This window comes from Methylocystis rosea SV97, assembly GCF_000372845.1.
Taxonomy (GTDB): Bacteria; Pseudomonadota; Alphaproteobacteria; order Rhizobiales; family Beijerinckiaceae; genus Methylocystis; species Methylocystis rosea.
The window spans coordinates 2,545,189-2,653,158 of sequence record NZ_KB889963.1 but is presented as its reverse complement, the minus strand read 5'-3'; the positions used below and the strand labels follow the sequence as shown (position 1 = coordinate 2,653,158).

Annotated in this window: 118 protein-coding genes, 4 tRNA genes and 1 riboswitch; of the genes, 62 read left to right on the top strand and 60 right to left on the bottom strand. The window is 62.1% G+C overall.

The window, feature by feature from the left end; all coding sequences use genetic code 11:
- Positions 1–335 precede the first annotated feature (335 nt).
- The 4 genes from A3OO_RS0114035 to A3OO_RS0114015 all read left to right on the top strand — a co-directional run bounded on the left by A3OO_RS0114035 (position 336) and on the right by A3OO_RS0114015 (position 3,520).
- On the top strand, positions 336–1,028 hold the full coding sequence (locus tag A3OO_RS0114035) for a hypothetical protein (protein WP_156824831.1): 693 nt from the start codon (positions 336–338) through the stop codon (positions 1,026–1,028).
- Positions 1,025–1,720, top strand: coding sequence for an HK97 family phage prohead protease (locus A3OO_RS0114030; RefSeq protein WP_018408467.1), 696 nt, complete (start codon positions 1,025–1,027; stop codon positions 1,718–1,720). The genes A3OO_RS0114035 and A3OO_RS0114030 overlap by 4 nt, the downstream gene beginning before the upstream one ends.
- 472 nt (positions 1,721–2,192) lie before the next feature.
- Positions 2,193–3,248, top strand: coding sequence for a hypothetical protein (locus A3OO_RS0114020; RefSeq protein ID WP_018408465.1), 1,056 nt, complete (start codon positions 2,193–2,195; stop codon positions 3,246–3,248).
- On the top strand, positions 3,245–3,520 hold the full coding sequence (locus A3OO_RS0114015; protein WP_018408464.1) for a hypothetical protein: 276 nt from the start codon (positions 3,245–3,247) through the stop codon (positions 3,518–3,520). The genes A3OO_RS0114020 and A3OO_RS0114015 overlap by 4 nt, the downstream gene beginning before the upstream one ends.
- Before the next feature lie 47 nt (positions 3,521–3,567).
- Here the strand turns inward: A3OO_RS0114015 and A3OO_RS0114010 are convergent, their stop codons facing one another.
- A complete protein-coding gene (locus A3OO_RS0114010) occupies positions 3,568–4,254 on the bottom strand; it encodes a Fic family protein (RefSeq protein ID WP_018408463.1) in 687 nt (228 codons plus the stop codon).
- Entirely contained in the window at positions 4,235–4,462 is a 228-nt protein-coding gene (locus A3OO_RS0114005) for a hypothetical protein (RefSeq protein WP_018408462.1), read from the bottom strand. The genes A3OO_RS0114010 and A3OO_RS0114005 overlap by 20 nt, the downstream gene beginning before the upstream one ends.
- Positions 4,463–4,825: 363 nt before the next feature.
- On the opposite strand from A3OO_RS0114005, the gene A3OO_RS24800 reads away from it, so the two are divergent.
- Positions 4,826–5,146: an ATP-dependent DNA ligase gene (locus tag A3OO_RS24800; RefSeq protein ID WP_425338975.1), complete on the top strand. Its 321-nt coding sequence runs from the start codon at positions 4,826–4,828 to the stop codon at positions 5,144–5,146.
- Here the strand turns inward: A3OO_RS24800 and A3OO_RS0114000 are convergent.
- Positions 5,075–5,839 (bottom strand): hypothetical protein, encoded by a 765-nt coding sequence (locus tag A3OO_RS0114000; RefSeq protein ID WP_018408461.1) that lies wholly within the window; start codon positions 5,837–5,839, stop codon positions 5,075–5,077. The genes A3OO_RS24800 and A3OO_RS0114000 overlap by 72 nt on opposite strands.
- A gap of 218 nt (positions 5,840–6,057) precedes the next feature.
- Here A3OO_RS0114000 and A3OO_RS23635 point away from each other — a divergent pair, with 218 nt between their 5' ends.
- The gene (locus A3OO_RS23635) at positions 6,058–6,597 is read left to right on the top strand and encodes a hypothetical protein (protein ID WP_156824829.1); all 540 of its coding nucleotides are present in this window, start codon (positions 6,058–6,060) and stop codon (positions 6,595–6,597) included.
- A 164-nt stretch (positions 6,598–6,761) separates the two neighbouring features.
- Positions 6,762–6,983, top strand: a complete 222-nt coding sequence (locus A3OO_RS21740; protein ID WP_018408459.1) for a hypothetical protein — start codon at positions 6,762–6,764, stop codon at positions 6,981–6,983.
- Between the two features lie 1,997 nt (positions 6,984–8,980).
- On the opposite strand, the gene A3OO_RS0113980 is transcribed toward A3OO_RS21740, so the two are convergent.
- Positions 8,981–9,691 (bottom strand): hypothetical protein, encoded by a 711-nt coding sequence (locus A3OO_RS0113980; RefSeq protein ID WP_018408457.1) that lies wholly within the window; start codon positions 9,689–9,691, stop codon positions 8,981–8,983.
- A gap of 354 nt (positions 9,692–10,045) precedes the next feature.
- Positions 10,046–10,135 (bottom strand) — tRNA-Ser (locus tag A3OO_RS0113970).
- Between the two features lie 902 nt (positions 10,136–11,037).
- Here A3OO_RS0113970 and A3OO_RS0113950 point away from each other — a divergent pair.
- Complete coding sequence (locus tag A3OO_RS0113950) at positions 11,038–11,313, top strand: YccJ family protein (protein WP_018408452.1); 276 nt, start codon at positions 11,038–11,040, stop codon at positions 11,311–11,313.
- 18 nt (positions 11,314–11,331) lie between these two features.
- On the opposite strand, the gene A3OO_RS0113945 is transcribed toward A3OO_RS0113950, so the two are convergent.
- Positions 11,332–12,150: a hypothetical protein gene (locus A3OO_RS0113945; RefSeq protein ID WP_018408451.1), complete on the bottom strand. Its 819-nt coding sequence runs from the start codon at positions 12,148–12,150 to the stop codon at positions 11,332–11,334.
- Positions 12,151–13,269: 1,119 nt separating this feature from the next.
- Between A3OO_RS0113945 and A3OO_RS21735 the strand changes: the two genes are divergently transcribed.
- The 3 genes from A3OO_RS21735 (at position 13,270) to A3OO_RS23625 (ending at position 14,538) form a co-directional block, all read left to right on the top strand.
- A complete protein-coding gene (locus tag A3OO_RS21735) occupies positions 13,270–13,605 on the top strand; it encodes a hypothetical protein (protein WP_083909767.1) in 336 nt (111 codons plus the stop codon).
- A gap of 245 nt (positions 13,606–13,850) precedes the next feature.
- Complete coding sequence (locus tag A3OO_RS0113920; RefSeq protein WP_156824827.1) at positions 13,851–14,105, top strand: hypothetical protein; 255 nt, start codon at positions 13,851–13,853, stop codon at positions 14,103–14,105.
- Positions 14,106–14,298: 193 nt separating this feature from the next.
- On the top strand, positions 14,299–14,538 hold the full coding sequence (locus A3OO_RS23625) for a hypothetical protein (RefSeq protein WP_026222986.1): 240 nt from the start codon (positions 14,299–14,301) through the stop codon (positions 14,536–14,538).
- 888 nt (positions 14,539–15,426) lie between these two features.
- Here the strand turns inward: A3OO_RS23625 and A3OO_RS23620 are convergent.
- From A3OO_RS23620 to A3OO_RS24020, 10 genes are all read right to left on the bottom strand, one after another.
- Positions 15,427–15,603 carry a hypothetical protein gene (locus A3OO_RS23620; RefSeq protein WP_018408445.1) on the bottom strand — a complete coding sequence of 59 codons (177 nt, stop codon included), beginning with the start codon at positions 15,601–15,603 and terminating at the stop codon, positions 15,427–15,429.
- 510 nt (positions 15,604–16,113) lie between these two features.
- Positions 16,114–16,269, bottom strand: coding sequence for a hypothetical protein (locus A3OO_RS23615; protein WP_018408444.1), 156 nt, complete (start codon positions 16,267–16,269; stop codon positions 16,114–16,116).
- 1 nt (position 16,270) lies between these two features.
- Positions 16,271–16,627: a hypothetical protein gene (locus tag A3OO_RS21730; protein WP_040573446.1), complete on the bottom strand. Its 357-nt coding sequence runs from the start codon at positions 16,625–16,627 to the stop codon at positions 16,271–16,273.
- Between the two features lie 87 nt (positions 16,628–16,714).
- Complete coding sequence (locus tag A3OO_RS23610) at positions 16,715–17,293, bottom strand: hypothetical protein (protein ID WP_156824826.1); 579 nt, start codon at positions 17,291–17,293, stop codon at positions 16,715–16,717.
- Positions 17,290–18,045 carry a TIGR04255 family protein gene (locus A3OO_RS0113880; RefSeq protein ID WP_018408441.1) on the bottom strand — a complete coding sequence of 252 codons (756 nt, stop codon included), beginning with the start codon at positions 18,043–18,045 and terminating at the stop codon, positions 17,290–17,292. The genes A3OO_RS23610 and A3OO_RS0113880 overlap by 4 nt, the downstream gene beginning before the upstream one ends.
- A gap of 359 nt (positions 18,046–18,404) precedes the next feature.
- Positions 18,405–18,480: transfer RNA gene (locus A3OO_RS0113875), tRNA-Thr, on the bottom strand.
- A 106-nt stretch (positions 18,481–18,586) separates the two neighbouring features.
- The gene (locus A3OO_RS0113870) at positions 18,587–19,399 is read right to left on the bottom strand and encodes a TrmH family RNA methyltransferase (protein ID WP_026222984.1); all 813 of its coding nucleotides are present in this window, start codon (positions 19,397–19,399) and stop codon (positions 18,587–18,589) included.
- Positions 19,396–20,265, bottom strand: coding sequence for a 4-(cytidine 5'-diphospho)-2-C-methyl-D-erythritol kinase (locus tag A3OO_RS0113865; RefSeq protein WP_018408439.1), 870 nt, complete (start codon positions 20,263–20,265; stop codon positions 19,396–19,398). Before A3OO_RS0113865 ends, A3OO_RS0113870 begins: the two co-directional genes overlap by 4 nt.
- 44 nt (positions 20,266–20,309) lie before the next feature.
- Positions 20,310–20,384: transfer RNA gene (locus A3OO_RS0113860), tRNA-Gly, on the bottom strand.
- A gap of 133 nt (positions 20,385–20,517) precedes the next feature.
- Entirely contained in the window at positions 20,518–20,682 is a 165-nt protein-coding gene (locus A3OO_RS24020; protein WP_018408438.1) for a hypothetical protein, read from the bottom strand.
- Between the two features lie 315 nt (positions 20,683–20,997).
- On the opposite strand from A3OO_RS24020, the gene A3OO_RS0113850 reads away from it, so the two are divergent.
- The gene (locus A3OO_RS0113850; protein WP_018408437.1) at positions 20,998–21,546 is read left to right on the top strand and encodes a cupin domain-containing protein; all 549 of its coding nucleotides are present in this window, start codon (positions 20,998–21,000) and stop codon (positions 21,544–21,546) included.
- A gap of 3 nt (positions 21,547–21,549) precedes the next feature.
- On the opposite strand, the gene A3OO_RS0113845 is transcribed toward A3OO_RS0113850, so the two are convergent.
- Both A3OO_RS0113845 and ubiG read right to left on the bottom strand, forming a co-directional pair.
- Positions 21,550–22,203: an invasion associated locus B family protein gene (locus A3OO_RS0113845; protein WP_018408436.1), complete on the bottom strand. Its 654-nt coding sequence runs from the start codon at positions 22,201–22,203 to the stop codon at positions 21,550–21,552.
- 74 nt (positions 22,204–22,277) lie between these two features.
- Complete coding sequence (ubiG, locus tag A3OO_RS0113840) at positions 22,278–23,048, bottom strand: bifunctional 2-polyprenyl-6-hydroxyphenol methylase/3-demethylubiquinol 3-O-methyltransferase UbiG (protein ID WP_026222983.1); 771 nt, start codon at positions 23,046–23,048, stop codon at positions 22,278–22,280.
- 196 nt (positions 23,049–23,244) lie between these two features.
- Between ubiG and A3OO_RS0113835 the strand changes: the two genes are divergently transcribed.
- From A3OO_RS0113835 to A3OO_RS0113825, 3 genes are all read left to right on the top strand, one after another.
- On the top strand, positions 23,245–24,477 hold the full coding sequence (locus A3OO_RS0113835) for an aspartate kinase (RefSeq protein ID WP_026222982.1): 1,233 nt from the start codon (positions 23,245–23,247) through the stop codon (positions 24,475–24,477).
- Positions 24,478–24,558: 81 nt separating this feature from the next.
- Positions 24,559–24,990: a hypothetical protein gene (locus tag A3OO_RS0113830; RefSeq protein WP_018408433.1), complete on the top strand. Its 432-nt coding sequence runs from the start codon at positions 24,559–24,561 to the stop codon at positions 24,988–24,990.
- Positions 24,991–25,120: 130 nt separating this feature from the next.
- Positions 25,121–25,504, top strand: coding sequence for a DUF2267 domain-containing protein (locus A3OO_RS0113825; RefSeq protein ID WP_018408432.1), 384 nt, complete (start codon positions 25,121–25,123; stop codon positions 25,502–25,504).
- Between the two features lie 3 nt (positions 25,505–25,507).
- Here the strand turns inward: A3OO_RS0113825 and murJ are convergent, their stop codons facing one another.
- The 3 genes from murJ to A3OO_RS21725 form a co-directional block, all read right to left on the bottom strand.
- Positions 25,508–27,037 (bottom strand): murein biosynthesis integral membrane protein MurJ, encoded by a 1,530-nt coding sequence (gene murJ / locus A3OO_RS0113820; protein WP_018408431.1) that lies wholly within the window; start codon positions 27,035–27,037, stop codon positions 25,508–25,510.
- Positions 27,038–27,078: 41 nt separating this feature from the next.
- The gene (locus A3OO_RS0113815; RefSeq protein WP_018408430.1) at positions 27,079–27,492 is read right to left on the bottom strand and encodes a hypothetical protein; all 414 of its coding nucleotides are present in this window, start codon (positions 27,490–27,492) and stop codon (positions 27,079–27,081) included.
- A gap of 65 nt (positions 27,493–27,557) precedes the next feature.
- Positions 27,558–28,535 (bottom strand): glycosyltransferase family 2 protein, encoded by a 978-nt coding sequence (locus A3OO_RS21725; protein WP_018408429.1) that lies wholly within the window; start codon positions 28,533–28,535, stop codon positions 27,558–27,560.
- A gap of 91 nt (positions 28,536–28,626) precedes the next feature.
- Between A3OO_RS21725 and A3OO_RS0113805 the strand changes: the two genes are divergently transcribed.
- Positions 28,627–29,511, top strand: coding sequence for a ChbG/HpnK family deacetylase (locus tag A3OO_RS0113805; protein WP_018408428.1), 885 nt, complete (start codon positions 28,627–28,629; stop codon positions 29,509–29,511).
- On the opposite strand, the gene A3OO_RS0113800 is transcribed toward A3OO_RS0113805, so the two are convergent.
- The 5 genes from A3OO_RS0113800 to nadA all read right to left on the bottom strand — a co-directional run bounded on the left by A3OO_RS0113800 (position 29,505) and on the right by nadA (position 34,552).
- On the bottom strand, positions 29,505–30,215 hold the full coding sequence (locus A3OO_RS0113800) for a class I SAM-dependent methyltransferase (protein WP_018408427.1): 711 nt from the start codon (positions 30,213–30,215) through the stop codon (positions 29,505–29,507). The two genes, A3OO_RS0113805 and A3OO_RS0113800, sit on opposite strands and share 7 nt — an antisense overlap.
- A 186-nt stretch (positions 30,216–30,401) precedes the next feature.
- Positions 30,402–31,253: a carboxylating nicotinate-nucleotide diphosphorylase gene (gene nadC / locus A3OO_RS0113795; protein ID WP_018408426.1), complete on the bottom strand. Its 852-nt coding sequence runs from the start codon at positions 31,251–31,253 to the stop codon at positions 30,402–30,404.
- Positions 31,254–31,256: 3 nt separating this feature from the next.
- The gene (locus tag A3OO_RS0113790) at positions 31,257–32,795 is read right to left on the bottom strand and encodes an L-aspartate oxidase (RefSeq protein ID WP_018408425.1); all 1,539 of its coding nucleotides are present in this window, start codon (positions 32,793–32,795) and stop codon (positions 31,257–31,259) included.
- A 6-nt stretch (positions 32,796–32,801) separates the two neighbouring features.
- Complete coding sequence (locus A3OO_RS0113785; RefSeq protein WP_018408424.1) at positions 32,802–33,422, bottom strand: DUF4202 domain-containing protein; 621 nt, start codon at positions 33,420–33,422, stop codon at positions 32,802–32,804.
- 29 nt (positions 33,423–33,451) lie between these two features.
- Positions 33,452–34,552: a quinolinate synthase NadA gene (gene nadA / locus A3OO_RS0113780; RefSeq protein WP_018408423.1), complete on the bottom strand. Its 1,101-nt coding sequence runs from the start codon at positions 34,550–34,552 to the stop codon at positions 33,452–33,454.
- 243 nt (positions 34,553–34,795) lie between these two features.
- On the opposite strand from nadA, the gene A3OO_RS0113775 reads away from it, so the two are divergent.
- Positions 34,796–35,746 carry an aspartate carbamoyltransferase catalytic subunit gene (locus A3OO_RS0113775; RefSeq protein ID WP_018408422.1) on the top strand — a complete coding sequence of 317 codons (951 nt, stop codon included), beginning with the start codon at positions 34,796–34,798 and terminating at the stop codon, positions 35,744–35,746.
- 35 nt (positions 35,747–35,781) lie between these two features.
- Positions 35,782–36,192: a hypothetical protein gene (locus A3OO_RS0113770; RefSeq protein ID WP_018408421.1), complete on the top strand. Its 411-nt coding sequence runs from the start codon at positions 35,782–35,784 to the stop codon at positions 36,190–36,192.
- A 143-nt stretch (positions 36,193–36,335) separates the two neighbouring features.
- Here the strand turns inward: A3OO_RS0113770 and cysK are convergent, their stop codons facing one another.
- Together cysK and A3OO_RS21720 are read right to left on the bottom strand one after the other, a co-directional pair.
- Positions 36,336–37,319: a cysteine synthase A gene (cysK, locus tag A3OO_RS0113765; protein WP_018408420.1), complete on the bottom strand. Its 984-nt coding sequence runs from the start codon at positions 37,317–37,319 to the stop codon at positions 36,336–36,338.
- Between the two features lie 30 nt (positions 37,320–37,349).
- Positions 37,350–38,153, bottom strand: coding sequence for a sulfite exporter TauE/SafE family protein (locus A3OO_RS21720; RefSeq protein ID WP_018408419.1), 804 nt, complete (start codon positions 38,151–38,153; stop codon positions 37,350–37,352).
- Between the two features lie 168 nt (positions 38,154–38,321).
- On the opposite strand from A3OO_RS21720, the gene A3OO_RS0113750 reads away from it, so the two are divergent.
- From A3OO_RS0113750 to A3OO_RS0113730, 5 genes are all read left to right on the top strand, one after another.
- Positions 38,322–38,804 carry an RrF2 family transcriptional regulator gene (locus tag A3OO_RS0113750; RefSeq protein WP_018408418.1) on the top strand — a complete coding sequence of 161 codons (483 nt, stop codon included), beginning with the start codon at positions 38,322–38,324 and terminating at the stop codon, positions 38,802–38,804.
- An 85-nt stretch (positions 38,805–38,889) separates the two neighbouring features.
- Positions 38,890–39,594, top strand: a complete 705-nt coding sequence (locus A3OO_RS0113745) for a protein-L-isoaspartate O-methyltransferase family protein (RefSeq protein ID WP_026222980.1) — start codon at positions 38,890–38,892, stop codon at positions 39,592–39,594.
- 113 nt (positions 39,595–39,707) lie between these two features.
- On the top strand, positions 39,708–41,177 hold the full coding sequence (locus tag A3OO_RS0113740; protein WP_018408416.1) for a TolC family outer membrane protein: 1,470 nt from the start codon (positions 39,708–39,710) through the stop codon (positions 41,175–41,177).
- A 207-nt stretch (positions 41,178–41,384) separates the two neighbouring features.
- Positions 41,385–41,987 carry a PopZ family protein gene (locus A3OO_RS0113735; RefSeq protein ID WP_245257159.1) on the top strand — a complete coding sequence of 201 codons (603 nt, stop codon included), beginning with the start codon at positions 41,385–41,387 and terminating at the stop codon, positions 41,985–41,987.
- Between the two features lie 105 nt (positions 41,988–42,092).
- On the top strand, positions 42,093–42,353 hold the full coding sequence (locus tag A3OO_RS0113730; RefSeq protein ID WP_245257158.1) for an FtsB family cell division protein: 261 nt from the start codon (positions 42,093–42,095) through the stop codon (positions 42,351–42,353).
- Here A3OO_RS0113730 and A3OO_RS0113725 read toward each other — a convergent pair.
- The 4 genes from A3OO_RS0113725 to A3OO_RS0113710 form a co-directional block, all read right to left on the bottom strand.
- Positions 42,350–43,273, bottom strand: coding sequence for an MBL fold metallo-hydrolase (locus A3OO_RS0113725; protein WP_018408413.1), 924 nt, complete (start codon positions 43,271–43,273; stop codon positions 42,350–42,352). The genes A3OO_RS0113730 and A3OO_RS0113725 overlap by 4 nt on opposite strands.
- A 75-nt stretch (positions 43,274–43,348) precedes the next feature.
- Entirely contained in the window at positions 43,349–43,831 is a 483-nt protein-coding gene (locus tag A3OO_RS0113720) for an SH3 domain-containing protein (protein ID WP_018408412.1), read from the bottom strand.
- A gap of 344 nt (positions 43,832–44,175) precedes the next feature.
- A complete protein-coding gene (locus A3OO_RS0113715) occupies positions 44,176–44,394 on the bottom strand; it encodes a hypothetical protein (protein WP_018408411.1) in 219 nt (72 codons plus the stop codon).
- A 163-nt stretch (positions 44,395–44,557) separates the two neighbouring features.
- Positions 44,558–44,992: a universal stress protein gene (locus A3OO_RS0113710; protein ID WP_018408410.1), complete on the bottom strand. Its 435-nt coding sequence runs from the start codon at positions 44,990–44,992 to the stop codon at positions 44,558–44,560.
- A gap of 337 nt (positions 44,993–45,329) precedes the next feature.
- On the opposite strand from A3OO_RS0113710, the gene A3OO_RS21715 reads away from it, so the two are divergent.
- The 4 genes from A3OO_RS21715 (at position 45,330) to A3OO_RS0113690 (ending at position 48,554) form a co-directional block, all read left to right on the top strand.
- Entirely contained in the window at positions 45,330–46,334 is a 1,005-nt protein-coding gene (locus A3OO_RS21715) for a tyrosine-type recombinase/integrase (protein ID WP_342446767.1), read from the top strand.
- Between the two features lie 113 nt (positions 46,335–46,447).
- Positions 46,448–47,050, top strand: coding sequence for a hypothetical protein (locus A3OO_RS0113700; protein ID WP_018408408.1), 603 nt, complete (start codon positions 46,448–46,450; stop codon positions 47,048–47,050).
- A gap of 66 nt (positions 47,051–47,116) precedes the next feature.
- Positions 47,117–47,359, top strand: a complete 243-nt coding sequence (locus A3OO_RS0113695; RefSeq protein ID WP_018408407.1) for a helix-turn-helix transcriptional regulator — start codon at positions 47,117–47,119, stop codon at positions 47,357–47,359.
- Positions 47,360–47,618: 259 nt separating this feature from the next.
- The gene (locus A3OO_RS0113690) at positions 47,619–48,554 is read left to right on the top strand and encodes a hypothetical protein (RefSeq protein ID WP_018408406.1); all 936 of its coding nucleotides are present in this window, start codon (positions 47,619–47,621) and stop codon (positions 48,552–48,554) included.
- Positions 48,555–48,905: 351 nt separating this feature from the next.
- On the opposite strand, the gene A3OO_RS0113685 is transcribed toward A3OO_RS0113690, so the two are convergent.
- Genes A3OO_RS0113685 through A3OO_RS0113665 form a run of 5 tightly spaced genes read right to left on the bottom strand, consistent with a single transcriptional unit; the run spans position 48,906 to position 53,223 of the window.
- On the bottom strand, positions 48,906–49,427 hold the full coding sequence (locus A3OO_RS0113685) for a lipocalin family protein (RefSeq protein ID WP_018408405.1): 522 nt from the start codon (positions 49,425–49,427) through the stop codon (positions 48,906–48,908).
- 26 nt (positions 49,428–49,453) lie between these two features.
- Complete coding sequence (locus A3OO_RS0113680) at positions 49,454–49,843, bottom strand: DUF2147 domain-containing protein (RefSeq protein WP_245257157.1); 390 nt, start codon at positions 49,841–49,843, stop codon at positions 49,454–49,456.
- Between the two features lie 15 nt (positions 49,844–49,858).
- On the bottom strand, positions 49,859–51,031 hold the full coding sequence (locus tag A3OO_RS0113675) for a class I SAM-dependent methyltransferase (protein WP_018408403.1): 1,173 nt from the start codon (positions 51,029–51,031) through the stop codon (positions 49,859–49,861).
- A gap of 53 nt (positions 51,032–51,084) precedes the next feature.
- Positions 51,085–51,891, bottom strand: coding sequence for a DUF1365 domain-containing protein (locus tag A3OO_RS0113670; RefSeq protein WP_018408402.1), 807 nt, complete (start codon positions 51,889–51,891; stop codon positions 51,085–51,087).
- 9 nt (positions 51,892–51,900) lie between these two features.
- Entirely contained in the window at positions 51,901–53,223 is a 1,323-nt protein-coding gene (locus tag A3OO_RS0113665) for an NAD(P)/FAD-dependent oxidoreductase (protein ID WP_018408401.1), read from the bottom strand.
- 170 nt (positions 53,224–53,393) lie between these two features.
- On the opposite strand from A3OO_RS0113665, the gene A3OO_RS0113660 reads away from it, so the two are divergent.
- From A3OO_RS0113660 to A3OO_RS0113640, 5 genes are read left to right on the top strand one after another with little or no spacing between them, the layout of a single operon-like run.
- Positions 53,394–54,056, top strand: coding sequence for a sigma-70 family RNA polymerase sigma factor (locus tag A3OO_RS0113660; RefSeq protein ID WP_018408400.1), 663 nt, complete (start codon positions 53,394–53,396; stop codon positions 54,054–54,056).
- Entirely contained in the window at positions 54,053–54,712 is a 660-nt protein-coding gene (locus tag A3OO_RS0113655; RefSeq protein ID WP_018408399.1) for a ChrR family anti-sigma-E factor, read from the top strand. The genes A3OO_RS0113660 and A3OO_RS0113655 overlap by 4 nt, the downstream gene beginning before the upstream one ends.
- Positions 54,709–55,512: a DUF1295 domain-containing protein gene (locus A3OO_RS0113650; RefSeq protein ID WP_018408398.1), complete on the top strand. Its 804-nt coding sequence runs from the start codon at positions 54,709–54,711 to the stop codon at positions 55,510–55,512. Before A3OO_RS0113655 ends, A3OO_RS0113650 begins: the two co-directional genes overlap by 4 nt.
- Positions 55,513–55,533: 21 nt before the next feature.
- Positions 55,534–56,565: an SAM-dependent methyltransferase gene (locus A3OO_RS0113645; RefSeq protein ID WP_018408397.1), complete on the top strand. Its 1,032-nt coding sequence runs from the start codon at positions 55,534–55,536 to the stop codon at positions 56,563–56,565.
- A 22-nt stretch (positions 56,566–56,587) separates the two neighbouring features.
- Entirely contained in the window at positions 56,588–57,130 is a 543-nt protein-coding gene (locus A3OO_RS0113640) for a hypothetical protein (RefSeq protein WP_198008811.1), read from the top strand.
- On the opposite strand, the gene A3OO_RS0113635 is transcribed toward A3OO_RS0113640, so the two are convergent.
- The 3 genes from A3OO_RS0113635 to A3OO_RS0113625 all read right to left on the bottom strand — a co-directional run bounded on the left by A3OO_RS0113635 (position 57,120) and on the right by A3OO_RS0113625 (position 58,598).
- Entirely contained in the window at positions 57,120–57,524 is a 405-nt protein-coding gene (locus A3OO_RS0113635) for a DUF2177 family protein (protein WP_018408395.1), read from the bottom strand. The genes A3OO_RS0113640 and A3OO_RS0113635 overlap by 11 nt on opposite strands.
- Positions 57,525–57,761: 237 nt before the next feature.
- Positions 57,762–58,262 carry an SOS response-associated peptidase family protein gene (locus tag A3OO_RS21710; RefSeq protein WP_083909765.1) on the bottom strand — a complete coding sequence of 167 codons (501 nt, stop codon included), beginning with the start codon at positions 58,260–58,262 and terminating at the stop codon, positions 57,762–57,764.
- A gap of 260 nt (positions 58,263–58,522) precedes the next feature.
- A tRNA-Ala gene (locus tag A3OO_RS0113625) sits at positions 58,523–58,598 on the bottom strand.
- Between the two features lie 179 nt (positions 58,599–58,777).
- Between A3OO_RS0113625 and A3OO_RS0113620 the strand changes: the two genes are divergently transcribed.
- From A3OO_RS0113620 to A3OO_RS0113595, 6 genes are all read left to right on the top strand, one after another.
- The gene (locus A3OO_RS0113620; RefSeq protein WP_026222972.1) at positions 58,778–59,074 is read left to right on the top strand and encodes a YggT family protein; all 297 of its coding nucleotides are present in this window, start codon (positions 58,778–58,780) and stop codon (positions 59,072–59,074) included.
- Positions 59,067–59,411: a DUF167 family protein gene (locus tag A3OO_RS0113615; RefSeq protein ID WP_018408392.1), complete on the top strand. Its 345-nt coding sequence runs from the start codon at positions 59,067–59,069 to the stop codon at positions 59,409–59,411. The genes A3OO_RS0113620 and A3OO_RS0113615 overlap by 8 nt, the downstream gene beginning before the upstream one ends.
- A gap of 3 nt (positions 59,412–59,414) precedes the next feature.
- Positions 59,415–60,473: a MaoC family dehydratase gene (locus tag A3OO_RS0113610; RefSeq protein WP_018408391.1), complete on the top strand. Its 1,059-nt coding sequence runs from the start codon at positions 59,415–59,417 to the stop codon at positions 60,471–60,473.
- 48 nt (positions 60,474–60,521) lie between these two features.
- Positions 60,522–60,938 carry a PRC-barrel domain-containing protein gene (locus tag A3OO_RS0113605; RefSeq protein WP_040573441.1) on the top strand — a complete coding sequence of 139 codons (417 nt, stop codon included), beginning with the start codon at positions 60,522–60,524 and terminating at the stop codon, positions 60,936–60,938.
- A gap of 73 nt (positions 60,939–61,011) precedes the next feature.
- A complete protein-coding gene (locus A3OO_RS0113600) occupies positions 61,012–61,431 on the top strand; it encodes a PRC-barrel domain-containing protein (RefSeq protein ID WP_018408389.1) in 420 nt (139 codons plus the stop codon).
- Positions 61,432–61,578: 147 nt separating this feature from the next.
- Entirely contained in the window at positions 61,579–62,070 is a 492-nt protein-coding gene (locus A3OO_RS0113595; RefSeq protein ID WP_018408388.1) for a PRC-barrel domain-containing protein, read from the top strand.
- Positions 62,071–62,135: 65 nt separating this feature from the next.
- On the opposite strand, the gene A3OO_RS0113590 is transcribed toward A3OO_RS0113595, so the two are convergent.
- From A3OO_RS0113590 to A3OO_RS0113580, 3 genes are all read right to left on the bottom strand, one after another.
- Complete coding sequence (locus A3OO_RS0113590; RefSeq protein WP_018408387.1) at positions 62,136–63,641, bottom strand: replicative DNA helicase; 1,506 nt, start codon at positions 63,639–63,641, stop codon at positions 62,136–62,138.
- Positions 63,642–63,907: 266 nt separating this feature from the next.
- Positions 63,908–64,471, bottom strand: coding sequence for a 50S ribosomal protein L9 (rplI, locus tag A3OO_RS0113585; RefSeq protein ID WP_018408386.1), 564 nt, complete (start codon positions 64,469–64,471; stop codon positions 63,908–63,910).
- 52 nt (positions 64,472–64,523) lie between these two features.
- Positions 64,524–65,510, bottom strand: a complete 987-nt coding sequence (locus tag A3OO_RS0113580) for a DUF2232 domain-containing protein (protein WP_156824824.1) — start codon at positions 65,508–65,510, stop codon at positions 64,524–64,526.
- A gap of 253 nt (positions 65,511–65,763) precedes the next feature.
- On the opposite strand from A3OO_RS0113580, the gene A3OO_RS0113575 reads away from it, so the two are divergent.
- A complete protein-coding gene (locus tag A3OO_RS0113575; protein WP_018408384.1) occupies positions 65,764–66,144 on the top strand; it encodes a copper resistance CopC family protein in 381 nt (126 codons plus the stop codon).
- A 44-nt stretch (positions 66,145–66,188) separates the two neighbouring features.
- Here the strand turns inward: A3OO_RS0113575 and A3OO_RS0113570 are convergent, their stop codons facing one another.
- Together A3OO_RS0113570 and A3OO_RS0113565 are read right to left on the bottom strand one after the other, a co-directional pair.
- The gene (locus A3OO_RS0113570) at positions 66,189–68,744 is read right to left on the bottom strand and encodes an ABC transporter permease (protein ID WP_018408383.1); all 2,556 of its coding nucleotides are present in this window, start codon (positions 68,742–68,744) and stop codon (positions 66,189–66,191) included.
- A complete protein-coding gene (locus tag A3OO_RS0113565; protein WP_018408382.1) occupies positions 68,741–69,430 on the bottom strand; it encodes an ABC transporter ATP-binding protein in 690 nt (229 codons plus the stop codon). Before A3OO_RS0113565 ends, A3OO_RS0113570 begins: the two co-directional genes overlap by 4 nt.
- A gap of 113 nt (positions 69,431–69,543) precedes the next feature.
- On the opposite strand from A3OO_RS0113565, the gene A3OO_RS0113560 reads away from it, so the two are divergent.
- The 3 genes from A3OO_RS0113560 (at position 69,544) to A3OO_RS0113550 (ending at position 71,143) form a co-directional block, all read left to right on the top strand.
- The gene (locus A3OO_RS0113560; protein WP_245257156.1) at positions 69,544–70,152 is read left to right on the top strand and encodes an arylesterase; all 609 of its coding nucleotides are present in this window, start codon (positions 69,544–69,546) and stop codon (positions 70,150–70,152) included.
- A 30-nt stretch (positions 70,153–70,182) separates the two neighbouring features.
- Positions 70,183–70,752 carry an RNA 2',3'-cyclic phosphodiesterase gene (gene thpR, locus A3OO_RS0113555; RefSeq protein WP_018408380.1) on the top strand — a complete coding sequence of 190 codons (570 nt, stop codon included), beginning with the start codon at positions 70,183–70,185 and terminating at the stop codon, positions 70,750–70,752.
- 76 nt (positions 70,753–70,828) lie between these two features.
- Positions 70,829–71,143, top strand: coding sequence for a hypothetical protein (locus A3OO_RS0113550; protein ID WP_018408379.1), 315 nt, complete (start codon positions 70,829–70,831; stop codon positions 71,141–71,143).
- Positions 71,144–71,168: 25 nt separating this feature from the next.
- Here the strand turns inward: A3OO_RS0113550 and A3OO_RS0113545 are convergent, their stop codons facing one another.
- From A3OO_RS0113545 to A3OO_RS0113525, 5 genes are all read right to left on the bottom strand, one after another.
- The gene (locus A3OO_RS0113545) at positions 71,169–71,957 is read right to left on the bottom strand and encodes a lysophospholipid acyltransferase family protein (RefSeq protein WP_018408378.1); all 789 of its coding nucleotides are present in this window, start codon (positions 71,955–71,957) and stop codon (positions 71,169–71,171) included.
- A 66-nt stretch (positions 71,958–72,023) separates the two neighbouring features.
- Positions 72,024–72,677: a YdcF family protein gene (locus A3OO_RS0113540; RefSeq protein ID WP_018408377.1), complete on the bottom strand. Its 654-nt coding sequence runs from the start codon at positions 72,675–72,677 to the stop codon at positions 72,024–72,026.
- A gap of 147 nt (positions 72,678–72,824) precedes the next feature.
- A complete protein-coding gene (locus tag A3OO_RS0113535) occupies positions 72,825–73,784 on the bottom strand; it encodes a cell division protein FtsX (RefSeq protein WP_040573891.1) in 960 nt (319 codons plus the stop codon).
- A gap of 16 nt (positions 73,785–73,800) precedes the next feature.
- Positions 73,801–74,463 (bottom strand): cell division ATP-binding protein FtsE, encoded by a 663-nt coding sequence (gene ftsE, locus A3OO_RS0113530; protein ID WP_018408375.1) that lies wholly within the window; start codon positions 74,461–74,463, stop codon positions 73,801–73,803.
- 186 nt (positions 74,464–74,649) lie between these two features.
- Positions 74,650–75,759: a two-component system sensor histidine kinase NtrB gene (locus A3OO_RS0113525; protein ID WP_026222970.1), complete on the bottom strand. Its 1,110-nt coding sequence runs from the start codon at positions 75,757–75,759 to the stop codon at positions 74,650–74,652.
- A 140-nt stretch (positions 75,760–75,899) separates the two neighbouring features.
- Here A3OO_RS0113525 and pyrC point away from each other — a divergent pair, with 140 nt between their 5' ends.
- Entirely contained in the window at positions 75,900–77,201 is a 1,302-nt protein-coding gene (gene pyrC / locus A3OO_RS0113520) for a dihydroorotase (protein ID WP_018408373.1), read from the top strand.
- A 235-nt stretch (positions 77,202–77,436) separates the two neighbouring features.
- Here the strand turns inward: pyrC and A3OO_RS21705 are convergent, their stop codons facing one another.
- Positions 77,437–78,213, bottom strand: a complete 777-nt coding sequence (locus A3OO_RS21705; protein WP_018408371.1) for a DUF3611 family protein — start codon at positions 78,211–78,213, stop codon at positions 77,437–77,439.
- A 4-nt stretch (positions 78,214–78,217) separates the two neighbouring features.
- Entirely contained in the window at positions 78,218–78,544 is a 327-nt protein-coding gene (locus A3OO_RS0113505) for a hypothetical protein (protein ID WP_018408370.1), read from the bottom strand.
- A gap of 588 nt (positions 78,545–79,132) precedes the next feature.
- Here A3OO_RS0113505 and tuf point away from each other — a divergent pair.
- On the top strand, positions 79,133–80,323 hold the full coding sequence (gene tuf / locus A3OO_RS0113500; RefSeq protein ID WP_018408369.1) for an elongation factor Tu: 1,191 nt from the start codon (positions 79,133–79,135) through the stop codon (positions 80,321–80,323).
- A 52-nt stretch (positions 80,324–80,375) separates the two neighbouring features.
- Here the strand turns inward: tuf and A3OO_RS0113495 are convergent, their stop codons facing one another.
- Both A3OO_RS0113495 and vapB read right to left on the bottom strand, forming a co-directional pair.
- Entirely contained in the window at positions 80,376–80,771 is a 396-nt protein-coding gene (locus A3OO_RS0113495; RefSeq protein ID WP_018408368.1) for a PIN domain-containing protein, read from the bottom strand.
- A complete protein-coding gene (gene vapB / locus A3OO_RS22670) occupies positions 80,772–81,005 on the bottom strand; it encodes a type II toxin-antitoxin system VapB family antitoxin (protein WP_051080412.1) in 234 nt (77 codons plus the stop codon).
- 170 nt (positions 81,006–81,175) lie between these two features.
- Here vapB and A3OO_RS0113485 point away from each other — a divergent pair, with 170 nt between their 5' ends.
- A complete protein-coding gene (locus tag A3OO_RS0113485; RefSeq protein WP_026222969.1) occupies positions 81,176–81,745 on the top strand; it encodes an NUDIX domain-containing protein in 570 nt (189 codons plus the stop codon).
- A gap of 54 nt (positions 81,746–81,799) precedes the next feature.
- On the opposite strand, the gene A3OO_RS0113480 is transcribed toward A3OO_RS0113485, so the two are convergent.
- The gene (locus A3OO_RS0113480) at positions 81,800–82,108 is read right to left on the bottom strand and encodes a TonB-dependent receptor plug domain-containing protein (protein ID WP_018408365.1); all 309 of its coding nucleotides are present in this window, start codon (positions 82,106–82,108) and stop codon (positions 81,800–81,802) included.
- A 93-nt stretch (positions 82,109–82,201) separates the two neighbouring features.
- The gene (locus A3OO_RS0113475) at positions 82,202–82,414 is read right to left on the bottom strand and encodes a hypothetical protein (protein WP_018408364.1); all 213 of its coding nucleotides are present in this window, start codon (positions 82,412–82,414) and stop codon (positions 82,202–82,204) included.
- 207 nt (positions 82,415–82,621) lie between these two features.
- On the opposite strand from A3OO_RS0113475, the gene A3OO_RS0113470 reads away from it, so the two are divergent.
- The 7 genes from A3OO_RS0113470 to A3OO_RS0113440 all read left to right on the top strand — a co-directional run bounded on the left by A3OO_RS0113470 (position 82,622) and on the right by A3OO_RS0113440 (position 88,755).
- Positions 82,622–83,398 (top strand): DUF1499 domain-containing protein, encoded by a 777-nt coding sequence (locus A3OO_RS0113470; protein ID WP_018408363.1) that lies wholly within the window; start codon positions 82,622–82,624, stop codon positions 83,396–83,398.
- 93 nt (positions 83,399–83,491) lie between these two features.
- Complete coding sequence (pdhA, locus tag A3OO_RS0113465; protein ID WP_018408362.1) at positions 83,492–84,499, top strand: pyruvate dehydrogenase (acetyl-transferring) E1 component subunit alpha; 1,008 nt, start codon at positions 83,492–83,494, stop codon at positions 84,497–84,499.
- A gap of 12 nt (positions 84,500–84,511) precedes the next feature.
- Entirely contained in the window at positions 84,512–85,984 is a 1,473-nt protein-coding gene (locus A3OO_RS0113460) for a pyruvate dehydrogenase complex E1 component subunit beta (RefSeq protein WP_018408361.1), read from the top strand.
- Positions 85,985–85,986: 2 nt separating this feature from the next.
- Positions 85,987–86,922: a 2-oxo acid dehydrogenase subunit E2 gene (locus A3OO_RS21695; protein WP_018408360.1), complete on the top strand. Its 936-nt coding sequence runs from the start codon at positions 85,987–85,989 to the stop codon at positions 86,920–86,922.
- Positions 86,919–87,158, top strand: a complete 240-nt coding sequence (locus A3OO_RS0113450; protein WP_018408359.1) for a GDCCVxC domain-containing (seleno)protein — start codon at positions 86,919–86,921, stop codon at positions 87,156–87,158. Before A3OO_RS21695 ends, A3OO_RS0113450 begins: the two co-directional genes overlap by 4 nt.
- A 52-nt stretch (positions 87,159–87,210) precedes the next feature.
- A complete protein-coding gene (locus A3OO_RS0113445; protein ID WP_018408358.1) occupies positions 87,211–88,353 on the top strand; it encodes an Mrp/NBP35 family ATP-binding protein in 1,143 nt (380 codons plus the stop codon).
- A gap of 21 nt (positions 88,354–88,374) precedes the next feature.
- Entirely contained in the window at positions 88,375–88,755 is a 381-nt protein-coding gene (locus A3OO_RS0113440) for a VOC family protein (RefSeq protein ID WP_018408357.1), read from the top strand.
- An 83-nt stretch (positions 88,756–88,838) separates the two neighbouring features.
- Here A3OO_RS0113440 and A3OO_RS0113435 read toward each other — a convergent pair whose 3' ends face one another.
- Complete coding sequence (locus A3OO_RS0113435; protein ID WP_040573884.1) at positions 88,839–90,173, bottom strand: OmpP1/FadL family transporter; 1,335 nt, start codon at positions 90,171–90,173, stop codon at positions 88,839–88,841.
- A 392-nt stretch (positions 90,174–90,565) separates the two neighbouring features.
- Positions 90,566–90,659, top strand: a riboswitch (TPP riboswitch).
- Between the two features lie 99 nt (positions 90,660–90,758).
- Here A3OO_RS0113435 and thiC point away from each other — a divergent pair.
- Both thiC and A3OO_RS0113415 read left to right on the top strand, forming a co-directional pair.
- Positions 90,759–92,585 carry a phosphomethylpyrimidine synthase ThiC gene (gene thiC / locus A3OO_RS0113430; RefSeq protein WP_018408355.1) on the top strand — a complete coding sequence of 609 codons (1,827 nt, stop codon included), beginning with the start codon at positions 90,759–90,761 and terminating at the stop codon, positions 92,583–92,585.
- A gap of 276 nt (positions 92,586–92,861) precedes the next feature.
- On the top strand, positions 92,862–95,864 hold the full coding sequence (locus A3OO_RS0113415; protein ID WP_018408353.1) for a TIR domain-containing protein: 3,003 nt from the start codon (positions 92,862–92,864) through the stop codon (positions 95,862–95,864).
- 164 nt (positions 95,865–96,028) lie between these two features.
- Here A3OO_RS0113415 and A3OO_RS0113410 read toward each other — a convergent pair whose 3' ends face one another.
- A complete protein-coding gene (locus A3OO_RS0113410; protein ID WP_083909764.1) occupies positions 96,029–96,448 on the bottom strand; it encodes a septal ring lytic transglycosylase RlpA family protein in 420 nt (139 codons plus the stop codon).
- 342 nt (positions 96,449–96,790) lie between these two features.
- Between A3OO_RS0113410 and mog the strand changes: the two genes are divergently transcribed.
- From mog to A3OO_RS0113370, 8 genes are all read left to right on the top strand, one after another.
- The gene (gene mog / locus A3OO_RS0113405) at positions 96,791–97,336 is read left to right on the top strand and encodes a molybdopterin adenylyltransferase (RefSeq protein ID WP_018408351.1); all 546 of its coding nucleotides are present in this window, start codon (positions 96,791–96,793) and stop codon (positions 97,334–97,336) included.
- A 138-nt stretch (positions 97,337–97,474) separates the two neighbouring features.
- Entirely contained in the window at positions 97,475–98,281 is an 807-nt protein-coding gene (dapB, locus tag A3OO_RS0113400) for a 4-hydroxy-tetrahydrodipicolinate reductase (protein ID WP_018408350.1), read from the top strand.
- A 15-nt stretch (positions 98,282–98,296) separates the two neighbouring features.
- Positions 98,297–98,920 (top strand): 2,3-bisphosphoglycerate-dependent phosphoglycerate mutase, encoded by a 624-nt coding sequence (locus A3OO_RS0113395; protein ID WP_018408349.1) that lies wholly within the window; start codon positions 98,297–98,299, stop codon positions 98,918–98,920.
- 95 nt (positions 98,921–99,015) lie between these two features.
- Positions 99,016–99,639 (top strand): alpha-ketoglutarate-dependent dioxygenase AlkB family protein, encoded by a 624-nt coding sequence (locus A3OO_RS0113390; protein ID WP_018408348.1) that lies wholly within the window; start codon positions 99,016–99,018, stop codon positions 99,637–99,639.
- A 202-nt stretch (positions 99,640–99,841) separates the two neighbouring features.
- Positions 99,842–100,240 carry a cytochrome c-554 gene (locus A3OO_RS0113385; RefSeq protein WP_018408347.1) on the top strand — a complete coding sequence of 133 codons (399 nt, stop codon included), beginning with the start codon at positions 99,842–99,844 and terminating at the stop codon, positions 100,238–100,240.
- A gap of 390 nt (positions 100,241–100,630) precedes the next feature.
- A complete protein-coding gene (locus tag A3OO_RS0113380) occupies positions 100,631–103,132 on the top strand; it encodes a TonB-dependent receptor (protein ID WP_018408346.1) in 2,502 nt (833 codons plus the stop codon).
- Positions 103,133–103,276: 144 nt separating this feature from the next.
- Positions 103,277–104,686 carry a siroheme synthase CysG gene (gene cysG / locus A3OO_RS0113375; RefSeq protein ID WP_018408345.1) on the top strand — a complete coding sequence of 470 codons (1,410 nt, stop codon included), beginning with the start codon at positions 103,277–103,279 and terminating at the stop codon, positions 104,684–104,686.
- Positions 104,687–104,729: 43 nt separating this feature from the next.
- Entirely contained in the window at positions 104,730–106,277 is a 1,548-nt protein-coding gene (locus tag A3OO_RS0113370; protein WP_018408344.1) for a serine hydrolase, read from the top strand.
- On the opposite strand, the gene A3OO_RS0113365 is transcribed toward A3OO_RS0113370, so the two are convergent.
- Positions 106,253–106,969 (bottom strand): uroporphyrinogen-III synthase, encoded by a 717-nt coding sequence (locus tag A3OO_RS0113365; RefSeq protein ID WP_018408343.1) that lies wholly within the window; start codon positions 106,967–106,969, stop codon positions 106,253–106,255. The two genes, A3OO_RS0113370 and A3OO_RS0113365, sit on opposite strands and share 25 nt — an antisense overlap.
- The gene (gene hemC, locus A3OO_RS0113360) at positions 106,966–107,895 is read right to left on the bottom strand and encodes a hydroxymethylbilane synthase (RefSeq protein WP_026222967.1); all 930 of its coding nucleotides are present in this window, start codon (positions 107,893–107,895) and stop codon (positions 106,966–106,968) included. The genes A3OO_RS0113365 and hemC overlap by 4 nt, the downstream gene beginning before the upstream one ends.
- Positions 107,896–107,970 lie beyond the last annotated feature (75 nt).

Genomic DNA, 107,970 nt, shown 5'->3' with positions numbered 1-107,970 from the left:
ACGATGGCTGCGATGCTCGAGGAGCTATCGGCTACGGCAGCGGACGAAACTTCACGGGCGGCTTTTCAGCGAGCACTTCGGGCCCTCGTACAGGCTGGCGGCGGCAGGCGATCAACGACGCCGCGGCGCTTTCGGAAGTGCGCCAACTGATAGCAGCCGGTCGGCTGTCATGTCGCGCCGCGATCCTTCATGTTGGCCGCGCTCGCGCGCCTTATGCTCTAGCTGCATTCGAGCGCCGCATGTTTCGGAAGTTGAGAGCCGCCGATCGCGAGAAAGAGAAAGTCTGACACATCAGTTTTTGTCAGACGTGAGCGGAGTTATTTTCGTGATTACGAATGGAGGCGATCATGTTGGCGGCACCGAGGAAGGAAAGAATGGCGAAGACCGAAATGGCCCCGAATACGACCATCGCCGAGATGGTGTCCCTTGACCGCGCGAGCGAGGAGTATGCTCGGGTGCGCACGCGCCGCGACGAGCTATCGCTCAGACTGGTTTCGACCGAGCGAGAAGCCATCGAACTCGCTCGCGAGCTGCGCAGTCTCTCCCTCAGCGAAGAGACCGGGCATAATCCGATTGATCGCGCGGCTGAGGCGCGCGTGTCTGACCTTATCGGAGATGTTGCACCCAGCGCCGCGCCGCGCGACGATTTCCTGCTGAAGCAAGAAACGCTCAACGCCAAGCAACGCGACCTGGACGATCTCAAACAGGCAATAAATGCCCTCGACTCGCGGCTTCGTGTGCTTCACGGCCAGGCGTCGGAGGCTGTGCGCGAGAAGATCGGGCCGCTGATACTCGAGCGGATCGCTGCCGTCGCTAGATCTTTGATTGCAGCCAGCGAGGCGCAGCGAGCGTATGACGAGATCGCCGACATGTTGAACGCAGAGAACGTCTGGTGGAGCCAACTCGCACATCCGCCGGTATTTCTCGATAGCCCGCGCGATCGGTGCGGCCGCGTTGCCTACTATCTCCGCGAGGCTGTGGAGAAGGGTGCAATCGGCGCCGAGGAAATTCCGGAGGCGTTGCGATGAGCGGATTCTCCGCCGATATGGAGTTTAAATTTGTTCGCGAGGCTGATCGGTTTGACCTTCGTGATGTGGGCGTGTCTGCGCCGGCGCTCCAGGGCTACGCCTGTCTCTGGAACAAGGTCCATTGGTACGCCCGATTACGGCGTTGGGAAGCGTTCGCGACAGGCGCTTTCGCAGCTTCGCTGATGAGCGGTAAGGCGATCTCGGCTTATACGGAACACGAAGAAATTGGCTTGTTCGCCACCACAGCCGACCGGCTTGAGCTCATACAAGATCAATGGGGCCTTGCCTTTCGGGTCCAACTTCGCAAAGGCGACGACCATCAAGAACACCTTGCTCGTAAAGTCGCAATTGGTGAATGGTCCGAGATGTCTGTAGTAGGCTACCGAACCGTTCGCGAGCACACTGTCACAATCGAGGGAAAGACGGTCCATGTCCTCGACGAGTGCGACCTGAGCGAGATCTCTATTTGCAAGCGTGGCGCTGTCCCGGGAACGTCGTGCGGGCTGATCGACGCACGCGGCCGAAAAACTCTTCGCGAAGACTTGCGAGGCGGTAATCTTTTCAAGGGCGCCGTGACAGCGAATGCGGCGCGTAAAGCGGCTTGCGACCAGGCATTCGAGAACGTGAAAGCATCAACGGATTTCATGTTTAGCCGGCTTGGCGCAATCGTCGCCATGCATGAGCCAAGTTGAAGAGATTGCGTCGAACGATGACCGCAGGCCGTCCGCATACGAAAGCGCGGAACGTCCCGACGGGTTTCTCTGGGTTTAAGGAGAGGTTAAGCGATGGCCGAAGCCGTCCGCTCACGCATTGAAATCGACGTCCGAACGTCGGGCGCCGACGCGGCGAAGAAGTCGCTAGACGCGCTGGTCGGATCCGAGGACGCGCTGGTCAAGCTGACGGCCCGCGCCCTATGTCGACGGCGAACTCATAAGAATCGAACTCACCATAAGATGAGGGAGCCCCTGCATGTTGGCGCGCACGCCATAGGCCTTACTCCGCGGCGCACGCCAGCCCGACCTCGTGCGCAGGCTCGCGCGCCATCGATGGGCGGCGATCCGCGGCATCTGCGTCACTCGTTGGCCGTGCCTTTCCAGCGCTGAAGCAGTGCGTTAACACAGTTCTAGTTATAAACGACCGACGAACGGATGGGGCGGGCTCTAAGTGGCAGAGCGGGCAGACGATATACAGCTCAAGTTCGGCGGTGTGTCTGTGGAACGGCTGGACGGCGCTCCAGCCGATGCTGTTATCGCGTCCCTCAATGCGCTTCAGCGCATGGTTTACATCATTGGCATGCGATCGGAAGGGCGCTCAATTAGTGAGCGATTGAAGCCTCCGGCGAAGGTGAAGCGAGAATATGCTGTCATCTGCCGGACACCCATCCCCGGGAGCCACATCCAACCGTTTAACATCGCATCGCAATCTGGCGCCTTCACGCCTGCAGTCGCGGCGGCCCGCAACAAGCTGTTGAAGACATTGAAGGCGTTCGATAGTGGAGATGAGCGCAGGGTCGAACAGGCACTTCCCAACGCCCGTGAGCGTTGGTTTATGGCGCAAGCCGCTCTTGGCCTTATTCCGCCGGAAGATACCGGACTAGAGATCACGGTACGAGAGGGAAGCCGTGGACCATTCGCTTTCAGGGCAGACCGAGCGCGGGGCCTACTTCGGCGATACGAAGCCGGAAGCCCCCCAGAGATAGATCAAGAGACAATTGTAGGGAAGCTGAGAGCGATCGACTTCGCCCAGACGATCTTGACTATAAAGCCTAGCAAGGAACCCGCGCTGCGTCTCGACTATCCTCTCCCGTTGGAGCGTTGGCTAACGGCGAATGTCCGGCGCCGCATCAAATTGGTGGGCCATCCCAAGTTCAATCAGAAGGGCGACGTCAGTTCGTTCAAAGAACTGCACACTGCGACAGAGCTGGAGCCGACACTAGAGCCAATCGAACAGTTCAGAGCAGACGAGCATTTAATAGGAACGGTTCGCCCGTTGTCGATTCCGGTGACGGTGGACTGGCAAGATCGAATTTTTTTAGTCCAGGAAAAGTCGTTAGGAATTGACGTGTTTTCGCAAAGCTATGACGAGCTAAGACAGTGCGTGATGGCCGAGTTGAATGTGCTCTGGCGGCACTACGCCTTGGCTTCTGACGATGAATTGGACTCTGAAGCTTTGGCGGTCAAACACGCTCTGCTGTCACGATTCAAAGTGGTGCGCCCGTGACCAGGGAAAGAGACCATATCGACGCCGCGCTGCAGCGTAAGGGCTTTGAAAAAGATTCCGGCGACCATTTCTATTACATCTATTGGAATCTCGCCGGAAAGAAGACGATAAGGAAAACAAAGATGAGCCACGGCTCATCTCATAGAACAATCGGCGACCCGCTGTTAGGACAGATGGCTAAACAGATCGGGCTCACGAAAAAAGATTTTCTCCGAATGGTCGACTGCACCGTCGATCGGGCGGAATACGAGGAGCTAGCCTTCACGAAGTGAATACCCGCAACTTCTCCTTCAGGCCGGGAAAGCGTCGCCAATGCCGCTTAAACAAGCTCGTCGCCAATCGACGGCATTTTACCGCCAGCGCTTTCGTAAAAGGCAGCGAGCTGGCGCGCGAGCATCCCGCCCAGAAGCTCTTCCATCGCTGTCACATCCACACGTCCGTCTTTCCACGCGTCATCGGCCTTGTCCAAGGCGTCGAAATATCCTCGTCTGTCACTTACAATTTGATCGGGAATGGTTGGCGTCCCTGGCAGGATAAAGCCGGAGCGGACCATTAGGACAACATATGAGACGATTCGAGAAGTTCGACCGTTGCCATCGGCGAACGGATGAATCCAGTTGAGCCTCCACATGACAAACGCCGATAGGTGCAGTGGCGTCTCAGTTTCCCAGTTGTCGTTGACGTAATCGCATAGTTCTTCGACTAAAGCGGGCACTAAATGCGCCGGTGGCGGCTCATGTTTGCTCTTGCTGATCTCGACAGCAGAAGGTCGGAAATTACCAGCAAATAAGCTGATGCCGGCCAACGCCTCACGGTGGAGGCTCAAAATCAAAGACGGTCTCAATTTGAAGGCGTGCCGGTCGATGGCTTCTTGCGCCGCATCTTTGCCGGCATCAAATTGGCGGAGGCCATTCGCTGCTTCCGCCTCGGCCCGCTTCAATGGATCGGTAATTAGCCTCGGTTCCAGCGCGCGACTATCTCGGCGCTCACTGGCCTCGTTGCTCATTTCTCTCTCGCTCGATGGCCTCCGCTTGACGATCGACCATTTCGCGGGTGATCAGCTTGTTTTCGAAAGCTGTATTGCCATAGGCAAAGCTCCGCCGCTGCTCTTCCTGTTGCTCAGGCGAAGGCGTCGCTTTCCTAGCTGCGGCTAGCAAAATTTCCAAGGCCTTGGGCACGTGTTTCTCCGGGACTTGATCATTCGAGCAAACCATAGCGCTCGCCCCTTTGCAATTTGTTAATCGCTCTTGACAACCCCTAGAAAGCGTTGGGGTTCCGTTGGAATCATCTCCACGCGCAAGCTAGGCGCATCGGTGGAGCGCCGGAAGGTGCGCAGGGCACGATGGACACTCCGGCGACGCTTGTACTTCGCGCTCCACTCCCCAACATCGCCGGCATGGAATGACGAAACTTTTCCGCCCGTAACCGCCAGAGGCGTCCAGCTGGCTTTGGCGCGCCCGCGGAGCCGACGCGCGCTACGCACGCCCCGATGGCTTTCTCGTTGTCGCGATCAAAGACGGCGATCGCTTGCGCCTATGGTCGTGTTTCGGAAATGATCTGACGGCGCGAGTTCCCGCATCCGAGACGCCGTCGCTGGGCTGCAGGTCGCGCGCGCGCTGATCGACGGCGAGGCGGTCGTGCTGCGCAGCGACGGTTATAGCGATTTTGCCGCATTGCTTGAGCAGCGGGTGGCACGGGAAGCTACTTTGATTGCGTTCGATCTTCTACAGATCGATCGCGAGGATCTACGGCCATTTCCGCTTGCCGAGCGCAAGAGCCGACTTGAGCAATTGCTCGAACAACAGCGCGCCGGCGTCATGATCCTGTTAGAGCCACCCGTACAAATGCTCAACTCGCCACGCGAGAAGGATATTTGTATCGGGGTCAAATCGGCGTAGTAACCCTGTGACAACTGCGTCGGCGGGACTCCACTTTGAAAAGTCGCAGCCAAGTTCCACGAACCTTGTGTTCCAGACAAGTGAGCCGCTAAAACCAGCGGGATTGTCGTATTTGACGCGGGCACTGGCCTCGCTACTTGTGCCGGACGTGACGGCTGTATCGCGGGGATTCCACAAAATTTCAAATATGTCTGTGTCACACGTCCCAATTTTTTCTTGGGAGCAATATCCGCTGAGAATGGCGTCAGCCCCATAATCGCTAATATAGGCGTTTTCACCAGCTATCCCACGAAAGAAGAGAAGCTCGCGATCCACAGGTCCATGGCGTTGCGCGAACTTCGACATCGCAAGCGGCTGTGCGCTTTGGGAGACGTTGCTCCATTCCTTTTCGGCAACGGGAGCAAGGGCTACGTCCTTCTTTAGATCAGGCTCCATGCGCCACGAACCGGGATAAAGTATCGTGCTACCGCGATCATCGATGTAAAAGGCGGTGGGATTGAAACGGGCTACATGCTCGCATGTGAGTAGCTGAACCCCCTCCTTTTCGATAAACGTGCCCGTGCCTATTTTGGTTGGCTTACCGGATTCACCGCCCGCCAGAATAGTCACATAAGGTCGGGTGAAAACCTTCATGCGGTCGGCAACGACGTTGCACATCGCGTCCCATTGAGCTTTTCTCTCCTCTTCGGTCAATTTGAGTCTCCTACCAATATCGAACGGTCGAAGCCCGCCCCTCCGGCGGGCTTTTGCATGTTCCGGCGCGTCTCTCAAAAGGGGGTGATTTTTCGGGCGGGATCGGCGTTGATTTTTGCATTCAAGTGAGTGTTTTAGCCAGCCATCATTGAAATTATCGGCACGGGGACTTATTTAAGTACCCGTCGAGATATTTGGCTGCATGTGGAGGTCATCCGATGAAAAAAAGACCGCTCGTCCGGGACGAATGGCGTGTGTTGTCCGATAAGTTTGTTCGCCATCATCGACTGCCCTTCGGTACCAGGCTGGTCTTGGAGAAACATCGCTCTTCAACAGCGCGCGGCCGCCCCCGTAGGGCGCGAAATGACACAACTTTTACCCGCCGCCTCTTCCTAGGAAAAGTTACCGACGACCATACGGTTAGGGAGCTCATTGACGATTATTTGCTGCCTGCCTTGTTGGTAGACCCATCAAGCAGAGGGCTGCGCGTCAAACTTCTGGGACCCAATGGGGAAGAGGTCAAAAAGACAAACACCCAAATTCGCACGGTGCGGCGCTGGCCCGCGCGGCCGACGCCAGACGAAATTGAAGCGGAAGAACAACTGAACGCGGAAGTCGATGAGATCGCAGAGATGGCGGATTTGGATCTTCGGAGCGCGGAGGAGCTTCGCGAAGATTCTGAAAGGGTGCTCCGGGGATATCTCCGCGCATTGATTCAGCGCTACGGTCTTCCCGCTGTTCAGGAAGCGATGGAATGAGGGCCTTTTCCGCCCTTCGAGGGTAACTCGAAAAGCCCGCTTCCGCGGGCTTTTCGAGAAGCTCGGCCTGAAGGGCATCGTATCCAAGCGGGTGGACAAGGCTTATCCTCGCGGCCGAACGAAGCATTGGCTCAAGATCAAATACGCGCAATATCGGCGCTGAAATGACGCCCGCGCCCTACACCTTGCCGCTGCGCATCCGAAGGAGCGGCGAGTCCTTCGCCGTCGAAGACGCGAGCGGCGTCGCGATCGCCTATGTCTATTTCGAGGAAGATCCGAGCCGCCGAGGACTCGTCAGTCGCCTATCTGGCGCCGACGCCAAGGCGGTCGCTCAGACGATTGCGCGGGCATTGACTGCGGCTGGAACAGCATCCGACGCTTACTAGGCGCATTCGAATCGTTAATACGGTTTGTCGAGATGTTCGGCCGCACGAAACGGCGCGCGGAGCGCGAAAAAGCCCGGTCATCGCCGCCGGGCAAGGTGGTCAAGCCTAACAGTCGCCGACCCCTAGCCTTGGCGCAGCTCGGGCGGCGAGATTGCCGCAGCGCCTCGTCGCCCGATCCCAAAAACACCCCGCTGGTACATCCGCGGCCTGGGCGTCCCTGCGTCGGCGGGACTGAAGCGCCAGCTTGACGCAAGCTATCTCCGCCAGCGCAACCGCCCTTAATCATCCAGGGGCGGGGGAGTCGAAAGTCTAGGCTTTTAGGCCCGCTGTACCGGACGGGGTGTCACGCGGAGATTTTTTCTCGGCCTGCCGAAGTTATTCAAAACTTCGGGCGCATGTCGAGGCGAAACTTCGGATCAACGCCATGATTTATATGGCGTTTCGGCGCGTCCGAAGTTTTCAATCAATTCGGGCAGAATCACTTCGGGCAGAAAATCACTTCGGGAAATCAGTTCGGGCACCCGTTTGAATATGGGAGATTAGCTGAGGGCTGAAAGCGGGGCATTTTAACGGGCTCGTAACGAAATTTGGGGGCTCACCCGACGGCGACGCGGCCGAGGGAGAAGTTGCTCCCGCGTCGGAGTTGAGTAGCTGAAGCATGACGTAGTGCTTGCCAGCCGAGACCGGTCTTCGATCGGTCGTTTTTTAAAGACCGAACCGGACTAGCTATATTCGAGTTGTCAGTGCTATTCCTGCAATTGACGCGCAGTTTTGGACCATCTTAGTGTTCCAATTAGGTACCACAGCCAATCCGAGATGCGGCGGAGGAGTCGACGAGAGTCCATATAGCTCCCAAGGTATCCCCCAGGTAGTTGCAAGCGAGGATGATCGGCTAGGTCACTGTCTGCTGGGCAAGTATACAGGCATGGGCCGGCCATAAGACGCCACAATCTGTCAAGAAAATAGGTCTTAGCGGCTTCGAGGTCGTCGGGATCAACATGGGCATCGATGGTCGCAAATAGATTTGCGTGGGCAATTTCGCCAAGTTCGATCTTGTGCTCCACGTTCGCGGCTACAATCCCTTCCGAAGCCTTGATCTGTCGAACTGCGGAAACATCTAACGCGTAGAATCCGCAGTATACGTCTCTTTTGTTTCCAGCAGAATTTCGCTTTTGCGAATTTCGACAGCCGTAGCGATGAACCATCAATGCGTTGGGCGCAAATCGCTGCCAAATGACGGACGCTACCAGCGCGTTGTCGTAGCGCTTCAGATTCCAGGACCTAGAACTGTCAAATTTCTTGCCCTTGCTTGCGAACGCGTAAGGGTGATGTATGGATCGGAATACAACTTGATCGTCTGGAATTCTAATGCACATCAGCTTCCTGAACCCTTGTCCTTTCAAGAAGCTGATGGGCAGCAACTGGATTCGTTAATGTGCAACTACCTCTAGCGATCACACCTTGATGATCGGTAGCCAGAACAGAGGCCTTTTGAGCGCCGATCGTCAGATAGAGAGCGTAAACGCTCTTGTGCCAGCTGAAAACCGCGGAGCGAGGGCCATGTCTGAGGATTGATGGTGCCGGAAGCCGTGATTTGCGAAGCACTTCAGCGACGGCTTTTGCGGACTCCGCGATTTCGTCATCGATATGGAAATCGTCATCGCAGGACTCGGACATTGCGGTTAGGGTGGTCGTGAGGCCCAAATAATCGAGCCACATCGTGCCAAGGTCAGTTGACGCAGTTGAACCTATACTGAGAGCGTGCTTCCACCCTGCCATCGCACCTCCAGAGGCCGTCGATAGGCTAGGATCATAGCTCAGCGAGGCCGAAGTTCCGGCGTCGACTGGCACAGTAGCATAGCTCATAACGACGGGGGCACACCCAAAAACGCTGGGATGGTTGCCGCAAACAAACATCCCGCTATGGCGTCCACCATCTGCCGATACATTGCTTAAACCGCTCATGTTTGTAGGTTCAAAGTCAGGCATGGCGCATTCTAACCCAAATACACCCGTGCTCTGGCCACAGCCAGTTCGCACAGCTCGCGGACGAGCTTTTTCAATTGGCTATCGTCAAATGCCCTTTCAACAGGTTTGTTATTAAAATCCATATGTATCATTGAGATAATCTGCTCGTGCACCAAGGCCGGACCCGGCAGTGTTATGGTTTGCAATTTTTCTACGGAATACTTTAATAAAAGATTATGTTTTACTTCAGGTAATGTTTTTGAGTCAGCGATACTGTTCACCTGCAGAACAAAATCCTCCTCATCCCGCAGATCCTTGGGGCGAAACCGCGAGTCAATTGCCTCGGAGAGAGCGGCGTTAGCCGAGATCGTGTCAGACGCAGCGTAGCCCAGCTGCACGTAGCAAGCTATCCTCCTCGATGGAATAAGAGGCACGCTCTCCGCTAGGCGCTCCAATTTTGGCAGTATTTCATCAGCACTCAAAAACTGGACGCGGGACTCTGGCTCCGGAATTACGGTGAAATTTAAGTCAATTCTAATAGGCTGCGCGCTGACAGTGAACGTACTAGCACCACGCTTGCCCGAGGCGTTCGAAGCCTGCCCAAACACGTTTGCTTGCCCTGACTGGAAAGACTCAGGGTCTTCGGACCAGAGGTCTCGATAGATCTGGGCAGCCGTCCGGTTCCCTGGTTTTTCCGGGAACAACGTTATCCTTGCACTCATCAACTGCCACTTCACCATACAATGTCCACTCGTTGCAGTTGCCCCGGGCGTTTTTCATACCAGCTTTTCGTAGGTCCTCAAAAGCTTCCTATACACCAAACCCCGGCTGATTCAGGTTTGAGATCGACTCAGCCGAATGCGACGGCCGTAATCCCGGGTCTGGGCCCGAGAATAATCAACGCCGCCGATTCATCGTTTTCGGCGTTCAATTCTCGATGGGATGTTCCGCGCGGAATGCTCAGTCTCGCGCAGCCGAACGCCGGGGCCTCCATTCCGCTCTACGAATTCGACGCCGGCGGGGCGCTTTATGTTATGGCAAATGCTAGGCCACGTGCTAAATTTCTTTATAAGTTATTGATTTTATTATGGGCATGGCGGAGACGGTGGGATTCGAACCCACGATAGGGTTTCCCCTATAACGATTTAGCAAACCGTCGCCTTCAGCCTCTCGGCCACGTCTCCATGCGCCCGCAATAATGCCGCGGAGCGCAAAGGACATATGCCAAAGCCCCGGCGCAATGGCAAGAGAACGCCTTTTAGGGCGTCGCGCCGAGCCCTGAGGCCAAAATCACGCGCGAGCCGCCCTCCGGCGACCACAAATCCAAAGGGCTTTTCTTCCGGCCGGCGCCCACTTGCAATCCGCGTCACCTCAATGAATTTGCTCGACTGCCGCGGCCATGTCGGGGACCAATCGCACGCGATAGCGGGCGTTCGCGCAGGTCAGCAGCCAGACCTGCTCGTCCGGTCTGGAAGCACGCGGGTCACGCTTTGCGGCTTGCGCCGAATCGCAGGGGTATCCCTGGCTCCGAATATGCGCCGCGACAATGTCCGCGGCCGTGGCTTGCGCCGACGCTGGGGAAACAAACACGGGCGTAAAGGGCAGGAGAACCGCTAGCCGAAATATCCGCATCGTCGCCTCCGTCGTTCGAGCGCATCGCTGGCGCCTCGGGTTATCGCCGCGATAATAGCGGAGCGCCGCGACGAGAGGGCGCCGGCAAGCAGCGGGACGTGACGCCTGAGCCAGTTGGCGCCCGCAGCAGAGCATCAGGTTTAGGACAATTCGGCAAGACGAGTTTGAGTAGACGCGCCGCGGCTCTTCATTCTCTCGCTTGGATGCATCGCCTCTCGCTTGCATGCTCGCGCCGCCTCGACTTCCGTTGCAAGCGAAGCGAAAGCAGCGCCGGCAGAAAGGAATAGGCCCGATCACCCGGCTAAACATCGCGCCTGCGCGCCAATCAGACAAGGCGCAGCTGTGATCGAGCCAGCGAAATTATTGGCGAAGATCTCTCCAGCCTGCCGCGTTCTATGCTAACATTCAATACGGCGCGCCTCGCGCCGGGCGAAACGAGCCCGAGGAGGCGACGATGAACAATCGAATATGCTCTTGCATCCCGCCGCCGGTCGGATGGAGCGTCAACCGGCAAACCCATCCTGCAATCACTCAAGCGATCTTCGCTTTATCCAATAACGAGCGAACGCCTGAAGCGATCTGGGAGGCGCCTACGCCAGAAGAGTGGCGGAGGATTTCCGAACTCGTCGTCGAATATGTCATTGACGGCGATTTCGCCGTCGACAATGGCAAATTCGCCTGGGGACCGTTCGAAACGCTTCGCCTCTTGCCGGCGCGCCGCAACGACTGATTGCGATCGCGTCGATAATCAGTAGCGAGGATACATCGGCGGTTCGAAGGGGCCGGGCTCAAAGCCGTCGAGTTCTCGCGCGAATTGGCGCTGACGCGGAGCCGCGGCGCGCGACTGTCCGCGCGCATTTCCGAGAATTTCTCCGCTCTCCGTGACGACCACCCAACGACCGCCGCGTTCCTGAATGGCGATCACACGACCAACGCCCGGCACGACTTCGCCGGGCTCGACGCCGATCATGCCCCTGTCCGATTCAATAAGTGCGGCGCCGTGATAAACGTCGCGCACCCTGTAGCCGCTAACGACTTTCGAAGCCGGCGCAATCGTCTGAACGGGCGTCATGTCGACTTTGGCGTTTTCGTTCCCGACGGCGCGGGCGACTTTGGCCTGACCCTTTTCGGGCAAACGCGTCGCGGGCGCAGCTTTCGCCGCGACGGCGGCAGCCTGGTTTTCGACAGCGGGCGGAGGGGCGCTGGCGGCCTGCGCGCGATCGCGGTCGGCCTGTTGTTGTTTCGCCACGGCGTCGAGTTTTGCGCGCAGCTCCTGCACTTCACCTTGAAGGGCGGCGATCCGACGCTTCGACGCTTCGTCCAACACCGGGATCGTGACTTGCTGGGGCGCCGGCGCCTCAGCCTTTTGAACTGCCGCGTCCTTTGAACGGTCTGGCGTATAAAAATGCGTGGCCGCAAGTCCGGCAAGACCGATCAACGCGGCGATCAGACCATAGCGGACCGGCCGAGCGCCGCGGCGGTCAATGACGATCTCCACCGGCAGTTTTGCTGGCGGGCCGTGTCTTTTCGGCTGTGGCGGCTCCGGCGGAATGATGAGGTCGTTCATGCGTGGAATCCCACCTTCGGAATTGGGCGGAGGATTCCTGCATGCGCTTGAATCGCGGCGAAATGGCGTCGATTCTTTTGCGCCGCTGCGCCTTATGCTGCGGCAGTTCAGGCATGAGTGGAGAGCGTCGCCCGACGAGAATCGCTGAAGGATTACTTGAAGTGATGTGGAACAGGCGGCGTATTGAGAGGCCGGGGGCCCGGCGAAGCTGTCATCACCGTATAGAGTCGCTCAAAGAAGCAACTCGAATCATAAGGCTCCACGCCCCTGTTGCATTCGGGCCGGGGAATATAGAGCGGGGGTTGCAGGTGATCGGAGAGGGCGATGCAGACAGGGTCGATGTAAGGTTTTCCGACGTTGTCCGTGACGATCGGATGACCGCATTGATCCATGGGCGGCGCCGTCTCTGCGCCCGCTGAAATTGGCGGAGGAGCCGCATGCTTCTGCTTCGCATCGGCAGCGCTCGAGAGCGCAACGGCCAAAGCAGCAATAGCAAAGGCTCCTCTGTCGAACCTGGCGCACACGCTTCGATGTTGTTTTCGCTGGCGGCGTACAGCTGAGACCGCGAGACAAGTGCTTTTCAACGAGATCCTCACGATGCGCCTTTCGAAATTCGGTGTCGGTCCGATCCAGCCTTATAGCCGATAGCCTCCTGGCCGCGAAGGCGGAGGGCAGCGCGCCGAGGCTGAGCACGGCGATGACGGCCGAGCGGTCGGCATGGCGCCGAGTTCGTCTTGGGAGCGGCGGCGACCGGTTTGAGGACTTGAAAGACCGGCGCGCGTCTTCCATGTCCTCTAACCCTTTATCAACTAGGTATTTTCCACAGGTGGAGCACTGCTGCGCCGAAGGCTAGGAAGAACCATTGATCTGAACATTGCGGCAATGACAACAGTTGCAGTGGGCTGCGGCTTGGTCTCATTGATTGGACCGAATTTCGCGGCGTATGTCTAGGGCGAGACGCTGGCCGTCTCGCCCTTCTTTTTCAGCGCTCTACAGGACCTTCGTCGCTCGAACGAGCACCTTGGCCTCGACAAAAACGTCTTGAGCCCCAAATATAAGGCGACGATCCAGCTTCTCGCGTGGGGCGTCGCAGTTGGTTAAAGGCGAGCGGAGGCAGACATGCGTATAACATTGAAATCGATCGTCACGGGCGCCCTGTGCAGCGGCTTGATCGCGACGACCTTGTCAGCCAATGCTTGGGCAGGCCCGATGAACGTCGTGCGTTCCGAGGGCATGGCATCACCATCTTTAACGGATCAGATCTACTATCGGCGCTATCGGGGCGGCTATTATCGGCCTGGCTATAATCCGGGCGCAGCTGCAGCGGCTGCAGCCGCCGTGGGCGTCCTCGGGGCCGCCGCAGCGGCAGGCGCTTACGCACAACAACCGTATTATTATGGTTATCCAGCCTATGGCTACCCAGCTTACGGGTATCCCGACGGCTACGGATGGTAATAGCAGCGGTTCACCATTTAAGCGGCGGCGGTTTTATGATGACCACCGCCGCCAACGCGCAGGTTGGGGTTCATTCGAGGGCTGTCGAGTTTCCAGCTTTTTTCGGCGGCAATCTCTTTTTGTCTCGTCCGGATGCGCCCGGATGATCGATCAGGATGCGCGCATTTAATGCGCGGGCTTCACCTGGACAGGTGTCTTCGCATGATCGCTGTCGCCCAAGCGCGCGAACGTTCAACGATCATCCGATGTTGCAGCCACTCTGGCGCTTCTCCTTCTCGCCGCGCGGACCATTTACGTCTGTGTGGAGATATTTCATGCTCGATCTCGCCTATGTGACGTTGCTCGACTTTCTCTCTCGATCGCCGCCGTTGAGGGTCGGCAGAGATGAGCCCTGCGAGCCGCGGTTCGTGCCAATCGTCGGCGAGGGTAAAGACAGTCGCGAAGAAGCGGCGCCGCCGGACATTGCCGGCGATCGCCCCGAGAAGTCCTCGCGCGCCTAGCTCAACGCTCAACACTGCGCGTGAAGCCGATGACTGTCAGTCGTCGGGTCGCGCTGGGGTCAACGTGCTTCAGACGAAATTGTCGAGCTCAGGGCGTCATTTAAATTGCGGCGCGGCCCCTACCACAACTCAGTGACAGAAATATAACACCCCGCATGCGCTCACTTCGTACCGGCGCTGCTGGGAGAGTAAGATGTCGAAAACAATCGTGGCCGCACTTTTGGTTGTGCTGTTTGGTTCAGGTTCGGCTCTCGCGAAGAGCCTCAGATGTTTTGAAGGTTACGTCAGCGCTCGCTGCGGCCCGCCGCCGCCGTACTACGTCGAGGGCATGACGTATTGGGGATATGCGCTGCCTCATGCCGAGCCGCAGGATCCCACCGGCCGAATAGTGCTTGAGGGCGCGGCAGGGGGAGGAGCGCCGGACGGCGATTAACCGCCTTACTCCGGTGACGGTGGGCGCAGCGAGTCGCTGCGCCTGCGCAGATCGGAAACTCGCACGGTTCTTCCTTTGGCTCGCGCGCGTGACCGACCGACGGCGTCGCATGCAAATGTCCCGGCGCATCGTCGAAGCGCCGAGCGATGCGCGCTTAAGTCGGACTATTTGCGGCATAGGCTTTAAACCTTACATTACGCTGAGCGACGACCGCCTCCAAATCGTCGTCGCCCATAGAACGCCCCGACCGTGGATGTAACTGCGGGGCGTTCTTGTTTTGCTTGGGCTACTTGAATTCAATCAACACGCCGTCTGCCCCCAGCGCAGTCTGCAATCCTTGGCGTCTTGCGCTCAATTTCATGGTGACGCCATTCCCATTCGTTAGCCACATCGTCCCTCGCCCGCGCTCAGCAATAGCCCAACCTCGTCGCACCTGAACGTAAGCCCCAGGGAAATCCGAAAGCCTCGTAAGGCCATAAACGGCACCAGAGGCCGTCAATTTGGAAGCTCCTATACCGCCAATTCCCAATCCCCCAACAGTGATGGGATAGGATTTTCCAGCGTATTCTAGTGTCCCACCGCCAAGCGAGCCGGAGCCAATAAACGCGACCTGGATTTGCTCGATCGTCACTGTGGCGGACGGCTTTCCAGCGGGAGCATCTTGGGCAGACGCAGGGGCGCCAAATGGCGCGAAGGCCGAGGCGAACATTAGAAAGAAGCGGACAGCGCCGGAAGGCAGTGCACAACTATTGAACATTAATTTTCCTCTCTCGAAACACGATGCGCCAGCATCCGCCGACTGGACACGTCGATTGTCGCCGCCAGATACACGAAGCCGCGCCGCATGGGAATGTCGCTGATGTCCATCGTCCGCATGCTTGGCGCAATCTAGCTGGAAGCCAGATACGGCGGCCAGTCCGGCATGACCTGCACCTCACGGGCGCCGCATTCCCCGGCGACGAAGCGTCGCGTCTTCGGAAGGTCGATGAAGGTGAAGCTCGAGGGCGGGCCGATCGTCTCGAAGCTCACGACACCATCGTGCTGGCAGTCGCGATTAAGCACCATACCCGCGCGCCTTGGACGCTCTCGGCGCGAAGGTCGGCGATCGTCGGCGGGGCGGGACGCTGCATCCGGGGAACATAGACGACGACCGGGCTTTTTCGTGAGGGAGGGGGCACCCGATAATGCCCCGAGCACGGATGAACTGGCGAGGCGTTTTTTCGATTGAACAAGAGGGGTAGGCAGCATCTCTCACGCAAGTCCCATATCCATTTCGGAGGGGGAACCAATCATAGGCTTTGGTGTTTATCTTTCGTTGCTTCAGATAAAAGCTGGGTGGGAGACATGCGCAGAACTACGATTGCCTTAGCCGCCTCGATTCTTTGCTTCGCTGTCACGAGCAGCGGAGCGAGCGCCATGACCGGTCCGGGACCATCGAGATCTCTTCCGGAAACCAATTATACCCCTAAGCAGGAAGCCGCGTGCAATGGCACGTGGGGGCGCTATGGATGTGGACCGGGATTTGTCCGTCGATGCAACGGGTGGCGTTGCTGGTGCGGTCCTTGCTGGTAAACGTCATACCTTGGCGTCGGCGCCGGAGAGCCGATTGACGAGCCTTTGCCAGCTCGGATCTTCCTCGAAATAGACATAGACGAGCGCCAAGCCGCCGACGTCCTCAACAACGAAGGACTCGGCGGCATGGCGGATGCGGAGTGGCAGGGCGGCATTCAAGCTAAGGAATGTCTTTGTTCAAGTGCAGTTCGCACCAGTGCCTATCAGCAAGCTGTTCATATAGTAGTTGATCCTGGGGCCAATGACGTAGGGCGGCGTGAGCACGATTGTCTGGTTCTTCTTCATGAAGAAATCGCACTCGAGGCTTTTTTTCCGCGCATGCGCCGCTGATGTCAGCAACGGTTCCGCGCGTAAATCCGCTTTTCGCAGTCACCTTGAGACTGCTATTTCGCACAGCGTGCACCGCCTGATGCAGTGCGGGACCGTGCTCATCACTGTCCTCAAAATAGTCGATCCACGTAGCGGACAAAAACTCTTCGGCGGGTCGGAGCTCGAAGGCGATGCTCAGGACGCCCAAGACGTCTCCGTCTTCGTTTTTTCGAAGTTTTCCCCATGGTACATATCGAAGAAGAGAGTGATGTTCCGAAAGCTTTTTTGGGGGCATTCACCTGAACCATCGTTGTGGGTCATATGGCGCAAGTTCTGCTTGCAGGTGTCTGAGGTTTGTATCTCCAGCTGCAGTTCGGCGTTCAACGCCTTCTCCCACACACAATACCCACCGGACTCGGTCATCCCTCAGCGCTTCAATCGTCAGCCGATCATTTCCGGATGTCCAAGCGGCAACGAGATGTCCTTTGGAACTCGCACCCAGTCCCGGGCCCTTGGTAGGTCGAAGCGTCAATAACGTCCGAAGGAGTGTTCGAAATGATGCAAATTCGGGCGGGAGATCGTCATCCAACCACTCTTCCGGGTCGAGGAGCAAATCCAACTGGCGAAACAGCCGGTCGCGGCGATCTAGGTCGAAATGCATAGCCACTTGCGAGGCAAAAACCTTGAACGACGCGAGAGCATCGAACAAGCGCTCTTGAATTGATTTATCGGTCTCTGAAGCAACCGGCTCGCGCCGCCCGATCGGCGCAAAACTTTGCTCTAGAACCTTCGATTCGTTACTCTGCCCGATTGTATATCCGAAGGAACCGGGCGGCGTGCAACGAGCAAGCGCCATGCTTTCCGTGCCAATCATTGGGAAAACAGCCTTCTAGCCTCGTTAGTGATTAAATCCTCGAAAAGTCTATTCTTTTCGACCCTCATTTGCTCGAGTGACTCCCAGAGCTCCTTATCGGCCGATTTAATGTCCGCGACTTTCGCCAGATCCATATCGAGAAGTAGCGATACGTGGCCGGGTACGGGCGAATCGATCGGCTGGGTGTTTATTGTAGCGCTTAGTCCGTGGTTTAGTTCACCGGTTACCTGAACCAGATATTTTTTTATCGGCTGGGAAAAGAGAGAAGGAATTGATGGGCGTATATTGGCATAGCGCGCCCAGGTTTCGTGTTCACCCATTGGGGCATCAATTCTATTGATGTATCTTAGGCCAATTCGACTGAGAGCCGGTCTCGCCTTCGAAACGTCGACAAACTCGTCCCAAGCAGTCCTCGCCTGATCGCAAAATTGAACCCAACCGAGGTAGGGTGCGAGACGCGAAACCGCAAGAGCGGTTTGCCTTACAATAGTAATGTCCGCTCGGTCAGCGCTGCTATGCTTTTTCCCAAATATCACCTTATTCGCAGGTCCGACTTGCGGATTTGCAATATTTATTTCAATATTAAAAATGCTCGCCTCCTCGTTAAACGGGAACCGGCGGCCGATTTTCTTCGATACTCTTTCTACAACCTTAATGTCGAGGGGATCTCTGAATCTAAACTCAACGACAGCCTCGGTTATTGGGGGACGACTATATTTTTGAGCATGCACTTTTTTTTCATCCCAGAACATTAAGCCGTTCACAAAGGCGTCAATTATTGCTCGTCGCCAACAGCGTTTGAACACTTCAAAAATGTGCTTCCGCTCTTGAACGCCCCAAGCTTAGCGCTGCGACTTCGCTAGTGCAAATCGCCGCATGATCCTCAGGTCTTCTGCGATGAGTGTTCCCCGGACGCACGAGCCCAAGCGTCGCCGCCGATGCCATGTGTTCCGCCCCTGCGAGAATTGCCCTGGACCGCATTTGTCAGGTGGCAAAAGCACTATTCAGAACTCCGACCGCCAAATTTGTCGATTGTTGTCCACGGCGTTGTTCGTCACTTCGAAATTGGCTGGCAGCTCATCCGTAATTTTTCGCAACTATTTGATTTTATTGGTGCCGGTTGCAGGATTCGAACCCGCGACCTACTGATTACAAATCAGTTGCTCTACCAGCTGAGCTAAACCGGCCCGTGGCGTCATCGAGGCGCATCGCGCGACTTCTCTATGCGTCCAAGCCGGCGGAGAGGTCAATCCCGCGCCGGGACTCACCCGAGCCTCATCCCCAGCCCCACGCTCACCCGAGCCGGGTCGTCACCACGCTCAACGCCGCGGCGCAGGCGTTCGACACATTCAGACTCTTGATCGGCCCCGGAAGATCGAGCCGCGCCACGGCGTCGCAGCGTTCGCGCGTGAGGCGCCGCAATCCCTTGCCCTCGGCGCCGAGCGCGAGCACCAGCGGCGTGGACAGAGGAATCGTCGAGAGCGATTCGGCGCCGTCCGAATCGAGTCCGACGCGGGCATAGCCGCGCTCGGCGAGGTCGTCGAGCGCGCGCGCCAGATTGACGACGGAGACGATCGTCACGAACTCCAGCGCGCCCGAGGCCGCTTTGGCCAGCACGCCTGAAAATTCCGGACTGTGCCGTTCAGTGACGATTACCGCGTCAACGTTGAAGGCGCAGGCCGTGCGCAGGATCGCGCCGACATTGTGCGGATCGGTGATCTGGTCGAGCGCGAGCACGACGCCGCTGACGCTGACGATGTCGGAAATATCCGCTTCCGGCAGCGGGCGCGCTTCGAGCAGCAAGCCCTGATGCACCGCCTCCGGGCCGAGTCGCCGCTCGAGCTCGCGCGAATCGACGAGGCGCGGCTCGAGTCCCGCCGCCTGCGCAAGCTCGTTGATGCGCGGCAGCGCGGTGTCGGTCGCATAAAGCGTCAGCAGCTTGCGCTTGCGCGCCGTCAGCGCGGCGCGCACGGCGTGAGCGCCGTAAAGCGTGACGAGGTCGGGCGAGGCGGAGCGGAACGGGCTGCGCGTCTCGGACTGTGCGACCGTCGTGCGGCGGCCCCGCTCATGCCCGCTGCGGTCTTTAGGCGGCGGCCGGCGGGTCATCTCAGCACGGCCGTCTTGACCCACCATCCCGGATGCTGGGCGCGAATGACGCTGGCGGCGCGCACAGCCTCGCGCCGGGCCGAAAACAGCGCGAAGCATGTCGCGCCCGAGCCGGACATCCGCGCCAGCCTGCAGCCCCGGGCGCCGCGCAACATGGCGAGCGCGTCGACGATCACGGGCGCCTGCAGACAGGCGGCGTCTTCGAGGTCGTTGCGCCCCTTCGCCAGCGCCGCAAGCAGTTCGTCCGCGCTTGGCCGGGCGGCGATGTCGGCATGCGCGGCGCCTTCCCGCAACGCGCCGGGTCGCAGTCCCAGCGCGGCGAAGACCGGTCCGGTTGCGACCGGCGCCCCGGGGTTGATCAGCACGGCCGGCAGGAGCGGCAGGCGAATCGGTTCGCCAAGAGTCTCTCCGGCGCCCCGCATCATCCGCGCTCGCGGGTCGAGGCAGACCGGCACGTCCGAGCCAATGGCGCGCGCGATCTCACGGATGCGCGAGTCGTCCGGCGCGAGATGATTCGCCTTGGCTAAAAGGCGCAGCGCCGCGGCGGCGTCCGACGAGCCGCCGCCGATGCCAGCAGCGACAGGCAGGCGCTTCTCAAGTCGAAACCGGCCGAGCCGCAGCCCCTTTATCTCTTCGGCGAGCCGCCGCGCGGCGCGCAGCACGAGATTGTCGGCGCCGGCGCCGGCGGCCGAGGAGGTGGGGCCCGAAATATCGAGCGACAGCGCGCCGTCGTCCGGCGTGAAGGACAATGTGTCCCCAGCGCCGGAAAACGCCACAAGGCTTTCGAGCGCGTGGTAGCCGTCTTCCCGACGGCCGAGCACGTGAAGCGTAAGATTGATTTTCGCGGGGGCGCGCGTCGTCAGCATCTGACCCCGGTCTCCGCAAGTGGGGAATTCGCGGAGCGTTGAATTGGAGCGGGCGAAGGGATTCGAACCCTCGACCCCAACCTTGGCAAGGTTGTGCTCTACCCCTGAGCTACACCCGCATCCGTCGCGCCGGCAAAGCAAGTCGCGCAGCCGTCGCGGGCGTCGTTATGCCGGAAACGAATTTGCTTTGCAACTGGCGCGAGGCGCCTGCGTCGACGCTCCGGAAGGGACGGCTTCCGGAGCGTCGCGACGTCACTGGATCATGCGCGCCGTGTTGCCGGTTTCAACCGTGATATTCGCGCTGTCAGGCGAGATCCAATGCGGCACCCAGGTAAGAGCGACGATGACGAAAGCGGTGAAGCCGATCAGATACACGAGGATCTTGCCGACTTCGCCGTCGTGAACATTAACGGCCATTTGCCTCTCCCATTCTATGTTGTTCGGCTTTCGCCGGAAGGACAGGGACGGCGGCGGATGATGCAGCGATGAAAACCGCCGCCGTCCGCCAGGACAGCTACAGGGGGACTTCCATGGCTGGGCGTAGTCTGCGGAAGCGGTCCCCGGAAACAAGGACCACAGACAGTATTTCCGTTGGTCAAATACTTGGTATCATGAAACTTATACTTGCTGGATCCAGGCGTCACGCGAGAGGCGGGAAGCCCTGCCGTTCGGCTTACCCGCGTGTTATCGACTTTTCAGCCATCGCCACTCGTTCAAGCCGAAGGGGCCGCCATGTCCGAAGCGCTGAGCCATGAAGAGATTGTCGATCTGCTCGCGCTCGAGCCCAATGCGACGTGCGGCTTCGTCCGCATCACCTATACGAGCAAGCTGTCCTTGGGTGCGGACGCCTTGCCGGCGCCCTTCGCGCGCAGCGGGCCAGTGGGTTCAGCGCTCTATTTTCTGGTGACGCCGCACGCGCCGGTTCGGCTGCACCGAATTCGCAACGATCAGCTCTATCATTATTATCTCGGCGATCCGCTGGGGCTGTTCATGCTCCATAGCGACGGCTCAACCGAGCGCGTGGTGGTCGGACCGGATCTGCGCGCCGGCCAGAGGGTTCAGCTGCTTATTCCCGGCGACACATTTCACACGGCGCGGCTTCTGGGCGGCGGACGCTGGTTTTTTGGCGCCAGCACCGAGTGGCCGGGCGTCACGCCGCAGGACGTTGAGATCGGCGATCTCGATCAACTGGCGTCGAAATATCCTGGCGTAGCGGCCGAGATCCGCTCAATCGCGGCTTCGGTCAAAAGCGATCCGATACCGGCAGGCCAGCCGCGGTAGGAGCTACTTGCATTCCTGCAGGGCGCGCGCGAGCGCGTCCGACATTCCCTTGAGGGAATAGCTGTCGGTGGTGCTTGTCCCTTTAGACGAAGCGGCCTTCACGATGAGCTTGGCGCCGCCGCGCAGCGCGCCGACAAATTCTTTCTCTCGCGACTGATCCTTCACCCAGGCGTTCGTTCCCTTGGTGATCAGTTCGTAGCTGTCGCCATCGATATCGGCGACAGCGGCGGAGCCGTCCTTCGTCGCATAGCCCAGATTGATCGCGACCTCATTATGGATATTTTCCGCCGGCCGCGTCGAGATAAAGATGTAGGCGGTCGCGTCTTTGAGCTTCGCCTTCGGCGTCCGCTCCTTGGGTTGCCCAAGCGCATAGCAGGTCCTGTTGCGCCCGCTTTGGGCGGCGTAGGCGCCCCATTCTCCGAAGTTTCCGAGCTGTTCCGGCTTGTCTGAGCCTTTGGCCGCCGGCTTCTCGGCCTTGTCGGCTTTCTCGTTTTTGGTCGGCTTTCGCTTGTTGGCTTTGCCGCTTGCGTCCTCGGCCGGAGCGTCTTCCGCGCCCGGCTTGGGCTTCGCCTCGGCAGCGTCAAAAGCGAAGGCGATCGCCAGTCCGATGGCGACAGCGACGAGAAGACGGGAGCGCGTGCGAGAATCTCTAAGCATAGGCTCAGATTTTACCGAGGACAGGGGGCGCGAACAAGAGCTTCAGCGCATTCTCGCTACCCGCCGACCGGAGCCTAACCTTCTTTTCGAGCCGCCATCAGATAATTGACGTCCGTATCGTGGCTTTTTCGCCAGCTTCTGGTCAGCGGCTGGAAGCTCATCCCGACACGATCGATCTCCCGCATGCCGCCCTGACGCACCCATGACGAGAGTTCGTCCGGGCGGATGAATTTGTCATGGTTATGGGTGCCTTTCGGCACCCAGCCGAGCACATATTCGGCGGCGACGATGGCCAGCAGATAGCTTTTCGTCGTCCGGTCAATCGTCGCCAGAAAGAGGAGCCCGCCGGGCTTCAGCAGCCGCCCCAGCATGGCGACGAATTCCCGCGGCCCTTCCACATGCTCAATGACTTCGAGCGCCGCCACCGCGTCGAACTGCTCGCCGGCCGCGGCGAGGTCTTCGGCGGTGATATTGCGATAATCGATGTCCAGCCCGGACGTTTCGGCGTGGCGTTTCGCGATGGCGATGTTGTTGGTCGCGGGGTCGACCCCGGTCACCTGAGCGCCGAGCTCCGCCAGCGACTCGCTCAATATGCCGCCGCCGCAGCCGATATCGGCGATGCGCACGCCCTCCAGCGGTCGGTCGCCGGGCGCGTTCAATGCGCTGGCGTCGTGTCGGATGAGCCGGCGCACGTGATCGCGGATATAGGCGACTCGGATGGGATTGATCTCGTGGAGAATCCCCATCTTGCCATTCTTGTCCCACCAAAGCTCGGCCAGGCGGTTGAAACGCGCGACGTCTTCGGGGTCGACGCTGGCGGAGTGGGGAGCGGACTGTTGGGGCAAGAGGAACCTCGAGAAGATGTAGAAAATTATGCGCGCGCTCCTCATCCTGAGGAGTGCGCAAAGCGCGCGCCTCGAAGGACGAGAAGCTTGCGCATGTTTCCCTTGGCGGAGCGCTGCCGTTGACAGGTCCGCCGACGCGGACACATATAGCGCCGCTTCCCGCGAGACGCGAGCGCCTCGCCCATTTTCGGTCTCCATGTCACGCCTGGTTATGAAATTCGGCGGCACCTCGGTCGCCACTGTCGAACGCATCCACAATGTCGCGCGCCATGTGAAGCGCGAGGTGGATGCTGGGCGTGAGGTCGCTGTGGTGGTCTCGGCGATGGCCGGCAAGACCAATGAGCTTGTCGCCTGGTGCAAGGAGGCGGCGCCGCTTTGCGATCAGCGCGAATATGACGCCGTCGTCGCCTCGGGAGAACAGGTGACGGCCGGGCTTCTGGCGATGGCGCTGCAGAAGGCGGGGGTGCCCGCCCGCTCCTGGCTCGGCTGGCAGGCGCCGATCTACACCAACTGCACGCATGGCGCGGCGCGGATCGAATCGATCGATGGCGCGGGCATCATCGAAGGCCTCAACCGCGGCGAAGTCGCCGTCATCGCCGGCTTTCAGGGCGTGCACCGAGAAACCGGGCGGATCACGACGCTCGGACGTGGCGGCTCGGATACAAGCGCCGTCGCCATCGCGGCGGCGATCAAGGCCAGCCGCTGTGACATCTATACGGACGTTGACGGCGTTTACACCACCGATCCGCGCGTCGTGCCGAAGGCGCGGCGCATGGACAAGATCGCTTTTGAAGAGATGCTGGAAATGGCGTCGCTTGGCGCGAAGGTCCTGCAGGTGCGTTCGGTCGAGGTCGCCATGGTGCACGGCGTGCCGACCTATGTGCGCTCGTCCTTCGACGATCCGGAAAATCCGGGGCAGGGGACGTTAATCTGCAACGAGGAGGACATTGTGGAAGCGCAAGTCGTCACAGGCATCGCGTTCTCGCGCGACGAAGCGCAGATCACGCTTCGCGGCGTCGCCGACAAGCCGGGCGTCGCGGCCGCGGTGTTCATGCCCTTGGCCGAGGCCGGAATCAACGTCGACATGATTGTGCAGGTCGTCTCCGAGGAGGGCATGACCGACATGACCTTCACCGTAGGAACCGCTGACTACGAGCGCGCCTTTGCGATCATCGAGAAGGTCAAGGACGCCATCGGCTTCGCGAGCATAACGGGCGAAAAAGACGTCGCTAAGATTTCCGCGATCGGAATCGGCATGCGCAGCCACGCCGGCGTGGCCGCTGAGGCGTTTCGCGCCCTGTCGCAGAAGGGCGTCAATATCCGCGCCATCACCACGTCGGAGATCAAATTTTCGGTGTTGATCGACGAGGCCTATACCGAACTCGCCGTTCGCACGCTTCACTCACTCTACGGCCTCGACGCCGCTTAGTTGAGCAGTATCGCCGCGCTTGAAAGCGAGCGTTGCCGCGACATCTACCGCAACCACAATGGTTCGCGTGGAGGATGTCCAATGGAAGAGCTTACCAATAGCGTCGTCGCCGAGACGAAGCTCGATCCGACGGTCGCCAAAGCGGCTCTCGGCCTTGTACTCGGTTTTCTTCGCGACAAGGATACGACCGGCAATATGCAGGTAATGATCGCCAAGATGCCGCGCGCGCAAGAGGCGATTGACACAGCTCAGTACACCGGCGACGGCGGGGTCACGCAGGTCATCGAAGGCATGACGAGCTTTATTGGCCACGGCCGCGCAGATCTGAATATTCTCGCTGGTCAGCTCGAAAAGCTCGGGATCAGTGAAGCGCAGACCGACGCGTTGGTTCGCCAAGTGGTCAATCGCGCTGAAAATATTATTGGGGCCGAGGGCGCCGAGAAGATCAAGGGCATTCTGCCCGCGTTGCGTGAGCGCACCGACCTGCCGACGGATCTACGCCACTCGGCGTAACAATTTGGCTGACGCGCGAGACGCGCGCGTCAGCCATCCGGCGCGTGTATAAACGCAATCAGAGCGCTTGATTTTCCTTCCTGTCGCGGCGACAGTCCGGCGTCTTTCGGTTTGCGAAGGGGAGCCTGCAATGGATGAACTGGTGGCGCGCGTCTCGGCGGCCCTTGGCGTTGACGCAGAGGTCGCCAGGACGGCGGTGGGGCTCGTTCTGGGCTTCCTTCAAAAGGAATCGCGCGACGGCGCCGTCTCGGAGTTACTCGCTCAGGTTCCCGGCGCCCCTGAGGCGATCCAGTCCGCCGAATCCGCGGGCGGCGGCGGAGGCGGGCTCGCAGGCTTGATGGGGGGCATGGGCGGGCTTATGGGCCTTGCCGCCAAGCTGAACGGCGCCGGCGTCGACATGAGCCAGATTCCAAAACTGGGTCATGAGATTTTCGGCTATGCCGAAGAGAAAGTCGGGCCGGAAAAGCTGCGGGCGATCGTCGATTCGATCCCAGGCATCGCGCAGTTCGTTTGATCCCTATCGTCTAAGGCTTGCGATCGTCACCCCGCTCGCGCGCAGCGCCCCAAGAAGGACGCCGGCGTAGACGAGCGCGCCGACGAGCGCGAGCGCGGTGAGCGCGACGAGGTTGGCGAGAGCGCCGAAATGCACGCCGAGCGCCAAGGCGGATGAACGCCCGAAAATGGCGACAGCGGCGAGAAAGGCGCAGGCGACAAATGTCGCGCCGAGCGTCTTCACGAAAACGGCGTCGAATCGCATTCCTTCCTGGGCGAGCGCGAGTCCGACGAGCGCGGCGAGGTTGATCCACAATCCGACTGACGTCGCCGTCGCGAGCCCGACCGCCCCGAGCGGTCGAAACAGCACGATCTTCAACGCGACATTCGCGGCGAGCGCCGCCAGCGCGATGAGCATCGGCGTTCTTGTGTCGCCGCGCGCCTGAAAACTCGCGCGCGCCGAGGCGATCAGCACGAGCGCCATCAGACCGGCGCCATAGGCGGCGAGCACGTCCCCGGCGGCGTAGGCGTCGGCCGCCGAGAATTTGCCGCGCTGGAAAAGCCCCGCGACGATCAACTCGGGAATTGTGTCGAAGGCGATAAAAAAGGGAGCCGCCAGCGCGACGGTGAGCGCCATGGTTCGGCTCTGCGCGTGAAGCGCGCCCGCCTCGTCGCCCGCGGCGAGGCGTCGGCTCATTTCCGGCAGCAGCACCGTGCCGGCGGCGATGCCGATCACGCCGACCGGAAGCTGATAGAGCCGCTCCGCGTAAGAAATCGACGACACGCCTCCATCGGGAAGCATCGACGAGAGAATTGTGTCGGCGAGCACGGCGATCTGCGGACTAGCTGACCCGATGATCGCGGGCCCCAGGCGAATGAAGAAATCGCGCACGCGCGCCCAATGCGGCTTGCGCAAGCGTTGCAGGACGCCGATGCGCCGCGCCTGCCACATCAACAGCCCGAGCTCCAGAACGCCGGAGACTGTAATGCCCCAACTCGCCGCATAGCCGGCGTTTGGAAAAAGGAAGGCGACGGCGAGCGCCGCCATCACGGAGAAATTCATCAGATTGGGTGCGAAGGCTGGAAGCGCGAAGCGGCCGCGCGCGTTCAGCGCCCCCATGTGCAAGACGAAGAGGGTGATGAAAAGCAGATAGGGAAAGGTGATGCGCGTCAGATTGACGGCCAGCTCGAATTTTTCCGGCCGGTCGTCGAGGCCCGGCGCGAGCAGCGAGACGAATTGCGGCGTCAGCGTCCAGACGATGGCGAGCAATATGATCTGCGAGGCCAGGAGCAGCGTGTAAACTTCTCCGGCGAATTCCTCGGCCGCCGCGTCGCCCTTCTGCTCGATCGCCATCGAATAAGATGGAACGAACGCCGCGTTGAACGCGCCTTCGCCAAAGATCGCGCGAAAACTGTTCGGCAGCCGCTGGGCGATGAAGAAGGCGTCCGAGACGGCGCCGGCCCCCATGATCGCCGACTGCATGGCGAGCGACAGAAAGCCCGTCACGCGCGAGAGCAGGGTGAAGCCGCCAACCGAGAGCAGATTGCGAATCATCGCAATCGTCCTAGCAGGATTCGGTTAAGCCTGCGCTCCCGTCAGTGCTGCGGGCAGTGCAGGGAGTATCCGCCAGTGATCGTGGCGAGCTCGTCGCCTTCGCCCCGAGACCAGCGAATGTTGGCGCTGCGTCGGCATTTGTCGGAAATGTCGGCTCGGCGCTCGTATGTGGCGACATCCTGATCCGCATCGACCGTGAATCCGTCTTCGCGCAGTTCATCAATGAGATCGTCGACTTCTGTCGAACCCACGTGAAAGCGTTGGGCGAGCCGCGCTTGGAAGACCCGCTGATCGGCCTCGGTTTTCGATTCGGGGAGGCCGTCGAGCAGGGTCGGCAGGGCGGGGGCCGCCACGAAGCGCCACATGCGGACGCCGAAGGCGGCGAATAGCGCAATCAAGGCCGCGGCGATCAAGAGGTTTCTGCCGCGCAATGGCGAACGGCGCTCGGTGTTCATGGATTCACGCCTCGTCCCCTTTGTGCCGTTGCAGCGCGTGACGCATCTGCGAAAGCCCCCCGCATTCAGTTGTCGACGCCCCAGTCGCCCGCTTTGCCGTTGGTTACGTCGTTCTCGCCCAGCTTCTCGGCGACGAGATAGAGCGGCCTTCCCTTTACCTCATTGAAGATGCGGGCGACATACTCGCCGAGCACGCCAAGCGAAATCAGCTGAACGCCGGAGAAGAAGGCGATCGAGACCACCAGAGTGGGAAAGCCCGGCGTATCCACGCCAAAAACCATGGTGCGGGCCCAGTAGTAGCCGGCCATCGCAATCGCGAAGGCGGAAATCGCTAAGCCTACATAGGTCCACACCTTGAGCGGAATCGACGAAAAGGACATCAGCCCGTCGAGCGCAAATCGTGCAAGCCGGAGGAAATTGAATTTTGACGTTCCGCCGGCGCGGCCTTCGACGTCGAAGGGCACGCCGATCGATTTGAAGCCGATCCAGGCGAATAGGCCCTTATTGAAGCGCGCGCGCTCGCGCATCGTCAGCAGCGCGTCGACCGCCTGCCGGTCGAGAAGGCGGAAGTCGCCTGCGCCTGGCGGCAGGCGCACGTCGCCAAAGTCCTCCAGCAAACGGTAAAAAACATGCGTGAACGCTGCGCGCAGCTTGGGGTCGGTGGCTCGGTCTATGCGCTCGCCGTAGACGTTCTTGTAGCCTTCCCGCCACTTCTCGATGAATTGTGGGATGACTTCCGGGGGGTGCTGCAGGTCGGCGTCCATGATGACGACCGCGCTTCCGAGCGTGGCGTCCAGCCCGGCGACGATCGCCACTTCCTTGCCGAAGTTGCGGGAAAGCGACAGGGCGCGAAAGCGCGGCTCCTCGGCGCAGAGGTCGCGCAATATCTCCAGACTCTCGTCGCTGGAGCCGTCGTCGACGAAGATCGCTTCATAGGAGACGTCGCATGCGTCAACGGCGAGGGCGAGTCTGGCCGCGAGAGCGCGAAGATTTTGCGCTTCGTTGAAGACGGGGATCACGATCGATACATCAGGCCTGTTCATGGCGGCGTTTAAACCAATATTTATAGGCAGAGCATAGGATTAACGGGCGCAGCATAGGCGCAGTCGCCTGGGCGGCGCAAAGGAGCGGGCGATGGTTGATAACCAAATTGTTGCGGTTTGCGCGGACGATTACAGCCTGTCTTATGGGGTGAGCGCCGGCATTTTGGAAGCGCTCGACGCGGGGAGGCTCACTGCTGTTTCGGCTTTGGTGAATGGTTCCCGCTGGTCCGCCATGGGGCTAGAGCTGTCTCGCCGCGGCCGAAACGCGGACATCGGCCTGCATTTCAATCTCACCCTCGGGCGGCCTCTTTCGTCCATGCCGCAGTTCGCGCCTAATGGAGAGTTTCCCCCGCTTTCCAAAGTTGTCCAGATGGCTTTCGGCCGACGGTTGCCCATGGACGAGATTCGCACAGAGATCGATCGTCAGTTCGACCGCTTCGAAGCGGTGATCGACCGCCCGCCGGACCATGTCGACGGCCACCAGCACATACACGTCCTTCCCGGCATCAGGACGGCGCTGCTTGACGCGATGGAGGCGCGAAAGCTTGGCGGCCGGGCCTGGGTTCGCGACGCTGGGGATGGCTTACACCGCATTCTCTTGCGCGGCATCAACGCCCGCAAGGCGCTCTCTGCGCTCTCGCTGGCTGGCGGCTTTCGCCGGGAGGTGCGCCAGCGCGGCTTCGGCGTCAACGACGGCTTCGCCGGATTCTCGAATTTCCATCCAAGCTTCGATTACGCGAAGATTTTTCAAAGCTATCTTCGAGCTCCCGGCAGCAGACATCTCATCATGTGCCATCCTGGCCATGTGGACGAAGAGCTGCGAAGGCTCGATCCGGTGACGATCACGCGCGAGCAGGAGCTTGCTTTCCTGCTGTCGACTCGACTGCCGGAGATGCTGGAGAAGCGCGGCCTGCGTTTGGGTCGTCTGTCGCAGGCGGACCGGAACCTAAGCGCCGAGCAAACGGCGGCTCAGTAGATCCCTTCAAATGAGATCGGCGCCCGTTTCTTGCCGTCCTCCAGATAGATGTCTTTCGAGAACGACGCGCGTCGGCGGTTGAAGGCCTGCAGCCACCATCCGTCGCCCAGCGGATCGAAGACCGGCGCGTCGGTTCGGCGGAAGATCGCGGTCGAGCCGACAAACTCCACCTTTTCGAACATCTGATCTTCGCTCAGGAAGTCCGCGAGCCGGCTGATGGTTGGGATATGAATATCGTCGACGACGAGCAGCCCATCCGTCTTCAGGTGCGGATAGAAGTAGTAATATTCGAGTTCGGGGAACGGAAAGCCGTGCGGGCCATCGATCAGGACAAGGTCGTAGCGAGAATGGTCTTCGTGCCGCGGCAGCGTGAGTTGAGTCGGGCCAAAGACAAGGTCGAGGCGGTCCGAACGGGTCGCGGGACAGTTCATGAAATAGTCGACGCTTGACGCCTTCTGTCCGCGATCGTCAAAGCAGAAAACCTTGTGCCGTTCGGCGATGCGCGAAAAAAAGATCGTGGACTTTCCGCAGCCCGTTTCGGCTGAGAAGATCTGCGTTCCCGTCAGCAGGCGCTCGATGCGCAGCAAGGTGCGTAGGGGCATCGACCCCGCGCTGTGGGCGTAGCCGAAGGCGCGCTCATAGTCCCCGATTTCGGCGGCGAGGCTTTTATCGCGCGTCGCCTCGGCCCGCAGGGGCGACGGCATTGATGAGAGCGGTGAGCTCCAAAGCCTTCGCCGCACTCGATTGATCAACTTTCGGGCGAAGAACGAGGGCATGGCTCCTGATGTTTCTCAAGGGTCCGCGAAAGGTTGACGGCTTATAGCAGCGCGAGCCTCGCCAAGGAAGCGATCGGCCGCAGCCAGCTGCTTAAGTCCTTCTGACGAATAAATTCATACGAATTCAACATCTAAACCGAAATCGAAGACCGGGGCGGAGTGCGTCAGCGCGCCAACGGAAATAAAGTCGACGCCGGTTTTCGCTATTTCGGTCACGCTCGCGAGCGTGACGCCGCCCGAGGCTTCACAGGTCATCCGGCCGCCGACGAGCGCCACGGCGCTGCGCAGATCGTCGAGCGTCATATTGTCGAGCAGCACGGCGTCCGCCCCCTCGTCCAGGGCCTCGCGCAGCTGGTCGAGCGTATCGACTTCGATCTCGATTTTGACGAGATGGCCGATATTCCGCTTGGCGGCTCTGAGCGCCGGGATAACGCCGCCAGCAATAGCGACGTGATTATCCTTAATGAGCACAGCGTCATCGAGACCGAAGCGGTGATTGACGCCGCCACCGCATCGCACGGCGTATTTCTCAAAGGCGCGCAACAAGGGCGTGGTTTTGCGCGTGTCGCAGATTCGCGCGGATGTGCCGGCGACGGCGCTGACGTAGCGCGCCGTGAGCGTGGCGATGCCGGACAGCCGGCCAAGATAATTGAGAGCCACCCGCTCGGCCGAGAGAATGGGCTGGGCCCGGCCGGAAATTATCGCTGCGAGCGTTCCCGGCTCGACTACGGCGCCATCGGCCGCCTGCGCTTCGAAGATGATCTCTCGGTCCATCAGCGCGAAGGCGGCGCGCGCCGCCTGAATTCCTGCGACCACCCCCGAATCGCGCGCGACAATCCCCGCCCGGGCCTGGGCGCGCCGGGGGATGGTCGCCTGCGTCGTGACGTCGCCGGCGCGCCCCAAATCTTCGGCGAGCGCGGCGCGAACCGCCTCCTCGATCAGCATCGGGGGCAAATCGGGGATCATGACTTAAACCTCGTCGGCGATGCGCAGGACGGCGTCGAGCGTCGTGAGCGAGCGGCGCGCGAGCGCGGGGACCGGCTGTGGAAAGTCAGAGCGGAAATGCGCGCCGCGGCTCTCGCGGCGCTGGAGCGCAGCCGCCGCTATGAACAGACCCGTGGTCAACATGTTGCGCGCCTCAATATCGCTCGTTCGCGAGATCATGCGCCGGATCGACCTTACCGCGACCGCGAGCCCGGCGCCGTTACGGATGACGCCCACATTCGCCGACATCAGATCGCGCAGCTCTTCGATGACCGCGAAATCAGCGTCGCGCGGCACGGGCTCGATGCGCTCCGCCTTCGGGAGCCATTCGACCGGCAAAAGCGGCGTCGCGCGCACGTCCGCAGCGACGCGGGCGCCGAAAACGATCGCCTCGAGAAGAGAATTGGAGGCGAGCCGGTTCGCGCCGTGAACGCCGGTCGAAGCGACTTCGCCGACCGCCCAGAGGCCATCGAGGTTGGTGCGCCCGCGGTCGTCGGTCCACACGCCGCCCATATGGTAATGCGCCGCCGGCGCGATCGGAATAAGTTCGCGCGAGGGATCGATCCCGGCGCTCATGCAACTCGCGTAAACCGTCGGAAAGCGCGTCGGGAATTCGGCTCCGATGGCCGAACGGGCGTCGAGAAATGCGCCCTTTCCAGCCTTAACGCTGGCGAAAACGCCTCGGGCGACAATGTCGCGCGGCGCAAGCTCCCCATTTGGATCGATGTCGAGCATGAAGCGTCGGCCATCTCGATCCACGATCGTCGCGCCTTCGCCGCGCAGAGCCTCGGTCGCGAGCGGCGCCGGATCGGCGTCAATGTCGATCGCCGTCGGGTGAAACTGAACGAACTCCGCGTCAGCGATCAGCGCGCCCGCCCGCGCCGCCATCGCGACGCCGATGCCGCGCGCCTCCAACGGGTTGGTCGTGACTCGGTACAGATGACCAATCCCGCCCGTCGCGAGAATCAGCGCCGAACAGGGCGTCTCGTGGATCATGCCGGCGTTGTCGCGGGCGCGCACGCCAACCGCGCGCCCTCCGCGCACGATGATCTCCTGCGCCGAATAGCCTTCGACGATCTGGATCGATGGGGTTCTGGCGACTTCCTTGGCCAGAATGTCCATGATCGCCCGCCCGGCGACATCGCCTTGGACACGCACGATGCGCCGACGCGAATGCGCCGCCTCCTGCGAGGGGAGAAAGCCGCCGAGAGCCGACCGATCGAACGGCGTTCCCATCGCCGCGAGGTCTTCGACGCGCGCGCGCGCTTCTTGCGCCATGCCGAGCGCGATGTCGCGGTCGACGAGGCCGCCGCCCGCGGCGACCGTGTCGTCGGCGTGGCTTTCCGGCGTGTCGCCTTCTTCGACGGCCGCGGCGATGCCGCCCTGCGCCCAAAAGGACGAGCCGCTGTATCCGACGGGCGTCGGCGCGAAGATCGCCACCGGCGTCGGGGCCAGTTTCAGCGCGCAGAACACGCCTGCAAGCCCGCCGCCGATGATGAGGATGGGAGGCAAATTCTCGCGCATCGACGCCTAGTCGACCGCGACTGCGGCGAGCCGCGCGAGCGCGGCGGCCTCACGGGCGATCGCCGCTTCGACGAGGCTGCGCGTGCGCGGCGGCAGGGGCAGGGCGAGGGCCGCCGCATGGCCCTTGGGCGACATTTTGCACAAGGTTTTGCCGAGAATGTCGACGAGCTTGTCGTCGGCATACTCCCGGTGCTTTTCAAGAAATTCGTCGAAGTAATGCTCGAGAAAGACGATCGCGGCGATGTTTTCGAGCGCCTGCGACTCCGGGTCTTTCTTGAGCTGTTCCTTACGGATCAGCGCGCCGACATGCGCGACGGCCGCTTCGTCGTAGCCATGCGCCCGCATTATCTGCGCAGCAAGATCGGCGTGGTGGATGCGGCAGGCGCGCCGCCAGTCGTTGTAGCCGCGACGGCCTTCCTCATAGTTCGTGCGCTCGATCTCCCAGCGGCGCAGATGTTGCGCGCGCGTCGCAATCTTCAGCAGATCGGAGGCGTCGGGGTAGAGCGCGGCAAGCCGCGCGCTCATGCGCTCGGCGTAGACCTGCTCAAAGGCTCGGCCCTCGAGCCGGCGCGGATCGTCGGCATTGGCGGCGTCGATGGCCGCAATCGTCGCATCGAGCGCCAGCATTGTCCGCCCTGTTCAAGTCAGGCCACAGCCTAGCCCAGATCGATCATACGTTGCACGCTGCGGCGCGCGCGCTCGGCCACTGCGGGGTCAACGGTCACTTCTTCGCGGACGTAAAGCAGGCTGTCGAGAATTTTCGGCAGCGTGATCCGCTTCATATGCGGGCAGAAGTTGCACGGTCGCACGAATTCGACGTCCGGCGTTTCGGCGGCGACATTGTCGGCCATCGAGCATTCGGTGACGAGCAGCACGCGGGCCGGCTTCCTGTTGCGCACGAAGTCGATCATCGCCGCCGTCGAGCCGGCGAAATCCGACACCTCGATCACCTCGCGCGGACATTCCGGATGCGCGAGCACCTGCACGCCGGGATGATCGGCGCGATAATTTTGGATCTCTTCGGCGGTGAAGCGCTCATGCACCTCGCAGGCGCCGCTCCAGGCGATGATCTTCACTTGCGTCTGGGCGGCGACGTTCTGCGCCAGATAGCGGTCGGGAACCATGATCACGCGCTCGGCGCCGAGGCTCTCGACGACCTTTACCGCGTTCGACGACGTGCAGCAGATGTCGACCTCCGCCTTCACATCGGCTGAGGTGTTGACATAGGCGACGATGGGAACGCCGGGATATTGTTTGCGCAGGGCGCGCACATCGGCGCCGGTGATCGACTCCGCAAGCGAGCAGCCCGCCTTCATGTCCGGGGTGAGCACGACCTTGTTCGGATTGAGCAGCTTCGACGTTTCGGCCATGAAATGCACGCCGCCTTGAACGATGATGTCGGCGTCGGATGTCGCGGCAAGTTTCGCGAGCTGCAGGCTGTCGCCGATGTGATCGGCGACGCAGTGGTAGATCTCCGGCGTCATGTAATTATGCGCAAGGATGGTGGCGTTGCGCACATGTTTGAGCTCGTTGATCGCCTTCACGTAAGGGGCGTGGAACGGCCACTCGACGGGCGGAATGACTCTCGCCACGCGCTCGTAAAGATGCGCGGTCGCGGCCTGGACCTCGGGCGTCCATTCCAGAGCGGGGCGGGGAAGAACCCGAAAGCGGCCGCGAGGGCCAACGCCAAGGGCGTTCGCCGGAGGCTCGCGCCTCGCGCTCGGCGCGCTTCGAACGTCGCTGGTCAAGAGTGTCATTGTCTGGCGCCTCACTCTTATACTCATAGTGAGTATAAGTAGCCCCCAATAAATCTCCGAGACGGATCCCCGCTCGGAGCGCTCAAGCTTTCAAGACTAAGCCGCGGACGAGGATCTCGCAACTTCGTCGCGTAAGACATGTGCTCGGCACGAGTATATGTCAAGGGAAGGATCGGCGAGGGGTCCGTTCCGGCTTACGCCGATGGCGCTTTCGGCGCTGGTCAAAGCTGCTATAGACGGCGCATGCAATCAGGGGCGACGCCAGCTTCTTTCCCGCACCGCCACCTTCTCGGCATTGAAGGATTGACCCGTCCTGACATCGTCACCCTCCTCGACATGGCCGAGGAGGCGATCGAAGTGTCGCGGCGGGTCGACAAGAAGCGTTCGAGTTTGCGCGGGCGGACGCAAATCAATCTGTTTTACGAATCGTCAACGCGCACGCAGGCGTCCTTCGAGATCGCCGGCAAGCGACTGGGCGCCGACGTGATGAACATGTCGGTCGCGCGCTCCTCGGAGTCGAAAGGCGAGACGCTGATCGACACGGCGGTGACGCTGAACGCGATGCGGCCGGATATCATCGTGGTTCGCCATGCGCATGCGGGCGCGGCGCATCTTCTGGCGCGAAAGGTCGACTGTTCCGTCGTCAACGCCGGCGACGGCGCGCATGAACATCCGACGCAGGCGCTGCTCGACGCGCTGACGATCAGGCGGAACAAGGGGCGCATCGAGGGGCTGACGATCGCGATCTGCGGCGACATTCTCCATTCACGCGTCGCGCGCTCAAACATTCTGCTGCTTGGCGCGCTTGGCGCCCGGGTGCGCGTCGTCGGGCCTTCGACGCTTGCGCCGGACAGTCTGTCGCGGCTGGGCGTCGAGGTGTTTCACGACATGAGGCGCGGACTTGAGGCCGCCGACATCGTTATGATGCTGCGCCTTCAGCGCGAGCGCATGGCCGGCGCGCTGACGCCGAGCGCCCGCGAATATTTCCATTTCTTCGGGCTGGACGAAGAGAAGCTGGCCTATGCGGCGCCCGATGCGCTGGTCATGCATCCGGGACCGATGAACCGTGGCGTGGAAATCGACACCGCCGTCGCCGACAGCCCGCGTTCACTTATCCGCGAACAGGTCGAGATGGGCGTCGCGGTGCGCATGGCGGTGCTCGAAGCGCTCGCGCAGCATCTGCCAAATGTGTAAGCTTCTCCAAAATCAATGATCGTAGGGGAGTAGAAATGATCAAGCTCATCCGCTTTGTTGGGCTCATCATCCAGTCAATCTTGATCGAGTTTTTGCACGTCTTCGGGCTCGTGGCGTTTCTTCTCGCCGCGGCGCTCGGCTATTTCCGGCTGCCGTCCTGGCTCGTGCCAATCGTCGGCATTGTCTGCGGCATCATCGCCGACAAATTCATTGACCAGACGGAAGTCATCGCCCTTCTCGAACGGGCGGCGTCCGCCAATCAGCGCGGCGGCTTCCTGGTGATCGTCTACATTATCATTGTCGCGGTCGGCTATGTCACAGGCGCTTATGCGCGCGGGGCGGTGCATCGCCGCAAGATCGCGCAGGCGACGCCTAGACAGGCGGTGCAGCCGCCGCAGGCGGCGAGCCCGGCGGCCAAGCAGCCGCAAAAGCGCAAGCGCAGCTGATGTTCATAGAGCAGGTTCTCATCGAGAAAGTTGACAGACTTTTTCGATGAGAACCTGCTCCACCATTTTGATTTGAACGATGCCTTATCGATCACATGACTCTATGTGATCGATAAGCGCTCCGGGGCTTTCGGCGCGTTTCGTTACAGCCCTTCGAACAGCGCCGTCGAGAGATAGCGCTCGGCGAAGGACGGGATGATCAGAACGATATTCTTGCCCTCGGCCTCAGGGCGGCCGGCGATCTCCAAGGCGGCGGCGACGGCGGCGCCGGATGATATGCCGCCCGGAATTCCCTCCACCCGAGCGAGCAGCCGCGCCGTCTCGAACGCCGTTTGATTGCCGATCGTGATGATCTCGTCGATGACGCTGCGATCGAGAATGGGCGGCACGAAGCCCGCGCCGATTCCCTGAATCTTGTGGGGACCGGGCGGACGTCCGGAAAGCACGGCGGAATCTTCGGGCTCCACGGCGACGACGCGCAAGCCGGGCCGGCGCGCTTTCAGCGTCTGGCCGACGCCCGTGATCGTGCCGCCGGTGCCGACGCCCGACACGAAATAGTCGACCTCGCCATTCGTGTCGTTCCAGATTTCCTCCGCCGTCGTCACGCGGTGAATATCGGGGTTGGCCGGGTTCTCGAACTGTTGGGGAATAACGGCGTCGGGATTTTGGGCGGCGAGTTCACTGGCCTTGGCGAGGGCCCCTTTCATCCCCTGCGAGGCGGGAGTGAGCACAAGCTCGGCGCCGAGCAGCGCCAGCATCTTGCGCCGCTCGATCGACATCGATTCCGGCATGATGAGAATGAGTCGATAGCCGCGCGCGGCGGCGACGAAGGCAAGCGCGATGCCGGTGTTGCCCGACGTCGGTTCGATCAGCACCGTTTTCCCCGGCGTGATCTTACCGCTCGCCTCGAGCGATTCGATCATGCTGACGCCGATGCGGTCTTTGACGCTCGCGATCGGGTTGAAGAATTCGAGTTTGGCGAGGAGATTCGCCTTTACGCCGCGCTCTCGCGCGAATCGATCGAGCCGGACGAGCGGCGTATCGCCGATCGTCTGTGTGATGGAATCATAGATTCGGCCTCGGCCAGGTTTGGCCGGCGGCGTGAAGCTCGGTGCTGCCTGCGACATGTTTCGCCCCCAGGGAAAGAAGAATGAGGTCTAGATTGAGAGTTTGATTCCGACCAGAGCCATGACGCTGGCAAGGGCCGGCCGCAGATAGCGGTCGGGAACCCGAGCAGCGAAATGGGCGCCAATGGCGATGCCTGGAAGAGATCCGATGAGGAGCGAAAGCAGCAGCAACCAGTCGACGCCGCCCATCAGCCAGTGCCCGAAGCCGGCGATCAGCGTCAGCGGCACGGCGTGGGCGATATCGGAGCCGACGAGGCGCGCCGTCGGCGTGTGCGAATACAGCGCCAGCAGCACGGTCATGCCGATCGCCCCGGCGCCGACCGAAGAGATCGAGACCAGCACGCCGAGAAGAACGCCGAGAATCGCCGTCAGCCACAACAAGCGCCGATCGCTCATGTCGTTCGTGTGTTTCGCGATGTGATCGAGGATCCACCGCCGGAAGAGAATCGAGAAGGCGGTCAGCAGCAGTGCGAATCCAAGCGCCGAGGTGATCAGCCCATTCGCCGAATGGCCGCCGGACTTGCCGAGCCAAGAGAGGACGAGAAGACTCGCGACGCTTGCGGGCACGCTGCCATAGGCCAGCCGGCGGGTGATGCGCCAGTCGACGGTGCCGTGCAGGGCGTGAACGAGCGTGCCATTCGTCTTGGTGACGGCGGCGTAAAGCAGGTCGGTGCCAACGGCGGTCGTCGGGGGCACGCCGAAAACCAGCATCAGGATCGGAGTCATCAGCGAGCCGCCGCCGACGCCCGTAAAGCCGACAAGCGCGCCAACGAAGAAGCCAGAAGCGGAATAAAGGAGATTGATCGCGCTGAGCGCGTCCAAAAAGGCGGGCATTTCTTTCTTTCGTCGGCAGTGCTAATTCTACTCTATAAATCTAGTCAACTTTGTCAAATCTGACGCGCCACATTTTGGGAAAAGATGAACATGCCGGTCGACTGCAGTAGTATGACGGCGCAAAAGGGCGTCCGGTCCGGACCTAGGCCCTAAAGGTCAAAACGGGAAATGCTGACAAAGAAAGCCAAATACGGCCTCAAGGCCATGGTTCACCTCGCGGGGGTACGGCCGGGAGAAACCGCTTTGGTCGCGGACATCGCCGCCTCCAACCAGATTCCGAAAAAGTTTCTCGACGCAATTTTGGGCGAACTGCGCAATGCCGGTTTCGTCCATTCGAAAAAAGGCAAAGGCGGCGGCTATATGTTGGCGCGGCCGCCTTCAGACATTGGCGTCGGCAATATCGTGCGCGCGCTCGACGGACCGCTGGCGCCTATCCAATGCGCAAGTAAGACCGTCTACCGTCGGTGCGACGACTGCACGGACGAGACGCGATGCGCGGTCCGCCTCGTCATGCTGCGGGCGCGACAGGCGATCGCAGAAGTGCTCGACAAGACGTCGCTTGAGCAGATGCGCGGATTGGGCGAGAGCGGCGACGGCGTCCGTCTGCTCGTCGGTGGGGAAGCTGTGCGCCAAGCCATGGACATGGCGTGAGCCGGCTCCTATAAAACGCTGGCGGCAGATTCTTTTCTTGCGCCGCAGCATTCCTCCAAGGGACCGGCGCAAGGCCGGAAAGCGAATGTTGGACAGGGTGGCGCAAGTGACGAAGACGGGCGAGGCGACAGCGATTTTGCGCCACACCATGGTCGAACGCCAGCTTCGTCCGTTCGATGTGACCGATGTGCCTTTGCTTGAGCGCTTCCTCGAGACGCCGCGCGAGATTTTCCTCCCGGACTCACTCGCCTCGCTCGCCTATTCGGATTTGGCGATTTCCGTAAAGGGCGCCAGCGGACGCAAACGCAACCTGCTTCCGCCGCTCGTGTTGGCCCGGATGCTTCAAAGCGCCGATGTCAAAGCGACGGATAGGGTGCTCGATATCGGGGGCGTGGGATACTCGTCCGCACTGCTCTCTGGCCTCGCCGACAAGGTTGTCGCGCTGGAATGTGATTCCGGTCTCGCCGACTGCGCCAAGTCAGGCCTCGCGGCTTTGGGCTGCGACAACGTGCAATTCGAGCTCGGGCCTTTGGAAAAGGGCTTCGCCGGCGGCGCCCCTTACAACGTCATCATTATTCAAGGCCGCGTTCAGGCAGGACTCGAGGCGTTGTTCGAACAGCTAACGCCCGATGGTCGGCTGCTGGCGATCGTCACGCCGGAGACGCGCGCCGGCCAGCAGGTCGTACGCTTCGAGCGCCAGGACGGGCGTTCGGCGGGCGAACTGCCGTTGTTCTCGGCGACGGCGCCGGTGCTCGATGGCTTCGAACAGGCTCCCGCCTTCAACCTCTAGCGCCGCCATTTCGCCTTATTCGCGTTTCTAGCGTAGCGTTCGGTGTCATCGTCGAGACTGATCGCTGCCGTAGATTGGCGTGCGTGTCGACGCGCGAAGATAGGTTGAGAACAATGAGAATCGACGGGTTTGGCCTCGGGTGGCGGCGGTCGGCCAACGTCCTGTCTTGCACGTCCGCCGCATTGGCGCTTGCAGCGGTCGCTCTATCGCCGGGCCGGGCCTCCGCGGAGAGCCTTCTGTCGGCTCTAGCGCGGGCCTATTACGGCAACCCGGATCTCAACCAGAGCCGCGCCAATGTGCGGGTGCGCGACGAAGATGCGCCGAAAGCAAAATCGGGCCTTCGACCGAAAGCCAGCATCACCGCACAGGCTGGCGCGCAATATGCGGCGATCAAGATTCCCTTTGGCGGCAGCAGTAGCCAGCAGGCCGGCGCCGCGGCCGGCGCGAGCGGCGATTTTCAGGACACCTACGTGGGTTACCCACGCGGCGCGACTCTGAACATGTCGCAGACGCTGTTCGACGGCTTCCGCACTGAAAACTCCGTGCGCCAGGCGGAATCGGGCGTCTTCGCGGCGCGCTCGACCATGCGCCTGACCGAGCAGGCGACCCTTCAGAACGGCGCAACCGCCTATATGAACGTGCTGCGCGACACGGCGGTGGTGTCGCTGCGCAAAAACAACATTTCGGTGCTTGAGGAACAGCTCAAGCAGAGCCGCGATCGTTTTCAGGTCGGCGAAGTGACTCGAACCGACGTCTCCCAGGCGGAAGCCTCGGTCGCGCTGGCGCGTTCGGAATTCTATGCCGCGCAGGCGCAGCTCAAGAACAGCATGGCGAACTACCGCCAAATCATCGGCGCTGAGCCAAAACACCTTGAGCCGGGGCGCAGCCTCGAGCCGTTGTTGCCCAAATCTCTGGAGCAGGCGATCGGCATCGCATTGGTGGAGCATCCCGGCGTGACCGCAGCCTTTCACCAGGTGGACGCGGCGGCGCTCGCGGTCAAGGTCGCGGAAGGCGCGCTGGCGCCGAATCTCTCCGTCAACAGCCAGGTGTCAAATCAATATGACTCGTTTCTCGGATTGCCGGGATCGAAGCAGTTCACTGCATCAGCGACAGCGCAGTTGAATGTCCCGCTCTATCAGGGCGGCGTCGAATATGCCTCAATTCGCCAAGCCAAGGAGCAACTCGGCCAGGCGCGGCTTAATGCCGACGTTCAGCGCGAGAGCGTCCGCGCAAGCGTCGTGTCGAGCTACGGGCTCCTCGACACCGCCAAGGCGTCGATTATCTCTGGGCAGGCCGCGGTGAAGGCGGCGGAGACCGCGCTCGCCGGGGTGCGCGAGGAGGCCAAGGTCGGGCAACGCACCACCCTCGATGTGTTGAACGCGCAGCAGTCGCTGCTAAACGCCAGGGTCAACCTCGTCACGTCGCAGCGCGATCGGGTCGTCGCCTCTTATGCGGCGCTGGGGTCGATCGGACGCTTGTCGGCGCAAGAACTCGACCTCGCGGTCGCGCTCTATGACCCGAGCGTTCATCTCAATCAGGTGCACGACCTGTGGTTCGGTCTCGACACGCCCGACGGCCGATAAGAATTTCGCGAATGCGGGTGACATCATAGCGCGAAAAGTGTGGAATTCGTTCGGACCGAGTTGATTCGCGGATTTCGCGCGGTCAGAGATCCGATCCATCCTCATGCGCGGCCTTTCCCCGCAAAGCGGCAGAACTCCATGAGCGCAGCGAACGCATCCGCCCCGTCGCACTCGTTGCAGGACGAAGCGCGCGCGAACGAGCCCTCGATGGAGGAAATACTCGCTTCCATCCGTCGTATCATCGCCGACGACGACAGCCTGCCGGAGGCGCGTCGCGATGATCGCCGGCGTGCGCGCGACATCGACGCGGCGCGCAGCGCCTATCCGGCGCCCGTGCTTGAGCGACGCGAGGACGAACCGCCGTTGTCGCTCGTTGACGACTTGCGCGACGGGGTCGAGGACGCAGGGGAGGTTCGGCTGGTGTATGTCGCCGGCGAGGCGGCTGGGCACGAGACGGGAGCCGAACTGTCGGAGGGCGAAGAGTCCTCCGAGATTGAACGCGTGGCTGAGCACGAAGAGGCGGGCACGGAGATCAGCGATGTTGCGCCGGCCGTTGAGAGGGCGTTGCTGTCGGACGAGTCCGCTGCGACGGTCGCGTCAAAACTTCAAGCGCTCGCCGCTGGCGTAGCATTCAGCGAGAGCGACATTCTCGACAGGTGCGCAAAAGAATTGCTGCAGCCGATGATGCAGCAATGGCTCGAGGCCAATCTGCCGTCGCTCGTGGAGCAGCTGGTGCGCGCCGAAATCGAACGGATCGCCCGGCCTGCAAACCGTCTTGCGGCTTCGGCGCGCAAACCCAGTCAGCCTTAACGACGCTTTAAACGGGTCGAAGCTATCCTCGCGGCCATGCATCGGCTCCGAGTCATGATTCATACGCTCGTCCTCCCGCTTAGCCTCTACACAGTGGCTGGCGTCTTGGCCGCCTATTTCATCTGGCACGGCGTTAACGGCCAGCGCGGGCTGAAGATCGGTGAAGAATATGAGCAGAAGCTCGATCAGCTGCGTCTGGAGCGCAACCTGCTCAAGCTTCAGCGCATGCATTGGGAAAGTCGCCTGGCCCTCATCAAGGGCGAGACCGTAGACGCCGACATCCTCGACGAGGAGGCGCGCAAGCGACTGGGGCGGGCGCACAAGAACGACGTCGTGATCTTTTTGCCGCCGCCGGGCGCGCCCTAACCTCGGCGCGGCGAGAAACGCGCCTGCAAGCCGGGCGGTCCCGCGCAGTCGACAAGGTCCCGCGAGATCAGATCTTCAAGATGGGCGAGGGCGGTCATCGCCGCCGCGACGTGGAGACGTTTGTCGACGCCTTCGTAAATGTGGGCGACGATTTCAGCGATCGTTTCGTCCCCCAATTCGAGACGCTGAAGAATGGCGGCCTCGCGCGCGCGCCGGTGATGAAGCAGGGCGCGCAGGAAACGCTGGGGATCGTGCACCGGTTCGCCGTGCCCCGGCCAATAGATGCGGTCACCGCGCCCGCGTAGCCGTTCGAGCGACGCCATATAGGCGCCCATGGAGCCGTCCGGCGGCGCGATCACGGTGGTCGCCCAGGCCATCACATGGTCGCCGGTGAAGAGCGCCTGCTCCTTCGCGAGCGCGAAGCAAAGATGGTTCGCCGTATGACCCGGCGTCGCCAGGGCCACGAGTAAAGCGTCGCCGATTTCGAGCGTGTCGCCGTCTCTCAGCACGATATCCGGCGCGTAGGTCCGATCGTGGGCTGCGTCGAGGTTGGGGGCGCCGTGATGTCCCGCCTCGCTGGGCATGTAGGGAGCGCAGCCGGCGATTATTGCGCCCGTCGCCTGCTTCAAGGCGCGCGCCGCCGGCGAGTGGTCGCGATGCGTATGGGTCACCAGCACGTAACGCAGTCTTTCGCCGCCGATGCTTGCAAGCAGCGCCCCGATGTGACGCGGGTCGTCAGGTCCGGGGTCGATGATCGCCACATCGCCGTTTCCGACGAGGTAGCTGCATGTTCCTGTGAAGGTGAACGGACCGGGGTTTGGCGCGAGCGCGCGTCGCGTCAGCGCCGACAGGCGCGCCGAAACGGCTGGGTGTGTTCCGGCTTGAATGACGGCGCCCTCATCGCGACCAAGGGGCCGCACGGCATCATAAGGCGTCGCAGGCGCGCTCGAAAGAGCGGCGCGGCGGTGGGACGTTCCAGCGCCGCGCCACGCAGATTACATCGGGAAAAGGGAGTTCTGACGCTGCAGCTCGGATTGCAGAGCGTAGCCCTTTTTTCCGCCGTAGTTCACCTTGCACCAGGTCGTCTCGCCCCAGCCATAAACGCAGGAGCCGATGTTGACCGTCGTGTTCTCGGGGATGCTGCCGAGGATCTTGTAATTGACGCCAGGGCCTTTGTAGATGGCGACATCGTTGTTGGTGGTCACCGGCGCGACGACGACGTTGTTGCCCTGCGTGCCGAGCACGCCCGCGGCGACGAAGCCCTTCATGTCGCCGGCCTGGATTTGGCACCAGTCGCGCTTCCAGCCGCCGCCACAATCGAGCACTGTGACGTCGACGCCGGCGGGCAGCTGGCCGATGACGGGCCACTTGGGGCTCGGGCCGGACCGGACGTTCGCGGCGCTGGTCAGCGGGCTGGCAAAAGCGGAAGCGCCGAACAGAACGGCAGTCGCCGCAGCGAATCCGATAATTTTCTTCATCTCTATCCTCCCCAGATGAAAACCGGGCCGATTAGCAAGGCCCGTTTCCGAAGACTAACGAAACCGGAGCGAAACGGTTCCGCCCAAGACCGTAGTCCTCGAAGCACACATATTCCTACGCTTGGCTTTAGCAAAGCGAAAGGCCGAGCTGTGCGCCGACCAAATTCCATTAGAGTTATCGACCGCGCTCGCGGCAGAGCAAAAGAATCATGGCGAGGCAAAAAAGAAGCGGCTTCGCCTGCCGGTTAAGGAAGACTCAGCCGCCAAGTTTCTCACGCGCGAACTCGAAACGCACGCTCCCGAGCCGGACGCGCGTGCGCGCGACGCCCGGCCCGAAATTCCGCTCAGTCGAACACCGAGCCCAGCGCGACGCCAAGCAGGCCGACGACGACCGCCGCCGGCAGGATTGCGTAACTGCCCATCAGCAGCGCGCCGATCACGCCGCCGATCGCCGCGGCGATCGCGCCGCCGACGATCTTGCCGGTGTTGCTCTCAGGTTTTTCCGTCGCCGAACCGCCGGCGTTCTGCATCGCCTCTTTCGACATGGCATCCTCGCGAGACATCACTGATCGCCGCATCCATGCGTCGGTAGCAAAGTCATGTGAGAGCGTGATGAGAGTTTCGTGAAGGCCGCGTCACCCGAGCGCCACTTTAGGTTCACACGCGCGGGGTCGCCCCGGTCGCCAATGGCGAACCCGAACCAAGGCTGCCGAAGTTTTAGAGGCCTTAGGATACGAGCCCGCGCACCACCAGAACCGAGCATTGCGCGTGATTGACGATGGTCGTTGCGTTGGAGCCAATGAGAAAACGGTCCATGCCCGGCCGATGCGAGCACAGCACGATGAGATCGGCGCCCCAGTCCTCGGCCTCGGCCAAGACCTTTTGATAAACGGGGCCGAACAGCAGCGTCGTGGACACGCGTTCGGGCGCGCAGTCGATCTTGGCGGCGACCGCCGCTATTTCCTTCTCCAAGCCGCGACGCACCTGAACGGTGAAATTTTCAGGCACGTAGTCGAGAAATGAGATGGGCAGGAGCGATTGCACGTTGACAACGCGCACCTCGCTGTCGAACGCCTTCGCCAGAGCCTGTGCGACGGAGATCGCCCGGTCGGTCATCTCAGGTTCGGTGAGATCGATCGGCAGCAGAATTTTGCGATACATCGGCGCGCTCCGGGAGATTCTCTCCGGATATGGCGCGGGACCTGCTCGAAACAATGATGAGGCGGCGCGCGTTTTGCGGACCGCGGCCGCGGTCCGCGGCGATCGCGAGCCGTTCGCAATCCATCGATCGGGCGGTGGAGCTGCGGCCCGCTAAGTTAACTTCCGAGGTGTTCCGAAGCCCTACAATAATTCCTTGATTATCCACAACTTGCGCTGGCATTCGCTCTGGACGCTTCCGACACTTTCTGGCACATTCCAAGAACTGAACGTGCGTAGGCATGTGCGCAGTTTTTGAGAAAAATCGAAATGCGGAAGCTTGCGAAATTGAGCGCGCGCGCTGTACCTCCAGTGCGCCGACATCGGCGACAAGGGCGTCGTCACGAAGTCATGGATCTTCCGCTTTCAGCTTAATGGCCGCGCCCGCAAAATGGGCTTGGGCAGCGTCAATGACTTTTCCCTCGCCGAGGCGCGAGAGCGCGCTCGGCTGACGCGCCAACAGATTGCGGACGGCATAGACCCTATCGAGGCGCGACTTGCTGAGCGTGACGCGCGCCGCAAGGACGAAGCGGAGCGCATCACCTTTAAGGATGCGGCCGAGCGGTTCTTGAAGGTTCACGAGTCCGGCTGGCGGAATGAAAAGCATCGCTGGCAATGGCGAGCGACGCTTGAAAAATATGCTTATCCCGCCATTGGCACCCGCCCTGTCAAGGCGATCGACGCGCCGATCATCAATCACACTCTCGCGCCGATCTGGAAGAAAACGCCGGAGACGGCGAGCCGGACGAAGCAGCGCATCGAGCGCGTCGTCCATTGGGTGAACGCCGGAATGCCTTTGCCTGCGCCTGGGAAGGCAAAGCGCGTGCAGCATCATCCGGCGCTGCCTTGGCGGGATATCCCCGCGTTCATGGGTGAGCTGCGCGAGCGTGACAGCCTCTCGGCGCGTGCGCTTGAATTTTGCATTTTAACGGCGGCCCGGACGGGCGAAGTCATTGGTGCCCGCTGGCCCGAAATAGATCTTAAGGCGAAGGAGTGGACGGTCCCCGCCGATCGCATGAAAGGAGGCCGAGAGCATCGCATTCCGCTATCTGACCGAGCCGTCGAAGTTCTCACAGCGTTGCCGCGCCTAAAGGGCGAGACGCACGTGTTTCCGGGGCCAAGGAAGGGCGCGGGCCTTTCCAATATGGCGATGCTGGAATTGCTGCGCGGCATGCGTCCTGGCCTGACCGTTCACGGATTCCGATCGGCGTTCAAGGATTGGGCTAGCGAAGCCACAAACCATCCAAACATCGTGAGCGAAACCGCGCTGGCGCATGTCGTCAGCGACAAGGTCGAGGCGGCTTAGCGGCGCGGCGAGCTATTCGAGAAGCGCGCGCGCCTCATGCGCGACTGGGCCGCATATTGCGCGCGGCCGGCCGAGAAGGGCGGAAACGTCGTCCCGATCGCGAGGGCGCGCTAATGCCGCGCAAGGTCGACAGGGGCACTGGAATCACCGCCTACAAGGTCACTGCATACGCAACTAGCCCTGAAGATGCGTCGGCCTTGTCGGAAACGTTCGATAAGTCTGCCAATGCCTGGAATCGAGCCGTAAAAGAAGGCGGCATCTTTCATGCCACGTGGCTTCCCGTCATCAGAACCTGCGAACAAATCTTGTCGGAGGCGAAAGATGCCGTCCCGATAATTGACACTCCCGAGGATTTTGCGCAACGAATTCTTCAATTCATCGCAGCGACGAAAGAGGCAATCAACAGCGGCGACGCCGACCGTGCGGCGCGGTTAGCATCCATTGTTGGCGTGGAATGGGCTACGGCGAAGTTGAAGTGGGGATGGGAAGCTGACGCGCTTCGCGGAGAGAAAGTTGTGGAGAGCGCGAAGGCCGGGGGACACAAAGCAGCCAAGTGGAAAAGGCCAAAGACCGAAAGAGTCCTCGCCCGTATGGAAAGTTTAATGCCGAAGATGACTGTCTCGGGAGCGGCCGGACAGTGCGCAAAGGAAGGCTTGGGCGCCGCGGCCGGCAATAGAGCGTTGTGGTATCGCCACCGCCGCGAAAAAAAGTTGTGACACTGCCGGCCACTGTCACAACGCATCGCGCGTAGTTGTTCCGAACCTTCTAAGGAGGTTTGGAACATGCTGAAACCAACAAAGCGCGATATCCCGGCGTCGTGCGGGCCGGAACTCATTCAATTCCTGCGTCGCCCCGAAGTGAGCCGCATTACGGGCCTGCCCACGTCGACCATTTATCAAATGATGGCGTCGGGCACGTTTCCGAAAAATTTTCGCATCAGCGCGCGCCTCTGCGCGTGGCGCGCCGATGAAGTCGCCGCTTGGCAGAAGGCGAAGCTCGCCTCCCGCGAGTCGGCGGCCGCGTAAATGTCCGCGCCAAAATGGCGAAAGCCGCCCCCGCGTGAGGCAGGGGGCAGCTTTCAAAACCGTGACACCTTGGGTGGGGTCACCGTCGAAAATACCGCAGCGGACTCGTCGCGGCAACAAATTCCGAGCCGGGCCGATCTCGCCCGAAATTCTCGCGGCTTCGCGTCAATCGCCTGAATTGGAAATGGCGTGACGACGCCTCCGGCCGGCGTGGCGATAACCTCGCGTCGCTTCGCGCCTTTATCGGGGAGGCGCGCCGATGAGCGCCCGCTCCCTGCCCATCGGTCTGAAAAAGATGGTTATGGTCGCGCGCTTCCGTCGCGCGCAGTTTCAAAAATTCGCCCGACATGCCCGGACGATCCCGGGGTTCGACTGGCAGTATTTCACCGACCTGATGGTCGACGAGGGCAACATCACCCCCGCCGGGTTCTATGAATCCCTAAACAGCGACGGTTCGCCGGGCTATTGGCGGGGAACCCGGCTCGGCGATTTCTTCTTCAAGGGCAAGAATGCTCCTTTCGATCTCGACGAGGAGCTGCCGGACGAGATCATCGCTTGCGTGAAATCCTCGCTTGATCGCATCAAGCTTCACAACGGTCATGACCGATTCGCCGCCGCGCGCCGGCTCGGCATCACGGCGGCATGGCGTCTCGAAAACAGGGCGTGGTTGCTCGGCGCCTGCGATCAGACGCCCGAGGAGATGGACGCCGCTCGCCGCGATAGGGCTCGCGTGCGCGCCGCCGAACGTCGGCGGGCCAGGACTGTGAATGAGCGCGAGCGGCGCGCCAAGCAGCGCCGCGACGCCCTACGACCGACTCGTGCGGTCTATCTCGACAACGCCGCGCTGATACGTGAAGCCTGCGCGCTCGCCCGTATTTCTCGCGACACATACGACCGCAGGAGCCCCGGACAGCGCGGAGCCTTGCTGGCGGCGGCGCGCCAAGCGCGCCAAGCCGCCTTGGAGGAAACCCTCTCGGATGGTGCGGAAAGTATGGTGGCAACGACATATAAGGAATCAATTGGGATGGTGGCCACCCAACTTTCCGCAAACGAAAATGAGGCAGGTGAGCCCGACATGGGGATGTCCGGCTCGCGCTCTCGCGCCTGGGGCGCTCGGTCGCCGGATACCAGCGCTCGGGACCGCAGCGTATCGATCAGGAAGTTGTCGAGGAGTTCGGGCGCGGCGGCGTTCTGATCGGCGCCGCCGCCGTCCGAGCCGGGCGATGACCATGTCGCACGAGGTGGAGCGCAGGGGTAGGGGGGTGCAAATCCCTGCCGCCCCAGGGGGCGGTCACCGGGTGGGGTCCGCCGTCTTCTCCGTCGCGAAATTGATATCGGGGGTCAAATTGGCCAAAAACGCAATCGCGCACCGATTAGAAAGAGGCGCGCGAATGAACGAGTGCCTCGGTCGCCGTGCATTCGCCTGGGCTCTGGCGTCGTGGAAAAGACAAATCCCACGTCAGTCCGGTTTTGACCCAAAGCAGACGTTACGCTTTGGGAAGAAAAACTCCGACAAATCGACGATGAGCGGCGCGTCGCCAAGGGACTATTTACTCCATGGAAATTCCAGCGCCGATGTATCATGACCAAGCGCCCGGGTGCGGTTCACCAGCGCCGACAACTGTTTCTTCGATGGCAATCTGCGCGTGAAAATGAACACATTGTCCAGCGTCGGGCTGGTCTCGATGAACCAACTGTAGTCGCGCGCGTGATCGACGATGTTGTATTCGACCGACAGCAGCGGATTGTAGCGAACCATCAGCCTGGAATTGACGCCCGGATCGAGGATCTCGGCGTCGCCATTGAGAACAGTCTCTTCGGCACCCTTGCGACAGGCGTCACGCACATGGACCTGATTGGGCTGCGCGCCGCGTGCATAACTCGTCGTTCCTCTTACACAGCCGTCGGTGATCCACATGGGGCGGCGGGCGACTTCGAGCCAGGTTCCCCGATAGAAGCGCGCCGGGTCGATCGGTCTTACCGGGCGGTCCTGCGCGAGCGCCTGCGCGCTGGCGCCGAGCGCCAGAAGGATCAGCAGAGAGCGAATGACGCTGTTCTTTTTCATCATGTTCTCCCTCGGGTGGCGCTGACGCGTCAACGCGACACGCGTGTCCAACTGATCGATTTGCAGACGATCCCCGCGAGCACGCATCCGCGAGTCTGCATCGACTGCGAGCCGTAATTGATCTCGAGGCGGTAATTGAGCTTACGCTGCGGGTCATAGGCAGTGCCGGACATGGAGGAATCGCCGCCCGAAACTTTCATCACCAGCCGATCGCCGACATGTTCGTCGCTCGATGGATCGCGAATCCAGGTATTAATCGCGCAAAGCGCGCCGCCGCAGGGCGCGATGCGCACACGGGCATTGCCGTCGCCACGCGCCCAACTGCCGAGAATGCCGTTATTCTCGGCGCTAGCGAATCCTGGGATCAGCATTGTCCCGAAGAGGATAGAAAAGAAACGGGCAAGTAGCCTATTGCGCATTATTGCCTCCTTTCGTCATGCATGGGTGAGCCGATAAAGCCCTACATCGATCGCGCTGGCGCGGAAGCCGCCTTCGCAATAGCAGAGGTAGTAGTCCCACAGCCGCCGGAAGGACGGATCGAAACCGAGCGCTTCGATCTCGTTCCAGTTCGCATGGAAGCGACGACGCCAGTCGGCGACCGTTCGCGCATAGCCGTCGCCGAACGTCTCGATCGTTTCGAGGCGCAAACCCGCGCGATCCGCTTCCTCCTGCAGGGCGCGCGGACAGGGAAGCGCGCCGCCCGGAAAGATGTAGCGCTGGATGAAATCCGGCGTGTTCATGTACTCCTCAAAGCGGCCGTCTTCTATGGTGATCGCCTGCAACACGATATAGCCGCCCGGCGCGAGTCGATCGCGCAGCGTCGAGAAATAGACGGGCCAATAGTCGCGGCCGACCGACTCGATCATTTCAATCGAGACAATGCGGTCGAAGACGCCGGAGACGTCGCGATAATCCTGCAGACGAAGATCGACCCTTGACTGAAGGCCGCGCTTCGCAATCACGTCTTGCGCGTTGGCGAGCTGTTGCTTCGAAAGCGTCAGTCCAGTGATGGCGCCCGCGCCCGTCTGCGCCATCTCGGCGGCGAGACCGCCCCAGCCGCAGCCGATCTCTAGGACCGTTTCGCCATTACGCGCGTCGAGCAGATCGAGCACGCGATCAATCTTGTTGCGCTGCGCCTGTTGAAGTGTCTCTTCTCCCGTTGGATAGATACCGGACGAATAGAACATCTGCGGATCGAGCCACAGGCGATAGAATTCATTGCCCAGATCGTAATGCGCGGCGATGTTGCGCCGGCTGCCGGCGCGGGAATTGGCGCGCAAGCGATGCATCAGCCAGTTTGCGAAACGGGCCGGCGCGAAGCCCTGCACCGCGCGCATGAAGGCGTCGCCATTGACAGCCGCAACCTCGATTGCGGAAACAAGATTGGGGCTGCTCCACTCTCCGCGAAGGAAAGCCTCCGCGAAGGCGACGTCGCCGGAGAACAGTAGCCGCCGAAGCGCCGACATTTTGTGAACAACGATTGTCGCTTCCGGCCCCGGCTTTGGACCGTGACAGTCGACGCGCGTCCCGTCCGGGAGCACGAAGATCAGACGGCCCTTCTCCATCGCCGCCATCACCTTGCGCAGGACAAGCGCCGAAAGCCCCATGCCGCTCCCGGCAATGCGACCCGACACCGAAAGACCCTGTGTGCCGGGGGACGTCAGATCTGACATGAAAGGCTTTCCTTTTCGCTGTTTTGCTTGATGACGACGGTTACGGCGCGATCAGGCGGCGGCGGCCGGACATGCAGCCGGACGCCCTTGAGCCAGATCAGCAACGCTTCGTAGTGAATGCCGGCGATCACTTTCAGCGTCAGCAGCGGATGCGAGAGAAAGACGCGCAGCAAGGCGTGATCGTCGAGCGTCTGGCGCGCGAGGCGCTGCGTGGCGATCAGCATGTCGCCGGCGTCGTCCGCAACCGATATCGAGATCGTGTAGGCGTCGTCCGGCGGCTTGATCCGGAAACTGTACGCCATGTCCATCGCCACGAAGGGCGAAACATAGAACTGCTTCGAACAGTCGTGACGAAGCTCTTTGCGGTCCGCGTTGACCGGAAAGAGATAAGCGTGACGCTGCCCGAATGTGTTGTTGACCTCGTAGAGGATCGCCTGTATCGCGCCATCGACGCGATAGCAGAAGAAGATGCTCAGCGGATTGAAGGCGAAACCGAGAATGCGCGGCATGGTCAAGAGGCGGATCGCGCCGCCCCGCGCCTCGAGACCGGCGTCGCGCAAGATCGACTCGACTTCGCTGCGCAGATCGCCAGTGCGGGCGAAAAGGTGATCCTGCGCGCGAAATCCGAAGAGATTGAAGCGCGCGAGCGAGAACAGCCGGAGCTGTTTGTCGAGCGACGGCAACTCGTCGAGATCGAGCAGCAGCGCGAAGACGCGATAGCGTAGCCGGTGCGCTTTCGGCCGCAGACGGCGATGCGCCACCGAACCGACATAGAGCGCGCTGTTCACCGCCATCGTCCGCTCCTATGCCCGCGGCGCCGGGCCGACATGGATGCGGCCGGATTCGTTTTCGACAGTCCAGGGCCGCCGCACGCCGCCAAGCTGTTCCGCAACGGCAAGGCCGGACTGCAGCCCGTCTTCATGAAACCCCGACCCGAAATAGGCGCCGCAGAACCAAGTGCGGCGCACGCCCTGAAGCGACCAGAGTTCGCGCTGGGCGTCGATGGCGGCGAGATCGAATATCGGATGCTCATACACGAAGCGGCGGGAGACAAGGTCGTCGCGCGGCGGCGTAATGGCGTTCAGCGTCACGAAGAGCGGCGTCGACGGCGAGAGGTCCTGAAGCCGGTTCATCCAGTAGGTGACGCAGAGCGGAGAGTCCGGACCGGATGCGAGATAGTTCCAGCTCGACCAGATTGAACGCAGTCTCGGCATCAGCGCCGCGTCGCCGTGAAGGATAGTTTCGTTGCAGCTGTAACGAAAGCGCGAGAGCAGCCGCGTTTCCTCCGCGGACGGATCGCCGAGCATGCGCAACGCCTGATCCGCATGCGCGGCGATCACCACATGATCGAAACGCTGCGCGCCGCCGGACCATTCGACGACAACGCCATCGTCGGCGCGGGTAACCCGCCGCACCGAAGCGTTCAACAGCACACGCTCGCCGACCGGCGCAGTCAGCTTTTTCACATATTCGCGGCTACCGCCTTCGACCGTACGCCACACCGGCCGGCCGGTAATCTTCAGCAGCCCGTGATTTTCGCAAAAGCGCGTGAACGCCCGCGCCGGATATGCGGCGACATCGCGCGCGGGAAGCGACCAGATCGCCGCCGCCATCGGATAAAGATGATCCTCACGGAAGGGCGCGCCGTAGCGGTGCATGTCGAGATAATCGCCGAGCGTCATGCCCTCCATCTGCGCGATTTGACTGGGCGCCTCAGCATAAAACCGACGAATGTCGAGGAGCATCGACCAGAAGCGCGGGCTGACGATGTTTTTCTTCTGCGCAAAGAGTGTGAAGAGGTCGTTGCCCGCATATTCGAGCCCCCCGTCCGCCATCGACACCGCGAAAGTCATCTCGCTCGGCTTCGTGCGGACGCCGAGATGCTCGAAAAGCTTCGTCAGATTTGGATAGGCCGGCTCATTATAGACGATGAACCCGGTGTCGACCGCGATCGGGCCCAACGGCCCCTCGACCTCGACGGTGTTGCTATGCCCGCCGGCATAGTCGCCCTGCTCGAAAATCGTGACCTCATGCGCATGAGACAAAAGCCACGACGCTGAAAGACCCGTGACGCCGGCCCCGAGCACAGCAATTTTCAGCCGTTTATTCAGGCCGCTAGGCGCCATCCTCCGCCTCTCGTGCAACTTCTCTCTTTCTTGCGCCGTCACAATCCTGTCCTTTACGGTCTGCAGCGTTATACGCTCGGGCTTGGCCAATGGATCACTCGTTTCGGGCGCCGCCAGACGAACCGCGTAGCCCGGTGATCCAAATTCGCAGGCCGCGCGTAGAAGGGAGCATGATTGGCGCTGTCGCTACACAGACTGTCGAGATCCCGGACCGGCGCGCCGTCGCGGAATCGCGTCTTCGGGAAGCGTCGACGATGACCCTGCGAACGGCGCCCGCCGCCTTGTCTTCGGCGGAAGCGACAAGCCTCATCAGGCGAATTGCCGAAACGCAGGACCGCGGGGCCTTCGCGGCCCTGTTCGCTTACTATTTCCCGCGCGTGAAGGCCTATATGCTGCGCGTTGGCGCGTCGCCCGCCGGCGCGGAAGAGTTCGCGCAGGAAGCGCTGCTGCGCGTCTGGCGCAAGGCCGATAGCTTCGATCCGCGCGCGGCGGCGGCGTCGACCTGGATTTTTGTCATTGCGCGAAACCTGCGCATCGATCGACTGCGCGGCGAGCGCAACATCGATGGGTTCGAACGCGATCCAAGTGAGGAGCCGGATGCGCCGCCGAGCGGCGAAGCGATCGCCATCATGAATGAGCGGCGCTCCCGCCTGCACGCGGCGCTGGCCGCACTCCCGGCCGAGCAGGCGCACATCATCGAACTCTTCTATTTCGAGGAACACCCCCAGTCGGAAATCGCGCGGATGCTCGGCGTGCCGCTCGGCACGGTGAAATCGCGCGTGCGGCTGGCGGTTCAGCGCCTGCGTGCGGAACTCGAGGATCTTGGATCATGACAAATCCCGGCCATGCGCCCGAGGATCTTATCCTGCGCCATGCGACGGGCGCGCTCGATCCGGCGTTTTCGCTGCTCATCGAGACGCATCTCGCAATGTCGCCGGCCTCACGGCGGCTGCACGCACACTTCGAGGCGCTTGGCGGCGCACTGCTCGAGGAACTCGCGCCAGCGGATGTTGACCCCGCCGCGTGGAACCGCGCCCTGCGCGCACTCGACACGGATGGGGAGCCGGCCGTCGACCTTCCCAAGCGCAAGGCGACGCATCCCAAATTGCCAGAGGGATTTGCTTTGCCGGCCCCCCTCGCCAGTGTCGACATCCACCATTGGCGTTGGATTGCGCCTGGCGTCCGGTCCGCAAGCATCGCCCTGCCGGAACATGGCGCGTCGCGCGCCTTTCTGCTCGAGATCGCTCCGGGCATGACCGTTCCCCGGCACGGACATGTGGGCGACGAGGCGACCTGTGTGCTGCGCGGCGGGTTTCGTGATCGCGACGCGCATTTCGGGCCGGGCGATGTGGCGCAGGTCGACGAAGAGGTCGAGCACGACATCATGATTGACGCGGGCGATCCGTGTCTCTGTCTGATCGCCATGGAAGGACGCACGCGTCCGAGCAGCTGGTTCGGACGTCTCTATCAGAAGTTCCGGGACATATGAGTCTTGGACTTCTTCTGCTCGCGACGGCGAGCGGCCTCTCTGCGGTCATGGCTTTTGCATGGCTCCTGCAGCGCAGGACCGGCCAGTCCGGCTGGATCGACGCGACATGGTCCTTCGCCATCGGAGCAGCAGGAGCGTTTCTCGCGCTGGCGCCGCTCGATGGCGGAGCGCCGGGCGCACGGCAGGTTTTCGTCGCCGCTTTCGCGGTTGCCGGCGCGGCGCGTCTTGGACTGCATATCATCGCGCGCAGCATCAACGCTGGCGAAGATCCGCGCTATTTCGAGCTGGCCGTGGAGTGGGGCGCCGATTTTCCGTGGCGCCTGTTCTGGTTCCTGCAGATTCAGGCGGGCTGCGCGTTCCTGCTGTCGCTCGCTGTTTTTCTTGCCGCCCGCAATCCCGTCGCCTTTCCGGCCCCAACCGACATTGCCGGCGCGGTCATTCTGGTCTCCGCGATCGCGGGCGAGGCCTGGTCCGACGCGATGCTTGCGCGCTTTCGCGCGACGCGCGGTCCTGGCAGAAGCGTCTGCATGGAGGGGCCGTGGGCTTGGTCGCGGCATCCCAACTACTTTTTCCAGTGGCTGAACTGGGCCGGCTTCGCGGTCGTCGCGATCGACTTTAGCGGCGCCTGGCCGCAGGGCTGGCTCGCAATGCTGGCGCCGGCCTTCATGTACTGGCTGCTCGCCCATGTCTCCGGCGTTCCGCCGCTTGAAAAGCATATGCTGGCGTCGCGCGGAGACGCGTTCCGCGCCTACCAGGCGCGTGTGAACGTCTTTTTTCCCGGCCCGCAAAAGCGCTTGTGAATCTGGTTGGAGGATCGTCGAATGTCCCTTATCGCTTCGGCCGTCAGCGTCGTCGAACGCGCGCCCCTGCCTGACTCGGTTTTGCGCATGGGCGTCGGTTATCTCGTCGGCCGCACGCGGGACCGCCTCAGCCTGGCCCCGCCAGCGGCCGTGGAAGCATTTGCGCGCGACATGGCAAACTACCCCATCGCGATCCACACGCGGGAAGCCAACGCGCAGCATTATGAAGTGCCCGCGCGATTTTTCGAACTGACGCTCGGGCCGCGCCGCAAATATTCGTGCTGCTATTACGACTCGGCCGAAACCACGCTCGCCCAGGCGGAGGAGCGCGCGCTCGAAGAAACCGCGCGGGACGCCGGGCTGGCCGATGGTCAGAGGATTCTAGAACTCGGCTGCGGGTGGGGATCGCTTTCGCTCTTCATGGCGCAGAGCTACCCGAACGCCCATATCACCGCGGTGTCCAACTCCGCGAGCCAGCGCGCCTATATTGAGGGGCGAATTGCGGAGCTGGGTCTAACGAATTTGCGCGTGATCACGGCGGATATGAACGATTTCGCCATGGATCAGCGCTTCGACCGGATCGTGTCGATCGAGATGTTCGAGCATATGTCGAACTGGCGCCCGCTGCTCTCGCGGTTGCGCGGCTGGCTTTCGCCGGAAGGATCGCTTTTCATCCATATCTTCACGCACCGCAACCAACCCTATCGCTTCGATCACACCGAGAAAGCCGACTGGATCGCGCAGCATTTCTTTACGGGCGGCATCATGCCAAGCCGTCAGCTCATTCACAGCTTCGGGGATCTCTTCGAAGTCGAGGCAGAATGGCTGTGGAGCGGCCTTCATTACCAGCGCACGGCGATCGACTGGCTTCGCAATTTCGACGCCCGTCGGGACGAGATCAACGCGGTCCTGAGCGAAACCTACGGAAGCGACGCCACGCTCTGGCGCCGCCGCTGGCGACTGTTTTTCCTCGCAACAGAAGGCCTTTTCGGCGATCGCAATGGTGAGGAATGGGGCGTCAGCCACTATCGCCTGCGTCCATCCCGTGGATAATCTGCACGCGCTTAGGCGGCGTGTGAAAGACTACGCCGCCGCCGCCGATCCGCTGACGGCGACGTCCAACAGGCTCGCGCTGATCCTCGCGTCGAACCAGCCATTCTATCCGCTCTACGTGCGTTGGGTGACCGGAGAAGCGCACGCGCTTCTCGCTCTGACGCTGCTTTCCACCCCGTTTTTTCTCGCTTCGCCATGGATGGCGAGGCGGTTCCCGGACGTTGGACGCTTGTGGTTCCCCGCCGTCGGCGCGATCAACACGTTTTTTTGCGCCTTCATTTTTGGCGAGGGGTCCGGCGTCGAGTGGTTTCTCGCGCCATGTCTGATAATCGCCGTTCTGTCGTGTCGCAGGACGGATATGCGTGCGCTCGGCGCCTATGTCGGAGCACTACTCTGCCTATTCATGCTGCTGCATGGCGGTTACGGGCAGCCCCTATATCCGATGGATGCGACGCAGCAAGAAGCCCTAAGCTCCCTCAACTTCTATTCCGCCTCTACTTTGAGCGTGATAGCAGCATGGATGTTTATGTCCATACGGCGCGAACAAGGTCTCCTCATCCCGTGAAGCGCCTTGCGGCGGCATAGCCTGCGGATGCCGCAATCGCGGTGAGGAAAACACCCCAGCACAAATCAACGATTGTTACGAGCACGGGCCAGTGATTGAGCGTCGCTTGATTGGTCAGGTCATACGTGCCGTAAGCGACAAGGCCGAACACAGCCCCATTCAGCGTCGCCTTCCGCCAGTCGCCATTCTGGAGCGCGGGCGCGCATGCAAAATAGACAACTCCGAATAGGTAGAGCGCGTAAAAGGCAATCGCCGGCGCAGCCCGAAAGTCATCCGCGAGCAGCACACCGAGTTGCGGCCGGTAAAAGCTCTCGGCCATCGATGTTAGCCAGATCACGTCCAGCGCCAGCATGCCGAAAGCCGCGCCTGCATAGGCAAAGATGATGCGGAACATCGAGTCTCCTGACGACCCCGGATGTTTATACGAGCGGCGTCGCCAAGAGGATCACGAGCAGGCTTTGCAGTTGCAGCGCCAAAAAGTATCCTCGCGGCTTTTATGTTCGAGCGGGCCGCCGTTTCGCCATCGCCGACGCTCTCTAAATCTTTTGCGTTGAATTCGATCGCGCCAGTGACCAGAGCGTTCGTTCTTTCGGCGTATTGTTATGTCCGACGTGTGCTTTTTGGCGATTGCTCAAAATTTATGTCGCGAGTAAGCCTTTGGCGCGGTCGCGGTCGCGGAAAGTCTGCTCCTGGCGCTAAGCGGTCTTCGAAGTGCCCAGTCTTGAAGCCCGATCAGTGTCGGATCGTCATCGCCGATGCCCGAGCGGTTCACGCGCGGCGAGACGATCCATTCTTGCAACGCGTCCTCGGTAGGCGCGTGCAACAGCGCGGCAGGATCGCCGCCGACCAGCCACGCCCCGACCTCGCGCCAGCCGAGAATTACCGGCATCCGATCATGAAAGCGGCTCATCCAATCGTTAGCGGGCCTGACAATGATCGTCGTCGAGTCGATCATCTTCTTTGTCTCTGGGATTGGTACGCTTTCCCAGAGCCTAGCGAAGGCGAGCAGCCGGCGGTCAGGCGCTAAGAAAAGTCGGCGTACTCGCGTCCATTCATAGAAGCCCAGCTGATGACGCGCGGCGCGCACTGATGCCGATCGAAACATCGGCTTCTCAGCGACCGGTCTCGGCATGGAGTTGAACGTCGCCGGCAGTTCCTAAAATGGCCTTTCACCAGAGCGGCTCCGCGGCTCCGCATGACCGCAGTCCGAAAATTTGAAGAGCCGGCTCTGAACCCTTCATCGCGCCGAGCGGCAGCGTGCTTCTGCGCCCTCGCCAAACACCCCCTCAGCGCGCGGACGCAACGGTGAGGGGATTTGTTGTACGCAGATATGCGCGTAAAGAAGCGGCCGCTTCAAAAGGTAACATAAATTCAGGAGCTTATGTTGTCATTTGGTGGAGCTGCGGGGAATCGAACCCCGGACCTCTGCAGTGCGATTGCAGCGCTCTCCCATCTGAGCTACAGCCCCGCTCCGGCGCGTGGGGTACACGGGGGGCGATAGCCTGTCAATCGTGTTGGCGCCGCCAAGCGCCGCCAAGCGCTTGCCATCGCGAATTCTTGTCGCATGAGGGTGCCGCGCCCCCAAGGATTGCCGCGACGGGGCAGGGAGGCTAGACAGGGCGGAACCTCATCCGCTGGAAGCCGGTCATGTCCTACGCTATGGTCAAACTTCTTCTCACGATCATCGATATTTACTGGTGGATTCTGCTCGCCACGGTGGTTGTGTCCTGGCTCACGGCCTTCGACGTCATCAATATGCGCTCGAACGTCGCCTATTCGATCTGGAAATGGCTGAACGCCATGACCGAGCCGCTGCTGGGTCCGATCCGCTCGGTGCTGCCCAGCGTCGGCGGATTAGACATCTCGCCGCTCATCCTGCTGCTGCTCATGCAGTTCCTGCGCGATCTCATCGCCAACAGCGCCGGCGCCTACGCGCTTGGGTGAAGGAGGCGCGGAGAAAGCATCCTCCGCATGGGCGATCGAATCGGGAGGCGTCGCCGTTTACGTGCGGCTGACGCCGAAAGGCGGACGCGACGCCGTCGAAGGCGTGGAGACTCTCGCCGACGGCCGCAGCGTCCTGAAGGCGCGGGTGCGCGCCGCGCCGGAGAACGGCCGAGCGAACACGGCGCTGATCGCGCTGATCGCGTCGACGCTAAGAACCCCTAAAAGCGCGGTTTCGATCCGCGCCGGCGCGACCAGCCGCGTCAAAACAGTTTTCGTTGCGGGCGCGCCCGCGCTTTATCTCGACGCGCTGGCGAAGCTGGCGCCAACAAACGGTTAGGACATGAGCAAGTCGAAGATCAACGTCGGCAATTTTTTCGAAGACTTTAAAATCGGCCAGATCATTCGCCACGCCGCGCCGCGGACGGTCACAGTCGGCGAGGTCGCACTGTATACGGCCCTGTATTTGCCGCGCTTCGCCGTGCAGTCCTCGACCGCTTTCGCGCAGGCGATCGGCTACGAGCGCGCGCCGATCGACGATCTGCTCGTCTTTCATCTCGTGCTCGGTAAGACCGTGCCCGACGTCTCGCTCAACGCCATCGCCAACCTCGGCTACGCCGATTTCAAATTTCTGATCCCCGTCTATCCGGGCGACACGCTGTCGGCGACCTCGGAAGTCATCGGCCTTAAGGAAAATTCCAACAAGGAAACCGGCGTCGTCTATGTGCGCACGACAGGCGCCAATCAGCGCGGCGAGACCGTGCTGAGCTATGCGCGCTGGGTAATGGTGAAAAAGCGCGACCGGGACGCCCCCGTGGGACCGGAGGTCGTGCCCGATCTGCCGAAGTCCGTCGCCCCTTCCGAACTTGGCAAGGCGGCGCCGGCGATCAATGTCGGCGCCTATGACAAGGCGCTCGCCGGCTCCCGCTATTTTTGGGGGGATTACGACCAGGGCGAGAAAATCGACCATATCGACGGCATGACGGTCGAGGAGGCGGAGCACCAACTCGCGACCCGGCTCTACCAGAACAACTCGAAAGTTCATTTTAATCAGTACTATGAGGCGCAGGGCCGTTTCGGCAAGCGCATCATCTACGGCGGCCATGTGATTTCCCTCGCCCGGGCGCTGTCCTTCAACGGCCTGGAGAACGTCTTCCATATCTCGGCCGTGAACGGCGGACGCCACGTCAACCCGCTGTTCGCGGGGGGCACGGTCTTCGCCTGGTCGGAGGTTCTGGAGAAGGCGGAGATCCCCGGGCGCCAGGATATCGGCGCGTTGCGCCTGCGGCTCGTCGCAACCAAGGACAAGCCCTGCGCCTATTTCCCGCTCTACGGAGCCGACGGCAAGCCCGATCCGGCGGTGCTGCTTGATCTTGATTATTGGGGCGTGCTGCCGCGATGAATCAGCTATGATCGCCGTCGTATCAAGGATGTTGGGGAGATTGGTCGAATGAACAGAACTTTGCTTGTTGCGCTCTCATTCTGCATGGCCATCGCGGTCGCCCATCCTGTCCGCGCGGAAACCGCCGCGCCCGACAGCAAGGTCGTCGTGCCTATGGAAGCGTTGCCGCGTTATGGCTCGCTCGTTTCCGCTTGGTACAAAAAGCCAGTCTACGATTTGAACGATAAGAAGGTCGGCGTGATCACCGACATGCTGTTTTCAGGCGGCGAGATCAACGCCGTCATGCTCGACGTCGGCGGTTTTCTCGGCATCGGCGCGAAGCACGTCGCCATTCCGGCCAACGACATCACGGTCACAGAAAAGAACAACAAGACGTGGCTGACCATCAATACGACAAAGGACATCGTGAAGAAGGCGACCGGCTACAAATATGATGCGGCCGAACACGCCTGGAAGGTGAAGTAGCAAGGGCGCCGCGCCGTGAGAATTTCGCGTAGCGCGCCGTCCGGCTGCCGCTCGTTCCAAAAAGGATTCTTCTATGCTGAAACGCGTCTTCGTCACAGCCTCGCTCGCTCTTGCCGCTTTGGCGCCGCTACCGGCTGGCGCACAAAGCGCCCAAACCGAAACCATTGTAGTCGTGCCGCTCGAAAGGCTGCCGGTCTATGGTTCGGTGGTCTCCGCCTGGTACAAGCAGCCGGTCTATGATCCCAATGAAAAGAAGCTCGGCTCGATTGCGGACATGTTGTTTTCCGCCGACGGCTCCATAAACGCCGTGATGCTGAACGTTGGCGGCTTTCTCGGGCTCGGTGTGAAGCATATTGCGATTCCCGTATCCGCGATCACCATCACTCAGAAAAACAACAAGAGCTGGCTGACGCTCAACACGACGAAGGACCTGCTGAAGAAGGCCCTCGCGTATAAGTTCGACAAAGCCACCGGTCTGTGGGACCCGATTTGATCGGCTGAACTGTTCCAGACGCGCGCGGCGGCCTGTCCTCCTGATGGATATCTGCCGCGAAGCTTGGAACATCGATCTTCGATGCTTGTTCTAGGCACACACACGAACGCCGTTCGTGTGGCGCTAACAACATGACCGGAGACAGCCATGCTCAAGTCCTACCTCCTCGCAGGCGCGCTTATCGCGACGCTGTCAGGCGCGGCTTTGGCCGAGCAGATGAATCGCACGACCGATCGTCCCGCCGGGGCGATGGACCGCTCAACGACCGGGACGATGGATCGTTCGACCACTGGGGCCGCGGCGGGTCGGCCGGATTTCCTGACCACGCTTCCGCAGAATGCGCTGCTGGTCTCGAATATCCATGACCAGAACGTGTACGATCCGCAGGAGAACAAAATCGGCGAAGTGAAGGATCTCGTGCTGGATCGCGGCGGCAAAGTCACCGCGGCTATCATCTCAGTGGGCGGCTTCCTTGGCATGGGCGAGAAGGACATCGCCGTCGCCTTCAGCGATCTCCGCGCCACTGAGCGCAACAACAAATGGTGGCTGACGATCAACGCCACCAAGGACGAGCTGAAGAACGCAACGGGCTTCCGCTTCGACAAGAACAAGGGCCTTTGGACCCTCGGCAGCAAGTAACCGCCGCAAGTAACCGCCGTCGGCCTGTTTTGACGCTAACCTCGCCGCTCTGCGGCGAGGTTTTTTCACATTCGCGCCGGCAGCTTGTCCTCGTCGGCAAGATTGGAGAATCGGGTGACCTCAGCCTCGAAGGCGAGCTGCACCGTCCCTGTCGGACCGTGACGCTGCTTGCCGATGATCGCTTCGGCGCGGCCATGCGCGCGCTCCATCTCCGCCATCCATTGAATGTGTTCTTCGGTGCCTTCGCGCGGCTCGCGGTTACGCAGATAATATTCTTCGCGATAGACGAAGATGACGACGTCGGCGTCCTGCTCGATCGAGCCTGACTCGCGCAGATCGGACAGCTGCGGCCGCTTGTCGTCGCGGTTCTCGACCTGGCGTGAGAGCTGCGACAGCGCGATGATCGGCACATTGAGCTCTTTGGATAGCGCCTTGAGGCCGGTCGTGATTTCCGTGAGTTCCTGCACGCGATTTTCATTGCGGGAACGCGAACCGGCGAGCAGTTGGAGATAGTCCACGACGAGAAGGTCCAGGCCTTTCTGGCGTTTGAGGCGCCGCGCCCGCGCGGTGAGCTGCGCGATCGAGATGCCGCCGCTCTGATCGATGTAGAAGGGAATGCTCTGCATTTCCCGTGCGGCGTCGGCGATGCGCCGAAAATCGTCCTCATTGATGTCGCCGCGGCGGATCTTGTAGCTCGGCACGCCGGATTGCTCGGCGATGACGCGAGTCGCCAATTGCTCGGCCGACATTTCCAAAGAGAAGAAGCCGACGATGCCGCCATTGATCGCCTTATGCGTTCCGTCGGGCTCAGCTTCGAATTGATAGGCGCGCGCGACATTGAAGGCGATGTTCGTGGCGAGAGCGGTCTTGCCCATGCCCGGTCGCCCGGCGACGATGATGAGGTCGGATTTTTGCAGACCGCCCATCTTCTCGTCGAGATCGAGCAGGCCCGTGGCGACGCCGGACAGATGCCCGTCGCGCATATAGGCGCTGCTCGCCATGTCGAGCGCGGTGGTGAGCGCGTCGGCAAATCGCTGAAAGCCGCCGTCATAGCGTCCCGTCTCGGCGATCGAATAGAGCTGCCGTTCGGCTTCTTCGATCTGCGCGCGCGGCGGCGAATCGATCGGCGAATCATAGGCCGTGTTGACGATGTCCTGCCCGATGACGATGAGATCCCGGCGAACCGCGAGATCATGAACGGTGCGGCCATAGTCCTCGGCGTTGATGATCGTCGTCGCCTCGGCGGCGAGTCGGGCGAGATAGGCCTGGATCGTCACGCCGGCCGGAAGCTCGATGTCGGCGAGAAAAGTTTTCAGCGTCACGACGGTCGCGAGCTTGCCGGCGCGAATGAGCTGCGCCGCGATTTCATAGATGCGGCGGTGCAAGTCCTCGGAAAAATGCTCGGGTTTCAGGAAGTCCGAGACTCTGTCGAAAGCGTCATTGTTGACGAGAATCGCGCCGAGCAGCGCTTGCTCAGCCTCGATATTGTGCGGCGGCGCGCGATAGGCGGGCGCGTCCGGCTGCGCGACCTGAAACGCGCGCCGGCCCGCCAATTGTTCGATTGGTGGCATCGATGATCGGACTTGTTTGAGACTGTTCCGGGCTGCGAACGCGACGCGCGAGCCTGAGACGCCGTTAACAATACATTAACGCGTCGGCGCCGCCATAGGCTTTTGTCCGCTGCAGCGAGAAGCGAGTCTTATCCACACGGTGAAAAAAGATTCGTTCGCGCGTGTCCGACTCTTCTTGCATTTAAAAGAGAATCAGAGAGGGCCCGGAAAACGAAACCGGCGGCCCAAGGGCCGCCGGCGATGGACGCGTGCGCGGTTACGCGAGCTTACATCTCGACGTCGCCGGCTTCCGCAAGAGCCGCGCCGACTTCGAGGCCGAGATCGTCCATCGACGTCTCTTCCCGAATCGTAGCGCTTTCGCCGCGCGCCTGCCGCTCGGCCTCTTCTTCCGAACGGGCGACGTTGATTGTGATCTTCACATCGACTTCCGGATGCAGATGCACGGGCGTCTGATGAAGGCCGAGAGTCTTGATGGGATGCACCAGGACGATCTGATCGCGATTGACCGAGAAGCCGCCCGTGGTCGCCGCCTCGGCGATATCTCGCGCCGAAACCGAGCCGTAGAGCTGGCCGCTCTCGCCCGCCTGGCGAATGATATTGAAGCTTTGTCCGTTGAGCTTTTCGGCGACGGCTTCGGCTTCTTTCTTAGCCTCGAGATTGCGCGCTTCGATCTGCGCCCGCTGTGTCTCGAAATGCTTCTTGTTGTTTTCCGTCGCCCGCAGCGCCTTGCCGCGCGCCAGCAGGAAATTGCGGGCGTAGCCGTCGCGCACGCGCACGGTCTCGCCCATCTGGCCGAGCTTGGCCACGCGTTCCAGCAGAATGACGTCCATCTTTGCTACTTCTCCGAGATTGCGGGCTATGTCGAGAAAAACCGGGCGAAAGTCAATCCGGTTTTTGCATCGCGGTGGGCCCGGCGTCCGTCTTTCGGGCGCGATAGTTGAAGATCAGGTCGGCGACGCCGAGTGCGGCGAAAAACAGGAGTGGCCACCCCAAAAATCCGAGGGTGAAATAGATGACCGACAGCACCAGGGCGCTCGAGCGCGAACCGCGCAGGTAGATATGCGCGACGGCGAGCCCTTGGAACGCAAGGAGCAATCCCATGGTCGTCGCCAGCACCAGTCCAATCGCGCCGGCGAGGCCATGGAAGAAGACCAGAGCGATTCCGCTCAGAAAGAGGCCGCCCACCGGCTTGGGCAGGCGGAATTCATTGGCGATGTCCGGCCAGGGGCGGCTGAGCAGCTTGGATGCTTGCGCAATCCTTGCGGCGAGCCACAAATTGATAACGTGGATCAGCAGGCCATAACCGGCAAGAAAGGCGGGGATGGCGCGCGCGACGGACCCCGAAAGCGTCGTCGGATCGATGCTATCGCCAAGGTCGCGCTCTTTCACCATCATGTCGAGCAGGATGAAAGCGCGCGCCCGGATCGGATTTAGCGCTTCGTCGAGCGACCCGAACGCGAGGGTGGCGACAATCAGCCAGAGAATGATCGCCGTCGCCAGAAAGGTCGCTGGCGCGAGCGCCGACCAGGCCGGCAGATAACGCGTCAGCCTGTTCCGGCCGCCGCGGGGCGCCCCGAGCGCCGCGTAGACAGCCGACCACGCCGGCGCAGCGATCAGCAGGGCATAGCCCATGCCGATCACCGGATGCGGCCAGAAAATCAGGATGATCGTGGCGAGGACTGCCGACGTTGCACCGTGGATCAGGCCAAAGGCGAAGGCGACGATCATAATCGGCAGCGGTGCCAGATGCGCCAAGAGGAGCCCGCCGACGCCGCCGCGCGCGACGACGGCGAAGATCACGGCCGCTGCGACGCCGCCGAGAATCGACACGGCGAAATTCGGCCAGGAGAGGGCGTTCTTGTCGGACAAAACTGGGTTCCGCTGACGGCGCGTCGCGCATTGGCGCATGACGCGAAAGGCGCCGGGACCGTCGACGCCCAAGGGTTTTAGGAGGTCGCAGCCCAAAGGGCAAGGCGGCGCAGCCGTTGGCAAATTTCCGGCAAATTTCGTGTCGTCGCGCCGCGCCTCTTACGTGCGCCTGCGCTCGAACAAATTGCGCGTGGGAAAGTTATTTCTCCAGACATCGAGGCGGGCGGCGGTTCGCCGGTCAGGAGAAAGACAAATGAAGCTCATCAGATACGCTTGGGCGGCGTTCCTCGCCGCCGGGCTGGGCTTGTGCTCTGCGACGGCCGGGCTGGCTCATCATCAGTTCCTCGTCGAGTCCTTCCCTGCCTCGAACCAGCGGGTAGTTAAGCCAGTGCGTCAAATCAAGCTTGTGTTTGAGGGGAAGGCTGACGCCGTCATCTCAACGATAACGCTCAAGAGCAGAAACGGCCTGGTGATCGCCAAAGCGACCCAGAAACAAGCCTCCAAAGAGTTGATCCTCGACACGCCGGTTCTGCAGCCAGGACTTTATGAAGTCGACTATCGAGTGCTCGCAACGGATGGAACGATCGTTGAGGGAGCGTTTCCCTTTATCGTCGAGCCTTCCCTCTCCGCCTGAGCAGGTTCTTCCCGATCAAATGATTCCATGGGACCGGGAAGCGCTCACGGCCGGCGCAACTCCGGTCCGGGACGTCTGGAGAGCGCCCGCCAGGCGCCGGTGAGGCCGAGGACGATAGTGACGGCGAGAGTGGCGAGCGAGATCAGCGCCGTGGTCCAGGGCAGGAAGGCGAAATCGATTTTCATGAGGATCGTCGTCATCGCGTAGGCGGCGGCGGATCCGGCGGCGACCGCGATCAGGGAGGCGGCAAGGCCGACCAGCCCAAATTCCAGAGCGTAGGCTGAGGCGAGCCAGAGGCGGGTCGCGCCGAGCGTCTTTAGCACCACCGAGTCATGCAGCCTTGCGCGCTGGCCGCTCGCGAGCGCGCTCGCAAGCGCCAGCACCGCCGTGACGATGGCGAGTCCGGCCGCGGCGCGCGCGGCCAGCGCCAACTGCCCGGCGATCTTGTCTATCGCGGCAAGCGCATCCTTGACCCGCACCGAAACGATGCTCGGAAAGCGTCTCGCCGCCTCGCGCGCGAGCCGCGCGTCTTTGGCGTCGCGGGCCGCCACGGATGGCGCGCCGTAAGCCACGGTGAAGAGCTCGGTGTAGGGCGCGCCGGCAAAAACATTGGGCGAAAACACCATGATGAAATTGATCGCGTAACTGCGCCAATCCACCCGGCGCATATTGGCGACCTGCGCTGTCACCTCCCTGCCGAGCACATTGACTCGAATCGAGTCTCCAACGGTCAGACCCAATCCTTCGGCGACCTTCTGCTCTAGTGATACGAGCGGCGGACCGACGTAATTCGCCGGCCACCATTCACCTTCGGCGAGCGCGGAGTTCGCCGGAATTGTGGGGGAAAACGTCACGCCGCGGTCGCCCTCTAGCGCCCATTTGGCGTCGTCCGCCACCGCGGTCTTGTCGATAGACGCGTCTTTCACGGCGACGATGCGGCCCCGCATCATCGGCACGTGTTCAATGCGGGCGCCGGGCGCTTCGGCAGAGAGGAAATCAACAAAAGCCTCAGTTTGCGCCTTCGGCACGTCGATGAAGAAGAAGTTGGGGATTTCTCCGGCGTCCGCCCGCGCCAACTCGTTGTGAATCGCGCCTTCAACCAGCGCGAGCGAAATGAGCAGCGTTTGCGTCAGGCCGATGGAGATCATCAGCGCCGGCGTCAGGCTTTTCGGCCGCCAGATGTTGGCGAGCGCGAATCGCAGCCGCGCGTCGCGCAAACGGGGAAGGCTGCGGGCCAGCCGCATGGCGACCCAGGCCGCGCCGCGTAGCAGGGCGAAGGCCGCGACAGCGGCGGCGACATAGGCAGCGCCGAGCTTCAGGTCAAAGGACGTGGCCATGACGAGGGCGGCGAGCGCAATCGCCGCGGCCCCTGCGCCAGCGCGGTAGCGTGCGAGAGTCGCGCCCCGCTGGTCGTCGCGCAGCAGCGCCGCTACGGGAACTTCATGCGCGCGGCCCAGAGGAACGAGTGCAAAGATCAGGACGACGAGCAGCCCGTACAGAGCCCCATAGAGCGCGCCTTGCGCGTCGAGCGACGCCGATACGGGGAGATCGGCGAGATCGCGCAGCGCTTGCGCCGCTCCCCAGGGAATCGCCCCGCCGACGACGAGTCCCAGCAGGATCGCCAAAGACGCCGCCGCCAAAACCTCAGCGAGGGCGATCTTGAAGACCCGAGAGCCCTCGGCGCCGAGCGCCTTGAGAATTGCGAATTGCGCGCGCTTGCGCTCGACGAAGCCCTGCACGGCGTTCGCGACGCCGGCGCCGCCGGCGACAAGGGCGGTGAGCGCGACGAGGGTGAGCAGTTGGGCGAACCGGTCGAGATTGCGCGAGAACTGCGGTGAGACGGCGTCACGCGTGCGCGCCTCCCATCCGGCTTGCGGAAAGGCGTTCGCGGCGTCGGCGGCGAACGCCTTGAGGTCGGCGTCGGCGCCCCCGTGCAGCGTGACGCGGATGACATGCCGCACGATGGAGCCCGGCGTCGCCAGTTCCGCGCCTGAGAGCGCGGCGCGCGTCATCATGACGCGCGGCCCAAAGCCAATTCCGCCCGCGAGCTTGTCGGGTTCGCTGCGCAGAATTGCGCGCAGCGTGAAGCGCGAAACGCCGATCATCACGGTCTCGCCGAGCTTGGCGTCGAGGCGCGCGAGCAGCATCGGATCGACCGCGACCCCTGGCAGCCCGTTTCGCACCTCCAGCGCCTCGGCCAAAGCCATGTCGGGATCGAGCGCGACCGCGCCGAAAGTTGGATAAGTCGCCGGATCGACGGCTTTGATCTCCACCAGCGCGGCCTCGCCGTCGTCGCGCCGGGCCATCGCCCGCATCAGCGAAATTTCGGAAAGCCGCCCGCGCGCCTCGAAGAAGGCGCGTTGCTCCGGCGAAAACTCCCGCGAGACGAGGCTGAAGGAGGCGTCGCCGCCCAATATCGTTCGGCCTTCCTTCGCGAGCCCCTGCGCCAGCGAGCGTGAAAGCCCGGACACGCCGGAGATCGCGGCGACGCCGATGACGATGCAGGCGATGAAGACGCCAAAGCCGCGCGGGTCGCCGAGCAGGTCGCGCAGGGCGAAGCGCAAGGCGAAGGGCAGGGCGACGAAGCGCACCGGCTTCATGACGGCGCCCGCTCGCTCGCCTCGATGCGGCCCGAGCGCAGCAGAACCCGTCGGCTGCAACGTGCGGCGAGCGCCGCATCATGGGTGACGAGCACGAGCGTCGCGCCGCGGCGCCGTTGTTGCGCGAAAATAAGTTCAATCACGGCGGCCCCGGTTTCCGAATCGAGATTGCCCGTGGGCTCGTCCGCCGCGAGAATCAGCGGGTCGGGCGCGAGCGCCCGGGCGAGCGCCACTCTCTGCTGCTCGCCTCCCGAAAGCTGAGCCGGGTAGTGGGACAGGCGTTCAGCGAGCCCGACCGCCGCAAGCTCGGCCTCGGCGCGTTCGAAAGCGTCTGATTTCCCGGCGAGTTCCAGCGGAATGGCGACATTCTCCAGCGCCGTCATGGTGGGGATCAACTGGAAAGACTGGAAGACGATCCCTATGTTTTCTCCGCGGAAACGCGCGAGCGCGTCTTCCGAAAGGGCGCCAAGATCGCGCCCGTCAATCCTGACGCTTCCGGCGTCCGGTCGCTCCAGTCCGGCGAGGGTCATGAGCAAAGTCGATTTGCCTGAGCCGGACGGTCCCAGAAGAGCGACAGTTTCGCCCTGGTCTACGTTCAGGCTGACGCTCTTGAGCACATGCACGCGGGCGGCGCCTTCGCCGAGCGTGAGATCGACGCCTTCAACTTCGATGACTTGTCGCAGCACGGAGTAAAACCTTGAATGATGCGCCGCATTCGACGCCCGCAGTCCAGTCGCCTTATTGCGCTTTCCGCCGTTCTCTCCAAGCCGCGGCTCTCGGGTCCTTGGCCCTTTTGACCATGGCGCTTACATCGGCGCGCGCCGAACCCGTGCGCATCCTGGCCTTTGGCGACAGCCTGACGGCGGGGCCCGGCATCGGCGCCGAAGATTCGCTTCCGGCGCAGCTCAAGAGACGGCTGAGCGACGACGGATATAATGTCGAGGTCGTCCAAGGGGGCGTTTCCGGCGACACGACGACGACCGGGCTCGCGCGCCTCGACTATACCCTCGGCGCCGGGCCATTCGACATCGCCGTCGTCGAGCTCGGCGCGAATGACATGCTGAACGGGCATGATCCAAAGATCACGCGCGCCAATCTCGATCGGATTCTTGCGACGTTAAAGCAGAAAGGCGTGCGCCCGGTGCTGACGGCGATGGTCTCGAGCGCGAATCACGGGCAAGCTTACAAGAAGGAATTCGATTCGGTTTATCCGGATCTTGCCGCCAAACATGAGGCGCCGCTCGTGCCCTTTATCTTGGAAGGCGTCTGGGGCTCGCCCGCGCTCCTCATCTCGGACGGCATTCATCCCAACGCCGCCGGCGTGGCGAAGATCGTCAAAAAAATCGCACCCTATGTTGAAAGAACGCTCGTTTCCATGGGGGCGAGTAGGACCTCGCGCGCGCAATGAGGCTGCGCGATCCCGCTTGGGGAGGATGTCATGCCCAGACTGTTTACGGCCCTGGAGATTCCCCGATCAATCGCCGAAAGCCTCGCGCGCCTGCGCGGCGGAATCCCCGGCGGCCGCTGGATCGACGTCGAGAATTATCATGTCACCTTGCGCTTCATCGGCGATGTTGACGACGCTTTCGCGCGCGACGCGGCGAATGCGCTCTCCTTTATCCGCCGTCCGGAAGTCACCGTCACCTTCGACCAGCTGACGTCGTTTGGCGGCGACAAGCCCCGCGCCATCGTCGCGCGCGCGCGGCTGGAGCCGACCCTCATGGACATGCAGGCGGAGCAGGAGCGGCTGTTGCGCCGGCTCGGCGCGCCGCCCGAGCCGCGCAAATTCATCCCGCATGTGACGCTCGCGCGTCTGCGCGGCGCCAGCGCCGGCGCTGTCGCCGCCTATCTCGGCGCGCGCGGCTATTTCCCGCCGCTGCGCTTCACCGCGGAGCGCTTCGTGCTCTATTCGTCGCGCGATTCCGTGGGGGGCGGCCCCTACATCGTCGAGGCGGAATATCCGCTGCTTGTGGCGCCGCAAGCGCTGACAGGAACGGCGGGAGGTTAGGCGCACGCAGAAACGGGTAAACAATTGCAGGAGATTAAGAGCCGCTTAATATGCTCGCGAATGAAAGATCGCCGATTTGGCCGAGGCGCCTGAAAGTCCGATCCTGCAGCTGCTTCGCGACATGCGCGCGGAAATGGCCACAAAGAATGACCTGGCGGAGATAGCTGCCCAGTCGCGCTCCTTGCGCGCCGATGTCGCTTCGGATCTGATGTCGCTCGACGCCAAAGTCGATGCAACCCGCAAGGATTTAAGCGAGCAGATCGTGGGATTGCGCCGAGCGGTGATCGAATATCATACGTCCGCGATCGGCCACGGCGTCCTTATCAGCGAACTTGAAGCGCGTCTTCGGCGGGTCGAGCAGCATCTCAACCTTGAACGGGACACTCTTTAGATTCGGCCGGAGGATACGGCGTCCTTCATTCCTGCGCCGACGCCATAGGTTGGGCGTTTGCACGGCCCTTCTCGACGATTTCCGCGAGCGACGGGTCTTTCGCGAGCGCTTCGGCGATCAGTCGGTCGGACGCCGCCTCGATCTCCGTCGAGAGCTTGTCGAAAAAAGCGCGCGGCTCCATGCCGGGCGCGATCAAGGGCAGGAACTCGATCACGACGGTTCCCGGCCGGACGAGGAACGAGCGGCGCGGCCAAAACAGTCCGGAATTCACCGCCACGGGCAACACTGGCGTTTCGGTCGCTGAATAAAGATGGGCGATGCCGAACTTATATTGCGGCGGCGCGCCGGCCGGGCGACGCGTGCCTTCGGGAAAAATGAAGAGCTGCCGTCCCTGGGCGAAAATCTTCTTGGATTTGGCGATCAGCTGCGGCAGCAGCTTGCCGCCCTTAGCGCGATCGATGGCGATTTGCTCGGCCGCCAGCAAATACCAGCCGAAAAAAGGCAGCCAGATCAGTTCGTGCTTCAAGATGTAGCTGAAGTCGGGAAATCTGATCGGCAGAACGAAGGTTTCCCAGATCGACTGATGTTTGCAGGCGACGATCACTGCGCCTTTCGGGATATTCTCGAGACCCCGCCAGTCGATCTTCGCGCCGCAGATTTTGTCGAGCAGCCAGAGAGTCGTGCGCCCCCAGGTGCGTCCAAGCTCCTGGTTGATCTGGCGCCGCATCATCAGGCCCGGCAGCCAAATGATCATGAGCGTGAACATGTTCAAGAAGAACACGATCTGGAAAATGAGGGAGCGCAGGAGGAGCATGGGCGAGATCTGGGCGAAGGAGGCGTGGCGCGCTTTTACGGCGCCAGGAGGCGTTGGAACAAGCTCTCACTCAGATGCGACGCTGTGGCGAAGCTGCGGGAGAGGCTCCGACTCCTCGTATCTCCTGAAAAGCTTGGTGCGCAGCAGAGATCCGACGTATTTCACATATTCCTTGCCGACAAAACGGGCGACGCGCAAATCGCTGATCCAGTCGGCGACGTCGATATGTTCGCTGACGACCGGAAAGGGATAGAGCTCGACATTCGGCAAGGCGGCTGAGATTTCGACCAGCGCACGCGGCATGTGGTAGTTCGACGTGACGATAATGAGCGTGCGGGTGATGTTGTGCTCGCGCGCCCAATCGCGCGTCTCTTTGGCGTTGCCGGCGGTGTCGAGCGCCTGATAGCCGAGATCGACGCAGCAGTCGAAGAGCTCGCGCGACATGGGGAGTATTTTCGCGAGCAAGGAGCTGCGGGTAGAGGGATTGACGCCGGTGATCAGCATGCGTCGCGCCTGGCCGCTGGCGAGAAGGGTCGCCGCGTCGAGCACGCGATCCGAGCCGCCAGTCAGCGCGACGACGCCTTCCGCCTGCACCGGAATGGAGAACTCCTCGCGCGGCAGCGACAGCGCGAAGCCGACAAAACCCAACAGGAGCGCCGCGGCGAGAAAGGCGCAGCCGGCGAGGATCGCGCACGCGGCCCTACGGACGGCGCTACCCATTCTTCACTCCCTGGCGTGCGGAGGTCGTCAATCTTGGGGTCCTTCGCCCATGCTTCCTGCCCAGAACGCGCGAGGCGCGATTCTGACGCGACTATAGGGCTATTTCTGCGCCGATGTTATCGGGGCGGCTGTTTTGGGTGAATGCGCTTAACCGAGCCGCTGCAGGTGGCGCAGCACAATGAACTGCGAGAGATAGCCGGTCAGCGCGGCGACGCCGCCCGCGAGCAGAACGATGACGACAAAGCCGCTCGGGCCAATCGTGAAATCGCCGAACAGGGCCTCCATCTGATCGCCGCCGCCGGTCGCGCGCCACCGCTGCGCCAAGAACTGCGCCAGGGCGAAAAAGGCGATCGCGCCGCCGCCGCCGATCAGCGCGCCGCGAAATCCCAACGCCATGAAGCGATGCTGAAATTCTCGCGAGATGAACGAGTCGGCGGCTCCGACGATATGGAGCACTTCCACGATCTCGCGGTTAGTCGCCACCGCGGCGCGGGTGGCTGAGGCCACGGCGACGGCCATGGCCGCCAGGATCAAAACGAAGATGAGGGCGGCTATGGCCACGGCTGCGCGCGCCATATCGCCGAGACGCTCGATGAAGACATGATGGTCGTCGAGCACGGCGTTAGGAACGGCGCGCTCGAGCTCCACGCGCAACTTGTCGAGATCCGCCCGACTATCCGCGTCGAGCTTCAGCACGATCATGCGCGGCGTGGGCAATTCAGAGAGATCCAGACCCTCGCCGAGCCACGGCGTCAGCAGCGCCTCGGATTCCGACTTGGCGTAGACCCGCGCTTCCCGCACGCCGGGCGTTCGCCGCATCGCCTCCGCCGCCTCCTTAACATCGGCCTCGACGTTGCGGCCGGGGACCGGACGCACCTGCACGGTCGCTTCGCGCGCGACGTCGCTGCGCCATTCGACGCTCGCATCGGCGACCAGAATGGCGACGTTAGCGGCGAGCGCGGCGAGAAACGTCATGATCGCGATGACGATGACGAGCGAGCGGCCGGCGACGGAATCGGCGGGGACCAGCGCGCTCTGCGCTGGAATCTCTTCGGCGTCTTCATCGACGTCAGACGCGGCCGGGCGAATCGAGGACCAAAATCGCATCAGGGCCATCGTCTGCTCATTCGAAGATGTGAAGCCGGCCGTCGGCAAGCACAAGACGCCGCGCATCTTCATACTGGTCCATGAGGCTTAAGTCATGAGTGGCGATGATGACGGCGGTTCCGGATCGGTGGAGCTCTATAAAGAGGCGCAGGATCCGGCGCGCGAGCGTCGGGTCGACATTGCCCGTCGGCTCGTCGGCAAGCAGCAGTTTGGGTTGCGAAATCAGCGCGCGGGCGATCGCCGCGCGCTGCTTCTCGCCGCCCGAAAGGACCGTCGGGAAGGCATGCGCGCGTTCGCCGAGACCCACCCAGCGCAACAGTTCGAGCACCTCGGCGCGATAGGTCGACTCTTCGCGCCCGAGCACGCGCAAGGGCAGGGCGACGTTCTCGTAAAGCGTCAGATGATCCAGAAGGCGGAAGTCCTGGAAGACGACGCCGATTTTGCGGCGCGTCTCGGCGACGTCTTCATTGCTGAGCGCCGCCGTGTCCTTGCCGAAGATATTGATCAACCCGCGCGTCGGCCGCAGCGCCATGATGATCAATCGCATCAGGGTGGTCTTGCCTGCGCCTGACGGGCCGGTCAGGAACTGGAAAGAACGCGGTTCGATCTGGAAATTCACGTCTCGGAGCGTTTCGGCGCCGACGCCATAGCGCAAGCCGACATTCTCAAAGGTCAACACGACGCCGTCTTCTCCCCAAAGATGGCCCCAACGGCGGGGGTTCGATTGACGCTCGGGACGGATGCACGATTCGCGACAATAGCAGTTCAGCCCTGCTTAGCCATCATCACTCTTAACGATGTCTTGTCTCGGAACTTCTATGCATGCGACGGCGCTTTGCGCCGCCGCCATCACCCGCCTGACCCGTCACCGATCTTGCAGAGGCAATACGAAGCTGAAGATGGTTCCGCCCCCGGGGTTAGGCTCCGCCCAGATCTTCCCATTATGCGCTTCGATGATCGAGCGCGAAATGGAGAGGCCGACCCCCAGACCGTGCGGCTTCGTCGTCGTGAACTGCTCGAAGAGCCTTTCTTTGATCTCCTGGGGCAATCCAGGACCGGTGTCCGTGACATCGGCGCGAATGAGATTGCCTTCAATCAGGCGAGTCGACACCCTCATCTCGCGTCGCTCGCAGTTCTGCATCGCCTCGACGGCGTTACGCTTAAGATTGACGACGACCTGCTGAATCTGAACTTTGTTGATCACCACCGTGTCCGGCGACGCTTCGAGGTCGATTGCCGTTTGGACATGATGTTCCTTGGCGAGCGCATCGGTGAACTCGCAGGCGGTTCGGATGACGGCGTTCAGATTTTGGGGAGCTTTTGAGGTCTCTCCGCGCGCGATGAACTGGCGCAGATTGTCCATAATTTCGGCGACGCGGAAGACTTGCGCATCGGCGTTGTCCAACATCTCCTCGACCTTCTCGATCGAGAGGTCTTTTTCGTTCAAATGCCGACGCGCGAAATTGAGATAGGCGCCGATCGCCGTCAAAGGCTGCTTGAGCTCATGCGCCAATCCGGTCGCCATATTCTCAATCAACTCAAGGCGATTCGCCTGAAGTTCCTGAACCCCCTGCTCGAAGCGGCGCCTGGAGCTGAGATCGCGCATCAAAGCGATAAAAAGCCGCTCCCCGTCGCAGGCGACTTCGCTGACGACAAGCTCCACAGGGAAGACGGAGCCGTCCTCTCGCAAGCCTTCGATCTGTCGGCGAATGCTTGGCGTTCCCCGCCGCAGATAGTCGCGGTGGCGCTGGTTCGCCTCTGGCGTCAGCATGCCGAAATCCCGCCCGACAATGTCGCCAGGCGCATAGCCGAAGAGCGACGCCGCCTCCGCGCTGATCGAGCGCACCACGCCGTGCTCGTCGAGCGCAATGATTCCGTCGAAGGCGGCGTTCATCATCGCCGGCAGATCAGGGCGTTCTTCGCCTTCCGCTACGCTTGGCGCGAGTGGGGAGTCTCGAAGGCTGAGGGAACGCATACGTTTTCCCCCGGGGGCGCCCGGCACGCGCCGCTCGCAGCCCCAACTCGCGGTAGCTAGGCGCTGGCGAGACGAGTTCAACCCCATACCCCCGTCCCAGGCGCATTTTCAACCGCCGAGAAATGGCCTAAGCAGACGCCATGTCGCCGACACAAGCCCCAGCGCCGCTGTTCTTTCTCAACGCACGGCTTGTCGATCCGGGCTCGGGTCGCGAAATGCGCGGCGGCCTCGTGACGCTCGACGGACTCGTCGCCGAGGTCGGCGAATCCGTTCGCCAGGGCGACGCTCCCGAAGGCGCGCGGGTCATCGATTGCGCCGGCGACGTCGTCGCGCCGGGCCTCATCGACATGCAGGCCTTTGTCGGCGAGCCGGGGGCGGAGCATCGCGAAACCATCGCCAGCGCCACTCTCGCCGCTGCGGCGGGCGGCGTGACGACAATCGTGTCAACTGCGGCGACGGCGCCGCCCGTCGACGATCCCGCCGTCGTCGATTTCGTTCTGCGCCGCGCGCGCGACACCGGGCGCGTCCGCGTCGCGCCGATGGCGGCGCTGACCCGCGGCCGCGAGGGCAGGGAAATCGCCGAGCTGGGCCTGCTGCAGCAGGCCGGCGCGATCGCTTTCTGCGACGGCGCGCGCTCCGTGCGAAGCGCGCTGGTCATGCGACGCGCGCTCACCTACGCGCGTGATTTTGATGCGCTCGTCATTCATTTCGCCGAAGACCCGGATCTTTCCGTCGGGGTCATGAACGAAGGCGAATTTGCGCACCGGCTCGGCCTCGCTGGCGCGCCGCGCGAAGCAGAGGCGATCATGCTCGACCGCGACTTGAGGCTCGTCGCGCTGACGGGCGCGAGGTATCACGCTGCGATCGTGACGACGACGCTATCGTTGGACGCGTTGCGCAGAGCCAAGGACGAGGGCTTGGCCGTCACCTGCGGGACTTCGATCAATCATCTGACGCTGAACGAGAACGATATCGGCGACTATCGCACCTTCCTCAAGCTCAGGCCGCCGTTGCGCCATGAGGATGAACGTAAGGCGCTCGTTCGCGCGCTCGGCGAAGGTCTGCTCGACGTCATCGTATCCGACCATGATCCGCAGGACGTCGAAACCAAACGGTTGCCTTTCGCCGAAGCCGAATATGGGGCGATCGGCGTCGAGACGATGCTCGCCGCGGGGCTTCGGCTCGTGCATTCGGGCGACGTCACGCTGATCCGCCTGCTCGAGGCGATGACGTCGCGCCCGGCGGAAATTCTAGGGCTGCGGCGGGGCAGGCTCCAAAAAGGGGCCCCCGCGGACATCATACGCTTCGACCCAGACGCGCCCTTCGTCGTCGATCCCGCAACGCTGCACTCGCGATCCAAAAACACGCCTTTCGACGGCGCGTTATTGCAGGGCGTCGTTAGGACGACCGTTGTCGCGGGGACAGTCGTCTACGAGGAATAAGGCCGCGACAGCGCTTTGCGCTTGTCGCCGGCCAGAATCAGCGGACGTGTCGGCTCGACGACCGGACGGCTTCCGCGATCATCAGCAGAAACGGCGCGCCCAGGATCCAGGCGGGAACGAACCAGCCATAGCTATCAGTCATGACATTCTCCTTGGTCGAATCCCCAGCTCGCCTTCAACCGCGGCGACCGTCCGAGGTTCCGTCTGGCGCCCTTTTTTTGCCCGTCGCAGTTCCTCATCCCAATGCGGCAGCGAATCTGTGTCGCGCCTTCAGCGCCTGCATACTGAGCCAGACCGCAGCTCCAACCCTAATGAAATGAGCAAGTAGCAAGTTAAAGTTCGCCATTAAGATGAAGACGTCGAGCGCGCGCACGATCCTGTCCGGATCGGTAATCGCGATTCCCGGCGGCTGGGAAACGGTTTTGGCGACAAGCAGCGCGATGCTCAAGCCGGAGCCGATGAATGAGACCACCGAGCCGAGCGCATTGACGAGTGAACCGGCCCCCAAAAACCACAGCGCCGCGGACTGGTCGGCGCCGAGCACGCTGGCCGGATCGCGCATCAGCCTGCCGGAGGCGATCGTCGAAAATAGATCCAGGAACAGTGAAGCAAACAAGAGTCCCAGTCCGAAATATCCCCAATGAATGGGATCGCTGACCCAGACGGTGGAACTGATGGATTGGCCAACCGCGCCAAACGCAAGGAGCGGGGTGGTCAGGAACGCCAGGACGAAATCCAGCCAAAATCCGATCCAACCCATGAGGCGGATGCGACGGCCAAGATCCTGCCCGATCAGAACCGATTCCGGCGAGAGCGCCAACGCCATCCTTGGCGGCGCGGCGGCGACAAGCGCCGTCGACGTCGTGCGCCGCGCCGGTCCGGCCAAAGCGACGAAGCCGAGATAGGCGATCAATCCGGCCGGGAGCGCGAAGGCGGCGATCCGGTTCAGTGCGCGTGCGACCTCGGCGAAGCCAGGATCCGCGAGACCCGGCGATCCGGCCGAGATCCCCACGACGTCAAACGAAGCGCCGCTGAAAATCGCTTCGAATCCGCTGCTGACGATGAGCAGGCCCGCGAACGCATAGACGAATTGGCGCAGCGGATAGGCGGCGACGCGCCTCCAGGCCGCGCCGACCCCGAAAGGGTAGTTCGGAAACCAGCTGGGCCAGATACTGAGCGGCGAGCAGGATGACGACGAGCGCGGCGAAGTTCAGCGCCAGATTTGTGAGCGGGCCGCCGATCGACGGCTCCCAGAGTCGCACACCCCAAGCGACGAGGGTGAGCAGGGCGAAGAGGGCGGCGAAGGCCCAATCGACCGGATCATCGAAGAAGTCGTAGCGCAATTTTCAAAGCCGCATTTAGGCCCCACCACAACCAGTTGGCGCGCGCGGCGGCGATTTCAACGCGCAGCGCTTTAGTCGCGGGCCATCGGCATCGCCCGGCGCTTGAACAAACGCCAAATAAGGCGAAGACTCCTGCGATGATGCTCCTGGGAAGGCTATCAGCGACTCTTGAGGAATGCGTGAGCCGCCTTATGAACATACGACTGCTTCTAAGAATTAAAGGGCTCTAAGAATTAGGAGTGAATTTATGAAAGCGCTTTTCGCCACACACTGCGCCGGAGCCTAAATCCGAGATCAAAAGACACATGGAATTCCCAGCCAAGGGAAGTCCGGCGTTCCAGGGCAAGGAGCAAACGAAATAGAGGCAGGCGCATGTTCGCAGCGTGTGTCACGCCATCATGTCCGCGCAACGCCAAACGGCCGGTGACTCGGCTAGGGTCCGCATTCCGGATGCAACTGCGAATTGCCGACGCCCCAGCCGGGTCCGGATAGCCCAGGGCCAGCCGCGCCCCTTGAAGAATCCCCTCGATAGCCTTAAAGCCTCGCCGCGCGCGAGCGACGGGCTCGTGACCACTCGGAACGAGGATCATGGCCAAGGAAAAGTTTTCACGCACGAAGCCGCACTGCAACATTGGGACGATTGGGCACGTCGACCATGGCAAGACGTCTTTGACGGCGGCGATCACCAAGGTGCTGGCGGAGACGGGCGGCGCGACCTTTACGGCCTATGATCAGATCGACAAGGCGCCGGAAGAGAAGGCGCGCGGCATCACGATTTCGACGGCGCATGTCGAATATGAGACGAAGAACCGCCATTACGCCCATGTCGACTGCCCCGGCCACGCGGATTATGTGAAGAACATGATCACCGGCGCGGCGCAGATGGACGGCGCGATCCTGGTGGTCTCGGCCGCCGACGGGCCGATGCCGCAGACCCGCGAGCACATTCTCTTGGCCCGTCAGGTCGGCGTGCCGGCGCTCGTCGTGTTCCTCAACAAGGTCGACATGGTCGACGATCCGGAGCTTCTGGAGCTCGTCGAGCTCGAAGTGCGCGAGCTGCTCAGCAAGTATGAGTTCCCCGGCGACGACATTCCGATCACCAAGGGTTCGGCGCTGTGCGCGCTCGAGGGCAAGAACCCCGAGATCGGCCATGACGCGATCCTGAAGCTGATGGAGACGGTCGACGCCTACATCCCGCAGCCGGAGCGGCCGAAGGATCAGCCGTTCCTGATGCCGGTCGAGGACGTGTTCTCGATTTCGGGCCGCGGCACGGTGGTGACGGGGCGCATCGAGCGCGGCGTGATCAAGGTGGGCGAGGAAGTCGAGATCGTCGGCATCCGTCCGACGATGAAGTCGACGGTGACGGGCGTCGAGATGTTCCGCAAGCTGCTCGACCAGGGCGAGGCGGGCGACAATGTCGGCTGTCTGCTGCGCGGCACGAAGCGCGAGGACGTCGAGCGCGGCCAGGTGCTGTGCAAGCCGGGCTCGGTGAAGCCGCACACGAAGTTCAAGGCTGAGGCGTATATCCTCACCAAGGAAGAGGGCGGCCGTCATACGCCGTTCTTCACCAACTATCGCCCGCAATTCTACTTCCGCACGACGGACGTGACCGGCATCGTCACATTGCCCGAGGGCGTGGAGATGGTGATGCCGGGCGACAATGTGACGATGGAAGTCGCGCTGATCGTGCCGATCGCCATGGAGGAGAAGCTGCGCTTCGCCATCCGCGAAGGCGGCAGAACAGTCGGCGCCGGCGTCGTCGCCAGCATCATCGAGTAATGTGAGCCCGTCGGGGAGGGGCCGGGCGGCATCCTCCCCGCGCTTTGAGACATCAGCCTCGTAGCCAATTCTCCACGCGCAGCCCCGGCGCGCGGTCGAAGGCGGCGTCATTCGTCACCAGCGCCAACCCCAAGGACCGTGCATGCGCGGCGATGAAGAGATCGTTCGCGCCGAGCGGGGATCCCATCCTTTCGAGTTCGGCGCGTAACTGCCCATAATGCGCCGCCGCGGCTTCGTCGTAGGGGACCACCCCAATGCAGGCCGCAAAGTCTCGCAACGCGGCGTCGAGCGCCGCGTTTCGCTTCTTTTCGGCGCCAAACAGCAGTTCGCTCATCGTAATCGACGAGATGCACATGCGTCCCGCCTCGGCGTCAAACTTGTCGAGCACATGCGCATCCCGGCGCTTAATGACAGCGCTGCAAATATTCGTGTCGAGCATATAGCGCATTCAAAAAATGGCTTCGTCGTCGAGCGGGGGCTGCGAGGGACGTTCGAAATCGGGGAAGGGCGGATGCCGTTTCGCCCATTCGGTAAATCTCTTGCCTGCAGGCGACACGATGCGCGAGTCGCCGACGACGACGATTTCCACTTCCTTGACGGTATCAGGAAAGGCGACGGCTTTCGGCAGGCGCACGGCCTGTGTCCGATTGTTTTGAAATATGGTCGTGGCGACGGTGGTCATTTTCGCCTCGCTGGCATGTATATCCAATGAGGATATACAGTGCATCGGCGCACCGTCAAGATATGCATCGTCGCCGCATCGTCGCATCGGTTATCGGGGGGTCGACGCTGAAGCGTGGCAAAAGTAAAAGGGCGGCAGCCGCGCCATTGCCCTTTTTCGGACCCGCGCCCATGAAGCCTTCCGTCATCAAACTCGAACGCACGCATGAGCGCTGGGCGACGATGTCGATCGCGACCATCCGCATGCCGGACGGAAGAACCTTCCTGCGCGATGTCGAGGACCATGGCTGCGCGGCCGCCGTGCTGCCATTCGATCCCGCGCGCAAGACGGCGCTGCTCGTCGAGCAGCTGCGCGCCGCTGAACTGATCGCCGTCGGCGCGACGCATTCGCTCGAAGCGATCGCGGGTCTCGTCGAGGGCGAGGATGACGCGGCGGCGACGGCGAAACGCGAGGCGCTTGAAGAAGGCGGATTGCAGCTCGGCGCGCTGGAGCATGTCGCGACCGCCTGGTCGATGCCGGGCGTTTCGACCGAGCGCATGGCGCTTTATCTCGCCGAATACCGTGCCGAGGATCGCGTCGGCGACGGCGGCGGCGTCGCACATGAAGACGAAGAGGTTCGCGTCGTCGAACTGGGCCTTAAGGAACTCGCCGAGCTGATGGCGGCGGACGGCATCGTCGACATGAAAACGCTCGCGCTGGTTCAGGCGCTGCGTCTTCGTCGCCCTGAACTCTTCGACTGACGCATGTCGACTGGATGGCCGACGGAAGCCGCCAAATACGAATGACGGTGGATTCTAGCAGCCTCCGCCGCTGACCCCCGGCGCGAGCCGCAGCGCGTCGCAGAGATTGCGCGACTGGAAGTCGTCCATCATTTTTCGGGTGATGACGCTGGTGGAGCCCGGCACTTGCATGACGGGGGTTGGAGCCCCCGTCGGTCCGGTCACATAGTCTGCGAAATAGCCGTCATCAGTATATGACGGCGGCGGCGCAACGCGATGAACTCGGGCGTGCGCGCCGCGCACGCGTACGTCGGCAGCGGCGGCGGTTGTCAGACCAATAGTGGCGACGGCGATGAGCAGGAATAGGGCGACAGCCTTGCGCATGGCGTTGTCCTCCTGCCCGAAGCATATAGAGGTCCGGGGTCACAAGGAAGCGGCCCGGCGAGCGGCAGCCGTAAAGGGCTGCTTAGCGCCATTTCAGGCGGCGAGTTCCTCGCCCAGAAGCACCGCGGGCAGGCGGCGCTCGTCTAGGCGCTCGACCGTGGCCGTCGGCTGCTGAGCGAACTGCTCGACTTCCAGCGCCGCGGCGACGGCGGAGATGCCGATCTCGCGGTAAAGCCGCGCGAGAAGGTCATGGGGATGGCCGTTGGATTGGGGTTCGTTGAACTCGACGGAATACTTGTCGGACATGGGCGCGCTCGACGACAGGAGGGGAACTCAAGGGACGTTTTCCTAGGATTGTCCTCGGCAAGTTAACGAGCCGCTAAGGAACCGGGGTCGAGGCGGCGCTCGCCCAACTTTTTTTCAAATGCGCGAGAGCCGTTGCATTCGCCGTGAAATTGCGAAAAATGCGCGCGAGCCGCCCCCTGGGCGGCGGTCACGCGAGTCTTTGAACCGATGCGACGTCATCTTCCGCCCGAGCCCTGGTCGAAAGTCGCGCTGTGGAGCCGACGGTTCGCGATTTTCGCCGCGACTGTGGCGATTTTGGCGATCCTTCTGGGGCGACTCGGCGCCCTTGACCCGGCGTCCGCGCTCGCGTCGCTTGGCGGCGCCATGGCCTTGGCGCTGATCGCGCTGCTTTTGTTTTGCGCCGCTTGCAACGTGATTTGGCGCACGGGACGGCGCGGGGCGGGCGCAGCGGCGACCGCCTTCGTCATCGCGGCGTTGACGCTGGGCTACCCAGCCTATCTGGCTTTCGAGGCGGTGCGTCTGCCGGTGCTTTCCGACATTTCGACGGACGTCGCCGATCCGCCATATTTCTCCTTCTCCAAAGCCGCCTTCGAGGCGCGCAGCGGCTTCCAGCCTCCGGGTCTCCCATCCCGGGCGCGGGAGGCGCAGCGGCCGGCCTATCCCGACGTCGAACCGATCGTCGTCGATCTCGACACGGACGAGGCCTATGCTCTGGTGCTGAAAACGGCCAAAGCGCGCGGCTGGACGCTCGTCGACAAGCGGCCGCCGGGCGGACGCAGCGGCGACGGCCATATCGATTTCATCGACAAAACGCTCGTCATGGGATTTGACGACGACATCACCGTCCGCTTCAAGCCGCTGCCCGGTCAGACGCGCATCGATCTGCGCTCGGCGTCGCGTTACGGACGCCATGACTTTGGCGTGAACGCCAAAAGAATCGCCGCTTTCGCCGAGGAACTCCAATCGCAACTCGACGCGCGCTAGCGCGCTCCCCAAATTGTAGGCAGGCGAGACGCTCGTTTTCATCAGCGTCTTCGATTATGCTGCAAAGCAAAGCTTAGCGACGGGAGCGGTGAAATGGTCGAGGAAAGCGGCGTCGCTTCAGCAAGCGCGCCAATGATTCCCCCGTTCACCCGCGAGCAGGAGCTCACCGCCTTTCGCGAAATGCTGCTCATCCGGCGCTTCGAGGAAAAGGCCGGACAGCTTTACGGCATGGGGGTCATCGGCGGATTCTGCCATCTCTACATCGGCCAGGAAGCGGTGGTCGTCGGCGTCAAGATGGCGGCGCGCGACGGCGACCAGTTCACCACGAGCTACCGCGACCATGGACATATGCTCGCCTCCGGGATGGAGCCCAGGCGCGTTATGGCGGAACTCGCCGGAAAGCGCGGCGGCTATTCCAAGGGCAAGGGCGGCTCGATGCACATGTTTTCGCGCGAAGCGAATTTCTACGGCGGGCACGGCATCGTCGGCGCGCCGGCGCCGATCGGCGCGGGGGTGGCCTTCGCCAACGCCTATCGAGGCGACGGCCGCGTATCTTTGACCTTTTTCGGAGAAGGCGCCGCCAACCAGGGCCAAGTCTACGAAGCCTTCAACATGGCGTCGCTTTGGAAACTGCCGGTCGTTTTCATTGTCGAGAACAACCGTTATGCGATGGGCACGGAGATTTCCCGCGCCTCCGCGCAAATCGACCTCTCCAAACGCGGCGCGGCTTTCGGCATTCCGGGCAAGCAGATCGACGGCATGGACGTGCGTATCGTCAAGGCGACGGCGGACGAGGCGATCGAATGGTGCCGCGCCGGCAAGGGCCCCTATCTCATAGAGGCGCAGACCTATCGCTATCGCGGCCACTCGATGTCCGATCCCGCGAAATATCGCTCGAAGGAAGAAGTCCAGAAGATGCGGGAGGAGCATGATCCGATCGAGCAAGTTCGCGCGCGGCTGATCGCCGACGGCATGAGCGAGGACGAACTCAAGAAGATCGACGCCAATGCACGCAAGATCGTCGCCGAAGCCGCGGATTTCGCCACTGCGGACAAGGAGCCGGACCCGAGCGAGTTGTGGACGGACGTGCTGGCGTCGTGAGGGATTGAGTCAATGACCGTCAATGTCCTCATGCCGGCGCTGTCTCCCACGATGGAGCAGGGCAAGCTCTCCAAATGGCTCAAGAACGAAGGCGACGCGGTGAAAGCCGGCGACGTCATCGCCGAGATCGAGACCGACAAGGCCACGATGGAGGTCGAGGCCGTCGACGAAGGCGTGCTGGCGCGCATCCTCGTTCCCGGCGGCACGGAGAATGTCGCCGTCAACACGCCGATCGCGGTGATCGCCGAGGAAGGCGAGGAAGTCGCCGATACGGCCGACCACGCGCCGGCCGATCGCGTCGGCGAAGAGGACAAAGCGCAAAAGCAGGCTGAAGCCGCCCCACCGGTTCCGGGCCAGACCGCGCCGCAGGACGAACCCGGCGAAGCCAATAAGGCCGCGACCAAAGCCGCTGTCGAGGCCGCGACGCCCGCGCCCAAGGCGACAAGCGTCGCCGCGCAGCCATCCCCGCGCGTCGCCCCTGAGGTGCCCGAAGGCACGACGATGGTGTCGATGACCATGCGCGAAGCCTTGCGCGACGCCATGGCCGAGGAAATGCGGCGCGATCCGAACGTCTTCGTAATGGGAGAAGAGGTCGCCGAATATCAGGGCGCCTACAAGATTACGCAGGGTCTTCTGCAGGAATTCGGCGCCAAACGCGTCGTCGATACGCCGATCACCGAATATGGCTTCGCCGGCGTCGCCGTCGGCGCGGCTTTCGCCGGGCTGCGGCCGATCCTCGAATTCATGACCTTCAATTTTTCGATGCAGGCCATCGACCACATCGTCAATTCGGCGGCGAAGACGCTGTACATGTCCGGCGGACAGATCAACTGTCCGATCGTCTTTCGCGGACCGAACGGCGCCGCGGCGCGCGTCGCCGCGCAGCACAGCCAGGATTATTCCGCCTGGTATTCGCAGGTGCCCGGACTGATCGTGATTTCGCCGTCAAACGCGAGCGACGCGAAAGGCCTGCTGAAGGCTGCGATCCGCAACGACAATCCGGTGGTGTTTCTCGAAAATGAGATTCTCTACGGCAAGACGTCGGAAGTGCCGGCGCTTGAGGACTTCGTCCTGCCGATCGGCAAGGCGCGCATCGCCCGGCCCGGCAAGGACGTGACGCTCGTCTCCTTCTCGATCGGCATGACCTATGCGCTGCAGGCCGCCGAGCAACTCGCCAAAGAGGGGATCGACGCCGAGGTGATCGATTTGCGCACGCTGCGTCCGATGGATACGGCGACAATTATCAAGTCCGTCAAGAAGACCGGCCGCTGCGTCGCGATCGAAGAGGGCTGGCCGCAGTGCGGGGTCTCGGCCGAGATCGCCATGCGCGTGCAGCAGGAAGCCTTCGACTATCTCGACGCGCCGGTGCTGCGCGTCACCGGCAAGGACACGCCGATGCCCTACGCCGCCAATCTCGAAAAGCTCGCTTTGCCGAGCGTCGCGGATGTCATCACGGCGGCGAAGGCCGTCCTTTACAGGTCTTAGTGATGGCGCTCGTCACTCCCGACACTGGCGCGCCGCGCATCTTCGCTTCGCCTCTCGCGCGCCGATTGGCGAAGGAGGGCGGGCTCGATCTTTCCGCCCTCCAAGGCTCCGGGCCACACGGCCGCATCATCGAACGCGACGTGCAGACGGCGCTCGCGCGCGGAGAGACGACGAAGGCGGCGCCGCTCGCCGCAGCCCCTTCGGCCGACGTTACGCGCAAATTCTTCGAGGCCGGCTCCTACGAGGAAATTCCGCATGACAATGTGCGCAAGGCGATCGCGCGCCGGCTGACCGAGGCCATACAGACCATTCCGCTTTTCTATCTCAACGTCGACTGCGAGATCGATGCGCTGCTGCGCCTGCGCGAGGATTTCAACGCCGCCGCGCCGCTCGCCTCGGATGGCAAACCGACATGGAAGACGTCGGTCAATGATTACGTCGTCAAGGCGCTCGCCATCGCCCTGCAGCGCAAGCCCGAGGCGAATGTCACCTACACGCCGGACGCGTTGCTGCGCCATAAATCGTCGGATATCGGCGTCGCCGTGTCGATCCCCGGCGGGCTCGTGACGCCGATCATCCGTAACGCGCAGGCGAAATCGGTTCGCGAGATTTCCGAGGAGATCAAGGAGCTCGCCGGGCGCGCCCGCGCGCGCAAGCTGAAGCCGCATGAATATGAAGGCGGCGTGTCGGCGGTGTCCAATCTCGGCATGTATGGCGTGCAGAGTTTCACGGCGGTGATCAATCCGCCGCAGTCGACGATCCTGGCGGTCGGGCAGGGCGAGCAGCGCATGATCGTCAAGAACGGCGCGCCTGTTGTGGCGACAATGATGAGCGTGACGCTCTCCTGCGATCACCGCGCCGTCGACGGCGCGCTCGGCGCCGAGCTCTTGGCGGAATTCAAACATGTCATCGAACATCCGGCGATGATGTTCGCGTGAGAGAGGTCGACTTGCAGCTTCAGTCGACCCTCACCTGTCCGCATTGCGCGCGCGCGGAAATGCTCGATATGCCGCAGGACGCCTGCGTCGTCGTGCATGTCTGCGTCTCCTGCGGCGCGCGGCTGACGCCAAAGACGGGAGACTGCTGCGTGTTCTGCTCCTATGGCGACGTTCCATGCCCGCCCGTCCAGAAGGACGGCGATTGTTGCGGCGGGCCGATGGACGCGGGTCCCTAATCGCGGCATATGGCTTGCCTGGAACAGCTCTAAACAGGCAAGGAGCGGGCGCGTGGCGACGGAAGCTGACATTTTGAAGGCTCTGGAGGGGCTCTACGGCCCGGGCGGAGCGCCGCTCGCCGGCGCGGTAAGCGGCGTCAATCTATCGGGCGCCAAAGCCTTCGTTTCACTGGCCGGCGATCCGAGCCAGACGCAGGCCTGGGAGGCGGCGCGTGTCGCGGCCGAGCGCGCGATCAAGGCGGCGCCCGGCATCGAGCAGGCGATCGTGACCTTGACCGCTGAACGCGCCGCGCGCCCCGAGGCTCCGGCGCCTCGGGCTCAAGCTCATGCTCATGGCCATGCGCATGCCCATGCGCCTGGGCCTGGCGCGCCGCCGCCTCAGCAAAAAGCCGGAATTCCGGCGCTCGAAAAAATCCGCTTCATTATCGCCGTCGCCTCGGGCAAGGGCGGCGTCGGCAAGTCGACGACGTCGGCCAATCTCGCGCTCGGCCTCGCCGCTCAGGGCTGGCGCGTCGGCCTGCTTGACGCCGACGTCTATGGCCCCTCGATGCCGCGGCTTTTCGGCCTAACTGGCAAACCTAAGGTCGAAGGCGGCAAGCTCGCGCCGCTCGAAGCCTATGGCGTGAAGATCATGTCGATGGGTTTTCTTGTCGACGAGAACGTGCCGATGGTCTGGCGCGGGCCGATGGTGTCGCAGGCGATTTCGCAGATGCTCGGCGAAGTCGCCTGGGGAGAGCTCGACGCGCTGGTCATCGACATGCCGCCCGGCACCGGCGACGTTCAGCTCACCATCGCGCAGCAGGTTCCGCTCGCCGGCGCGGTGATCGTCTCGACGCCGCAGGATCTGGCGCTGATCGACGCGCGGCGCGCCGTGTCGATGTTCCAGAAAGTCGAGGCGCCGATTCTCGGCGTCATTGAAAATATGAGCTACTTCCTGTGCCCGCACTGCGGCGGCCGCTCGGAAATTTTCGCGCATGGCGGCGCGCGCCACGACGCCGAACAGATGGGCGTGCCTTTTCTTGGCGAGGCGCCGCTCGACATCAAGATCCGTCAAACCTCGGACGCCGGGAGTCCCGTCGTGGGCGCCGAGCCCGACAGCCCGCAGGCCGCGGTCTATCTCAATCTCGCGGCGAAGGTGAAAGCGTTGCTCGAAACGCAAAAACAGCGCGCTGCGCCAAAGATCGTCGTTGGCTGAAACTGACGAAGGTTGATTTGAATGTCCTTCAAGCCCTCAGGACAAAACAGCGTCTCTCCCTATTTGGTCGTCGCCGACGCCTCCGCGACGATCAAATTCCTTCAGGCCGTTTTCGACGCCACCGTGCTTCGAACCTTTCCTGATGCGAATGGGAGATTGATGCATGCGGAGGCGCGCATCGACGATACTGTCGTCATGCTCGCCGACGCTGCCCCGCAATGGCCCGCGATCGAAGCGCATGTCCACGTCTATGTGCCCTCGGTGGACGAAACTTACGCGCGCGCGCTGCAGGCTGGCGCGGCGTCTGTTCAGGCGCCCGTGCAGAAACACGACGAAGACAAACGCGGCGGCGTCAAGGATGCCGGCGGCACAACCTGGTGGATCGCCACCCGAGTCGAATAGAGAGGGCGCATCCGTTAAAAAAATCGCGCCTCCTTTTAGGGAGGCGCGCCAGGCGGGCCGATCAACGCCGGCCGTCAGGGAGCTCAGAAATGCGTCGGGAACCAGGAATCGTCCCCCTGGTCGAACTTGTAATTGTAGCCGACTGAAAATGCGCCGCCATAGGCCCACACATTGATTGTCGCGGCGGGATTGAATCCGCCAAAAGGCCGCCCTGCTGACTGCGGGATCGCCTCAAAGGCGGATACGGAATTCTTGAAAGCCCAAAGGACGGAAAAATCAAATGACGAGTTTTTTGTAATCGCGTAGTTGAAACCGCCTCCGAGATGATGCCGGTTCACGCTCGGCGAGAGCACCGCAAAGTTCAACGAACGCGAAATCAGCGAGCTGGTGGCGTAATGATAACCGAGGCGAAGCGCCAGCGTCGGCGTCGCGCGCCACTCGGCGGCGAAGGATGCCGAATCCGTATCCTTCATATTGATGCCGGCGCTGTCGCCGAGCGAGCGCACGAACAGGGGCGCGTTGGAATTGCCTAAAGAGGGAACGGCGGAATAGAAGACATGTCGCCAATCCGCCATGAGCGTAAGGTTGGGCAAGATGTCGTAGGCGAATCCGGCCTGCAATTGGGCGGGGATGTCGAAACTGCCCTGGCCGCCGAGAAGACCCGAATATTTGTCGAAACGCGACATCCACATGGGCGTCGAGCCGGAAAAGCCGAAGCGCAGGCTGTCCGTAATTCCCCACAGCAACCCTAAGCGAAAGCCGCCGCCGTAGGACCAGTCAAACCCCATGTCTGACATCTCCCACTGATTTATTGAAAAGGGCGCGAACGTCTTCACGCCCTGAACGTTCAACATTTGCACCGCGATCGTCGGCGCGAGACCAATCGTGATCGGGCCGATCGCCGTGTGGAAGCGACGCGCATAATCGACGCTGGCGAAGGCTTGTCTCAGGTCTAGGCCAACGAAGCCGCCGCCGAACGGTCCACCCAGCGGCGGCCGAGCATGCCTCACGTCATAGGCGCTGTTGATGCCGCCATTCGAATAGGTGACAAAGCTCCACGCGGAGTCGGCGTCGATCGGGCGAATGTTGCCCGAGTTGGGGATTGGCGTCCATGGACGGCCGCTGCGCACGTCGCCCGCCGCGATGAGCCTCGGAAGTCCTTCGGTGCGGTAACCGCGATACGCAAGATTGGCGGCGACGCCAAACGCAAACTGCCGGTCAAGGCCGACAATCGACGCGGGATTGACCGAAGCGGCCATGCCGTCCCGGCCATCGGCCACGCTGGCGCCGGCAAGCGCTCTCTGCCGCGGGCCGTATCCCGTCGCAAAAAAACCGTCGGCGGCAAAGGAGAAGGATGGCGCGAGCGCTGAGATGGCCGTCAATGTGAACAGGAAGGCGCGCGAAACAATGTTTTTCATTGGGGCGAGTCCCGAAGCGCAATATTCCTCATCCAGGCGACGGGCTGTCTTCGCCGTCGCGGCGAACCGACGCATGTTTACGTTGCTTTACAATTAGCAGACACGTCGATCTTGCGGCGTAAATATCGCTTCACGGGCACAGATTTCGTCCGCCTGTTACGTCTTTGCAACACAAGCGCTTTTTCACGTCGCGTCGGACAAGGGGAGCAATCGTCGCCAAATGCGGGACGGGGCTTCGACCGCGCGTTGGCCCGTATTCAATAGCACCGCTCCAGGCTTCCATAGGGCTGGAAATTCTAAATTGTCAGCGTCTAGGCTCAGCGGGGCCAGACGCTATTTGCCGGTTTCGCCGCGCGAAACTTGCGACACGCGCGGGAACGCGGTAATTTTTCCATAATGGCGAGGGGCGCCGCTAGCGCGGCTGAGAAGCACCCGTCGAACCTGATCCGGGTCATGCCGGCGTAGGGAAGGCCAGCGAAAGAGCGAACGGCGCGCCCGCGTCGACGCTATGATAGCGCATCCCTCCTTCGTCTTCCTGACTCAGCGTCCGCTTCCCTTGAAGAAGCGTGATGAAGGAGCGCGATCATGAACATCCACGACAAGCGCATGCCGGCGAGCGTCACCACTGGGCCGATCGGAAAATCGCGCAAGGTCTATTCCTCGCCCAAGGGCCGCGACGACATTCGCGTGCCTTGCCGCGAGATCCCGTTGGACCCGTCTTCGGGCGAGCCGCCGCTTCGAGTCTATGACCCGTCAGGACCCTATACCTGCGCCTCCTTTACGCCCGACCTTTCCGCGGGGCTTCCCTCTGCGCGACCCTGGCTTACGGCGCGCGCAGGACTCGAGCCCTATCAGGGACGTGGCATCAAGCCAGAAGACAATGGCTTCGCTGAAGGCGAGCGTCTGGTGCCGTCGTGTCCGGCCGAGCGCAGGCTACATCGAGCGGCCGGCGCCAGCCCCGTCACTCAGCTCGAGTTCGCCCGCGCGGGGATCATTACCGAAGAAATGATTTATGTCGCGCATCGCGAGAACCTTTGCCGAGAGCGCGCGCTGGAGGTCGCGAAAGAACGCATCGCCGATGGCGAGAGCTTCGGCGCCTCTATTCCGGAATTCGTCACGCCTGAATTCGTGCGCGAGGAAGTCTCGCGCGGCCGCGCCATCATTCCGGCGAATATCAATCACCCTGAATTGGAGCCGGTCATCATCGGCCGCAATTTCCTCGTGAAGGTCAACGCCAACATCGGCAATTCGGCCGTCACCTCTTCGGTCGCGGAAGAAGTCGAAAAGATGGTGTGGGCGATCCGCTGGGGCGCCGACACGGTGATGGACCTCTCCACCGGCCGCAACATTCACAACATCCGCGACTGGATCATTCGCAACGCCTCCGTGCCGATCGGCACCGTGCCGATCTATCAGGCGCTGGAAAAGGTCGGCGGCGACGCGCTGAAGCTCGACTGGGAAGTTTTTAAAGACACGCTGATCGAACAGGCGGAGCAGGGGGTCGATTACTTCACCATCCACGCCGGCGTGCGCCTCGCCTATGTGCCGCTGACCGCCAATCGCGTCACCGGCATCGTCTCGCGCGGCGGCTCGATCATGGCACGCTGGTGCCTGTCGAAGCACAAGGAGAGCTTCCTCTACGAGCGTTTCGACGAGATTTGCGACATCATGCGCAAATATGACGTGTCCTTTTCGCTCGGCGACGGTCTGCGCCCCGGCTGCAACGCCGACGCCAATGACGCGGCGCAATTCGCGGAGCTGGAGACGCTTGGCGAATTGACGAAGATCGCCTGGGACAAGGGCTGTCAGGTGATGATCGAAGGCCCCGGCCATGTGCCGATGCACAAGATCAAAGCCAATATGGACAAGCAGCTCAAAGTCTGCGGCGAAGCGCCTTTTTATACGCTCGGCCCGCTCGTCACTGACATTGCGCCGGGCTACGATCACATCACGTCAGGCATCGGCGCCGCGATGATCGGTTGGTTCGGCACGTCGATGCTCTGTTACGTCACGCCGAAAGAACATCTCGGCCTGCCGGATCGCGACGATGTGAAAACCGGCGTCATCACCTATCGCATCGCGGCGCATGCCGCCGATCTCGCCAAGGGCCATCCGGCGGCGCGCGAACGTGACGACGCGATGAGCCGCGCGCGTTTCGACTTCCGCTGGGAGGATCAGTTCGAGATCGGACTCGATCCCGACACGGCGCGCGAATTCCACGACGCGACGCTGCCGAAAGAGGCGCATAAGGTCGCGCATTTCTGCTCGATGTGCGGGCCGAAATTCTGCTCGATGCAGATCACGCGCGATCTGCGCGAGGAGGCGAAAGAGATCGAACGCCAAAAAGGCATGGCCGAAAAGAGCGCGGAATTTTTGGAAAAGGGCGCCAGCATATACGTCGAGGCGAAGTAGGGTGGTCTACGAAAGCTGCTCCTTCCTTCCCCTCATCCTGAGGAGCCCGCGAAGCGGCATCTCGAAGGACGAGGGGAAGGTAAAAATCACGAGGGAAAGACTTCCTCGTCCTTCGAGACGCGCCTGCGGCGGCTCCTCAGGGTGAGGAAGTGCTTCTGAAGGGGCCACGCAAGTTTCCAGATGCCGTCGCTCATCTCTCACTCGTGCGAGAAGGGATTGCGCGACCAAATAGTAGAACTATGCTTTCGTCGCACATCGTTTTCAGGACACAATTTAATGTCCGACCGCCGATTTGATATAGGGCTTTCGTTCCCGGGTGAGCACCGCCCCTATGTCGAGGAAGTCGCGACCAAGCTCGCCGCCATCTTGAGCAAGAATCGCGTGCTCTACGACGATTGGTGTGCGGCGGAATTCGCGCGGCTCGATCTGGATACCTATCTTCCGAACCTGTACCGGACGCAATCGGAACTCGTCGCTATCTTCCTTTGTCCAGAGTACAAGCAAAAACGTTGGTGCCGCCTCGAATGGCGTGCGATCAAGCAACTGATTGCAACAGCGGATTCGCAACGCATCATGCTGTTGCGCTACGGTTTCGAGGACGACTATTCGGAACTGGGAATTTACGATGGCGATGGCGTCATCGACTTCAAGAAACATCCTGCCGCTTATGTCGTGGAGCGCATCTACGAACGCTTGTGCATCAATCGCGGAGCGGCCAGTGGCGAGCGGGCAGCATTCTCGCCAGTAAGCGCGCCAAATTCTTACGACATCTCCCGCATCGACAGCTACGCGCCGGAAAGTCTCATCGGCCGCGAGGCGGAAACGAAGATGATCGACGACGCATGGGCCGCCGCCGTTCGCGGGGAGGCAAAGCGACCGCGCGTGCTCAGCTTCGTCGCGATGGGCGGCGAGGGCAAGACCTCGCTCGTCGCTGACTGGGCCGTGCGAAAGCAAATTGACGGCTGGTCGGATTGTGACGCGGCTTTCACCTGGTCATTCTATAGCCAGGGAACGCGCGACAATTACGCCGGCGATTCAGATCTCTTTCTCGCTGAGGCGCTGAAATTCTTTGGCGAGGCATCGAAAGAGGGCGAAGGCGCCGTCGAAAAGGCGAAGCGCCTCGCGAGATTGATCGGCGAGAAGCGCACGCTGCTCATTCTCGACGGGTTGGAGCCGCTGCAATATCCGCCGACGTGGCAGCCTCCTGGAGAACTCAAGGATGACGCCATGGCCGCGTTGCTCAAGGCGCTTGCGGCCAACGGCAAAGGCCTCTGCCTTGTCACCACGCGCCACTCGATCCCCAACCTGAGAGCCTATCGAAGCACCAACGCACCGGAACATGACCTCAAGCGCCTGTCAAAAGAAGCTGGCGCGCATCTTCTCAATATGCTCGGCGTCGTCGGCACGCAGAAAGAGCGCGAAGAACTTTCGGAAGAAGCCAAGGGCCATGCGCTGACCTTGACCCTGATCGGCGGCTATTTGCGCGATGCGCATGGCGGCGACATTCGCAAGCGCGATCTGTTCAACCTCGCCGAAGCGGATGAGGAAGGGCAGGGTGGCCATGCCTTTCGCGCGATGGCGGCCTATGTGCGATGGTTCGAGCACGACAAAGGCGGCCGGCGTGCGCTCGGCATGCTACGCCTCATGGGGCTTTTCGATCGTCCGGCCGATTTCGGTTGCCTTCGCGCCCTTTGGAGAGGGCCGGAGATTAAAGGGCTGACTGAGTCGATCGTCGGTCTCAGCGAGGCGCATCGCAACATCGCGATCCAGCGACTGGAAGATGCAAAGCTTCTCACCGTCAATCGCGAGGGCGGCGCGCTGGTCTCACTCGACGCGCATCCGCTGCTGCGGGAATATTTCGAGAAAGAGTTACGCGAGAAAAATCCCGATGGGTGGAAGGCGGCGCATAAGAGGCTATACGAGCATCTTTGCGCGACGGAGACGGACAAGAAGGAGGCGCCGACGCTCGACGATCTACGCCCGCTCTATCAGGCCGTGGCGCATGGCTGTCAGGCGGGCTTTCAGCAGGAGGCCTGCGATGAGGTTTATTACCGTCGCATTCTGCGCGGAACTGGACCGGACGGCTTCTACAGTTGGAAAAAACTCGACGCCATGGGCGCCGATCTCGGCGCGGTCGCCTGTTTTTTCGACTCACCCTGGACGTGGCTATCGCCCAATCTAGCGCAGGCCGATCAGGCTTGGCTATTGGCCGAAGCAGGTAATCGCCTGCGCCCGCTTGGGCGGCTGCGCGAGGCGCTGCGTTCGATGGAGACGGCGCTCGCAATGCGCGTCGAACAGCAAGATTGGCGAAATGCCGCCGTTTCCGCAAACAATATCAGTGAAGTAGCGCTGACGCTGGGTGATATCGAGGCGGCAGTGCAAGCAGGCGCTTCGAGCGTCGACTATGCCGACCGCAGCCACGACACGATTACACGCGTTGTCTGCACTTCAACGCATGCCGAAGACCTGCACCAGCAAGGCTTTGGCGACGCAGCGAGAGCGCTATTCGAAAAAGTCGATGGGACGCAGGAGGAAATCAGGACGTACTATTCGATGTTGGGTTTTCGCTATTGTGACCTGCTGCTGGGGCCTTCCGAGCGCGCGGTGTGGAAACGCGTTCTTTTGCCCTGCGCCAGCGAGCCGGGGGACTCGCAAAACCCGCGGTCATCGCGAGCCGAAGGCGAAGCAATACAGAGTGGTGGTGCGGTTCCTGGATTGCTTCACTCCGCTATCAATGAGGGTGCGGAGATTTCTGACCAGCTGCTCGACGCGTGCGAGGAAGTTGCGCATCGCGGAGAAACCGCGCTGAATATTATGTTGGCAGGCTCCCTCAATCGACTCGATATCGCCCTCGGCCACCTCACCCCCGCGGGGGGGTATGCGGCGATGTTGCGCGGCGCGGCGCCTGACGGCGCGCATATTGACGCGGCGGTAAATGGACTGCTCCAAGCGGGCGAAAGGACACTTCAGCCGCACGGCTTTCTGACCCGCGCCCTTTATCGCGCCGTCACCGACGATTTCGCCGGCGCGCGGGAAGATCTCGACGAGGCTTACGACATCGCCGAGCGCGGGCCGATGAAGCTTCATCTCGCTGACATTCATCTCCATCGCGCGCGGCTGTTCGGTCTCTATGCCAAGCGGCCGGAAAACTATCCGTGGGACTCGCCCGCGCGCGACCTCGCCGAAGCGCGGCGGCTCATCGAAGAATGCGGCTATTGGCGGCGCAAGGAAGAGCTGGAGGACGCCGAAGCGGCGCTGCGCGCGCTGGCGCGCAAATAAGGGCGCCGAGACTGACGTAGCGTGTAACCCTCTCCCATCGGGAGAGGGTGGACGCCGAAGGCCGCCGGGTGAGGGGTCGCCGCCTCTTCATTTGGCGTGAAACCCCTCACCCCGGACCTTCGGTCCGACCCTCTCCCGATGGGAGAGGGTTACGCGCGATGTTCTTAGCTCTTTCCGAGGACCTCCACGCGCACCTGTCCGGTGCCGCGTTCGATGAGGCCGAGCTGGGTCGCCGCGCCGCGCGACACGTCGAGGCTGCGCCCCGTCCAGACCGCCGGTCCGCGGTCATTAATGCGCACGACCACCGAACGCCCGGCGTAGGTCAGGCGCAGACGCGTGCCCATCGGCAGGGTGCGGTGGGCGGCCGTCAGGTCCCACATGTTGAAGAGTTCGCCATTGGCGGTGTGGCTGTTGGGTTCGTAGCGGCGCGGGCCGCCGCCGTAGAATGACGCATGGGCGGTGAAGCCCTGCGAAGCCTCCGCGTGATGCGAGGCGTGGCGCGAGGATTGGCGAGAGGCGTGGTGCGCCAGAGCCGGCGCTGTCATCAGTCCAAGGATCGTCAGTACGCCACAGATACGATTCATTCAGGATTGCTCCGCTTACGCACAATGCGTGAAGGATGCCGACGAGCTCGATCGCTTCGTCAAGCGCACAGTTTCCATCCGTCTGAATGGAGGCGAAGACAAATTAGTTAATTGTGAATTGTGGCAAAATATGTGTTGCCAATAGCAAGGCTTATATGTTCGTCTCATCGTATAATATTCTCGATATTTAGTAGCTTTATTCGATTGTATGTCGCTATATGTCTTTTCATAGTTGCATTTTGCGCGATATCTGTGCAGTCTATACTAGCTTAAGCGCTGCGGCGACGGGGAGTGACAAGAGCGAGCAGAGGCGGCAAATATGCGCGCCGGGGAGTCTCGCCAATGACAGACGAAAAGCGCGCCGCGATCATCGGCGTCGTCACCGCCTCCGATCGCGCCAGCGCCGGCGTCTATGAAGATGAGAGCGGTCCGGCGATCGAGGCCTATCTACGCGCCGCGCTGACGACGCCCTTCCGCATCGAGAGGCGGATCATCCCCGATGGGCTTGAAAGCGTGCGCGATACGCTTATCGACCTGGCCGATACTGTCGGCTGCGACCTCATCGTCACGACCGGCGGCACAGGCCCGAGCCCCCGCGATCTCACGCCCGAGGCGACGCTCGCGGCCTGCCCGCGCGAACTGCCTGGCTTTGGCGAGCTGATGCGGCAGGTCTCCCTGGCGCAGACGCCAACGGCGATCCTGTCGCGACAATTGGCCGCCCATCGCGGCAAATGTCTGGTGATCAATCTTCCGGGCAAGCCAAGGGCGATCGAACTCTGTCTCGACGCCGTCATGCCCGCGGTGCCGTACTGCCTCGATCTCATCGGCGCGGCCTATGTCGAGACCGATCCGGCGCGCGTCAAAAGCTTCCGTCCCAAACCCAAATAACCGCCCGTTCGGGCAGCTTCAGACGCCCGGGTCCAAGCTGCGCGCTTCTCATCGAGGCGCCTCGCCTGTATAGGAAAATGGCGCGTCAGGAAAACCGAATCGAAGCCGCTAAGCTGCGGGAGGCGAGGGCGACTGAACATGAACGAACTGCGTTTGGTGGTAGTCGGCGCGGCGGGCCGCATGGGCCGTATGCTGACCCAGATCATACCCGATACTTTGGGCGTCCGACTGACTGCCGCTTTGGAGCGTCCCGGCTCCGCGGCGCTCGGCGCCGATAGCGGCGGCGGCGCGCCGAACGGCGTGCCGATCACGAGTGACGTCGGCGCCGCCCTCGGCGACGCTGACGCGATCGTCGACTTTTCGTCTCCGAGCAACAGCGTGGAAATGGCTCGGGCGGCGGCGCGCGCGCGGGTGGCGCACATTATCGGCACGACCGGACTGTCTCAGGAAGATCTGGCCGCCATCGCCGAATGCGCGCGCGAAACGGCGATCGTGCGTTCCGGCAATATGAGCCTCGGCGTCAATCTCCTCGCCGTGCTGGTCGAACGCGCGGCGCGTGCGCTTGGACCGGCTTGGGACGCCGAGATCGTCGAAATGCATCACCGCCTCAAGGTCGATGCGCCATCAGGAACGGCGCTGCTGCTCGGCGAGGCGGTCGCGCACGGTCGCGGAATCGATCTCGGCGAGAACAGCGCGCGTGGGCGCGATGGTTTGACAGGTCCGCGGCGGATCGGCGAGATCGGATTTGCGAGCCTGCGCGGCGGCACGGTCGTCGGCGATCACACGGTCGTCTTCGCCGGGGCCGGCGAGCGCATCGAATTCTCGCACCGCGCCGAGGATCGGGGCGTGTTCGCCCGCGGCGCCCTGGCCGCGGCGCTATGGACCCGCGAGAAGGCCCCGGGGCTTTACTCGATGGCCGACGTGCTTGGCCTTTCCGGCGCCTGATATCGACGAGAACTTATGAGCATGAATCGCACTCTCGTTCTGGTACGTCACGGTCAAAGCGAGTGGAACGCCAAAAACCTTTTCACTGGGTGGAAAAACCCCGATTTGACGCCGCTCGGCATCGAAGAGGCGCGCCGCGCCGGCCGCGAGCTGAAGAAGCGGGATATTCTGTTCAGCGTCGGCTTCACTTCCGCTTTGCTGCGCGCGCAACACACGATCGATCTCATTTTTGAGGAGCTGGGCCAGACGAACGTCCCGACCATCAAGGATCGCGCGTTGAACGAGCGCCATTACGGCGATCTTTCCGGGCTCAATAAGGACGAGGCGCGCGACAAATGGGGCGAAGAGCAGGTGCATCTTTGGCGCCGCTCCTATGACGTGCCGCCCCCAGGCGGCGAGAGCCTGAAGGACACCGTCGCGCGGGTCGTGCCCTTCTATGTCCAGCGCATTCTGCCCCCCGTGATGCGCGGCGAACGGGCGCTGGTCGCGGCGCATGGCAATTCGCTGCGCGCGCTCTGCATGGTGTTGGAACAGATGACGCCCGAGAGCGTGACGACCCTCGAGCTCACGACCGGCGTTCCGATCATCTATCAGCTCAACGCCGATTCGACGGTGGCGTCGAAGACGGTGTTGGCTTAGCGCAGTTCTGCTCAGCCGCTCTGTTCTCGCTCGCGTTCGCAGGCGGCGTCCGGCATTGATGGACGAAACGCCCGTTCGGCGCCACATCTCGCTTCATGTCTGAAATCGCGCCCGGCGCGTTCCATTATCCGAGCTTTCTCGACGCTGCGGCGCAGACGGCCCTGGCTGAAGAGATCGCCGAGGTCATCGCCGCCGCGCCTCTCTATGTCTCGACCATGCCGAAGACCGGCGCCCCTATGTCGGTGCGAATGACGAATTGCGGCGCGCTCGGCTGGGTCAGCGATAAGGAACGGGGCTACCGCTACGAGCCGCGCCATCCCCAGACCGCGAACCCCTGGCCGGCGATGCCGCAAAGGCTTCTCGAATTGTGGAACGAACTCGCGCATTACCACAAGCCGCCTGAAGCCTGTCTGGTGAATGTCTATGACGCAACGGCGCGCATGGGCCTCCATCAGGATAAGGATGAATCCGATTTCGCCGCGCCGATTCTCTCTTTGTCGCTTGGCGCCGACTGCCGCTTTAAGCTCGGCGGAACGCGGCGCGGCGATCGCGCGATCGCCCTGACGCTATCGTCCGGAGACGCGCTCGTCCTCTCCGGACCCGCCAGGATGCGCTACCACGGCGTCGACAGGATATTGCCGACGATTGGGGCGACTCTGCCGCCGGCGCTCGCGGCGCTTGGCGTGCGCGTCAATCTGACGCTTCGGCGCGTTACTTAAGTTTCGGGTTCAGCGGGCGTTCACCGCTTCCGGGATAATGTCCCGAGCAGTGCACGTAAACTCCGGCGTAGTTGTCTTGAACGCCGGCTTCGTTGTAGTTTCCAACCGGTCTAAAGAGCGCCGGCGAGGCGCCGTATTTGGCCGGGCGCATTTTAAAAAGGGCGGGCGCGACGCGAACGCCGGGAAGAGGAAAGGAACAAGGATGAAGACAATTTCCCTGCTGACGTTCGCCGCGAGCGTCGCTTTCGCCGCATCCGCCGGCCAGGCTCTCGCCGCTGGCGATCCAGCTGCGGGCGAAAAAATCTTCGCGAAGTGCAAAGCCTGCCATCAGGTCGGTGAAACCGCCAAGAACGCCGTCGCGCCACAGCTCAACGGCCTCGACGGCCGCAAGGCGGGCTCCGTCGAGGGCTACAACTATTCCGAGGCTGACAAGAATTCCGGCATCGTCTGGGACGAGGCCAGCTTCAAGGAGTTCATCAAGAATCCCAAGGCCAAGATCCCCGGCACCAAGATGATCTTCCAGGGCCTGCCCAACGATGCAGACCAGGAGAACGTGTGGGCCTATCTTGTTCAGTTCGGCCCCGACGGCAAGAAGAAGTAAGCGCGCTTCATCTGACATGACGTTTTTGGCGGTCCTGTTCTCAGGGCCGCCTTTTTTGTTGCGCTCTTGCGTGAGGAGACGAATCAGGCGCGAGACGCAAGGTTCACGCTGTGTCTAAAATACAACAGTCAATAAAAGTGACGATTTAATCTTTGAAAGAGTTCCAGCTAAAAATCGCTTTAATGTCGTAATTCAGCAACACTCCGTTACAATCGGAAACATTACTTGGAAGCATTCCATTCTATGTCGTTGTCGTAATTGACAGTTTTTAATGACAAACCTTAACCATTGCCTAGTCGCGTCTTGAACCGCGCGGAAGGGGCAGACATGGCTCAGAAACAATCCCTGTCATTACAGACGCTCTCCTCCCTTGCTGGGGCGTTTGACCGGATGACAGGCGCGGCTTCGGTCGGCGCCCTGACTCTTGCCGCCGCGCTGACGCCGGCGCCTCCCGCTTTTGCGCAGTCCCAGTCCGGGCCCCTGCCACCGATACGAGTCGAGGCGCCGCCGGAGAAACCCCGTGCGGTCGCGCAGGCGAAGCCGAAACCTGTCGCTTCGCAGGCGCGCTCCGCGAGCGGCGCCCAAAAGTTGCCGCCCATAGACGTTGGAGGCGCACGACGCAGCGCTCGGGTCGCGCCCGTGCGCTCCGGCTTGGTCACAGGGGCTACCGTTTCGAGCGGGACTGTCGGAGCGGCCTCGACCGGCGCGGGCAGCGCGGCCTTCGCTGCGGCTGTCGCCAATGTCGGCCGTAACCCGACCGACGTTCATGGCTACTTCGCAGGGAGAATTTCAACCGCGACGAAGACCAACACGCCGATACTCAACATACCGCAGTCGGTCACGGTCCTGACACGACAGCAGCTCGACGATCGCAACAGTCTCGCCCTGGAAAATGCGCTGGCGTACGTTCCCGGCGTCACGGTGGCGCAGGGCGAGCGTAACCGCGACCAGATCACCATTCGCGGGCAAAATACGACAGCGGATTTCTACATCGACGGCGTGCGCGACGACGCGGAATATTATCGCGATCTCTACAACATTCAGGCGGTCGAAGTGCTCAAAGGCCCGAGCGCGCTGATCTTCGGCCGCGGCGGCGGCGGCGGCGTCGTCAACCGCGTGACCAAGAAGGCCGACGGCGAAACGATAAACGATCTTCGGTTCGTCACCGGCAGCTTCGGCCGCAAGCGCGTCACCGCCGACTTCGGGCGGGCGATCACCGACACGATCGCCGTGCGTCTCAACGCCCTCTACGAACATTCCTACGGCTATCGCGACTTCGACAAGCTCGAGCGCTGGGGCGTCAATCCGGCGCTGTCATGGAAGCCTTTCGAGAACACCTTCGTGCTTTTCAATTACGAGCATTTTCGCGATCGCCGCACGGTGGATCGCGGCGTGCCGTCATTCGGCGGGTTCCAGTTCCTCGGCGAGAACATTTATCCGGGCTATCCGCTGCCAACCCCGCGTTCGGCTTTCTTCGGCGTCGGCAATCCAACCGTGCGGGACGTGAACTACGCCAGAATCAACATGGACCGCGCCGCTCTCGTCATCGATCATACGACTGAGTTCGGGTTGAACATCCGCAATCAGCTCGCCTGGGCGAATTACGACAAGCTATATCAGAACACATTCCCCGATCAGACGCTGGGGCAGTTGTCGCAACAACTCAATCCGGCGCTGAACGGGCTAAGCCCGATCACGATCACGCCGGTTGGCGTCGCGAGACTCGACGGCTACCTCGCGCCGACGCCGCGACGCAATATCTTCAACCAGACGGACTTGACCTATAAATTCGAGATGACGCCCGAGATCCGCCACTTGATGCTCGTGGGCGCGGAGTTCGGCAATCAATGGTCTTTTACGGGAAGAGACATCTCGCGGTTCAACAATCCGTTCAATGGGCCGCGAAGGCTGACGACTCCGTTCTGGGCTCCGACGGTTTACGCTCCGGTCTTCTTCGACAACTACTTTGATACGGCGACGCGGCGCTGGAACACGAACCTCGACATTGGCTCTGGCTATGTCCAGGACCAGATCGAGGTGACCAAATATTTCGATGTTCTCGCAGGCGTACGGTTCGACAGCTTCCATATGAGGTTCAACGACGGGATCACCTTCGAAAACCAGAGCCGCCTCGATAACAAGTGGTCGCCGAGATTCGGTCTGATTTTCAAACCCGTGGAGATCGTCTCCTTATACGGAACCTATTCGCGCTCGTTCCTGCCGCAGTCGGGCGATCAGTTCAATCAGCTGCCGAGGTCGGCCGCGAGTCTGGCGCCGCAGGGCTTCGAAAATATCGAGTTCGGCTTTAAGGCGCAGCTCCTGCCGACGCTGCTGTTCACTGGCGCGATTTATCAACTGAACCGTTCGAATCAGGCGTTGACGCTGACTGCGCTGACCTCCGTTCTCGCCAATACGCGCACGCAAGGCGCCGAACTGGGACTCACCGGCAATGTGACCGACGAATGGCAGGTCTCGCTTGGATACGGACACCAGGACGCGCGCGTGGTGTCGACCGATGCCGCCTTCAATCCGCGGCAGCCCTTCCTGACGGATGTCGGCAAGGTTAATCCGTCGGTCCCGAGAAACACTTTCTCGTACTGGAACCGTTACGATTTATCGTCGTTCGTTGGCGGGGGTCCCGGCGTTCTCGGATTGGGCGCCGGCGTGATCTACGCTTCGAGCTTCTACCCGTCTCTCGACAACAGGGTGATCGTGCCCGGTTACGCGCGCGTTGACGGCGCGCTTTTTGTGAAGGTGACGGAAAACATCTCCGGCCAGCTCAACATCGAGAACCTCACCGGCGCCTACTACTACGCCTCGGCGCACAACAACAACAACATCATGCCCGGCGCCCCGCGCTCGGCCTATGTCACTGTCAATGCGAGGTTCTAGCCTGCGAAACATTGCCGGACCGCGGATTGGCTTGCATGGCCTCCCTTGGCGCCCGTGAAAGTCCGCACTCTCGAAGCCGCACACGCGTGCGGCGCCGGCTTAAAGCTCTTGCGCCGCGCCCGCTGGTCCTGCACCTAGGGCGCCGTGACCCGCAAACCCGACGAAATATCCGCCGATCTGATGCAGCCGCTGGCGACTCTGCCGGTGTTCTACGCCCTTGCGGGGCGTCGCGTGCTGGTCATTGGCGGCGGCGAAGCGGCGGCCTGGAAGGTCGATTTGGCGGCCGCGACCGGCGCGCGGGTAGACGTTTTTGCGCCGGCGCCCTGTGACAAGCTTCGCGAGATCGGAGCGGCGCGCGACAATGTCTCCATCCATCCGCGCGCCGTCGCGCCGGAAGATTTCGCCGGCGCGGCGATGGCGCTGGGCGCGGTGGAGGACGACTCGCTCGCGCGTCAGGCCCATCAGTGGGCGCGCGCGGCCGGCGTGCCGATCAATCTCGCCGATCGGCCCGCGCTCTGCGATTTCATTATGGGCGCCATCGTCAACCGCTCGCCGCTCGTGATCGGGGTCTCGACGGGCGGCGCATCGCCGGTTTTCGCCCAGGCGGTGCGCGGCCGGATCGAGACGCTGGTGCCCGCGACATTCCAGGCCTGGGCGCGCGCGGCGCAGGCCTGGCGGCCGTTCGTGCGCACGTCCGGACTCGACTTTCTGGCCCGGCGCGATTTCTGGCGCCGCTTCACGCGGCTCGCCTTCCGCGACATCGAGCGCGCGCCGCAAGAGGACGACCGCGCGGCGCTGATCGAAGAGGCGCGCGCCGGCGCCAAGGCCACGGCGCGCGGACGCGTCACGCTCGTCGGGGCAGGGCCCGGCGATCCGGAACTGCTGACGCTGAAGGGCATGCGCGCGCTCGCCGGCGCCGACGTCGTGCTCTTCGACGACCTGGTTCCGGCGAGCATTCTCGATCTCGCCCGTCGCGAAGCGACGCGGATCAATGTCGGCAAGCGCGGCTACGCGCCCTCGGTGCGCCAGGAGGAAATCAGCGGTCTGCTGGTCGAACTCGCGCGGGAGGGAAAGAACGTCGTGCGGCTGAAGGGCGGCGATCCGCTCATTTTCGGCCGCGCCAACGAGGAAATCGCCGCGCTGCGCGAAGCAGGCTTCTCCATAGAGATCGTGCCCGGCGTGACCGCCGCCTGCGCCGGCGGCGCTGCGATCGGCGCATCGCTCACGAGCCGGGAGACGGCACGGCGTTTGCAATTCATCACCGCGCACACGAAGGACGGCGAATTTCCCGAAGACTTCGATTGGGGCGCGCTCGCCGACGAACGCGCTACGACGGCCGTCTATATGGGCAACCGCACGCTGCCGGAATTGTCGCGTCGTCTGCTGCAGGAGGGCATGTCGCATGATACGCCCGCCTTCCTCATCGAACGCGCTTCCACGCCGCAAGAGCGGGTGGTCAGGGGCACGATCGCGGATTTGCCGTCAAAAGCGGCTGAACAGACCATTGTTGGGCCGGTGATGGTGCTGATCGGCTGGGCGCTGGCGGAGAACTGATTCAGCGCTATTGTTGGCGAACAGGCGCGAGCGGAGAAGCGATATGGCCTTCACGAGACGATCCGCTCTGCTTGCGTCGGGGCTCGGCTTGCTGTCCCCCCCAGCGCTCGCCAAACAGAACTCCAAACCGTCGCCCGTTCGCGAGCCAACCCAAAAACATCTGAACGAACTCAACGGGCTCGTCGTCGACGTCATGAGAAAAACCGGCGTGCCGGGGATGTCGGTCGCCGTCGTTTCGCCCGATCGCGTGCTCTATTTGAAAGGATTCGGCGTTCGTCGCGCTGGCGCGGCCGAACGCGTCGACGCCGACACGGTCTTCCAGCTCGCTTCGCTTTCCAAACCACTCTCTACGACGGCTGTCGCGAGCCTCGTCGGAGAGGGCGTCGTTTCGTGGGATCATCCGATCGTGCGGAGCCTGCCGGATTTCGCGATGAGCGATCCGTGGGTCACGCGCGAGATCACGCTGCGCGACATGTTTTGCCATCGCAGCGGACTACCCGACCATGCCGGCGATCTTGTCGAAGATATCGGTTACGACCGCAACGAAATCATTCGCCGGCTGCGCTACATCAAACCGGACACCAGCTTTCGCACGCACTACGCCTACAACAATATGGGGTTTTCGGCGGCGGGTTTCGCGGCGGCGAAAGCTGCAGGCAAGTCCTGGGAAGACATTTGCGACGAACATCTCTACAGGCCGCTTGGAATGGCGAACGCCAGTTCGCGCCACGCCGATTTCGCCGCGCGCAGGAACCGCGCATTCGGCCATGTGCGTCGCGGCGACAGATGGGTCGTCGGCGAACAGCGCGATCCCGACGCCCAGGCGCCGGCGGGCGGCGCGTCGGCGTCCGTCCGCGACATGGCGACATGGGTAAGGATGCAGCTCGGACGCGGCGCCCTCGACGGCCGCGAGATCGTCAAGCCGGAGGCGCTCGCAGACACACATTTCCCGCAGATCGCCACGGGACCGGCCCATGACCCAATGCGAGGACCAACCTTTTACGGTCTTGGCTGGGACATTGACTTTGGCGGCCCGGCGCGGGTGCGCTGGAGCCATTCGGGCGCATTCTCTCTTGGCGCTTCGACCTGCGTCTATGTCATGCCGGCCGAGCGATTCGGCATTGTCGTGCTCAGCAATTCCGCGCCGGTCGGCGCGCCAGAAACGATTTGCCGCAGCTTCCTCGATATCGTCCTGACGGGGACGATCGAACGGGACTGGCTCGCGCTCTTTGGCGAGGCTTTTGCGCAGATGGCGGTCCCCGCATACGGTCGAGACGCCGATTACGCGAAGCCGCTCGCCAGTGCGCCGGCGCGCGCGTCGCGCGCGGCATATGTCGGTGCCTACCGCAATGAGCTTTACGGACCCATCGGGGTCGTCGAAACGGCCGACGGGCTTTCGCTGACGCTGGGGCCGACGCCCACGCCCTATCCGCTGCGTCACTATTCAGGCGACATTTTCACCTTTCAGCCTCCGGGAGAAAACGCCAGCGGGGTCAGTCCGGTAAGGTTTTCTCGTAGCGGCGAAAAGGCGATGTCTGTCGTCATCGACTATTTCAACGCGAACGGTCAGGGCGTTTTCGTGCGCAGCTGAATCGATAGAAGCGACAGAAGATTTTCCTCATCCGGCTTTGCCGCGACAAGCGTCTGCAAGCCGAGTTTTCGAAGCGGCGCCGCGACATGTTCCGACAGCGCGACATGCGTCATGTCGTGCAATGCCTCGGCGAGGCCGGCGGACTGCGCGAGTTGCAGGAAGATTTCCGCGCTGCGCTGGGAATAGTGCAGGACGGCGGTGACGCGCCGTGCGGCGATGTCGGATACGGCCTCTGCGGTCAGCTCCCGAGCCGCCCGCGCTTCGTAAACTTCGACCGTGTGGACCTCGTGGCCGGCGGCGCGCAGGCCAGCCTCCAGAATCGGCTGTCGGTCGCGCCCGGCCAGATAAAGGAAATGCGTCGGACGCCGATAGCGCTCGAGAAGATGCGGAAGAATGGCCTCGGCGTTCCCGGCGACGATATCTGGGTGGAAGCCAAGCGCGCGCGCCGCTTCGGCGGTTTTCTCGCCAACGGCGTGCAGCGGCACCGCTCTGAACTGGCGCGCATCGCCTGCGAACTCGACGCCTTTCGCGCTGGTCACGATGACGGCGTCATAGTCCCCATGGGGAATGACAGCGTCCGTGGCCACGAACTCCAGCATCGGCGAGAGCACGGCTGCACAATCCAGCGCCTGCAGCTTCCCCGCGGTGCGCGCGGCGTCTTCAGCCGCGCGCAGCACCAAGACAAGATTCACATAAGCCCCGCGACGCCATGCGGCAGGCGCAGCAGAATTTCCTTGCCGGCGTCCGCGCCGATCAGCGCGGCGTCGATGGCGAGGCCCCGGCGGCGCACGACATAGGCTTCCGCGCCGTCGGCTCTGAGCACCTCGCCGACGAAGGACAGTTCGGCGCCGTGAACCTGCGCATGGCCGGCGATCGGCGTGCGGCAGGACCCATCGAGCGCCGCAAGGAAGGCGCGTTCGGCGATGAGCGCGAAGCCGGTGGCTTCGTCGAAGAGCGGCGCGAGCAGATCGCGCGTGGCGTCGTCGCCGGCCCGCCGCGTGAGGCCGATTGCGCCCTGTCCGCAAGCGGGGGGAAACTCTTCCAAGGAAAGCAGCGCCGTCGCGCGATCGGCGAGACCCAGCCGCTTCAACCCCGCGACCGCGAGGAGGGTCGCGTCGATCTCCCCATTCTCAACTTTCTTCAGGCGAGTCTCGACATTGCCGCGAAGCAGCGTCGTCACAAGGTCGGGTCGCCGGCGCTTCACCTGCGCGGCGCGGCGCAGCGAGGCGGTTCCGACGACGGCGCCTGCGGGAAGCGCATCGAGCGCGAGACCGCCGCGCGATATCCAGGCGTCGCGCGCATCCTCTCGCGGCAGATAGCCGGCGATGATGATTTCGCTCGGCAAGTGCGTCGGCAGATCCTTCGAGGAATGCACGGCGAGATCAATCGTCCCCGCGATGAGCGCTGAATCGAGCTCTTTGGTGAAGAGCCCCTTGCCTCCTGATTCAGACAGAGGCCGATCCTGGATCTGGTCGCCCGTCGTGCGGATGATCTCGATCGGAAAATCCGATTCGCTTCCGCCATGGGCGCGCATCAGCGCATCGCGGACCATATGGGTCTGGGCGAGGGCGAGCGGACTGCCGCGTGTTCCAATGCGAAGGGGAGGGGAAGAAGTCATTATCCGCCGCCGTTATCCGCGCGACTATAGGCGGGAACGCGCGAGGCGCAAGCGGAACGAACGCGGCGACCGAAC

What these genes read in the sequence shown, in the direction of transcription:
- A3OO_RS0114035 (WP_156824831.1), top strand. Translation starts at nt 336, where the DNA reads ATGGAGGCGATCATGTTGGCGGCACCGAGGAAGGAAAGAATGGCGAAG.
- A3OO_RS0114030 (WP_018408467.1), top strand. Translation starts at nt 1,025, where the DNA reads ATGAGCGGATTCTCCGCCGATATGGAGTTTAAATTTGTTCGCGAGGCT.
- A3OO_RS0114010 (WP_018408463.1), bottom strand. Translation starts at nt 4,254, where the DNA reads ATGAGCAACGAGGCCAGTGAGCGCCGAGATAGTCGCGCGCTGGAACCG.
- A3OO_RS0114005 (WP_018408462.1), bottom strand. Translation starts at nt 4,462, where the DNA reads ATGGTTTGCTCGAATGATCAAGTCCCGGAGAAACACGTGCCCAAGGCC.
- A3OO_RS23635 (WP_156824829.1), top strand. Translation starts at nt 6,058, where the DNA reads ATGAAAAAAAGACCGCTCGTCCGGGACGAATGGCGTGTGTTGTCCGAT.
- A3OO_RS21740 (WP_018408459.1), top strand. Translation starts at nt 6,762, where the DNA reads ATGACGCCCGCGCCCTACACCTTGCCGCTGCGCATCCGAAGGAGCGGC.
- A3OO_RS0113980 (WP_018408457.1), bottom strand. Translation starts at nt 9,691, where the DNA reads ATGGTGAAGTGGCAGTTGATGAGTGCAAGGATAACGTTGTTCCCGGAA.
- A3OO_RS0113950 (WP_018408452.1), top strand. Translation starts at nt 11,038, where the DNA reads ATGAACAATCGAATATGCTCTTGCATCCCGCCGCCGGTCGGATGGAGC.
- A3OO_RS0113945 (WP_018408451.1), bottom strand. Translation starts at nt 12,150, where the DNA reads ATGAACGACCTCATCATTCCGCCGGAGCCGCCACAGCCGAAAAGACAC.
- A3OO_RS21735 (WP_083909767.1), top strand. Translation starts at nt 13,270, where the DNA reads ATGCGTATAACATTGAAATCGATCGTCACGGGCGCCCTGTGCAGCGGC.
- A3OO_RS0113920 (WP_156824827.1), top strand. Translation starts at nt 13,851, where the DNA reads ATGTTGCAGCCACTCTGGCGCTTCTCCTTCTCGCCGCGCGGACCATTT.
- A3OO_RS23625 (WP_026222986.1), top strand. Translation starts at nt 14,299, where the DNA reads ATGTCGAAAACAATCGTGGCCGCACTTTTGGTTGTGCTGTTTGGTTCA.
- A3OO_RS23620 (WP_018408445.1), bottom strand. Translation starts at nt 15,603, where the DNA reads ATGGTGCTTAATCGCGACTGCCAGCACGATGGTGTCGTGAGCTTCGAG.
- A3OO_RS23610 (WP_156824826.1), bottom strand. Translation starts at nt 17,293, where the DNA reads ATGATTGGCACGGAAAGCATGGCGCTTGCTCGTTGCACGCCGCCCGGT.
- A3OO_RS0113880 (WP_018408441.1), bottom strand. Translation starts at nt 18,045, where the DNA reads ATGTTCTGGGATGAAAAAAAAGTGCATGCTCAAAAATATAGTCGTCCC.
- A3OO_RS0113870 (WP_026222984.1), bottom strand. Translation starts at nt 19,399, where the DNA reads ATGACCCGCCGGCCGCCGCCTAAAGACCGCAGCGGGCATGAGCGGGGC.
- A3OO_RS0113865 (WP_018408439.1), bottom strand. Translation starts at nt 20,265, where the DNA reads ATGCTGACGACGCGCGCCCCCGCGAAAATCAATCTTACGCTTCACGTG.
- A3OO_RS24020 (WP_018408438.1), bottom strand. Translation starts at nt 20,682, where the DNA reads ATGGCCGTTAATGTTCACGACGGCGAAGTCGGCAAGATCCTCGTGTAT.
- A3OO_RS0113850 (WP_018408437.1), top strand. Translation starts at nt 20,998, where the DNA reads ATGTCCGAAGCGCTGAGCCATGAAGAGATTGTCGATCTGCTCGCGCTC.
- A3OO_RS0113845 (WP_018408436.1), bottom strand. Translation starts at nt 22,203, where the DNA reads ATGCTTAGAGATTCTCGCACGCGCTCCCGTCTTCTCGTCGCTGTCGCC.
- A3OO_RS0113835 (WP_026222982.1), top strand. Translation starts at nt 23,245, where the DNA reads ATGTCACGCCTGGTTATGAAATTCGGCGGCACCTCGGTCGCCACTGTC.
- A3OO_RS0113830 (WP_018408433.1), top strand. Translation starts at nt 24,559, where the DNA reads ATGGAAGAGCTTACCAATAGCGTCGTCGCCGAGACGAAGCTCGATCCG.
- A3OO_RS0113825 (WP_018408432.1), top strand. Translation starts at nt 25,121, where the DNA reads ATGGATGAACTGGTGGCGCGCGTCTCGGCGGCCCTTGGCGTTGACGCA.
- murJ (WP_018408431.1), bottom strand. Translation starts at nt 27,037, where the DNA reads ATGATTCGCAATCTGCTCTCGGTTGGCGGCTTCACCCTGCTCTCGCGC.
- A3OO_RS0113815 (WP_018408430.1), bottom strand. Translation starts at nt 27,492, where the DNA reads ATGAACACCGAGCGCCGTTCGCCATTGCGCGGCAGAAACCTCTTGATC.
- A3OO_RS21725 (WP_018408429.1), bottom strand. Translation starts at nt 28,535, where the DNA reads ATGAACAGGCCTGATGTATCGATCGTGATCCCCGTCTTCAACGAAGCG.
- A3OO_RS0113805 (WP_018408428.1), top strand. Translation starts at nt 28,627, where the DNA reads ATGGTTGATAACCAAATTGTTGCGGTTTGCGCGGACGATTACAGCCTG.
- A3OO_RS0113800 (WP_018408427.1), bottom strand. Translation starts at nt 30,215, where the DNA reads ATGCCGTCGCCCCTGCGGGCCGAGGCGACGCGCGATAAAAGCCTCGCC.
- nadC (WP_018408426.1), bottom strand. Translation starts at nt 31,253, where the DNA reads ATGATCCCCGATTTGCCCCCGATGCTGATCGAGGAGGCGGTTCGCGCC.
- A3OO_RS0113790 (WP_018408425.1), bottom strand. Translation starts at nt 32,795, where the DNA reads ATGCGCGAGAATTTGCCTCCCATCCTCATCATCGGCGGCGGGCTTGCA.
- A3OO_RS0113785 (WP_018408424.1), bottom strand. Translation starts at nt 33,422, where the DNA reads ATGCTGGCGCTCGATGCGACGATTGCGGCCATCGACGCCGCCAATGCC.
- nadA (WP_018408423.1), bottom strand. Translation starts at nt 34,552, where the DNA reads ATGACACTCTTGACCAGCGACGTTCGAAGCGCGCCGAGCGCGAGGCGC.
- A3OO_RS0113775 (WP_018408422.1), top strand. Translation starts at nt 34,796, where the DNA reads ATGCAATCAGGGGCGACGCCAGCTTCTTTCCCGCACCGCCACCTTCTC.
- A3OO_RS0113770 (WP_018408421.1), top strand. Translation starts at nt 35,782, where the DNA reads ATGATCAAGCTCATCCGCTTTGTTGGGCTCATCATCCAGTCAATCTTG.
- cysK (WP_018408420.1), bottom strand. Translation starts at nt 37,319, where the DNA reads ATGTCGCAGGCAGCACCGAGCTTCACGCCGCCGGCCAAACCTGGCCGA.
- A3OO_RS21720 (WP_018408419.1), bottom strand. Translation starts at nt 38,153, where the DNA reads ATGCCCGCCTTTTTGGACGCGCTCAGCGCGATCAATCTCCTTTATTCC.
- A3OO_RS0113750 (WP_018408418.1), top strand. Translation starts at nt 38,322, where the DNA reads ATGCTGACAAAGAAAGCCAAATACGGCCTCAAGGCCATGGTTCACCTC.
- A3OO_RS0113745 (WP_026222980.1), top strand. Translation starts at nt 38,890, where the DNA reads ATGTTGGACAGGGTGGCGCAAGTGACGAAGACGGGCGAGGCGACAGCG.
- A3OO_RS0113740 (WP_018408416.1), top strand. Translation starts at nt 39,708, where the DNA reads ATGAGAATCGACGGGTTTGGCCTCGGGTGGCGGCGGTCGGCCAACGTC.
- A3OO_RS0113735 (WP_245257159.1), top strand. Translation starts at nt 41,385, where the DNA reads ATGGAGGAAATACTCGCTTCCATCCGTCGTATCATCGCCGACGACGAC.
- A3OO_RS0113720 (WP_018408412.1), bottom strand. Translation starts at nt 43,831, where the DNA reads ATGAAGAAAATTATCGGATTCGCTGCGGCGACTGCCGTTCTGTTCGGC.
- A3OO_RS0113715 (WP_018408411.1), bottom strand. Translation starts at nt 44,394, where the DNA reads ATGTCTCGCGAGGATGCCATGTCGAAAGAGGCGATGCAGAACGCCGGC.
- A3OO_RS0113710 (WP_018408410.1), bottom strand. Translation starts at nt 44,992, where the DNA reads ATGTATCGCAAAATTCTGCTGCCGATCGATCTCACCGAACCTGAGATG.
- A3OO_RS0113700 (WP_018408408.1), top strand. Translation starts at nt 46,448, where the DNA reads ATGCCGCGCAAGGTCGACAGGGGCACTGGAATCACCGCCTACAAGGTC.
- A3OO_RS0113695 (WP_018408407.1), top strand. Translation starts at nt 47,117, where the DNA reads ATGCTGAAACCAACAAAGCGCGATATCCCGGCGTCGTGCGGGCCGGAA.
- A3OO_RS0113690 (WP_018408406.1), top strand. Translation starts at nt 47,619, where the DNA reads ATGAGCGCCCGCTCCCTGCCCATCGGTCTGAAAAAGATGGTTATGGTC.
- A3OO_RS0113685 (WP_018408405.1), bottom strand. Translation starts at nt 49,427, where the DNA reads ATGATGAAAAAGAACAGCGTCATTCGCTCTCTGCTGATCCTTCTGGCG.
- A3OO_RS0113680 (WP_245257157.1), bottom strand. Translation starts at nt 49,843, where the DNA reads ATGCGCAATAGGCTACTTGCCCGTTTCTTTTCTATCCTCTTCGGGACA.
- A3OO_RS0113675 (WP_018408403.1), bottom strand. Translation starts at nt 51,031, where the DNA reads ATGGGGCTTTCGGCGCTTGTCCTGCGCAAGGTGATGGCGGCGATGGAG.
- A3OO_RS0113670 (WP_018408402.1), bottom strand. Translation starts at nt 51,891, where the DNA reads ATGGCGGTGAACAGCGCGCTCTATGTCGGTTCGGTGGCGCATCGCCGT.
- A3OO_RS0113665 (WP_018408401.1), bottom strand. Translation starts at nt 53,223, where the DNA reads ATGGCGCCTAGCGGCCTGAATAAACGGCTGAAAATTGCTGTGCTCGGG.
- A3OO_RS0113660 (WP_018408400.1), top strand. Translation starts at nt 53,394, where the DNA reads ATGATTGGCGCTGTCGCTACACAGACTGTCGAGATCCCGGACCGGCGC.
- A3OO_RS0113655 (WP_018408399.1), top strand. Translation starts at nt 54,053, where the DNA reads ATGACAAATCCCGGCCATGCGCCCGAGGATCTTATCCTGCGCCATGCG.
- A3OO_RS0113650 (WP_018408398.1), top strand. Translation starts at nt 54,709, where the DNA reads ATGAGTCTTGGACTTCTTCTGCTCGCGACGGCGAGCGGCCTCTCTGCG.
- A3OO_RS0113645 (WP_018408397.1), top strand. Translation starts at nt 55,534, where the DNA reads ATGTCCCTTATCGCTTCGGCCGTCAGCGTCGTCGAACGCGCGCCCCTG.
- A3OO_RS0113635 (WP_018408395.1), bottom strand. Translation starts at nt 57,524, where the DNA reads ATGTTCCGCATCATCTTTGCCTATGCAGGCGCGGCTTTCGGCATGCTG.
- A3OO_RS21710 (WP_083909765.1), bottom strand. Translation starts at nt 58,262, where the DNA reads ATGCCGAGACCGGTCGCTGAGAAGCCGATGTTTCGATCGGCATCAGTG.
- A3OO_RS0113620 (WP_026222972.1), top strand. Translation starts at nt 58,778, where the DNA reads ATGTCCTACGCTATGGTCAAACTTCTTCTCACGATCATCGATATTTAC.
- A3OO_RS0113610 (WP_018408391.1), top strand. Translation starts at nt 59,415, where the DNA reads ATGAGCAAGTCGAAGATCAACGTCGGCAATTTTTTCGAAGACTTTAAA.
- A3OO_RS0113605 (WP_040573441.1), top strand. Translation starts at nt 60,522, where the DNA reads ATGAACAGAACTTTGCTTGTTGCGCTCTCATTCTGCATGGCCATCGCG.
- A3OO_RS0113600 (WP_018408389.1), top strand. Translation starts at nt 61,012, where the DNA reads ATGCTGAAACGCGTCTTCGTCACAGCCTCGCTCGCTCTTGCCGCTTTG.
- A3OO_RS0113595 (WP_018408388.1), top strand. Translation starts at nt 61,579, where the DNA reads ATGCTCAAGTCCTACCTCCTCGCAGGCGCGCTTATCGCGACGCTGTCA.
- A3OO_RS0113590 (WP_018408387.1), bottom strand. Translation starts at nt 63,641, where the DNA reads ATGCCACCAATCGAACAATTGGCGGGCCGGCGCGCGTTTCAGGTCGCG.
- rplI (WP_018408386.1), bottom strand. Translation starts at nt 64,471, where the DNA reads ATGGACGTCATTCTGCTGGAACGCGTGGCCAAGCTCGGCCAGATGGGC.
- A3OO_RS0113575 (WP_018408384.1), top strand. Translation starts at nt 65,764, where the DNA reads ATGAAGCTCATCAGATACGCTTGGGCGGCGTTCCTCGCCGCCGGGCTG.
- A3OO_RS0113570 (WP_018408383.1), bottom strand. Translation starts at nt 68,744, where the DNA reads ATGAAGCCGGTGCGCTTCGTCGCCCTGCCCTTCGCCTTGCGCTTCGCC.
- A3OO_RS0113560 (WP_245257156.1), top strand. Translation starts at nt 69,544, where the DNA reads ATGGCGCTTACATCGGCGCGCGCCGAACCCGTGCGCATCCTGGCCTTT.
- thpR (WP_018408380.1), top strand. Translation starts at nt 70,183, where the DNA reads ATGCCCAGACTGTTTACGGCCCTGGAGATTCCCCGATCAATCGCCGAA.
- A3OO_RS0113545 (WP_018408378.1), bottom strand. Translation starts at nt 71,957, where the DNA reads ATGCTCCTCCTGCGCTCCCTCATTTTCCAGATCGTGTTCTTCTTGAAC.
- A3OO_RS0113540 (WP_018408377.1), bottom strand. Translation starts at nt 72,677, where the DNA reads ATGGGTAGCGCCGTCCGTAGGGCCGCGTGCGCGATCCTCGCCGGCTGC.
- A3OO_RS0113535 (WP_040573891.1), bottom strand. Translation starts at nt 73,784, where the DNA reads ATGCGATTTTGGTCCTCGATTCGCCCGGCCGCGTCTGACGTCGATGAA.
- A3OO_RS0113525 (WP_026222970.1), bottom strand. Translation starts at nt 75,759, where the DNA reads ATGCGTTCCCTCAGCCTTCGAGACTCCCCACTCGCGCCAAGCGTAGCG.
- pyrC (WP_018408373.1), top strand. Translation starts at nt 75,900, where the DNA reads ATGTCGCCGACACAAGCCCCAGCGCCGCTGTTCTTTCTCAACGCACGG.
- tuf (WP_018408369.1), top strand. Translation starts at nt 79,133, where the DNA reads ATGGCCAAGGAAAAGTTTTCACGCACGAAGCCGCACTGCAACATTGGG.
- A3OO_RS0113495 (WP_018408368.1), bottom strand. Translation starts at nt 80,771, where the DNA reads ATGCGCTATATGCTCGACACGAATATTTGCAGCGCTGTCATTAAGCGC.
- vapB (WP_051080412.1), bottom strand. Translation starts at nt 81,005, where the DNA reads ATGACCACCGTCGCCACGACCATATTTCAAAACAATCGGACACAGGCC.
- A3OO_RS0113485 (WP_026222969.1), top strand. Translation starts at nt 81,176, where the DNA reads ATGAAGCCTTCCGTCATCAAACTCGAACGCACGCATGAGCGCTGGGCG.
- A3OO_RS0113480 (WP_018408365.1), bottom strand. Translation starts at nt 82,108, where the DNA reads ATGCGCAAGGCTGTCGCCCTATTCCTGCTCATCGCCGTCGCCACTATT.
- A3OO_RS0113475 (WP_018408364.1), bottom strand. Translation starts at nt 82,414, where the DNA reads ATGTCCGACAAGTATTCCGTCGAGTTCAACGAACCCCAATCCAACGGC.
- A3OO_RS0113470 (WP_018408363.1), top strand. Translation starts at nt 82,622, where the DNA reads ATGCGACGTCATCTTCCGCCCGAGCCCTGGTCGAAAGTCGCGCTGTGG.
- pdhA (WP_018408362.1), top strand. Translation starts at nt 83,492, where the DNA reads ATGGTCGAGGAAAGCGGCGTCGCTTCAGCAAGCGCGCCAATGATTCCC.
- A3OO_RS0113460 (WP_018408361.1), top strand. Translation starts at nt 84,512, where the DNA reads ATGACCGTCAATGTCCTCATGCCGGCGCTGTCTCCCACGATGGAGCAG.
- A3OO_RS21695 (WP_018408360.1), top strand. Translation starts at nt 85,987, where the DNA reads ATGGCGCTCGTCACTCCCGACACTGGCGCGCCGCGCATCTTCGCTTCG.
- A3OO_RS0113440 (WP_018408357.1), top strand. Translation starts at nt 88,375, where the DNA reads ATGTCCTTCAAGCCCTCAGGACAAAACAGCGTCTCTCCCTATTTGGTC.
- A3OO_RS0113435 (WP_040573884.1), bottom strand. Translation starts at nt 90,173, where the DNA reads ATGAAAAACATTGTTTCGCGCGCCTTCCTGTTCACATTGACGGCCATC.
- thiC (WP_018408355.1), top strand. Translation starts at nt 90,759, where the DNA reads ATGAACATCCACGACAAGCGCATGCCGGCGAGCGTCACCACTGGGCCG.
- A3OO_RS0113415 (WP_018408353.1), top strand. Translation starts at nt 92,862, where the DNA reads ATGTCCGACCGCCGATTTGATATAGGGCTTTCGTTCCCGGGTGAGCAC.
- A3OO_RS0113410 (WP_083909764.1), bottom strand. Translation starts at nt 96,448, where the DNA reads ATGAATCGTATCTGTGGCGTACTGACGATCCTTGGACTGATGACAGCG.
- mog (WP_018408351.1), top strand. Translation starts at nt 96,791, where the DNA reads ATGACAGACGAAAAGCGCGCCGCGATCATCGGCGTCGTCACCGCCTCC.
- dapB (WP_018408350.1), top strand. Translation starts at nt 97,475, where the DNA reads ATGAACGAACTGCGTTTGGTGGTAGTCGGCGCGGCGGGCCGCATGGGC.
- A3OO_RS0113395 (WP_018408349.1), top strand. Translation starts at nt 98,297, where the DNA reads ATGAGCATGAATCGCACTCTCGTTCTGGTACGTCACGGTCAAAGCGAG.
- A3OO_RS0113390 (WP_018408348.1), top strand. Translation starts at nt 99,016, where the DNA reads ATGTCTGAAATCGCGCCCGGCGCGTTCCATTATCCGAGCTTTCTCGAC.
- A3OO_RS0113385 (WP_018408347.1), top strand. Translation starts at nt 99,842, where the DNA reads ATGAAGACAATTTCCCTGCTGACGTTCGCCGCGAGCGTCGCTTTCGCC.
- A3OO_RS0113380 (WP_018408346.1), top strand. Translation starts at nt 100,631, where the DNA reads ATGACAGGCGCGGCTTCGGTCGGCGCCCTGACTCTTGCCGCCGCGCTG.
- A3OO_RS0113370 (WP_018408344.1), top strand. Translation starts at nt 104,730, where the DNA reads ATGGCCTTCACGAGACGATCCGCTCTGCTTGCGTCGGGGCTCGGCTTG.
- hemC (WP_026222967.1), bottom strand. Translation starts at nt 107,895, where the DNA reads ATGACTTCTTCCCCTCCCCTTCGCATTGGAACACGCGGCAGTCCGCTC.